Source organism: Bradyrhizobium sp. NBAIM03 (assembly GCF_020194055.1).
In the GTDB taxonomy this organism is placed as follows: domain Bacteria; phylum Pseudomonadota; class Alphaproteobacteria; order Rhizobiales; family Xanthobacteraceae; genus Bradyrhizobium; species Bradyrhizobium yuanmingense.
Map to the genome: position 1 here is coordinate 55,115 of NZ_JADYVS010000013.1, position 115,343 is coordinate 170,457.

Genomic DNA, 115,343 nt, shown 5'->3' on the forward strand with positions numbered 1-115,343 from the left:
CTCGGTGTGCTGTTCCTCGCGAGCTGCGCATTCGGATGGCTCATGATGCGCAATTCCAGCACTCGTGGCGCCGATTACGTGGTGCTCAGCATGTTCTACGGCATCATCTTCGCATTCGCCGTCGCCGTGCTGAACTGGGTGGTGGATAAGCTGACCGGATTCCGTTTCCTCTCGAAGATGGCGCAGCAGACCACCTTCGTGATGGTGCCGCCGCTGTTCCTGATCTTCCTGGTGCTGGGCACGATCTTCATCGGCATCGCCACGCCGACCGAAGGCGGTGCGATGGGTGCCGCCGGCGCCCTCATTCTCGGTGCCGTGAAGCGGCGGCTGAGCTGGGACCTGATCCGGCAGGCCACGGAATCGACCGCCAAGCTGTCGGCCTTCGTCGTGTTCATCCTGGTCGGCGCCCGCATCTTTTCGCTCACCTTTTACGGGGTCAACGGTCACGTCTGGGTCGAGCACCTGCTCACATCGCTGCCGGGCGGCCAGATCGGCTTCCTGATCTTCGTCAACGCGCTCGTATTCGTACTGGCCTTCTTCCTCGACTTCTTCGAGCTGGCCTTCATCGTGATCCCGCTACTGGGACCGGCCGCCGAGAAGCTCGGCATCGACCTGATCTGGTTCGGCGTCATTCTCGGCGTCAATATGCAGACCTCGTTCATGCACCCGCCGTTCGGATTCGCGCTGTTCTATCTCCGGTCCGTCGCGCCGAAGGAGCGATACACCGATCGGGTCACTGGCAAGCGGATGGACCCCGTCACCACCGGCCAGATCTATTGGGGTGCGGTGCCCTTCGTCGTCATCCAGATCATCATGGTCGGCCTCGTGATCGCGTTCCCGTCGATGGTGATGCACTACAAGGGCGTGCAGACGAACATCGATCCCAGCACGATCAAGATCGAGGTGCCGCAGATCGAGCTGCCTCCGCTGGATCTCGGCCCTCCGCAGAAGTAGTGCGACAACTGGTTCTAGGCGCGAGCGCCCACACCCTCTTCCCTTCTCCCCTTGTGGGAGAAGGTGGCGCGAACGCAGTTCGCGCCGGATGAGGGGTTTCTCTCCGCGCATTTTACTCGCCGTCGGACTCGCGGAGACAACCCCTCACCCGGCTTCGCTATCGCGAAGCCGCCCTCTCCCACCAGGGGAGAGGGTGCAGCACGGCCGCGTGACAAGCGCCGCGAACACAGGCATATCGGCTCCTTCTTCAACCGAAGGACTGTCCGCTCATGCCCCGATCGCACCCCGCTTCCACGTTCTTTGGAACGTTGATCGCCTCACTCTGGCTGGCATCTGCCGCAACGCTGGTGCACGCCGAGCCGGTCGCCAACGTCCATGCGCTGGCGCAGAAGGAACAGCAGCCGCTGCTCGACACGCTGCGCGATCTCGTCAACATCGAATCCGGCAGCAAGGACATCGAAGGCCTGAACCAGATCGCCGAGCGCATTGCCGGTCAGCTCAAGCAACTCGGCGGCACGGTGGAGATCCTGCAGCCGACTGACATCTATCGCCTCGACGACACCCCCGAAAAGATCGGGCCGGCCGTGCACGCCGTGTTCAAGGGCACGGGGTCCAAGAAGATCATGCTGATTGCTCACATGGACACGGTGTACCTGAAGGGCATGCTGAAGGACCAGCCGTTCCGCATCGACGGCGACAAGGCGTACGGGCTCGGCATTGCCGACGACAAGCAGGGCATCGCGCTCATTCTCCATACGGTGGCATTGCTGCAGAAGCTGAACTTCAGGGATTACGGCACGCTCACGGTGCTCACGAACGGCGACGAGGAGATCTCCTCGCCCGGCTGGCGCAGCACCATCACCAAGCTCGCATCGGATCAGGACGTGGTGTTCTCGTTCGAAGGCGGCGGCGCCGACGGCACGCTGCGCCTCGCCACCAGCGGCATCGGCTCGGCCTATCTTACCGTGCATGGCAGATCGTCACATGCCGGCGCACGGCCCGAAGGCGGCGTGAATGCGCTGTACGAGCTCTCGCACCAGGTGCTGCAGATGAAGGACTTGTCCAAGCCCGAGCAGGGCCTGAAGCTGAATTGGACGGTGTCCAAGTCCGGAACCAACCGCAATGTGATCCCTGCCGAGGCGACGGCCCAGGCCGACGCGCGCGCCCTCAAGGTGTCCGACTTCGACGAGTTGCAGAAGGCGCTGCAGGACAAGATCAAAAATCGCCTGCTGCCCGATTCCAGAGTCGAGCTGAAGTTCGAGGTGCGGCGCCCGCCGCTCGAACCCAGTGAGGCCTCGCGCCGGGTGGCGGCCTATGGCAAGACGATCTATGGGGAGATCGGACTATCCCTCAAGGTCGACGAGAAGGCCATCGGCGGCGGCACCGATGCGGCTTTTGCCGCGCTGCAATCCAAAGGAGCCGTGGTGGAAGGCATGGGCCTGTCGGCCTTCGGTGCGCACTCCAACGATGCCGAATATGTGCAGGTGGGCAGCATCGTGCCGCGGCTCTATCTGACGACACGCATGATCATGGACCTGTCCACCGGCAAGCTTAAATAGCGGCTGCGGTCGCCGTCACTCTCCGGCTCGCGGCCTTCCGTTGCGACGAGACAGAGCGAAGCTCTTTCGTCCGAACAGGAGTGTTCAGACATCGCCTTCGAAATGACGTCCGGCATATGCGATTGTGACGATCTCGACCTCTGTCTTCAGGACACGGAACGCGATCGTCACGCGCCGCTTGAATCCGACGGTACGCAGACCGGAAGAAGATCGTCGCGACTGGTCCCACGGTTGGGAAAGGTGGCGAGAGCCTTGCATGCCTTCTCGATACGGTCGATATAGCCGCCTGCAATTCGGTAGCCGGCACGTTCTGCGATGTACTCGTAAAGGCCAACCAGATCGGCCTCCGCCTCCGGTCGGAATACGACCTTAAGCGCCACGCTTGGCTGCCTTCACGTTTCTGGCGTGACGAGTCCGCAGGCGCTTGAAAACGTCGCTCGCAGCAACGCTGGGGCGGGGATCCTGGACCGAAGCTCGGACCTTGGCGGCCAGATATTCGTCAAGCGCGGCATCCTGACGATCGAGGGCGCGGAGGGCCGAGCGCATGACTTCGCTGGCGGAGGCATATTCGCCTGACTTCAGGCGGGCTTCCAGGCTCGCGCGCTGCGGGCCAAGAGTGACGGGGATCGGCTTGCTGGTCCGCATGTGGTCCCCCTTCAGTGCTCTACAACGCAAGATATGACAATGTCCATGCCTCAAGCGCCATCCGGGCTCCCTGCTCCGCGCACGGGAAAAGGTGCACTGTCATTGCCGGGCCAGTTCCTCCCCCATCGTGACCTTGTCCGCCAGCCGAAACCGCAGCGTGAACTCCGCACCGCCGCCGGGGAGGTTCTGCACCGCGACCGTGGCGGCGTGATCGTCCGCTACGGCGCGCACGATCGAGAGTCCCAGCCCCGCACCGTCGCTGCGCCGGCGGTCGGCGCGCCAGAAGCGCTGGAAGATCAGCTCGCGCTCAGCCTCCGCGATCCCCGGGCCGGAATCGCGCACCCGCACCGAACCGTCCTCCCCTACCTCGACCTCGACGGTGGTGCCCTCCGCCGTGAACTTGATGGCGTTTTCGGCAAGATTGAACACCGCGCGCTGCAGCATCTCCGAATTGCCGTGGATCAGGACCGGTGCGTCGGTGCCCTTCAGCGCGATGTCCTTGCGTTGCGCGATCGCGAACGGGGCGATCGAGCCGACCACCTCGGTACAGACGGCGCGCAAATCCGCGGCCTCGCCGGGATCGAGCACCAGGGTGTCGAGCTCGGCGATCTCAAGCAGCTGGGCGACGATCCGGCTCATGGCCTCGATGTCGGCATGCAGCGCCTGCCGTTCGGCGCCGTCGCCGAGCGTCTCGATCCGCGTGCGCAGGATCGCCAGCGGCGTGCGCAATTGATGCGCGGCATCCGCCGTGAACTGCCGCTGCACGCGAAAGCCGGCCTCGAGGCGGTCGAGCGCCTGGTTCACGGCGGTGACCAGCGGCACGATCTCGCGCGGAATCTGCTCGGTCGGCAGGCGAATGTCGGTGCGTGCAGGGCCGATGTTGCTGGCCTCCTGGGAGGCCTTCCACAACGGCGCGATCGCGCGGCGGAAGATGATGATGTCGATGGCAAGCAGGACCAGGAGGATCGGGACGGTGATCCACCCGACCCGCCGAAAAAAGTTCGAGACGATATCGTCGATGATGACGTCCCGGTGGGCCAGATCCTCGGCAACCTGGATGCGCACCGTCTTGCCCGCAACGTCTCGCGTGACGCTGGCGCCGGAGACGGTGTCGGAGAAACGGGAGGGCGCCGTCGCGGCGGAACGCCGGTGCGAGGAGAACAGCAACCTTCCGTCGGCATCGCGAATGTCGAACTGGTAGCGGCCGTAGGCGTCCGAATAAAGCCCCTTGAGGCTGTCGGGCAGGTTGAAGGTCAACGTGCCGTCCGGCTGCGCGACGATGCGCTCCGCCAGCACCTCGGCCTGCGCGCGCATGGCATCGCGATGCAACTGGTCGATCTCGGAGTTGAGCAGCCAGAACAACACCAGCGGCAGGAAGATCGCGACCATCGCGACCGCGACGATGTGCAGAAACACGATGCGCGAGATCAGCGATTTGAAGGTCAGCGATCCGGCACGGCCCGCGGCGGGCACGCTATTTCTCCTCGGTCATGAGATAGCCGACGCCACGGATCGTATGGATCACGACCTTGGCGCCGTGTTCAGTCAGCTGCTTGCGCAGCCGCGACACGTAGACCTCGATCGCATTGGAGGCGACGTCGCCTTCGAGACCGAAGATGTGGTCCTCGACGTTCTTCTTCGGTACCACCCGCCCCTGCCGGCGCAGCAGGATCTCGAGCACCGAGGTCTCGCGCGCGGAGATGATCCGCGGCTGGTCGTCGACGAAGATCTGCCGGCTCTCGGTGTCGTAGACGAGGTTGGCGAGAGTGAGCGAGCGGCCGAGCAACTGGCCGGGGCGGCGCAGGATGGCCTCCAGCCGCGCCACCAGCTCCTCCATCGCGAACGGTTTTGCCAAATAGTCGTCGGCGCCGCTGCGCAGGCCGGTGACGCGGTCCTGCAAGCCGCCGCGCGCGGTCAGCACCAGCACCGGCAGCGGCTCCATCTTGAGGCGCAGCTCGCGCAGCACCGACAGGCCGTCGGCATCGGGCAGACCGAGGTCGAGGATCATCGCGGCATAGCTGACGCTGTTCACCGCCTCGCGCGCCTCGGCCGCGCTGCCCACGATGTCGCTCTCATAGCCGGCTGCGGCCAGCCCACCGGCCACGAGCCGCGACAGCTCGGCATTGTCCTCGACGATCAGAAGCCGCATCGCATATCCGCTGGACGTTCCTGATACCGCACCGCTCGCGCCGCATCTGCGCTCTTTTCCAGCATTCGGGGCGCCGCGGCCAGCGAAAAAGCGCCGAATAGCCTCTCCTTGTCAGCTCAGTGTAAGCCAGCGCTGCGCATGAACCCGGTCATCGACCACATGATCATCGCCGGCCGAAGATTGACCCACGGAACATTCGTTTTGGCGTGTCGTTAAATCCAAGCGCTCAGGATGAGCGCCTGGAGGAGCCCGATGTCGTATTTTCCATCTGGCGAAGACCAAGCCTTCCGCATTTGCAAGGTGCTCGCCGACGTCTTCTGCGCGATCCTGCTCGGCACCTTTTCGATCGTGTTCTTCGGCTGGATCGGCGGAATTGTCGCCTTCGTCATTCTCGAAGCTGCCCTGCTCGGGCTCGACTGGCTCATGCCAAGCGCAAGAGACGCAGCAGGCGTCGTTCGCTAGCCGCGCTTCCGATGCTCGGCAGCCGACCGATGGTCCGCCTCTAGCGGCAAATAAGCTCGGCTGCTACGACTCAGCTTGCCCCAACGCGCGGACCTTTCCATTACGACGCGCGCCGGCACTAACGGAAAAGGACACCGACCAGGCCTTGCGCAGCGCTCTTTGAATTTCATCGGGATCGAAGCGCATCGGGGGCATCGTTCAGCGCCACGATTTCGGATCGGGCGATGATGCATGTCTACCACTGTTTTGCCCGACGGGTCAAAAATTTCGGTAATTTCGCAATCGCTCGTGGTAACGAAGTCAAGTCATTGATATCGCTGCCCCGGTCTACTGTGCATGGGGTTGTTTTCGATGTTTTGGTTGGACGCCCTCCCAACAGCAGCGACAACGCCCCGGAGTCTTTCGCTCCGGGGCGTGCCGCATTCGATCGGGACGCGATCAGCTCTGCGAGCGCCGCGCCATGAAGATGTCGTAGCCGACCTCGGCCACCTGGAACCAGGAATAGCCGTCGCTCGTGAACTTGGCGAGCGAGTCGTTCACCTTCTTGAAGTTCGGATTGGTCGCAGCGACTTCGGCGTGCAGCTCCTTGGCCGCCTTGTAGCAGGCATCCATGATCGCGGGCGAGAAGGCGTGCAGCTTGGTGCCGCCCGCGAGCAGCTTCCTCAGCGCCAGCGGATTGGCGTTGTCGTAGCGCGCCATCATGTAATTGTTGGCGTAGTGGCCGGCCTGCTCCAGCACGCTCTGGTAATATTTCGGCAGCGCGTTCCACTTGTCGAGGTTGACGAAAGCCATCAGCATCGGACCGCCTTCCCACCAGCCGGGATAGTAGTAGTGCGGCGCGATCTTGTAGAAGCCGAGCTTCTCGTCGTCATAAGGCCCGACCCATTCGGCGGCGTCGATCGTGCCCTTCTCCAGCGCCGGATAGATGTCACCGCCGGCGAGCTGCTGCGGCACCACGCCGAGCTTCTGGAGCACGCGGCCGGTGAAGCCGCCGATGCGGAACTTCATGCCTTTGAGATCGTCGGGCGTGTTGACCTCTTTCCTGAACCAGCCGCCCATCTGGCAGCCGGTGTTGCCCGCGAGCAGCGAGACGACGTTGTAGCTCTTGTAGAACTCGTTGAGCACGTCGCGGCCGCCGCCCAGCATGTACCAGGCCTGGTTGATGCGCATGTTGGGACCGAACGGCACGGCCGAGCCGAAGGTGAAGGTCGGGTCCTTGCCGAAATAATAATAGGACGCGGTGTGGCCGATCTCGCAGGTGCCGTTCTGCACGGCGTCGAGCACCTGCAGGCCCGGCACGATTTCGCCGGCCGCGAAGATCTGGATCTGGAATTTGTTGTCGGTCGCCTCGGCAACCATCTTGCACATCATCTCGGCGCCGCCAAACAGCGTGTCGAGCGATTTCGGCCAGCTCGTCGGCATGCGCCATTTGATTTCCGGCATCGACTGCGCGATCGCGGGAGCCGCGAGCGTGGCGGCGCCGGCCGCACCAAGTCCTGTGACCTTGATGAAGTCTCTTCTCTTCATGATTTCCTACCCTGATGGATCTAATTGTGGAGCCTTCTTTGCGAGGCTTGCCGACAGAATGGAGCATCACGGGACCGAATGCCATCCCGATCGCAAAGAAAAAGCCCGGCCTCCTGGGGAGGCCGGGCTAGTGGTCTTACGACCTAAGCCGTAGATCAGCCGCGGGTGCGCGAGCGGATCATGAAGCTGTCGTAGGTATATTCGGCAACCTGCCACCACAGATATTCGTCGGAGCGGTAGGCCTGCATGGAGTCAATAGCCTTTTTGAAGTCGGCGTTCTTGCCAGAAACCTCGGCCCACAGCTCGTTGGTCGCCTTGAGGCAGGCTTCCAGCACCTCGTTGGTGAACGGACGCAGCTGGGTGCCGCCGGCGACCAGGCGCTTCAGCGCCGCCGGGTTCTGCATGTCGTAGCGCGCAGCCATCCAGCTGTTGGCGTTCGCCGTCGCGTTGGTGAGGATCGCCTGGTAGCTCTTCGGCAGCGCATTGAACTTTTCCAGGTTGGCGAAGGCGTGGACGGTCGGACCGCCCTCCCAGAAGCCGGGGTAGTAGTAGTACTTGGCGACCTTGGCGAAGCCGAGCTTCTCGTCATCGTAGGGGCCGACCCACTCGGCGGCGTCGATCGTGCCCTTCTCCAGCGCGGGATAAATGTCGCCGCCGGCGAGCTGCTGCGGCACCACGCCGACCTTCTGCAGCACCTGGCCGGCAATGCCGCCGATGCGCATCTTGAGGCCGGAGAGGTCGGCAACGGTCTTGATCTCCTTGCGGAACCAGCCGCCCATCTGGGTACCGGTGTTGCCGCATGGGAAGCCGATCACGTTCGACTTCTTGAAGAACTCGTTGGCGAGCTCGTTGCCGCCGCCCTGATACAGCCACGAATTCTGCTGGCGCGCGTTGAGGCCGAACGGCACCGAGGCGAAGATCGCGAAGGTGGGGTCCTTGCCGACGTAATAGTACGAGACGGTGTGGCACATATCGACCGTGCCGTTCGAGGTCGCATCGAGCGCCTGGAGGCCGGGGACGATTTCGCCGGCGGCGAACACCTGAATCTGGAACTTGTTGTCAGTCATCTCGGCGACGTACTTCGCCACCTGCTCGGCGCCGCCATAGATGGTGTCGAGCGACTTCGGGAAGCTCGAAGTCAGGCGCCACTTCACCTCGGGCGAGGACTGTGCGATCGCCGGCGAGGCCACCGCGGTCGCCGCCGCGCCTGCTGCCGACACTTTGAGAAAATCACGACGCTTCATCTTCAGGTCTCTCCTTGCTGGGGCGTTTCCCCTTGACTTCTCTTCTTGCCGCCGCTCGTTCCGGCGACGCGTTGAGGTCGCGTCGAACCGAAGTGGCTTGACTGCGGGGGGCCTTTAACACGGCCAGCCCGGTTTCGGAACGCGACAATGGCATGACGGGGCTCTACGAAAGTCGCATGCCCCGGAGCCTGCCGCGGTGCCCCCATTCAGGCCGCGGCGATGACACCCTTGAGCTGGTCCCGGACCTGGCCGGCAATGGCGCGGTAGATCGCCGCATGAGGGCCGTCCGGCTCGCTGTCGACCACGGGATTGCCGGCGTCCGAGGTGGCGCGAATCGCCATGTGCAGGGGGATCTCGCCCAGGAATGGGACGCCGAGCTTCTCGGCCTCGTGCCGCGCCCCGCCATGGCCGAAAATATCCGACTTGGTGCCGCAATGCGGACATTGGAAGTAGCTCATATTCTCGACGATGCCGAGCACGGGCACGTTGACCTTCTTGAACATGGCAAGCCCCCGCCGCGCATCGATCAGGGACAGGTCCTGCGGGGTCGAGACGATCACGGCGCCCTTGAGCGGCACGTTCTGCGCCAGCGTGAGCTGGGCATCGCCGGTGCCCGGCGGCATGTCGACGACCAGCACGTCGAGCTTGCCCCATTCGACGTCGCGCAGCATCTGCGTCACCGCCGACATCACCATCGGGCCGCGCCAGATCATCGCGGTCTCCTCCTCGACCAGGAAGCCGATCGACATGATGGCGAGCCCGAAGCGCCGAAGCGGAATCATCTTGCGCTCGTCGTTCAGCTCCGGCTTGTCGCGCAGGCCCGTCAGGCGCGGCACCGAGGGGCCGTAGATATCGGCGTCGAGCAGCCCGACCTTGAGGCCGAGGTCGCGCAGGCCGAGCGCCAGATTGAGCGCCGTGGTCGACTTTCCGACGCCGCCCTTGCCGGAGGCGACCGCGATTACGGCGGCAACGCCGGGAATTTCCGATTGCCGCGCCATCGGCGACCCCCCGCCCTGGGGCGGCTTGTGGGCATGGGCCGGCTGCACGCCGGGCGTGCCGCGGCTCGGCTGCGGGGGTGGCGGCGGCGCGGAGCCCGGCTTGCGCTCGGCGGTCAGCGCCACCATGACGGTGGTGACACCGGGAATGCTGCGCACGGCGGCTTCCGCTTCGGCCCGGACGGATTCCCAGGCTCTTGCCTCGGCGGCGTCGACATTGATCGAGAAGAATACCTTGCCGTCGGAGGCGCTGATCGCGCTCAGCACATTGGCATGGGGGAGCGCGACCCCGCGGGGCGACTGGACCCTGGCGAGGCTATCGAGAACCTGTTGCTGCGTCACGCTCAAAGCGCATCTCCTGCAGTTGAGGATGCCCCATTAGAGCGGAAACGCCCAAAAGGCTACTGTCTGCCGATATCGTCCGCCTTTTCGGCCGGCGCCGCCCCCTGCTCCAGGGCAGCCTCGTAGTTCAGCTCGATCATGACCCCGTTGGGGTCGTGGACGAAGATCTGCCAGAGATCGCCACCGGGCACCTGGCGGGCCTCGAACTTGATCTTCTTTGACGCCAGCCGCTGTTTCATACCGTCAAAGCCGCGACTGGCGAAGGCGACATGGTGGACAACGCCGGAATCCGGCTTTTGTGGCTCGTCGGTCGGGGAAATGTCGACGAGGTGAACCACCGGCCTGCCCTCGCTGTACATCCAGGCGCCCGGGAAGGCGAAGTTCGGCCGCGCGCCTTTTTCCAGGCCCAGCACGTCCTCGTAGAAGCGGACGGTCTCGGCCAGATTCCGGGTCCGGATGTTGAAATGATCGAGGACGCCTACGCTCACGCCGCCCATGCTCTCGCTCCCTTGTTTTGAAGTCCTTGGGTCGCCACCCTAGCACGGCAGGCCGCCAAACGAAGCCGTTGCCCTCTGGCCTCAAGGGTTTATGGTGCGCCTCCGGCCCGCCCTCACCGCGGAACCCAGGCATCCCTCGCTTGGCAAGAACCGTAAACCCGAACTACGGACAAGGTACCACTATGGCTAAAGTCGCTTTCCTCGGTCTTGGCGTGATGGGCTTCCCCATGGCCGGACACCTCGTGAAAAAAGGGGGCCATGAGGTCACCGTCTACAACCGCACCGCGGCGAAGGCGAAGGAATGGGCGGACAAGTTCGGCGGCAAGACCGCGCCGACCCCGAAGGCCGCCGCCGAGGGTCAGGATTTCGTGATGTGCTGCGTCGGCAACGACAACGATCTGCGCGCGGTCACGATCGGCCCCGACGGCGCCTTCGCCGGCATGAAGAAGGGTGCGACCTTCGTCGACCACACCACTGCCTCCGCCGAGGTCGCCCGTGAGCTCGACGCGGCCGCGACCAAGGCCGGCTTCAAATTCGTCGACGCCCCCGTGTCCGGCGGCCAGGCCGGCGCCGAGAACGGCGTGCTAACGGTGATGTGCGGCGGCGCGCAGGACGCCTATTCCGGCGCCGAGCCGATCATTACGGGCGCCTATGCGCGGATGTGCAAGCTGCTCGGGCCCGCCGGAAGCGGCCAGCTGACCAAGATGGTCAACCAGATCTGCATCGCCGGTCTGGTGCAGGGCCTCTCCGAGGGCATCCATTTCGCCAAGAAGAGCGGCCTCGACGTCGCCGCTGTGATCGAGACCATCTCGAAAGGGGCCGCCCAGTCCTGGCAAATGGAGAACCGCTACAAGACCATGAACGAGGACAAGTACGATTTCGGCTTCGCGGTCGAATGGATGCGCAAGGACCTCTCGATCGCGCTGGCCGAAGCCCGCCGCAACGGCGCCAATCTGCCGGTGACGGCGCTCGTCGATCAGTTTTATTCCGAGGTCGAGAAGATGGGCGGCAAGCGCTGGGATACGTCGAGCCTGCTCGCACGCCTGCAACGCTGACGCTCTGTTGCGGCCTGGTTCGGCGTAGCCGGCTTTGAACTTCGTCGCGACCTCGGCCGCGACGAATTGTGTCGAGCGCACCGACCGAACAACCATAGACTTCCGGGGGGAGCCTTGCTTAGCGTGATCGCCGCCATCCTTGCTGTTGCCCGCGTCGAATTCGCGCCGGAGCTTCGACTCCGAACCGCCAGGATTGCCGCAGGTTTGGGCGTGCGGCGATCCCGGCTCATCGCGCGCCTGCTCCCGGTCGCGCTCCTGATCCTGGTTGGATCTCCTGCACAGGCGCTTGCCGCATCGCTCGATGGTGCCAGCATTGGCCCGCAATGGGCGCTTCCATTCGCGGGGATGCTGCTCTCGATCGCCATATTTCCGCTCGCCGCGCCTCACTTCTGGGAGCATCACCAAGGCAAGATTGCCGCGATGTGGGCCACCCTGATCGCGCTGCCGCTTGCAATCTGGTACGGCCCGCTTCCAACCGTCCAAGCGCTCGTTCACACGGCGCTGCTCGAATACGTCCCGTTCATTCTGCTGCTCCTCGCCCTGTTTACCGTCGCCGGCGGAATCGTGGTGCGCGGCAATCTTCACGGCTCCCCAGTCCTGAATACGCTGCTGCTCGCTCTCGGCACTCTGATCGCGAGCGTCATCGGCACGACCGGCGCCTCAATGGTCATGATCCGACCGGTGATCCGCGCCAATGACGATCGGCGGCACAACGCGCACGTCGTGATCTTCTTCATCTTTCTGGTGTCCAACATCGGCGGTTCGCTCTCCCCCCTGGGAGATCCCCCGTTGTTTCTGGGGTTCCTGCGCGGCGTGGATTTTTTCTGGACGACGACACACCTGCTTCCCCAGACCACGTTCGCGGCCTGGATTCTGCTCGCCCTGTTCTTTTGCATCGATACTTATCTCTATCGCAAGGAAGGCCGCGTCAAACCGGACCCAACTCCGGACAATCCCTTGCGGATCAGCGGCGGCCTCAACTTCGCTTTGATGGGAGTCATCATCGCTGCGATCCTCTTGAGTGCCAAGCTCGACCTCGGCGGATTTGAAGTTCTCGGCACGCATCTCCAGGTGCAGAATCTCCTGCGCGATGCCGTGATGATCGGAGTCGTGTTCGCATCTCTCGCCGTCACCTCGAAGGAGGACCACGACGCGAACGGCTTCTCTTGGGGCCCGATGATCGAAGTGGCAAAGCTGTTTGCCGCGATCTTCATCACCATCATTCCCGTGCTCGCGATTCTCAACGCCGGCAAATCCGGCGCGTTTGCCTCCGTCGTAAACATGGTCACCAACGCAGACGGCACGCCGAACAATGCTGCATATTTCTGGTTGACCGGCCTGCTCTCATCCTTTCTCGACAATGCGCCGACCTATCTGGTCTTCTTTGAACTTGCCGGAGGCGACGCCAAGCATCTGATGACGAACGGCGCCTTGACCCTTGCCGCGATTTCCGCCGGTGCGGTGTTCATGGGCGCAAACTCCTACATCGGCAACGCGCCCAATTTCATGGTGTACGCAATTGCCCGAGCGAGTGGTGTCGCAATGCCCGGCTTCTTCGGATACATGGCCTGGACCTCCGTCCTGCTGCTGCCGGTCTTCGGGTTGGTCACGCTCGTTTTCTTCAGATGATTGAAGCGCGGGTTGATGAAAGCGGCGGCCCGGACTGCGTATGAATTAACGTTCGGTTAACGTAATTCTTTAGCTCCTTAAGTCAGCTCTTAAGGATTTCTTGCCAGAGATAGACAATGCAGAAAGCCCGCGTCCGGCGTGGGCAGGAATCCGTGTTGCTTGATGAGTAACCCCGCTGAAAAGCCCGAGGTCGTGCAGCTTCCGGCCGAGCCGGTGAGCGCGCCATCGGCGAGCAGCCGAAGGGCTGCGGCGCAGCGGGTGCGCGAGGCGCGCGACAAGTTAACGTCGACCAGTGGAACCCGGCCGGCTTTCGACGCCGAGATGCTGCGGCAATACGCCCAGACCCGGCTGTCCGCCTCCTATGTCGTGATGCTCCTGGTGGTGGCGACCGGCGTGCTGTTCGGGCTATGGATGCAGCCGATCCCGGCCGCGGCCTGGACCGCGGGCATGCTCTGCATCCACAGCGCCATGATCCGCAGCTGCCGGCGCTTCCTGACCGAGCCCGCCTCGCCGGCCGCGACACGCGCATGGCGGACGCGCTTCGTCGTGCTCGACCTGCTCTATGGCCTGTGCTGGATGGCGATCCTGATCCATCCCGTGCTCGACGTGGTCACGGAAACGCTGATGATGTTCTTGATGCTGCTGGTGATCGCAGTGTCGAGCATGCTCGCGGCCAATCTGCCGATCGCAGCCCTCGCCGCCACGGCGCCGGTCGCGGTTGCGATGGCGCTGAGCTTCGTGACGACCGGATCGCTGGACAATTACATCCTGGCAGCGCTGTCGCTCGCCGCCGAAGGCTATTTCGTGCTGCTTGCGCACCGCCTGCACTCCTCCACCTTCGCCACGCTGGAAGCACGTGCGGAAAAGGACGCGCTGATCGGCGAGCTGGAGCAGGCCAAGGCAATCTCGGACGAAGCGCGCCACCGCGCCGAAGCCGCCAACGTCGCCAAGTCGCGCTTCCTCGCGCAGATGAGCCACGAGCTGCGGACGCCGCTGAACGCCATCCTCGGCTTCTCAGAGGTCATGAAGAGCGAGATTTTCGGCGCGCATGCGGTACCGGTCTACAAGGAATATTCCGCCGACATCCATAATTCCGGCGTGCACCTGCTCAACCTGATCAACGAGATCCTCGATCTGTCGCGGATCGAAGCCGGCCGTTACGAGCTCAACGAGGAAGCGGTGTCCCTGGTCGGCATCGTCGCCGATTGCCATCATCTGATGAAGCTGCGTGCCTCGAGCCGCGGCATCACCATCCACGAAGTGTTCGAGCAGGCGATGCCGCGGCTCTGGGCCGACGAGCGCGCGATCCGCCAGGTCGTGCTCAACCTGCTCTCCAACTCGATCAAGTTCACCCCGCAGGGCGGCGAGATCTGGCTCAAGGCCGGCTGGACCGCCTCCGGCGGACAATATCTCTCGGTGAGGGATTCCGGCTCCGGCATACCCGAGGACGAGATCCCGGTCGTGCTCGCCTCGTTCGGCCAGGGCTCCAATTCGATCAAGTCGGCTGAACAGGGCGCCGGCCTCGGCCTGCCGATCGCCAAGAACCTGATCGACCTGCACGGCGGCACGTTCACGTTGAAATCAAAGCTGCGCATCGGCACCGAGGTGATCGTCACATTCCCGCCGGAGCGCGTGATGAGCGCGCTTGCCCCACTCTCGGACGATTCTCCACCGCTCCAGCCGGAGAGCTCCGTCGTGCCGGACGAGAAACGCCGGCCGCGGCACAAGCCGATCATGAGTGCCGGCACAGGCTCTTAACGAGATGCTTGCAGACATGCCCGATCATCCCTCACTATGTCCGTATGAGCAAAGAAACGCCGTGCGTCGCCGTGTGCATGATCGATCCCAAGACGAAGCTGTGCTTCGGCTGCGGCCGCACCTTGCCGGAGATCGCACGCTGGCACGCCATGGAGAGCGCGGACCGGCGCGCGATCATGGCCCTCTTGCCGGAGCGGATGACGGAAGCCGGACTAGTGCGGATCGCTGGATCCCCAAAGCACGTCTGATCCGCCTGCGTGCCCTTGGAGGCGCGCGATGATCCGCTTCCTGCTCGTCCTGATCATGCTCGCCGGCACGGCAGGTGCCGTCGTCGCCTATGGCGATCCCGACCAGATCGCGCGCGCCAGCCACAAGGTCTCGCATATTTTTCGCGCACAAGCAGCCTCCCCGGCGCCGGCCGTGCAGATCCCGCGCGGCCAGGGCGGCGAATTCACGCTGCGCGCGAAGATCAACGGCGTCACTGCGCCGATGGTGATCGATACCGGCGCGACGTCGGTGGTACTGACCTGGGAAACCGCAAGGGCGATCGGGCTGCCGCTCGAGATGCTTGAATACGACGTCGATCTGGAGACCGCAGGCGGCCACACCAAGGCAGCGCGGCTCACGCTCGACCGTCTCGCCGTCGGCAAGCTGGTCGAGAAGTCGGTGCCGGCCCTTGTCGTGCAGCGCGGCCAGATGAAGACCAATCTGCTCGGCATGAGCTTCCTCGACCGGCTGGAAAGCTGGGGCGTGCGCGCCGACACGCTGATGCTGACAGGGTATCCGGAGCAGCAGCGCAGTCCCCGCCGCGCGCGTACGGCGGTCGACTAAAGCGCGATGCGATTAGGATGAATCGTCTCGCGCTTTAGGCTGTTGTTTGAACATGATCTTTTCGGAAAACCGCTGCGCACTTTTCCGGATCATGCTCCCGCTCATTTAGGCCGCCTCAGCCGGCGCGCGGGCCCCGACACACGTGATCGCCTCGCGCAGCACGTCGAGACCGGCGCCGGGCTTCACACCCTGCTCGGCAAGATGCCGGCGGAACGCACGCGCGCCGGGCACAGCATGAAATGCGCCGACGAAATGCCGCGTGATCGCGTGCAGCCGCGTGCCGTGCGCGAGCTGCTCTTCGATGTAGGGCATCATCGCCTCGAGCGCGTCCTGCATGGTGGCGTGCGGCGCCGGCCCTCCAAAGATTTCGTGGTCGACCGCGAGCAGCCGCCACGGCTCCTGATAGGCGGCGCGGCCGAGCATCACGCCGTCGACATGGGCAAGATGCGCCTTTGCCTCGTCGATGCTCCGAACGCCGCCATTGATGATGACGGGCACATCGGGCATCGCGCGCTTGAGCCGGTAGACGCGATCATAGTCGAGCGGCGGGATATCGCGGTTCTCCTTCGGCGACAGGCCGTTGAGCCAGGCCTTGCGGGCGTGCACGATCAACGCATCGCTGCCCGCGGCGACCACCGCACGCGCGAGCGCATCGAGCGCGACCTCCGGATCCTGATCATCGATGCCGATGCGGCACTTCACCGTGACGGGAACGGCGACCACGCGCTTCATCGCGTCGACGCACCTCGCCACCAGCTCCGGCTCGGCCATTAGACAGGCGCCGAAACGGCCATCCTTCACACGATCGGACGGGCAGCCGACATTGAGATTAATCTCGTCATAACCGAAGTCCTCGCCGATCCGTGCCGCCGCCGCGAGCTCGCGCGGATCCGATCCGCCGAGCTGAAGCGCCACGGGGTGCTCGACCGCGTCGAACCCAAGCAGCCGCACCCGGTCGCCGTGAATGATCGCGCCGGTCGTCAGCATCTCGGTATAGAGCAATCCCCGCCGCGTCAGGTGACGGTGGAACACCCGGCAATGCCGGTCGGTCCAATCCATCATGGGGGCCACGGAAAAGCGATGATACAACATATGGATCATATAGACTTTCGAGCCCCCGACGGGAATAGCGGATTTCATGACCGTGCCGGGCCCGATGGCACGCTCTGCGAGCCAATCGGCGCGGGGAAGGCCGGCGCCAGACCAGACGGCAAGCGGTTCGCGGCAGCACGGCGCGGCGCCGCGCTCGAACGCGTACACGTCGAACGCGACCAGTCCGCTGCCAGCGAGTAGCGCGCGAAGAGCATGCTCACTCACGTGGGCCGTCGGAAGATTTGCCTTGATCTCCCGGTGCACATGTCGTGGACACGATAGCCCCTAACCAACATGAGAGATCGAAAGCGAAATCAAGCACGCTATTGCAGCGCAGGCTGCTCCAATCACGTCGCCATGCAGCAAATCTGTGCAGCGTGGTTGCGCCTGATCAGATCAGGCTTCGCCACTCGGCCGTCCTTACCTCGCTTGTTGCGGGCCGCGAGGATTGGCGTACGCCGCGGCGCTACACCAAGCTCAAGCAGTAGCTCGCCTGCGAGCACTCGGGCGAGCTCGCTGGCTTCGACAGGGAGCGCCGGTCCAATGCTCAAGCTCGTGAGACAGCGTCTGAAAACAATCGACCTGCTTTGCGCCCACGCATGTACCGCCTTAGCCACCAGCCGCCCGCGTGAAACGCGAGGGCAACGCCGATAAGGGGAGAGAACGAACGTTTCCTTTCCGAACGGAAGAACGTCGGAACGCAAAGCGGCAGATGACGCTATCGAGACTCTCATTCACGTCGCGCATGCGGTGTCCGTGAAAGGCCATCCAGTTCTCGATGCGACGCATGCCTGAACGTCCCAAGCCCGGCTGCGCCAGGAGCTCGGCCTTGGTGTGAAGCGACGCAATCTCGAGGAGGTAGTGCATGCGCGTCACGGGCTCTCTGCCAACCAACGCCGCAAGCGGACTGTGAACCAGAATGCCTGCAATTCGCTCAGGGAGAAGGCTTTGCCCCTGCTTGGGAACGAGAGCTTTCCTCACGGTCAATTCCAGCTAGACTTTCAGAAATTCCAAGATCGTTCTAAGAACTCCTCTAGCAAAGCCAATCGGCGTTGTCTCACACGTACACGCTGCGGTTGATCTCGATTAGACAGGTTCTAGATCGGGGAACCCCAAAGCGACAGCGGAACACGCCTGCAGGGTGACCGCGAGAACGCCGGCTATTGTGTAATGAGAACGGGACGATTCGTGATGCGTTTCAATCTCCATCCGCGCAAGGCTTTTGGAGCTGCGATCTCTCCCGGATCGTGTTCTAGGCGATGAGTTCCCGGCGCGAGATTGTCGAGAGCAGAGACTCCGCAATCTCCTGCGACCGCACGGCAATCACCGAAAGCAGCGTGTCGCTCAGACCGTGAGAGGATTCCGAATAGCCCTGGAGGTGGATCTGCGGCCGGAACGCCGGATTGATCACGAGCCGGTAGTTGCGATCCAGCGCCGCATCGCGAATGTAGCGGCGGATCGGTTCGAGAAACCCGTGCGGCGTCTCCCTGTCGTATCCCGTCGCCAGCACGACCACGTCATAAGTCGAACGACGGTTTTCGCCGCGGAACTTGTCAATCACGCCGATCTCGATGCCGTCCGGTCCCGCATCCACATTGGAAATCTCGCTGCGGGGACGCAACATGACCCTTGTGTCGCCACCGACGCGCTGCTGGTAGAGCAGCCGATAAAGCTGGTCCAGCAGGTCGGCATCGACGACGGCGTAGTTGGTGTTCCGGAAGTTGCGGACGATCGCATCCCGCCGCTCGGCAGGCTGCGCGTAGACGAAGTCCGTATAGTCGGGGTTGAAGATCTCGTTGACGAAGGGACTGCTGTCGGACGGCTTGAGAGCATGGCCGCGGAAGATCAGATCGATATGCGCTTCGGGACATCGGCCATGAAGATCGACCGTTACCTCGGTCGCGCTCTGTCCGCCACCGACGACGGCCACACGCACGGACCGGCCGCGCGGGACAACGCGCTCGATCAGGTCGAGATAGCGGCTGGAATGCAGCAGCCTGCGATCGTCGGTAGCCTTGGCAAACACCTGCGGAACATAAGGCTGGCCTCCAACCGCGACCACGAGATTTCGCGCCAGCCGCACGGTCTCCCCGCCGGCGAGCGAGCGCGAATGCACCCGCAACGACGTCACCGTCTGCCCGGCCGTCACCGGCTCGACGGCGACGATGGTCTCGCCGTAAGCGGCCTGCGACTTAAAATGGCTCGCCACCCACTGCAGGTAATCGTTGAACTCGACCCTGCTCGGATAGAACGTCCGACAGTTGATGAAATCCAGTAGGCGGCCGCGCTTATGCAGGTAGTTCACGAAGGTGAAGGGACTGGTCGGATCGCGCAAGGAGACCAGATCTTTGAGAAACGATATCTGCATGTCGCTGCCCGGAAGCAGCATGCCGCCATGCCAGGTGAAGTGCGGCTGCTTCTCCACGAACAGCGGCATGCATTTCAGCCGTGATCGCTTCGCGCACTCGTCCAATGCGATGGCGAGCGCGAGATTGGAAGGCCCGAATCCGACGCCAATGACGTCGTGCTCGATCGCAAGTTGATGGGACATGAAGCCGCGCTCCGCTTGCGCTTTAAGACGAGACCGTTGGGCCGGCGGCTGCCGGAAGCCAAAGCCGATCGCCGAAGAAGCGCTCGCGCAACAGCATGACCAGGGTCGCGCGCTTATGGGGAAAGTTGAAGTTCTTGATCCTTGCGAATCCCGAGCGCTCGAGATTGCGAAGCTGCTGCGTATGCGCCGCCGCCGGCTCCCCGACGATCCGCTGCGTGCGGCAATCGTCGAGGAACATGTAGTGCATCAGAGACGGCAGCCACGCGCTGATGTAACGAGCGCCGCGAAAAGCGTCCTCGCCCACGACCACGTGCCATCCCCGGTCATAGTCGTCGGCATCATAGAACGGCGCAATGCGATTTTCCTTGGCCCAATAGAGCTCGAAATAGCCGAACGGCTGCTCGCCGAAGCAGCCGATCAACGGCAGCATATGAGGATCGGCCAGAATGCCGGCCAGATATCGCCGATGCTTGTCGAGATCGCCCGCCTCGTTCCAGAATGCATCGACGCGAGGATCGTTCATCCAGCGGTGCAACAAATGGAGGTCATTCTCGAGATCGGCCACGCGAAACGAGATGACCTCCGACAGCCAGGGAATGAAACGACCGTACACCTTTCCCGCCGGCTTTGCGGCGCGGCGCGGATGACGCTTGCCGTCCGTCATGACGTGGAGTTGCGGCAATGGCGGTCGCCCGGGGTTGACCAGCCAGTTGTCCCGCCGCTGCATCACCAGTTCGGGCAGCAGCACCAGTCGCCCCTCGGACATGATGGCAAGACCACTCTCGGTCAGCTCTCGTGCAAGCGGCGCTCTTCCAGCGAAGTCCAGAACAAGTCGATCGGCGCCAGGTCGCCAGGCAAACAGCGCCTCGGCGGACGCCGACACCGCCCGTGCCGCAACCTCGCGGTCGTCCGAGGCATTCAGGATATCGAGGTGATCGACGCGCTCGGGCAGACGCAGTTCCAACGCGGTCACATCGGCGGCGACGACGCGAAGGCGATCGCCCTCCTGGAAAACGGTCTGAGCGGAATATGGGCCGACCGGGAACGCACGAGGTCCGGTCCCGGAATCCGAAGCCTTGTTCATCCGGCCCTCGCATCTCGATCATCGTTGAGGCGTGGTGTAGATCACTCGCCTACAGGCTGACAAGGAATGCGCGCACACGCAGATTAGATTCTCTACAAATCTGACGGCCTGTCGCAAAACGGGATCGTATGCCGTCATTTGTGCGACAGATGGCGCCAGCGGCTCGCTACAATGTGTCTAAAGCGGCGCATCGGTTGGAACTGCGGAAGGCCCAGCGACGTTGCTGGCCCTTGCCTCGCTTGCGACGATCTTGCCGTCGCGCAGCCGCACCAGATGATCCGCAATCCCGAAATAGCGATCATCGTGTGAAATCACGATGATGGTCTTTCCGAGACGCTTCAGATCGGGCAGCAGCTCCGTATAGAAGATGTGCCGGAACGCCGGATCCTGATCCGCGGCCCATTCGTCAAACACGAGCACGGGTCTTTCCTCGAGCCATGCATTCATCAGCGCCAATCGCTTGCGCTGTCCGGTCGACAGGTCCGTCGTCGTGAACACGCCGTTCTCGACCGAGACCTTGTGCGCGACCTCCAGCCGCTGGAGATAGCGTTCCGCCACATCAGGAACCACGCCCTCTCCACGAATGAGATCCTCAAACAGATAATAGTCGGAGAAGATGGTCGTGAAGAGCTGGCGGTAATCGTCGCGTGTCTCCGTCAGGACCGGCGAACCGTCGCGCAGCACGGCGCCGCCATGCGGAGCATAAAGGCCCAGCAACAACTTGATCAGGGTCGTCTTTCCACTGCCGTTCTGCCCCACGATGAAGACGATGTCGCCTTGCCGAACGAACAGATCAACCGGCCCGAGGACAAAGGGATCGCTGCCCGGCACGGCGCGAAAAGCATAGGTTACGCCGCGGAGCTCGATGGATTCGATGGCGGTCTTGCCGGGTGCAGCGGGCGCACTGGCCAGCAGATCGTGCTCGGGGCTCGAGAACTGCCCCGAGAGCTCCGCAATGCGGCGCATCGCGACCTGGGCGCGACCGAGCGCCGGCAGGATGCCGATGACCTGGTCAATAGGCCCGCGCATAAAGAGCAGCACCAGCACGAACCCGCTGGACACCGCAGCGGGACTGTCGGGCCACAGGAACGGTCGCAAGGTCAGCGCCACGCCGATCACGACGAAGAACAGCATCGTCCCGAACGCCCGCGCCGTCACGAACAGATTGATCGACCTGATTTGCACCGAGCTGATCCGGTCGACGGTCTGCTGGAGCTGCTCGACATAGACGCGCCGACGGCGCACCCGATTGAGGCGCAACTCCTTGGCACCTTCGGCGATCGCGCGATATTGCTTGTGCAGCTGATCTTCGGCCTCTCGCGCGGTGCTGAAGCCGCGAACGCCGCGCGTCCTCGCATATCCATGCGCCAGCGATCCCAGCACGATGACGACTCCCGTGATCAGGAAAAGCTGCCAAGACAGCACCGCCAGGTAAACCATGCAGCCGAGCGCGATCACGAGCGACACGAAAAAGGACGAAAAGAAGAACGCGAAATCGCTGATCGTGTCGACGTCCTGCGTGAGAACCGGGATCAGGCGATGCGTCCGGTAGATTTCGAGCTGATCGATCGGCGCAGCCAGGATTTTGGCGGCGAGCGACTTACGAAGCTCGGCGATGATCCGCTGTCCGACAAAATTGGCGCTGATGTCGGCGCCAATGGAACCGATCAGGATCAGAAGGCACAGGCCAGCGAAGGCGAAAAACAGCGTTACCACGTCGGCCTGCGTGGCATAAAGCCCATGATTCACGACCGCGAGCAACGCCGCGACGGAGGCACCGCCGACCACTCCGAGAACGCTGCCGCCGAGCACGAGTGGCCAGTAGGGCCGCAGGAGCTGCAGGATCTGCGTCGTCAGGCCGCTTCGTGAGTTCATGATGAGAGCCGCGCTGGAGGAGACCTGAAGCGAACCTATATGGCCGGACAAGCCGTGCCGAAGTGATGCGAATACATGATGGCAGCACCGCAACTCCAGCGGTTATTTTCGCTGCTCTTTCGATGGATTCTAATTTGGGATCGGCAATGCCTTTAATATGATGCGGGTAGTATCGCTTTTGCATCGCAGCCGGCGAGCGAGCAGGATTTTTGATCCAGAGCCGTGCCAGGCCGCGACATCCGGACATTTGAAGCGCTTGCAGGCTGGCATCGGACAGGCCGGTGGAGAATGAGTTTGGACTTGCTGATCTCCGAAACCCGCATCGCGCTTCCCGACGCCGCCGGCCTCGCCGCGCGGATGATCGATCATCTGGCCGAGCATGACATCGCCTTCGAGGACCGGGACGGTCTCATGGTGGCGAAACTGCCGTTCGGCATCAGTTCCCTCGCCGTCGAGGCCGAAGCGCTCAAGATCCGCGTCGAGGCCAACGACAAGGGCAATCTGGAAATGCTGCGTTCGGTCGTCGCCTCGCATGTGATCGAGTTCGCGGGAGACATTGCCCCGACCATCATTTGGTCCGGTCATGAATCCAACGGCGGCACGCTGGCCAATTTCCGTGAAGTGCGGCTGAAGGCCGCGATCACCCTGACGCCGCACATGCGGCGGCTGACCTTCACGGGCGACGATATCGCCCGTTTCGTGAATGACGACGACCTGCACGTGCGCCTGTATTTTCCGCCCGAGGGCCTCGCCAAGCCCGAATGGCCGTGGCCCGCGCCCGACGGACGTATCCTGTGGCCGGAGCCCGACCGCAGGCCCGTCACCCGTTATTACACGATCCGTCGCATCGACTTGCAGAGCCGCGAGATCGACATCGATTTCGTGGTCCATGATCATGCCGGGCCGGGCTCGGCGTTCGCGGTGAACGCGACGGCCGGTGCCATCTGCGGCATGGCCGGCCCGCTCGGCCGGGGCATTCGTCCGGCGCGCTGGGTGCTGCTGGCGGGCGACGAAACCGCCCTGCCCGCCATCGCGCGAATTCTGGAGACGCTGCCGGCGACGGCGACGGGTGAGGCCTTTATCGAGGTCGCGGATCGGCCCGAGGAAGTTCCGCTGGTCGCCCCGGCCGGGGTAGCAATCCGCTGGTTGCATCGCGAGGGCCGTCCAGCCGGGACGACGCAGCTCCTGGTCGACGCCGTCAAGGCGGTGCGATGGCCGCACCATCAGGACGTCTTCGCCTGGATCGCGTGTGAGGCGCAGGCGCTGAAGGCCCTGCGCAACCATCTGCGCGATGAGCGAAAGCTTTCCCGCGACCAAGTTCTGGCCGTCGCCTATTGGAGCCTGCGCCAACCATGACGATCCAACACGCGCAGACGAGCGAAAGAACGCTCGCCTTGCCAACCGACGTCACGCAGGCCTCGCTGGAAGCGCCCGCGCCCTTGTTCCAGCTCGACCAGGTCGGCTTCGCAGTGGCCGGGCGCGCGCTGCTCGAACCGCTGACGCTATCCTTTCCCGCACGCAGCGTCGTCGGGCTGATCGGCCATAATGGCTCCGGCAAATCGACCTTGCTGAAATTATTGTCGCGCCAGCAGCCAAGCTCGTCGGGAACGATCCGTTTCGAAGGCCGCGCACTGCGCGCCTGGAGCGATCGGGACTATGCCCGCAAGGTCGCCTACCTGCCGCAGCAGACGCCGCCCGCCGCGGGCATGCTGGTCAAGGAGCTGGTCGCACTCGGACGCTATCCCTGGCACGGCGCGCTCGGACGGTTCGGTGACATCGACCGCGAGAAGGTCGCAAACGCCATGGCGTTGACCCATATCGAACCCTTTGCGGATCGCCTGGTCGATACGTTGTCCGGCGGCGAGCGCCAGCGGGCGTGGATCGCCATGCTGGTTGCACAGGATGCCGAGTGCCTGCTGCTCGACGAGCCGACCTCGGCGCTCGACATCGCTCATCAGATCGAAGTGCTGTCGCTGGTCAGGCAGCTCGCCCGCGAGCGCAATCTCGGCGTGGTCGTGGTGCTCCACGACGTCAACATGGCCGCCCGCTTCTGCGACGAGATCATCGCGCTGCATTCCGGGAAGCTGATCGCGCGCGGCACACCGGACAAGATCATGACGCCGGCCGAGCTCGAAACCATCTACGGCATCCCCATGGGCGTGATGCCGTCGCCGGACCATGGCCATCTCATCAGCTTCGCGCGGTGAGCGCCGTCACCCGCGCTGCGGGCGCAGCAGCCAGATGAGATAGGGTCCGGCAAGCATCATGGCGAAGATGCCGGCGGGCATCTGGAACGGGAAGATCACCATGCGTCCGGCCCAATCCGCCGTCACCATCAGGATCGCCCCGATCAACGCGGCCAGCGCCGCCTGATGCAGCGCGCGCTGCGCCCCCATCATCCGTGCCATATGCGGCGCGATGAAGCCGACCAGGCTCAGAAGACCAACCATCAGCGTGGCCGTCGCCGTCAGCAACGCCGTCAGCAGCATGATGATGACGCGGCTCCGCGTCAGCGAGATGCCGATCGAACGCGAGGTCGCAGGTCCGAGCGGCAGGATATCAAGCCAGCGGGACAGCATTGGCACCATGATCAGCAGAACGAGCGCCGCGGCGGCGAGGATTGCGGCCTCGGCCGGGCCGATCTGGTAGAGCGAGCCTGTCAGCAGCGACAGCAGCGTGCCGATGCGGGGATCGCCTGTCGCCAGCGCCATGGCAATGATCGCGCCGAATGCCGCGCTCATGGCGACGCCTGCCAGCAGCACGCGCTCCGGACTGAACTCGGACCGCCGGCTGAACAGCAGCACCAGCGCCAGCACAATGAAGGCGCCGATCCCGGCCGCTGCAATCTGCTCCAGCCGGGTGTGGGCGGGAAAGAGATAGAGCAGAACGATCACGCCCATCGCGGCGCCATAGCTGATGCCCATGACCTCCGGCGCGGCCATCGGGTTTCCGGTCATCCGCTGCAGCAGCGTGCCGGCGACCGCCAGCGTCGCGCCCGCGGCCAGCGCCGACACCACGCGCGGCCAGCGCCACGGCCAGAATTCCTGCAAGCCCGACAGGCCGCTCCAGCGCCAGCCGTCGGAGCCGACCCCGAGGCCGAGTGCGATCCAGACGGCGAGCAGCAGCACGACGAGCGCGAACAGGATCACGCGCCAGGGATGATCGAGCCGCGCCGGAGCGGATGGCGTGAGGTTTCCCATCGGCATGGCGGCCCGCAGCCGCGGCAGCAGCACGAGCAACATTGGCGCGCCGATCAGGGCCGTCACCGCACCGGCCGGCATTTCGCGATAGCCGGGCGGGATCAGAAGCACGAGCTGATCCGTCAGCCACAGCAGCAGCGCGCCGCAAAGTGGCGCCCAGATCAGCCGGTCGCGAAAGCGGCGCGCGCCTGACAGCATGACGATGGCTGGCGCGGACAAACCGACAAATCCCATGACGCCGACGACGCTGACGACTGACGCACTGAGCGCGATCGCGATGACGAGCGCGAAGACCCGGGCCCTCGTCAATCCGAGGCCCAGATTGCGCGCGGTCTCGTCGTCGAAGCCGAGCAGGGTCAGCGGACGAACCATCGCCGCGATCAGCACGATCGAAATCAGCAGCCGCGGCGCCAGGAACGTGACGTTGCTCCAATCCTGCTGATTGAGGAAGCCGGCGCCCCAGATGAACAGCCCGATCAGATATTCGTGGTTGAGCAATACCAGCGCCTGGGTGGTCACCGCGCAGTAGTAGCTGACGATCAATCCGGCGAGCACCAGGACGACGGGCGACAGCGCACGTTTCCAGGTCAGCCCGAACACGCACAGGAACGCAGCGAACCCGCCGCACAGCGCAACCCACTCCCGGCCGAAGGCCAGGAGCGACGGCGCCCACAGCGTCGTCACGGCCAGCGCAAGATAGGCGCCGTTCAGGACGCCGATAGTGCTCGGCTCCGCAAGCGGATTGCGCAACACCTGCTGAGAGACCGCGCCGGCAAGACCGAGGGCTGCGCCGGCCAGCAGCGCCACTGCGATGCGCGGAAAAACGGTGTAGTGCACGAGCATCTGCTGGGGATCGGTGACCTCGGGCCGCCACAACACCGGCAGCCAGGCGCCTACGGGCAGATATCCGGACAGGTTCCGCCAGGTCAGCGCAGCCGCGGCTGCCAGCAGCAAGCCGATCAGCACCGCCGGATGCATCTCCAAGCCGGACCGGGCCGGCAGTGCCTCAACCTTGCTCATGGCTTTCCCGCGGCAGACGTTCGGCGAGAAGGCGGGCAAAACGCTCGGCCGCTGGCACGCCGCCATAGAAGAACTGATTGCCCAGGACCGTCAGCCGATGCGACCGAAGAGACGGCAGGGTTTGAAGCACAGGGCTTGCCTTCAGCAGCGCTTCGACATCGGCGACCCGCGAGGTCATCAACACCAGCCGCGCGTCCGGAACCGCGGCGAGCACTTCGAGCCCGACACTGGTATGGCCCCATGGGCCGCTCTGTCCGGTCCAGGCATTCCTCAATCCGCACTGATCGAGCACCTCCTGATAGAGGCTGTTCGGACCGAACACGAGCGCGCGGTTGCGCGCGATCTCGCTGACGAGATAGAGCGGCTTGCCGCCGCGGCCCCGGAGTTGCTCACGATAGCCGGCCATGGCGACGTCGAAACGGGCGAAATAGGCTTCGCACGCCGGCTGCACCCCGAGGCGTTTGGCAAGCTCCAGCGTCGAACGGCGCGCCGTGTCGAGAGGATGCCCGCCGGGTCTGAAGATCGTGAACGTTTCGACCGGCGCGATCAGCTTGAGCCGGGGTATGGCGGCCGCAATGCTGGGGTCGATGATGATGATGTCGGGGGCGAAGCTCTGCAGCAGTTCGAGATTTGGCTCCGAACGCAGACCAATTTCCTGAACCGCGGACGGAACGGGCGGCTCGACGACGAGCCGGCCATAGCGCTCGATCTCCGGAATCACCAGCGGCACGACGCCGAGCGCCAGTATCGTCTGGGCACAGGCCCAGCCGAGCGCGGCGACCCGGGGCCCGGATTGCGATCCAGCGGTTTGGGCAAACGCCATGGGCCATGTACCCGCAAGGGCCGTGCCTCCGATCGCCGCGCCCGCGCCGAGGAGCGCACGGCGGGACAGCCTATGGTCTGGAATAGACGTGCTCATGGGATCCGTTCAGGCGCCTCCCGCAGAGAGGCCGCGAGAGATGATGATCATGACATACTCTCGTTCACGCTGCATTTCCATGTCAGGCCGCCTTTTCGCCAGCGACGAGAAAGGCCTTGACCAAGGCTCGTCCGATGGTGGCCCTCGCCTGCAAGGCATCGGCCACGACATTCCCCATGCGCAGGAATTCATGGATCATGCCGGGATAAACGTGCAGATCGACGGGAACGCCGGCTGCCGCCAAGCGTGCTGCATAATCGCGCCCCTCGTCCACCAGCGGATCGAACTCGGCGAGGACGATGAATGCGGGAGCGAGGCCCGACAAATCCTCCGCTGCGAGCGGCGCGAAACGCCAATCGTCGCGATCCGACTCGTCGCGGAGATATTGCCGGAAGAACCAATCGACGGTGCTGCGCTCCAGGAGATGGCCGGTACCGTAGCGCTCGTAGGATGCGGAGGTCTGTCGAGAGCTGAGACCAGGATAAGCGAGAATCTGGAGCACCGGCTGCGGAAGGCCCCTGTTTGTCCTCGCCTCGATCGCGAGCGCGGCCGCAAGCGTTCCGCCGGCGCTGTCGCCGCCGACGGCGACCCGGCGCGGATCGAGGCCGATCGCGCGGCCCTCGAGGCCAATCCAGGCTAGCGCGTCGACCGCATCCTCGAAAGCGGTCGGAAACTTGTGCTCCGGTGCGAGCCTGTAGCCGACCGAGAGCACGGCCGCACCGCTGTCCTTGGCGAGGCCGCGGCACAATGGCTGATGCGAATCGAGGCTGCCGACGACGAAGCCGCCGCCGTGCATGTAAAGAAGAACCGGAATGGGAGTGCGTTCGCTCGGTTGCGCGCTCGCATAGAGCCGCGCCTCGATGATCGCGCCATCCCGCACCGGCAGCGACAAACGCCGCTCGTAGGCAAGCGCCGGCGGATCGACGTCGAGCAGCGGCGAGGACGCATCGAAATCGGCCCGCGCCTGCGCAGCAGTCAATTGCGGAAACGGAACGCGCGCGCCGCTTTCGGTGCCGGCCTGCACCATCTCGAGCAATGCCGCGATATCTGGATCAAGACTCAAAGACTTACTCCGCTGGCTCCGGGACCGTATCCTGCGCGATCGTCGACGCCTCCGCCGGCACGAGCAGACCGCAGATCTCACCGAGCAGGCCGGCATCCCTCAGGATCGTGAAATGGTTCTCGCCGACGAAGCCGCGATCGACCGCCTTCGGCAACTGCGATTCCAGCCGATCACGCTGTGCCAGACGGGTCGAGGTCCACCAGCAGAGCGGCGTGGCCTCCAGGCCCCGCGGCAGCGCTGTGTTCTGCGCCAGCCTGTTGAGGTGCCGTCCGACTGCGAATGCAGCGGACAAATCATCGGCGCCAAGCGAGGCGTCGTTCGCTCTCACGCTCCTGCTCTGCTCCACAACAGAGGCGACCAGATCGCGGATCCGCTCCGGCGTCTCCGGCAAATCAGCGCGTTTCGCTGCCTCGACCTGCGCCTTGATGCGAGAGGCCGCAGCGCTCGGAAGAACCGCAGCCAGCAATCCTGCGAGATCGTCGGCCCAGTGTGCCATCGACTCCTGCCGGTTCGATCCGTCCGGCTGCCGCGGCACGAAGCTGTCGACCAGCGCGAGACGATCGACGCGCTCACCGCCGCGTTCGAGCTCGGCCGCGACGAGACCGACCAGCAGTCCTCCCAAGGACCAGCCGACCAGGCTATAGGGACCGCGCGGCTGCATCCGCCGGATCTCGGCCGCGTAGTCCACGGCCATGGCTTCGAGGGAGGCGTCGGTCCACGAGGGATCGACCAGCATTCTCGATTGCAGCCCGATCAGCTGCCGGTGCCCTTCGAGGCGGCGCGCCAGCGGCCCGTACTCGAACACTGTGCCGAAGCCGCCATGCACAGCGAAGACCGGGTTCACGCCGCGAGCCGCGGCATTCAGCGGCAGCAGCGCCGATGGCGCGGATGCGACGGCGGACGCCGCGGTGGCGCTGCCGGCGAGCAAGGCGCGGATCGTCGGCTTCTGAAGCAGATCCCGCAGCTTGATCTCGATCCCGAACGTCTTGTCCTGACGGACCCGCGCCACGACCTTGAGGCACAGGATTGAATTGCCGCCAAGCTCGAAGAAATTGTCGGTGACGCCGACCTGCGGCACCTCCAGGATCTCGGACCACAGGCGCGCCATTGCAATCTCTGCCGGGGTTCGCGGGGGGACGAAGCTCCGCATCGACGCATCGGGAGCCGGCAATGCACGCCGGTCGATCTTGCCGCTCGACAATGTCGGCAACCGCTCCAGCACCACGATCCGAGCCGGCACCATATAGGCCGGCAGGACGAGCTTCAGGAAACCGGTCAAGCGCTCGACCAGCGTCTCGGCCGCATCAGGCGCGGCGTCATCTGCCGCCTTCGGCGCGACATAGGCAATGAGCTGATTTCCGGCTGCACCCGGCACCGCCACCACCGCGGCCTGCGCGATTGCCTCGTGACGGAGCAGTGAGGTCTGGATCTCTCCGAGCTCGATCCGGAAACCGTTGACCTTGACCTGGTCATCGCTGCGGCCGAGATATTCGACGGTGCCGTCCTCGCGCCATCGCGCCAGATCGCCGGTGCGGTACAGCCGCGCTCCCGGGGCCGACGAGAATGGGTCAGGCACGAAGCGCTCTGCGGTCATACCGGCCTTGCCGTGATAGCACCGTGCCAGCCCAAAGCCGCCGAGATAAAGCTCGCCGGCGACGCCGGCGGGAATAATGTCGAGCGCGGCATCGAGAATGTAGGCACGGCGATCTCCGACCGGCACGCCGATCGGCGCGTAGGGCGTGTCGCATTCCGACGCGCCATCGACTTTCCAGACCAGCGGCGTGACGACGGTTTCGGTCGGACCATAACCATTGATCAGAATGCGTGGCTTGAGAACGCGCCTGACCTTGTCGAAGCCCGCCTTCGGCATCGCCTCGCCGCCGAACGAGTAGAGCTTGACCGGCGGTGGATTGCCGCTCTGCTCGACGCAATCGGCGACCTGCTGGAGGTAGGCCGGCGGCAATCCGATATGGCTGACGCGATGGGCGTGCAGGTTCTCGACGGTCTGTTCCGGCGTCCACAATTCGGCGTCACGCATCAACAGCCGTGCGCCATGCGACAGAACTGTGAGCCAGCGCTCATGAGCGCCGTCGAAGGCCAGCGATAGGAAATGCAGCTCGCAGGAGCTTTCGTCGATCTCGTAGAGGCTGCCCGTGACGCGACAGTGCATCGCCAGCGGACCGTGGGCGACAGCGACGCCCTTCGGCGTCCCCGTCGAGCCCGAGGTGTAAATCAAATAGGCAAGGTTTTCCGGATGCAGTTCGGGCTGCGGCGGATGGTCCGGTCCCGCGTCGAACTCGAACGAAGACAAGGAAATTCGCTCCATGCCGTCCGGGCTGCCCTCGATTTCGAGCGGACCCGTCAACAGGAACGCGATTGCGGCATCGCGCATGACGAACGCGCGCCGCTCCGAGGGCAGCTCGGGATCGAGTGGAACGTAGGCCCCACCCGCCTTGAGCACGGCCAGCAGCGCAATCATCGTGGCAGCAGTTCGCTCGACCACCACGCCGACGCGCTGCTCGGGCTTGAGCCCCCGGGCGATCAGGTGATGCGCCAGGCGGTTGGCCCTGCGCTCGAGGTCTCCGAACGAGAGCACCGAGCTGCCGATGGTCAGCGCCGTCCGCTCCGGATGACGATGCGCATGGCTGCTGATCGCCTCATGTACCAGCGGCAGCGGAGCGCTCGACGTCGCGTGGCGGTTGCAACGATCCGCAAGAGCGGCGTCGAGCTCTGTGACGGGATGGATGCTGCCAAGCAAGACCGTGGCATCCCGCGTCAGCTCCGCCAGCAAGAGCTCGAACTGCGCCTTGATCTGCGCCGCCTGCGCTGCGGTGAAATGACTCGGCATATAGGTGTATTCGACCTGGAGCGTGTCTTCGACCAGCACCGAGAGGTCCATCGGATAGTTCGTCACGTCGACACTCTTGAGGCCGCTGAACTGCAATGCGCCTGCGCCGCGGTGCATGCTGCGTTCGATCGGATAGTTCTCGAAGACGATGATGCTGTCGAACATGGTCTGACCGGCGCGGCCGGCCCAGCCCTGGATGTCATAGAGCGGCGTGTGCTCGTAGTCCCGGATCGCCGAATTGCGGTCCTGCAGCGCGCGGAGCCATTCTCCGATCGGGCTTTCGGGCGGAATCGTATCGATCACGGGCAGCGTGTTGATGAAGAGCCCGAGCATCTGCTGCGATCCGTCGAGACCGGCCGGACGACCGGCCACGGTTACGCCGAATGTGACTGTGTTCTGGCCCGTATAGCGTTGCAGCAGCAGCGCCCACACGCCCTGGACGACGGTGTTCAGCGTGATCCGTTCGCGGCGCGCGAACGCCTTCAGCTCCGCGGTCGCGGCCTCTCCGAGACGCGTGTAACAGCGTTCGTGGCCGGATGCCTGATGGCGGCGCGCGCCGAAGGCGTCGGCGAGCTGCGTTGGCTGATCAAAGCTCCTGAGTTGTTCACGCCAGAAAGCTTCGGCAGCCTTGGCGTCCTGCGCCTGCAGCCAGGCGATATAGTCGCGGTAGCGCGTCGCGTTCGCGGCAGCAGCGCCGCCGTAATAGCACTCCAGGACTTCTCCGACGAACCTTGCCGAGCTCCAGCCGTCCATCAGGATGTGATGATAGGTCCAGATCAGCCGATACAGGTGGTCCTGGAGGCGCAACAGCCGCACCCGCTGGAGCGGCGGCCTCTGGAGATCGAACTCGGCGGCGCGCTCATCGGCAAGAGCCGCCGCAATTCTTTCATCACTGATCGCCTGCCCTCGCCAGTCCTCCTGTGCGAACGGCACGATGGCGTCGCGATAGACGGCTTGCAGCGGGGAGCCGGAGAGCTCACGCCAGAGGAAGCCGGTCCGCAGCATCTGATGACGCGCGCTCACCTCGCGCCACGCTGTGCCGAGCCGTTCCGGGTCGAGGCCCCGGATCTCGACACTGACCTGGTTGACATAAACGCCGCTGCCGGCATCGCGCAGGCTGTGAAACAGCATGCCCTGCTGCATCGGCGACAGCGGATAGACGTCCTCGACGCGGCTCCAGTTCAGACCGAGCCGTTCGAGCTGCTCGCTGGAGAGTCCCGCCAGCGAACCGCGCTCCGATGCGCGGTCTTCCTTGTCGGGCTCGACATCTCGGGACGACGCAATCAGCGCCTCGATGGTTTGATGCCGGAACACGTCGCGCGGCTCGATGAGCACGCCTTCGCGCCGCGCGCGGCTCACCATCTGCAGCGAGATGATGGAATCACCACCGAGCTCGAAAAAATTATCGGTGACGCCGATGTTGGGCTGGCGCAGCAGATCGGCCCAGATCGCGGCCAATGTGACCTCCGCCGGCGTGCACGGCGCCACATGCTGGGCGGACGCCGCGAGCTGATCCGGCGCCGGCAATGCCTTGCGGTCGATTTTGCCGTTCGGCGTCAGCGGCAGGCGCTCCAGCACCACGATCCGCGCCGGGACCATGTAGTCGGGCAGCACCGAGGACAGCGCCGTTTTGAGCGCCCTCCCATCCAGCGCTTCGCCACTGACATAGCCGACCAGCTGGCGGCCGGCGCCGGCCTCGCGCGCCACCACCACGGCCGCGCGGACACCATCCTGCGCCTGTAGCCGTGCCTCGATCTCGCCGAGCTCGATGCGGAAGCCGCGGATCTTCACCTGGTAATCGGCACGGCCGACATAATCGAGCACACCGTCGGATCGCCACCGCGCCACATCGCCGGTGCGGTACAGTCGCGCCCCCGGCGGACCGAAGGGATCGGGAATGAAGCGCCCCGCCGTCAGGGCGCCGCGCTGCCAATAGCCGCGGGCGAGCCCGCTCCCGCCGATATAGAGCTCGCCGGCAACGCCTACCGGCGCGAGGTTGAGGTCACCGTCGAGAACGTAGAGCGTGGTGTTGCCGATCGGGCGGCCGAGCAGCGGACGATCGTCCGCCGCATCGAGCCGATGGCACGCCGACCACACCGTGGTCTCGGTCGGGCCGTACAGGTTCCAGACCTCGCCGGCCTGGGCCACCAGCCGCCGCGCCAGATCCGGCGGCAGCGCCTCGCCGCCGCACAGCACCCGGCAGCTCGCCGGCAGCGCAGGACCGTCGTGATCGAGCAGCATGCGCCAGGTCGACGGCGTTGCCTGGATCAGGGAGACGCCATGCCGCTGCACGATCGCCTTGAGCCCGGCGGGATCATGCGCGGCCGCATGATCCGCCAGCACGACGCAGGCGCCGATCGTCAGCGGCAGCCACAGCTCCAGGACTGCGATGTCAAAGGACAGCGAGGTCAGTCCGAGCACGCGGTCGCTAGCCGTCATGCCGGGCTGCTCCGTCATGGTCGCGAGGAAGTTTGTCACGGCGTCGTGGCGAACCATCACGCCCTTGGGCAGACCGGTCGAGCCCGAAGTGTAGATCACATAGGCGAGGCTCTCACCGTGAACGGCGACATCGAGATTGGCGGCATCGCTGCCCTCGCCGTCCTGTCCATCAACGAGCCAGGCTTCTGCGCCAGTCTCCGCCAGGATGGCTGCGAACTGATCGTGCAATCCCTGTTGCGTCAGCACCAGCGCCGCGCCGCTGTCGCGCAGCATGTGCGCCAGCCGCTCCGGCGGGTAATCCGGATCGAGCGGCAGATAGGCCCCGCCGGCCTTCAGCACCGCCAACAGCGCGACCAGCATCCCGACGCCGCGGTCGAGCGCCAGCCCGACCACGATTTCGGTCCCGACGCCGTGATCCCGCAAGCGCCGCGCCAGCCGGTTGGCGCGTGCATTCAGCGCAGCGTAACTCAGCCCCACCTCGCCGAACACCAGCGCGATCGCCTGCGGCGACTTCCGGACCTGTGCCTCGAACTGCGCAATGATCCCTTCGCGCGGTTCATCCCGGCGCGTATCGTTCGCCCGTGCAAGCAGGACGTCATCCGCGGGGTCGCGGGCCGCGATCATCCCGACCGGTCGATCGGCATCCATGCTCAGCGCCTCGATCAGCCGCACAAAGGTTCGCTGCAGCCGTGCGATCTGGGCCTCGTCGAAATATTTGCGCTGATAGTTGAAGACGAGGCGCAGGCGCTCATCGACGCCGATGCTGGCGAACAAAGGATAATTGCTGCTCTCGACGATCCGGGTTTCGCCGACCTGGATCTGCCGGTTCTGTCCGATCAGCGCGCGGTCGACCGGGTAATTCTCGAACACCAGGATGCTGTCGAATAGCGGCCGTCCGGGGCGCCCTGCCAGCCGCTGGATCTCGTAGAGCGGCGTCGCGCCGAATTCGCGCAGGGCCAGATTGCGATCCTGCAACTCGTGCAGCCATGCACCGACGGCCTGCTGCGGGCTGACGCCGTCGATCACGGGCAACGTGTTGATGAACAGGCCGACCATCTCTTCGGCGCCGGCGAGCTCGGGCGGCCTGCCCGAGACGGTGACACCGAAGCAGACCGTGCCCTGCCCGGTATGCTGTCGCAGCAACTGCGCCCATGCCGCCTGCACCAGCGTGTTCATCGTGATGCGCTCGCGCGCCGCGAATTCCTGCAACCGTCCGGTCATGGCAGGATCCAGCTCCAGCGCAAGCATGCCATGGCCGGACGTTTCCACGTCCCCCCCTTCGGCCAGGCTGCCTGCGAGGAAGCTCGGCTCGACCAGCCCAGCCGTCGCATTGCGCCAGAACGCCGCCGATGCGTCGCTGTCGCGGCTCTTCAGCCACGCGATGTAGTCGCGATAGCGGTGCCGTAACGGCGGCAGGCGCCCCTCGCCGTTATGTTGCATCACTTCGGCGATGAACCGCGCCGAGCTCCACCCATCGAGCAGAATGTGATGATGCGTCCAGATCAGCCAATGCCTGTCGTTGCCGAGCCGGATCAACCGAACGCGCTGCAAGGGCGGCCGCGACAGGTCAAAGCCGGCGGCCTGCTCCTGCCGCGAAAGGTCGGCCAGCGCCGCATCCAGTTGCGCCTGGTCCCAGGTCGCACTCCGTGCTCGCCAGTCATCCTCGATAAAGGGCACTTCGGCCCGTCGATAGACGACCTGTTGCGGCGCGCCGGACAGGTCACGCCAAATAAATCCCGTCCGCAGCACCGCGTGACGATCGCTGGCTGGCTGCCAGGCGCGGCGCAGCTTTCCGGCGTCCAGCCCACGGATCTCCGCCGCGACCTGGTTGACGTAGAGCCCGCTCTCGCCGTCATGCATCGCATGGAACAACATGCCTTGCTGCATCGGCGACAATGGATAGATGTCCTCGATCTCGCGCCAATCAAGCGCAAGCCTGTCGAGTTCGGTCTGACCCAGCCCCGACAACGCCACGTCCGATGGTGTCAGACCGCAAGCGCCGCCGGTGCAGTGATCGACCAGCTCGCGCAACGCAGCCTCGTACAACGCAGCCAACCGCTCGACCGTCTCGCGCCGATAGCGCTTGCGGCCGAACCCGAACGATAGAAACAACCGACCATCGCGCACCGTGCCGTTCACGGTCAGCCAGCGTCGCAGCGGGCTCGATGCATCCCGCGATCGGCCCGCGCTTTCCGCTGCCATCTTGAACAGCGCCGCCTCATCGCCTCCGTCGATCTGGCCGAGATAGTTGAACGCAATCTTCGGCTCGCCGGCATGCGATAGCGCCAAACGTTGTTCTTCGGAGCCAAGATAGCGCAATACGCCGTAGCCCAGTCCGCGGCCGGGAACGCCGCGAAGCTCCTCCTTCACGGTCTTGATCAATGACGAAGGAACTTCCGAGCCACCGGCCAACCGCACGGGAAAGGCCGTCGTAAACCAGCCGACCGTGCGCGAGAGATCGAGATCGCCAGCGAGAGGCTCGCGGCCATGCCCCTCCAGCTCGACGAGAACGTCGTCCTGCCCACTCCACTGCCAGACGGCGCGTGCAAGGCCGGCAAGAAGGAGATCATTGATCTGCGTACGATAAGCCGATGGCGCATCCGTCAGCAGGCGCCGCGTCCATTCACTTTCGAATGACAGCAGGACCTCATCGGCATCGGCGATGCGATCGTTGCCCGCGTGGTCCTCGTCGCAGGGAACGTCCGCATTTGCACAGCGGCTGGTCCAGTAGGGTAACTCCGTCGCCAGTTCTGGCGAGGTCGCGTAAGCCCGCAAGCGCTGACCCCACAGCGCGTGAGCATGAGTCTTGGGCGGAAGCGCGGCCGCGGCGTCACCCTTCGCAAGCTGCCTGTAAGCGGACGCGACGTCCTCCAGCAGAATGCGCCATGACATCCCGTCGACCACGAGATGGTGGATCACGATCAGAAAACGCTGGCTGCCATCAGCGACATCGATGCCGACGGCCCGTAACAGCTCCCCGCCGGAGATCGACAGGCTTGCTTGCGCCGACGATGCCAGCGCCGTCACGGCATCGCGGCCGGCCGCCTGCCGGACCCAGAGCAGTTCCTCCGCGCCAACAGCAGCGCCGTGCTCGGCATACCAGCTTCCTTGCTTCTGCTCGAAGCGCAGGCGTAGCGCATCATGATGATCGACCACGGCGGCGAGCGCGCGCCGCATCACGTTCCAGTCGAGGCGCTCTCGCGGATGCAAGAGCACAGCCTGGTTCCAATGATCCCGATTCTCCATGTCCTCAGCAAAGAAGCGGGACTGAATCGGCAAGAGCGGATGCGGGCCGATGACCTGCCCCTGATCGGCGAGCGTCCCCGTGCGCTGCTCGGTCCGCGCCGCGCGCGCCAGAGCTTCGAGCGTCTGATGCTGGAATACGTCGCGGGGCTCGATCAGGTATCCGGCGCGCCGGGCGCGGCTCACCATCTGGAGCGAGATGATGGAATCGCCCCCGAGCTCGAAGAAATTGTCGGTGAGGCCGACGGCCGGCCGGCCGAGCAGCTCGGCCCAGATCGCCGCAAAGGCGATCTCCGCAGGCGTGCGTGGCGCCTGATGATCCGCATGGCCATGGGCCATGTCGGGCGCCGGCAGCGCCTGGCGATCAACCTTGCCGCTCGGCATCAAGGGCAGCCGCTCCAGCACGGCAATTCTCGGCGGCACCATGTAATCCGGCAGGACGGCCGACAGCGCTGTCCGCAGCGCAGCCTCTTCCAACTCCGCCGTGCCGCTGACGTAGCCAACGAGCTGCCGGCCGGCGCCGATCTCTCGCGCCACCACGACCACGGAACGAACACCGGGCTGCTCGAGCAGCCGCGCCTCGATCTCACCGAGCTCGATGCGGAAGCCACGGATCTTGATCTGGTGATCCGCGCGTCCGACATAGTCGATCGCGCCATCAGCGCGCCAACGCGCCAGATCTCCCGACCGATAGAGCCGTTCGCCTTCCTGCCCGAACGGATCGGGAATGAAGCGCTCCGCCGTCAGCTTCTCGCGCCGCCAATAGCCCCGCGCCAAACCGGCCCCGCCGATGAACAACTCGCCGGTCACGCCTGCCGGAACCATGTTCAGATCGGCGTCGAGGATGCGGATCGTCACGCCGGGAATGGGCTGGCCGATCGGCACGCGCGTCCCATCCTCGTCGCGACAGGTCCAATACGTGGCGTTGATGAGAGCCTCGGTCGGACCGTAGCGATTGTCAAACCGCACATGGGGGAACGCCGCACGCACACGCGTCATGAGATCGAGTGACAGCGCCTCGCCGCCAGCAAACAGGCGCCTCAGCGAGGTGCAGCGCGGCGCGCCGGGCTCGGTCACGAAATGCTCGAGCATCTGCGGCACGAAGTGGAGCGTCGTCACGTCGTGGGCGATGACGGCGTCCACCAGGAGTCGCGGCTCGCGATGCGCGCCTGGAGCCGCGATCACGAGCCGCGCGCCGGTTGCGAGCGGCCAAAATATCTCCCAAACCGAGACGTCGAAGCTGAACGGGGTCTTGTGCAGCAAGGTCTCGGCAGGATCGAGACGATACTCCGCCTCCATCCAGTCAAGCCGCGCCGCCAGCGCGCGATGCGAACAGGCCACGCCCTTGGGCACGCCGGTCGAGCCTGATGTGTACATCACATAAGCCAGGCTGTCCGGATGAAGCGCCGGGTCGGGATTGCCGGCAGGCGCGCCGATCCGAGCTTCAGCCTCGCCGTCGATTGTCCAGGCCTCGACGTCCGCATCCGTGATCACAGACGCCAGGTGCGGAAGCAGCCGCTCCTGGGTCAGCACCAGCGCCGTTCCGCTATCACGCAGCATGTGGAGCAGGCGATCGGACGGGTAGTCGGGATCGAGCGGCAGATAGGCGCCTCCGGCCTTCAGCACGGCCAGGACGCCGACGATCAGCTCGATGCTGCGCTCGAGCGCCAAGCCGACCAGCCGGTCGCGACTGATCCCGTGCTCCCGCAACCGCCATGCCAGGCGATTGGCACGCGCGTTCAGCTCGCCATAGCTGATCTGCCGTTCACCGAAGATCAACGCGATCGACGATGGCGAAGCCGCGGCCCGGGCTTCGATCTGCGCGACGATAGTGTCGCCAAGCTTCGGTGCCCGCTCGGCGCTGCCGCCCCAGCCGAGCAATCTCTGCTCCTCATCGGCATCGAGGCTGTCCAGCGCGCCCAGCGGCCGCGAGGCGTCCGCCACGATCCTGGCCAGCAGTTGCGACAGCGAGGCTTGCAGATATCTGATATGATCGTGGTCGAGGCGGCTGCGATCGTAGCGAAAGCCCAGATTGATGCCGTCGGGCTTGGCGAAGACCGCCACCGTCAGCGCATAGTTGGTGATCGAGACCTGCTCGACCCGGCCGAACCGGCGTCCGCTTTCGCTCTCGCCCCGTAGCGCCTGATCGATCGGATAGTTCTCGAACACGAGGATGTTGTCGAACAACGCGCGTCCGGAACGGCCGGCAAGACGCTGGATTTCGTACAGCGGCATCCAGCCGTGATCGCGCAGATCCGTGTTGCGCGCCTGGAGATCGCGCAGCCACGCTCCGATCTCGGTTTGCGGGCTTGCCTGATCGACGACGGGCAGCGTGTTGATGAACAGGCCGACCATCTCCTCGGCCCCGCTGATCTCCGCCGGCCGGCCCGAGACCGTCGCACCGAAACAGACCGCGCGCTGACCGGTGTGGCGGCGCAACAGCTGCGCCCAAGCGCCTTGCACCAGCGTGTTCAGCGTGACGCGCTCGCGCCGCGCAAAGGCTTGCAGGCTTGCCGTCAGGTCGGCCGTGAGCAGCAGGTCCGACGAGCCATGGCCGGAAGCACCGTTGGCCGCAGGTCCTCCCAGCGTGTCCGCTAGGAAGCTGGGCTCGTCCAATTCGGCCAAGGCCGATCGCCAGAACGACGCGGACGCGTCGCGGTCCTGCCTTTGCAGCCACGCGATGTAGTCGCGGTAGCGGCCCTTCACGGCCGATAGTCGCGCACCGCGTTCGTGCTGCAGGATCTCGGCCATCAGACGCGCGGCGCTCCAGCCGTCGAGCAGGATATGGTGATGGGTCCAGATCAGCCAGTGGCGTGCCTCGTCGAGCCGGATCAGCCGGACCCGCTGCAATGGCGCCTGAGACAGATCGAATGCCCTGGTACGTTCGGCTTGCGCAATATCCGCGAGCGCAACCCGCAGCTCCTCCTCTTCCATGGCGGCCGCCCGCGAGCGCCAGTCTTCTTCCTCGAATGGCAAAGGCGCAGAGCGATAGACCACCTGCTGCGCGGCCCCCGACAGCTCGCGCCACGCAAATCCGGTTCGCAACACGGCGTGGCGCGAGCTGATCTCGTGCCAGGCTGCGCGCAGCCTGCCGGCCTCGAGACCACGGACCTCCAGGCCGATCTGGTTGACGTAATTGCCGCTCTCGCCATCACGAAGGGCATGGAACAGCATGCCCTGCTGCATGGGCGACAGCGGATAGATGTCCTCGATCTCGCGGCAGTCGATCGTCGCGACCAGCGCGTCGAGATCAGCCTGCTTGAGGTTCGACAAGGCGAAGTCCGACGGCGTGATGCCGCGGGCGCCGCCCGTGCAATGCGCGACGAGTTCGCGCAAGGAAGCCGCGTAATGCTCGGCGAGACGTTCGATCGTTGCGCGCCGGTAACGCCTGCGGCCATAGCTGAACGACAGGCGCAATTGTCCTTCGCCGACCTGACCGTTGATGCTGACCCAGCGGCCGAGTGGCGCGCTTTCGCTGCGCATCGGCCCCGAGCTCTCGGGCGCGAGGCGGAACGGGGCACTCTCTCCCATGCTGGAATCGAACTGGCCGAGATAGTTGAAGACGATGCGCGGCTCAGGGCGTGTCGCCAGGGCGCTCCGCTGCGCCTCGGTGCCGAGATGGCGCAGGATGCCGTACCCCAGCCCGCGGTTGGGAACGGCCCGAAGCTCCTCCTTGATGGATTTGATCAGAGAGGCATCGTCCTCGGGGCCACCCGACAGCCGCACCGGAAAAGCAGTGGTGAACCAGCCGATGGTGCGGGACACATCGGCGCCCGCAAAGACGTCTTCGCGGCCATGGCCCTCGAGCTCAACGACGACATCCTCAATCCCGCCCCAGCGTGACACCGCTCGCGCAAGTGCCGCCAGCAGGAGATCATTGACCTGGGTGCGGTAGGCGGCCGGGGCTTCCTTCAGCAGCCGCGTGGTCAATCCGGCGTCGAACGCCAGCAGGACTTCATCGCCGTCTGCAACCCGGTCGACCCCGCCATGATCGTCATCGCAGGGAAACGCCACATGCGATCCCCGCTCCAGCCAATAGTCGAGCTCGGCCGCCAGCTCGTCGGTTGCAGCATAGGCCTGCAATCGCGCGCCCCAGGATGCATAAGAGTCGCTCCTCGCCAGTGCGACTGAAGCCGCGCCCTGGCGGAGCTGATCGTACGCCGTCGCAAAGTCTTCGAGCAGCACACGCCATGACACGCCGTCGATGACGAGATGATGCACCACCACCAGAAGCCGCTGGCTGCCGTCCGCGAGATCCATGCCGACCACACGCAACAGCGGCCCGGCCAGCGACAGGCTGGCCTGAGCTTGTGAGGCGACCTTCGTGACTGCGGCGGCATCCTGGAGGTCACCAAGAATCCACAGCAGCTCGGACGTTGGCGGTGTAGCGCCGTACGTCGCGCGCCAACCGCCATCAATCTCCTCGAAGCGCAGGCGCAGGGCCGCATGATGCGCGACAAGAGCGGCAAGCGTGAGCTCGACGAGCTTCCAGTCGAGCCGCGACTTCGGCATCAGCAGGACGGCCTGATTCCAGTGATGACGGTCCCCTGCATCCTCACTGAGGAACCGCAACTGGATCGGCAGCAGCAGGTGCTCGCGGCCGTCGAGATCGATCTCAGCGGCGACGATCTCCGCTTTGTCTTCACTCCGCGCCACGCGCGCCAGATCCTGCAAGGTCTGATGCCGGAAGACGTCACGCGGCTCGATCAGCAGGCCCGCCTGGCGCGCGCGACCGACCAGCTGCAGCGAGATGATGGAATCGCCGCCGAGCTCGAAGAAATTGTCGGTGGCGCCGATGGCGGGCTGGCCGAGCAGCTCGGCCCAGATCGCAGCGAGCACCGTCTCGGCTGCGGAGCGCGGCGCGACATGCGCGGTGGTTGCGGCCGGCATCTCAGGCGCCGGCAGGGCGTCGCGATCAACCTTGCCGTGCGCGGTGAGCGGCAGCCGGTCCAATCGCACGATGCGGGCCGGCACCATGTAGTCGGGCAGCTCATCCGAGAGCGCCGCACGCATCGCCGCTTCGTCGAACGGCCCATCGCCGGCGACATAGCCGACCAGCTGACGGCTGACGCTGGCTTCAAGGGCAACGACCACGGCCGACCGCACGCCGGCCTGCCGCATCAACCATGCCTCGATCTCGCCGAGCTCGATCCGGAAGCCGCGGATCTTCACCTGATGATCGGTCCGGCCCACATATTCGATGACGCCATCGGCGCGCCACCGCGCCAGATCGCCGGTGCGATACAGCCGCGCGCCCGGCGCGCCAAACGGATCAGGGACGAAGCGGTCGGCCGTCAGCTCGGCGCGCTGCCAGTAACCGCGCGCCAAGCCCTCGCCGCCGATGAACAGTTCACCGGTCACGCCGACCGGGACGATGTTGAAATCATTGTCCAGGATGTAGGCCGAGCGGCGGCCCACCGGGCGACCGATCGGGGCATAATTGCCGTCGATCTCCTCGCTCGCATCGACCTTCCAGACCAGCGGCGTGACCACGGTTTCGGTCGGCCCGTAGCCGTTGATCAATGCCCGCGGCTTGAGCGCGCGTTTGACCTTGTCGAAGCCGGCCTTTGGCATCGCCTCGCCGCCGAACGAGTACAACTCGACTGGCGGCGGATCGCCACGCCACATCGCGAAATCAGCGAGCTGTTGCAGGTAGGCGGGCGGGAATCCGGCATTGGTGACGCGCTGCCGGCGCAGAACCTCGATAGTCTGTTCGGCGGACCACAGGTCCGCATCCCGCATCACGAGCGCCGCGCCGCAGGTCAGTGCGGTCCAGAGCCGCTCATGGGCGCCATCGAAGGTGAAGGACAGGAAGTGCAGCTCGCGCGAGTGCCGATCCATGTCGTAGAGCCCGGCCGTCACCTCGCAGTGCATGGCGAACGGACCGTGTTCGACCGCGACGCCCTTGGGGATGCCGGTGGAGCCGGAGGTGTAGATCACATAGGCAAGGCTGGTTGGCACCACCGCGATCTCGGGATCGCTTTCGCTCTCCTTGGCGAGATCGATCGCACCGAGCGGAACGACCTCGACGCCAGCCGGCGGCGGCGTCAACGCCGACCCATCCGCGTCAATCAGCACGACGCGCGCACCGGCATCGCGGAGGGTGCCGATCTGGCGTCTCGCCGGATGTTCGGGATCGAGCGGCAGATAGGCTGCACCCGTCTTCAAGATGGCGAGCAGCGCCGCAACGAGGTGTGGCGAACGCCGTGCCGAGACGCCGACAAGGTCGTCGCGCCCGACACCGAGGCGGATCAGGTGGTGCGCAAGCCGGTTGGCGCGGCGGTTGAGCTCGGCATAGCTGATTTCATCGTCACCGAAGACCAGCGCCGGCGCGTCGGGCGTTTCGGCGGCCAGCCGTGCAACCGTCCGATGCACCGGTGTGAACGATGAGCTTGCCGTTTCGTCGGCGCGATTCCATTGCCGCAACTGCCCCAGTTCCTGTTCGGACAGCAACGCCACATCGGCGATCCCTTGCGCGTCGTCGGCGACCATGGCCTTCAGGGTCGTGGTCCAATGCGCGGCAAGACGCTCGATCGTCGCCGCCTCGAACAGCGCCGCCGCATAGGTAAAGACGGCGCGGATTTCGCCTGACAGCCCCTCCTCGGTATCGAGCGCGAGGTCGAACTTGACGGCATCGACCTCCGTATCGATCGTCTCGATCTGGAGACCGGTCCGATCCGATGGACTAGCCGACGCCCGACGGCGCTGGTGATTGTAGAGGACCTGGAACAGTGGATTCTGACTCAGGCTGCGCGTGGGCCGAAGGATTTCGAGCAGACGTTCGAAAGGCAGGTCCTGGTTTTCCTGTGCCTCGACAGTGGCCGCATGAACCGCCGCAATGAAGTCCGCGATCGCCGCGCGGCCGTCGATCTGCGTGCGAAGCACCTGGGTATTGACGAACAGACCGATCACGCCGCGCGCTTCGGCGCGATGCCTGTTGGCGACGGGCACGCCGATGTTGATGTCGGACTGCCCGGTGTAGCGATAGAGCAGCAGCTTGAAGCTCGCCAGCAGGACCGCGAACAGGGTCGTGCGATGCCGCCGCGCGAGTCCGCGCAAGCCATCGGCTAGCGCCGGGTCGAGTGGGATGCGATGTGCCGATCCCGCCAGATCCGGGACCGCCGGGCGCGGCCGGTCGATCGGCAGCTGGAGCACCGCCGGATCGGCGAGACGCCTGGTCCAGTAGCCGACCTGCCGTTCGCCATCGACCGCACTCATCCAGAGCCGCTGCCATTCGGCGTAGTCGGCATAGTCAATCTCCGGCTCCGGCAGCGCCGGTTCTTCACCGCAAGCGAATGCCGCGTACAGTTTCCAGAACTCGTCAACCAGCACGCCCATCGACCAGCCGTCGGCCACGATATGGTGCAGGCTGACGACGAGGAAGTGATCGCCCTCGTCCAGCGTCAGCAGCGTCGCGCGCATAAGCGGGCCGGCCTCGAGATCGAACGGCAGCGAAGCCTCCTGCCGCGCAAGCTCGCGCGCCTGCCGTTCGCGGTCGTCGCCATCGAGGGCCAGGTGCCGCAATGCGGCCGGCTGCGGAACCTGGATGACTTGTTCGGCCTGCTCCCCTTCCTGCCGAAAGACGGTGCGAAGCGCGCTGTGGCGGGCGACAAGCATATCGAACGCCTGTTGCAATGCGCGTGGTTGCAGCTGGCCGCGCACGCGCACCGTCGCTGATATGTTGTAGGCCGCGCTGGACGGATCCATCCGCCACAGGAACCAGAGGCGCGCTTGCGCAAAGGACAGCGGCGCCCGCTTTCGCCCCTGGCGCACGATCGGCAGCATGGCGAGGTTGACGCCCTTCGCCGCGAGCTGCGACACGAACGCGTGCTGCTTGCCGGAATCGAGACGCATCAAGCGCCGTGAAATGTCGCGCAGCTGCTGCTTTTGCGTGGTTGCCGTGTCACTCATGGGACAGTTCGACTTCCTTCAACAGGTCGAGCATCGCTACGATGTCGTCGCTTCGCTTGTCGATCTCGCTCTCCAGGCCCAGCGCAGCAGCCATGGTTTCAACGGTCGTCAATTCAAACAGACGATTGAGCGGCAGGTCGTGGCCGAGATCCCGCTTGATGCGGCTGACGAGCTGGACCGCGATCAAGGAATCGCCGCCGAGCTCGAAGAAATTGTCGGTGACACCGATATTGGGCTGGCGCAGCAGATCGGCCCAGATCGCGGCCAATGTGACCTCCACCGGCGTGCGCGGCGCCACATGCTGGGCGGACGGCGCGAGCTGATCCGGCGCCGGCAATGCCTTGCGGTCGATCTTGCCGTTCGGCGTCAGCGGCAGACGCTCCAGCACCACGATCCGCGCCGGGACCATGTAGTCGGGCAGCACCGGGGACAGCGCCGTTTTGAGCGCCGCCCCATCCAGCGCTTCGCCGCTGACATAGCCGACCAGCTGGCGGCCGGTGCCGGCCTCGCGCGCCACCACCACGGCCGCGCGGACGCCCGGCTGCGCCTGCAGCCGCGCCTCGATCTCGCCGAGCTCGATGCGGAAGCCGCGGATCTTCACCTGGTAATCGGCACGGCCGACATAATCGAGCACGCCGTCGGATCGCCACCGCGCCACATCGCCGGTGCGGTACAGCCGCGCCCCCGGCGGACCGAACGGATCAGGGATGAAGCGCTCCGCCGTCAGGCCGCCGCGCTGCCAATAGCCGCGGGCGAGCCCGCTCCCGCCGATATAGAGCTCGCCGGCGACGCCGACCGGCGCGAGGTTGAGGTCACCGTCGAGAACGTAAAGCGTGGTGTTGCCGATCGGGCGGCCCAGCAGCGGACGATCATCCATCGCATCGAGCCGATGGCGCGCCGACCACACCGTGGTCTCGGTCGGGCCGTACAGGTTCCAGGCCTCGCCGGCCTGGGCCACCAGCCGCCGCGCCAGATCCGGCGGCAGCGCCTCGCCGCCGCACAGCACCCGGCAGCTCGCCGGCAGCGCAGGGCCGTCATGATCGAGCAGCATCCGCCAGGTCGACGGCGTTGCCTGGATCAGGGACACGCCATGCCGCTCCACGATCGCCTTGAGCTTGGCAGGATCATGCGCGGCCGCGCGATCCGCCAGCACGACGCAGGCGCCAATCGTCAGCGGCAGCCAGAGCTCAAGCACTGCGATGTCAAAGGACAGCGAGGTCAGGCCAAGCACCCGGTCGGCGGCCGTCATGCCGGGCTGCTCCGCCATGGTCGCGAGGAAGTTCGTCACCGCGTCATGACGGACCATCACGCCCTTGGGCAGGCCGGTCGAGCCCGAGGTGTAGATCACATAGGCGAGGCTCTCACCGTGAACGGCGACATCGAGATTGGCGGCATCGCCGCCCTCGCCGTCCGCAGCGTCGAGCATCCAGGCCTCGGCGCCGGTCTCCGCCAGCACGGCGGCGAACTGATCGCGCAACTCCGTCTGCGTCAGCACCAGCGCCGCGCCGCTGTCGCGCAGCATATGAGCCAGCCGCTCCGGCGGGTAATCCGGATCGAGCGGCAAATAGGCCCCGCCGGCTTTTAGCACCGCCAGCAGCGCGACCAGCATCTCGACGCCGCGGTCGAGCGCCAGCCCGACCACGATTTCGGTCCCGACGCCGTGATCCCGCAATCGTCGCGCCAGCCGGTTGGCGCGCGCATTCAGCGCGGCATAGCTCAGCTCCGCCTCGCCGAACACCAGCGCGATCGCCTCAGGTGACTTCCGGACCTGTGCTTCAAATTGCTCGATCAACGACTGTCGCCGATCATGCGCCTGCGTCCGGTTCCACGTCTCCAGCAACAGCTGCCGCTCGTCGGGGGGCAAAATGTCGAGCTGCCGGACCGGCGCACGCGGCGCGCGATCCAGCGCATCGGCCAATTGATCGAGTGCCTGCTGCATCATGGCGCAAATGCGATCGGCCGAGAACGGATGGACGATCTGGGCGGTCAGGCCAAGCGCCTGGCCATAATCCTCGACCGCCAGCATCAGGGGATAATTGGTGCGCTCTTCACCACCGAGCCATTCGATGCCGGAGTGCTCTCTGCCGGCAGCCAAATCGGCCGGCATCGCATTGTGCCGGTAGTTCAGGATCGCGCTAAACAGCGGCGCGGGCGCCGCGACGCCGCTGTATCGCTGCGCAAGCGCCAGCGAGGCGTGCTCGTGCGCCATCAGCTCGGTCAGCCGACCATGCGCATCACGGACGCTGTCCTCGACCGCTGTGTCGTCGAGGTCGAGCCGCAGCGGCAAGGTGTTGATGAACAGGCCCATGGTGCGATCGCCGCCGGCGCCGGCCTGCATGCGACCGAACAAAACAGTCCCGAACACCACCTGCTCGCGCCCACTGGTTCGCCCCACCACCTGCCCCCAGGCGAGATGGCAAAGGCTGGCCAGGCTGACGCCCAACCGCCGCGCCTGCACACGAAGCCTTGCGTTCAAGCTCTCGGGCAGCATCAGCCGGGTTTCGGCAATACCGGCACCATCGCCGTGCACCCGATCCAGGCCGAACGGCGTGGAGGGCTCGTCGATGTCGGCGAGCATGCCGCGGAAGAAGCGCTCATGCTCCTTGGTCGCCGCCGATCCGCGCGCCTGTGCCACCAGATTCCGGAACGGATAAGGCGGCGGCAATTCGTGGCTCCGCCCGGACAGGATCTTCCCGACCTCGTCGTGCATCACTTCGAGCGTGGAGTGGTCGCCAATCAAATGATGCAGCAGGACCAAAAGCAGCCAGCGCTCTCCACCCGGATCGGCCGCGACCGCAAATCGCAAAAGCGGCGGCCGTCCGAGATCGATCCGATGCAAACGCGGATCGAATCGTCGCGCGAGCTGCTCATCCCCAGGGCCTTCGCCATCCAGCACGACCTCGTCGACGACCAAGGACGCCTGCCGCCAAACCACCTGTGCCGGCGTGGACAGTCCGCTCCACACGATAGACGTTCGCAGAATGTCGTGACGGGCGACCACCTGCCGGACCGCGTCGAGATAGCGATCGAGCAGGTCGCGGCTGGCAAATGCCATTCGGCCGACCAGCAGATAGGGATCGCCTTCCTTCGACAGCAGGTGGTGGAAGAGAATGCCATCCTGAAGTGGCGAGAGGCCGTAGACATCCTGGATGTTGGCGACGCCGCCAGGAACGTCGGCCACGATGCTGTCGATGTCGGATTGCGTCAACGTGATCAGCGGCAACAATTCCGGTGTGATCGCCGTCGTCTGCCGGGTGATTTGATTGACCGGAACGTCGGCTTCTACGCCGCCATCGAGGCTGGCGGCAAATTCCGCCAGCACCGGCTTCGCGAACAGCATGCGCGCATCCGCCCTCAGCGCATGCCGCTGCAATCGCTCCAGCATGCGCACTGCGAGCAGCGAGTGGCCGCCGAGCTCGAAGAAGTGGTCACTGCGTCCGATCCGATCGACGCCCAAGAGCTCGGCCCAGATATTTGCGACAATCTGCTCGACCTCGCCTCGCGGCGGTTCGAAACGGCGCCGCGCATATGCATCGTTCTCCGGCGCCGGCAGTGCCTTGCGGTCCACCTTGCCATTCGGCGTGAGCGGGAGTGCATCGAGACTTACGAACGCTGACGGCACCATGTAGTCCGGCAGACACGCACGCAGGTGATCGCGCAACGCGCTGGCAAGCTCTCCGCCATCGCGCCTTACGCCCCCCCTAACGGCCACATAGGCGACCAGCCGCATATCGCCGCCATGATTGCGCTGCACCAGCACGATTGAATCGGCAACGTCGGCGTGCTCGTTGAGCCGAAACTCGATTTCAGCGAGCTCGATACGAAAGCCACGGATCTTGACCTGGTGGTCGTTGCGGCCGAGAAACGCAATATTGCCGTCCGGGAGATAGCGGCCGAGATCGCCGGTGCGGTACATGCGTGCATCCGCATCGCCGCAGAAGGGATCGCGCACGAAGCGTTCCGCCGTCAGATCGGCGCGATTGAGATAACCGCGCGCGATGCCGACCCCTCCGATATGGATTTCACCGACCGCACCGAGCGGAACGGGCGCACCGAACCGGTCCAGAAGATAGATCCGCGCATTCGGCAGCGGTCGACCGATCGGAGCCGCGTCGCCATCAAAGCCCCGATGCCGCAACCAGCTCGTGGCGCAGACCGTTGCTTCCGTCGGCCCATAACCGTTGAAGACGGCAATATCAGGAGGCAATCCCTTGACCAGCTCGGCCCTGGGCAATTCACCGGCAAGAACGAGAACCCGCAACGAGGCGAGCCGTTCGAGATCGGTCCGCCCGTGCAGCATCGCCGGCGGCAAGGTCGCATGCGTGATCGCATTGTCCGCGAGATAGCCGAACAATGCCGCGGTGTCCTGATGCTCGCGCGTGCCGGCCAGAAACAGCGCGGCGCCCGAGCACAGGGCCATGACGATTTCCCAGATGCTGGCATCGAAGTTGAGCGAGGCAAACTGCACGACGCGACTGCTCGAATTGATGTTGAACAATGCCCGCTGCGCCAACGCCAAATTCACCAGGCCACGGTGCTCGACCATCACCCCCTTCGGCCGACCGGTCGAGCCGGACGTGTAGATGATGTAGGCGAGGCTTCGCGCAGTCAGGCCTTCGAGGAGAACACTCGGATCCGACGTCGCCAGCCCTGCGTCTGCGTCGGGGTCGACCATCTCGCAGGTCCCATCTGGAATGATCGCGCGTCCTGTGGCGTCTGCGATCAGCAGGCGCGGCCTGGCATCGTCGACAATCTGACGTAGCCGCTCCGCAGGATAAGCGGGATCGAGCGGCAGATAGGCGCCGCCCGCCTTCAGCACGGCCAGCAGGCTCACCACCATTGCGATGCCCCGCGGCACGCAGATCGCAACGGGCTGATCCGGCACCACTCCCAAGGTGATCAAGTGCCGCGCAAGCCTGTTCGCCCGCGCATCGAGCTCGCTATAGCTCAGACGAACGTCCTCGTATGCCAGCGCAATGGCGTCCGGCGCCCTTCTCACCTGCTCCGCAAACAGATCTTGAATGCAGCTTTCGGAGGGAAACGGCGTGGCCGTCTCGTTCCAAGTGTCGAGAACGCGCCTGCGCTCATCGGCACCAATGATATCGATCCGGTCGACCTCCTGGTCCGCATCGGAGATCATCGCCCGCAGCACGGTCAACAGATAGCCCCGATGGCGCGTGATCGTCGCTTCGTCGAATAGCGACGTCGCATAATTCAGGGAGCCGACAATGCGCCCGTCCATCTCGCCGAGATTGAGCTCGAGATCGAACTTGACCTGTTGCAGCGGAATATCAGCGACCTCGGCTTTGAGGCCGGGCAACTCGAGAGGCCCCCTCTCGTTGTTTTGCCAGGCGAACACGGCCTGGAAGACCGGTGTCTGCTCCGGCCGTCGCAGCGGTTGGACGATCTCGACGACCTGCTCGAACGGTAGGTCCTGATGATCCTGCGCCGCGAGCGCCGCCGCGCGCACGCGGCGGAGCAGTTCGGCCACGCTGGGCTCCGCCGAGAGATCAACGCGGACAGCCAGCATGTTGACGAAGAATCCGATCAGGCCCTCGATCTCCGGCCTATTTCGGTTGGCCGTCGGAGTCCCGATGACGATATCGGTCTGCGAGGAGAGTCTCGACAACACCACTGCCCAGGCCGCCAGCACCGTCATGAAAGCACTGGCGCCATGCGACTGACTCAGTCGCCTGATGCCGGAGGCCAGCTCCACATCGATCTCGATCGGCAGGGACGCCCCGGCGAGCGACCTGATTGGCGGACGCGGCCGATCCGTCGGCAATTCAAGCACGGCAGGAGCGTCCGCGAGTGCTTCTCGCCAATAGTCGACCTGCCGCTGCAAGCGTTCGCCGGACAGCCATTGCCGCTGCCAGACGGCATAGTCCGGATACTGGATTGCCAATGGCGGCAGAGGATCGTCCTTGCCGGCGGCGAATGCCCGGTAGAGAGCGCCGAGCTCGCGCATGAGCACGCCGATCGACCAGCCATCGGAGACGATGTGATGCTGGGTGAGCAAGAAGAGATGCTCTCCCTCCGCCATCCGGATCAGGCGACCGCGGACCAACGGTCCTGCGGCGAGATCGAACGGCGTCGCGGCCTCCTCGCGGCAGAGGCGCGCCAGCTCCTGCTCGCGATCGTCCCGGCCACTCAGATCATGTTCGAGCAGCGGCACACGCTCATCCGTGGGCAGCAGCACTACGCGCGGCTGTTCGTCCAGTACGCGAAAGACGCTGCGCAGCGCTTCGTGGCGCGCGAACACACGGTCGATGCTGCGACGCAAGGCTTCGAGATCGAGCTCGCCCGTAAGCCGCAATGCTCCGCGAATGTGATAGCTGGAATTCGTACCATCGAGCTGCGCCAGCAGCCAGAGCCGCTGCTGCGCAAAGGACATTTCCAACGATCCGCTCCGCGCCACCACCGGAATGGCACTGGCGTCACTCCGGCCACGATTCCTGGCCAGCGCGACGAGCTTTCTCATCTGCTGGGGATCCAGATCGCGTAAGCTCGGCTTTGCCGTGTCAGCCATGCTCACTGCTCCGTTCCCACCAGTTCCTGGAGCTCTTCGGCATCGAATTCTTGCTCGATGAGCCTGATCGACACGACCCGGGCAAATGAGGCAAGATCGGGATGAGCGAACAGATCCGAGACCGCGATTGACACGCCGATCTCCTGCGACACCCGGCTCAGCACCCGCACTGCGAGCAAGGAATGTCCGCCGAGCTCGAAGAAGTGATCGTTGCGTCCGACCTGATCGACGTCGAGCAGCTCCGCCCAGATCCCGGCCAGCGCCAGCTCGATCTCGTCCTCGGGTGCCTCGTAGGTGCGACTCGCCAACGCATCCTCGCCCGGCGCCGGCAGTGCACGCCGATCGATCTTACCGTTAGCGGTGAGCGGCAACTGCTCCAGCACCGTCACCGACGACGGCACCATGTAGTCAGGCAGAACGGCGGACAGTGCATCGCGCAAGGCGCGGCCGTCGAGCGACGGCCCGCCACTCGCATAGGCGAACAATTGGCGCCCGGTCCGGCCTTCGCCCGCCACAACGGCCGCCGCACGCACGCCACGCTGCTCGAGCAGACGCGCCTCGATCTCTCCGAGCTCGATACGGAAGCCGCGGATCTTCACCTGCTGGTCGGCGCGGCCGACATATTCAATCACGCCGTCGTTGCGCCAGCGCGCGAGATCGCCGGTGCGATAGAGGCGCGTGCCATCGTCGCTGAACGGATCGGGGACGAACCGCTCCGCGGTCAGTGCAGCCCGGTTCAGATAGCCGCGGGCCTGGCCAACACCACCGATGAACAGCTCGCCGGTGACGCCGGCGGGAACGATATTGAGGTCGGAATCGAGAATGTGCGCCGACCTCGCACCAACGGGCCGTCCGATCGGTGCGGGCTGGTGAGGTGTCAACGCGGCGGCGTCGACGATCCACGCCGTCGGCGCGATCACCGTCTCGGTCGGGCCGTAGGCGTTGACCAGAAGATCGATAATGAAAGCTTCTCGAAATGCCCTGACCCCGGTATCGGACCAGGCTTCGCCGCCGACGATACAGGCCCTGATCGCCAGCCTGCGCCCACCCTGCCGCAATGCCGCGCTCAATTGATCCGCATAGGCCGGCGGCAGGAAGATCGAGGTCACCGCATTGCGGGTCATCTCGCTGACGAGATCGTCAATCAGGAGACCGGGCTTCGAAGGCAGGACGAGCGAACCGCCCGTCATCAGCGGTACCAGCCATCGCTCGTGGGCGATGTCGAAATTGATCGATGCCGTCTGGAACTCGCGGTCACGCGAGGTCATGCGGTACAGCCGGCCGATGGCTTCGCAATGCATCGCCAGCGGTCCGCGCGCAACCGCCACGCCTTTCGGCGCGCCGGTCGACCCGGACGTGTAGATGACATAGGCCAGGCTGTCCGGATGGATTTCGATGTCGAGGTTCCCGCCGTCCTCGCCGGCGCGCGGCGATGGCTCGTCGATGCAGAGCGCCTCGACCCCGGCTTCGCGCAGCACCGGTGCAAGCGGCTCGAGCAGCGCGCCTTGCGTCAGGACCAGCGCCGCGCCGCCGTCACGCAGCATGTAGGCAAGCCGCTCGGCCGGATAATCCGGATCGAGCGGCAGATAGGCGCCTCCGGCCTTCAGAACCGCGAGCAGCGCGATGATCATGTCCGGGCTTCGGCTCAAGGCAATGCCGACCAGCCGATCCGGACCGACGTTCCAGAGGCGAAGGCGTCGTGCGAGCGCGTTCGCACGCGCGTTCAACTCGCCATAGGAGATGCGCTGGTCGCCGCAGACGATGGCAATGGCAGACCGCGCCTGCGCGGCCTGTGCTTCGATATGCATCACGACGTCGGCGCAGGATGATGCGGAGGTCAGCCGCGCTGCGCCACTCCATTCGAGAGCTCGTCGCGCGTCCTGCTCGACTGCCGCAGAGAGATCACCGAGCGCACATTCCGAATTCGCCGCAATCCGTTCCAGCAGGGCGTGGAGAATGTCGCGAAGGCGCAGGATCGCCGCCTCGTCGACCCGGCTCCGGTCATAGTTGAATTCAATGTTCAGCCGATCGCCGGCGGCGAACACCGCGACCGCCAGCGCATAGTTCGTCGGCGTCACATGCGCCACACGTCCCAGCCGCGGACCACCTTCCCCGCCTCGCAGCACCCCCTCGTCGATCGGATAGTTTTCGAACACCAGGATACTGTCGAACAGCGGCTGCCCGGCACGGCCGGCGAGGCGCTGAATGTCGTAGAGCGGCGTCCAACCGTGCTCGCGCATCGCCAAATTCTGTTCCTGCAACTGGCGCAGCCAATCGCCCACGATAGCTTGCGGGCTGGTCGCATCGACGATGGGAAGCGTGTTGATGAAGAGGCCCACCATCTCCTCGGACCCGGGCAATTCGGCCGGACGGCCCGAGATGGTCACGCCGAAAGAGACCGCGGACTGCCCCGAATGACGCCGCAGCAGCTGTGCCCACGCACCCTGGATGAGCGTATTGAGCGTCACCCGTTCATGCTTGGCAAAGGACTTCAGCCGCTCGGTCAGCGCTGCGTCCACCGCAAGCCCGACACTGGCATGGCCTTCGGCCGGGGATGTCTTGGAGGGCGCCAGCGTGTTCGCGAGCAATGTGGGCGCCTCGAGCCCTGCCAAAGCCTCGCGCCAGAACCTCTCGGCGCTCTCGCGATCGCGACCCTGCAACCATGCGATGTAGTCGCGGTAGCTGCCCTGCACGGCCGGCAGCGGGCGACCGCTCGCCTGCTGCAACACCTCCGCCACCAGTCGGGCCGAGCTCCAACCATCGACGAAGATGTGATGATGGGTCCAGATCAGCCAGTGCCTGTCGTCGTCGAGACGGATCAGACGGATACGCTGAAGGGGCGGCTGCGAAACGTCGAAGCCCATCTCGCGCTCACGCCGGGATATCTCCGCCAGCGCGGCTTGCAGATCCGCAGGCGCGCTCCCGCGCCAATCCTCCTCGACGAACGGCACCGTCACATGACGATGCACCACCTGCTGCGCAGCACCCGACAGATTCTGCCAGACAAATCCGGTCCGCAAGGCCGCATACCGGTCGCTGACCACCTGCCACGCGGCTTTCAGCTTGCCGGCATCGACGCCGAACAGTTCGAGCCCGACCTGATTCACATAGGCGTCGTTGGCACCATCGCGCAGCGCATGAAACAGCATGCCCTGCTGCATCGGCGAGAGCGGATAGATGTCCTCGATGCCGCGAAGATCCAGGTTCGCAGCCAACCGATCGAGATCGGATTGAGCGAGCCCCGACAGCGGGACATCCGATGGCGTGAGACCGAACGCTCCATTGCAGCAATGGGCGATCAGTTCGCGCAATGCGTCCTTGTAATGTGCGGCGAGCCGCTCGATGGTCGCGTGCCGGTAGCGCTTGCGTCCGTATCCGAGAGATAATTCCAGCCGGCCTTCACGCACGAGGCCTGTAATGTTCAGCCAACCGCGCATCGGGGCCGTGGCGCTACGCGAGGGACCTGCACTCTCCGCTGCGAAGGAGAAGCGCTGGTTGGTCCCTACGTTGGCATCGAATCGGCCTAGATAGTTGAAGACGATCTGCGGCTCTGCCAATTGCGCCAGAGCCTGGCGCTGCTGCCCGGAGCCGAGATGGCGCAGCACGCCATAGCCGATCCCGCGATTCGGAATCGCGCGAAGCGTCTCCTTGACCGCCTTGATCAGCGACGCCTCGTCGCCTGCATCTTTCAGCCGGACCGGAAAGGCCGTCGTGAACCAGCCGACGGTGCGGGACACATCCGCATCCGGGAAGATATCCTCGCGGCCGTGGCCTTCGAGCTCCACGGCGATCTCGTCGTGCTGGCTCCAGCGCGACACCGCACGGACGAGACCGGCGAGCAGGAGATCATTGACCTGGGTCCGATAGGCAGCCGGCGCCTGTTCGAGCAGTTGCGACGTCAGGTCGGCATCGAACACCAATGACACCTCGCCGCCGTCCCCGACGCGATCGACGTCGCCATGGTCGTCATCGCACGGCAGACGCGCGCCGGCGCCACAATCCAGCCAATGGGGCAATTCGCCCGCGATCTCGGCGGTTACCGCATAGGCATGCAGCCGCTCGCTCCACGAGGCATAGGAGTCGCTCTTCGGCGGCAGCGCGACGGGACTGCCACGCTGGAGTTGGTCATAGGCCAACGCCAGGTCCTCCAGAAGGATGCGCCAGGATACGCCATCGACGACGAGATGATGGATCGCAAGCAGCAAGCGTTGGCTACCGTCCGCCAGGTCCATGCCGACAGCCCGCAGCAGCGGTCCCGAAGACAGTGAGAGACTTTCCTGCGCAGCGCGGGCGAGCGCCACGACCTCCGTCGCGCCGGCGACGCCCGCATGACGCCACAGCAGTTCGGATGACGCCGGTGCCGGGCCCTGCTCCGCCCGCCAGGCGCCATCCACCTGCCTGAACCGCAAACGCAGCGCATCGTGATGGTCCAGGATGGCCGCAAGCGCGCGCCGCAGCGTCTCCCAGTCGACCTGCATCCGCGGCAGCAGCAGAACCGCCTGGTTCCAGTGATCCCGGTTGGCAATGTCCTCGGCGAAGAAGCGCGTCTGAATCGGCATCAGACGGGGCATGCCAGATGCGGTGTCGCCGCCGACTGACGTCCTCGCCGCCGGTCTGTCCTTTCTGGTCGTCCCCGCCGACATAACGGCGACCGTCGCCAGCCCGGCAACCGTCTGCTGGCTGAAGATCTGCTTCGGCGTCAGCCGGATGCCGCGCTTGCGCAAGCGGGCGATGATCTGCAGGCTCAGAATCGAATCGCCGCCGAGTTCGAAGAAATTGTCATTCCGGCCGACGCGCTCGCGAACGAGCACCTCGCACCAGACCGCCGCGATCGCAACTTCAAGATCCCCCGCAGGCGCGGCATAGCCGGCCGACGCCCCCTGTTCGGCCGGTTCAGGCAAGGCGCGACGATCGATCTTTCCGTTGGGCGTCAGCGGCAGTCGCACCAACATGACGATGTGTGACGGAACCATATAATCCGGCACGATTGCAGCCAGCTGTTGCTTGATCGCCTCGGCCTGCGGACCGGCGCCGCTCTCGGGCACGCAATAGGCGATCAGCTCCTGGCGCTCACTCGCACCGATGGCGCGTGACACGACCACCGCGTCATCGATTCCCCGCAGCGCCTTGATGACGCGCGCGACCTCGCCCAGCTCGATGCGATAGCCGCGCAACTTGATCTGGTCGTCAGAACGACCCAGGAATATCAGCCGGCCCTCGCGGTCGCAGCGGACGCGATCCCCGGTTCGGTAGAGGCGCCCGCCCGCGGCGCCGAACGGATCCGGCACGAAGCGTTCCGCGGTCAGGCCCGCCGCGCCGCGATAGCCCCGCGCCAGCCCAGCGCCGCCGACATAGAGCTCGCCAACGACTCCGATCGGCACCTCGTTCAAGGCGTCATCGAGGACATGGACGCGCAGATTGGCAAGAGGCAGACCGATCGGAACCGAACCGTCCCCGCGGCCTGCCGCGCACTCATGCGTCACCGCACCGACGGTCGTTTCCGTGGGCCCGTAATGATTCAGGATCCGGCATTCCGGCCGCAAACGCCGGACGTCGTCCAGCAGCGCGCCATCGCACGCCTCGCCGCCCAGGACGAGCGCGTCGCGGGGGAGCAGATCGGCCGAGTGCGAGGCCTGAAGCAGCCCTCGCAGATGGCTCGGCACGATCTTGAGAATGTCGACCTCGCCCTCGCGCATCGCTTGTGCAAACGCATCCGCGTCGAATACGGCCTCTGGTGACAGCAGATGCAGCGTGCCGCCGGATGCGAGCGCACCGAACAGGACAGTGTGGCCGAGGTCGGCCGCCACCGTCGAAACCATCGCCATGCTCGCCGACGGGCGCGGCTTCAGACGTTGCAGCAGAGCCTGGACATAATTGGCCAAGGCCCCGTGCGAGACGCTGACGCCCTTAGGCGCGCCGGTCGATCCGGAGGTATAGATGACGTAAGCGGTCTGCGTTGGATGAATGGTCGTGTCGAGCGGCAGGCTCGATACCTCGGCGCGCGCCGCTTCCGCCTCCGCGTCGAGCACCAGGCAGCCCAGCTCGCGCGCATCCGTCAATTTGTCGCCTGCCGCAAGCATGATGTCGATGCCGCCGTCGGTCAGGATACGGCGGACGCGCTCCAACGGCCATTTCGGATCGAGCGGGACATAAGAGCCGCCCGCCTTCAGCACACCGAGCAAGGCGACGACAAAGGCCGGAGAGCGCTCGATCCACAGCGCAACCGGTGTCTCGCGTGCCACGCCCTTCGCGATGAGGGCGTGTGCGATACGATTTGACCGCTGCTCGAGCGCCGCAAAGGTCAGTTGCCCCCGGCCGCATCGAATGGCGATGGCGGTCTGTCGATCGACTGTCGCCGCGCGATGAAGGCTCACCATATCGGCGAAGCCGAACGCCGCAGCCTCACTCGGCACGGTCTGCCGGTGTCCGTCGTCGATGACGAAGTCCGATATCCGCCGCTCGGCGTTGTCGGCGATCTGGCGCAGCATCGAACCGAATTGCGCCGCCAGCCGTGCAATGGTCGGACGATCGAATAGGTCGGTGGCGTAGTTGAACGTGACCTTCATCCCGACGCCATCGATGACGTCGAGGGCGAGATCGAAATGCGAACCAGCGAGATCGACAATGTCGACGTCGGCAGCGAGCCCCTCCACGCCGGAGAAACCGCCCGGCGCCGTCATGTAGTTGAACTTCGCCTGGAACAGGGGATTTTGCCCACCGCTGCGTTCGGGCTTGAGGCTGTCGACCAGCATTTCGAACGGAAGATCCTGGTGCGCCAGTGCCTCGACCACCAATTCCCTGACCTGACGCAACAGGCTCGTGAAGCTCGCTTCGGCGGTCATCTCGGCCCGCAGCACCAGCGTGTTGACGAAACATCCGATCAGTCGTTCGAGCTGCGTATGCCGGCGCCCGGCGACCGGCACGCCGACACGCAAATCACTCTGCCCGGTGTAGCGATGGAGCAGCGCGTAATATGCGCCGAGCAGTAGCATGAAGACGCTGACGCGCTGCTTGCCGGCGATCTCCCGGAGCTGGGACGCAAGCACGGCGTCGATGGCCAGACCGATCGTATCGCCGGCATGGCTCTGGATCGTCGGGCGCGGCCGATCATGCGGCAGCGCCAGCACCGGGTGAACATCGCCGAGCTTGGCGCGCCAATAGGCGAGCTGCCGATCGCCCTCGCCGCCCGCAAGCCAGCTTCGCTGCCAGGCCGCAAAATCAGCATATTGAATTGCCGGAACCGGCGGCACGCCTGCGTCCTGACCGGTACCGGCTCGATAGAGAGCGGCTAGCTCTTCGAGTAGCACATCAAGCGACCATCCATCGACGATGATGTGATGGGCCAGCAACAGCAATTCGTAGGCATCGTCCGCGAATTGAAGCAGCACGGCGCGCAACAATGGCCCGTTCACGAGATCGAATGGCTTGCCGAGCTCGGATCGCCTGACCGTCTCCGCGCGCTCGGAGCGCTCCCGCACAGAATAGGCGCGGAGATCCTCGTGCCGAACGCCGATGCTCATGACATCGTGGACGAGCTGCGTCCCACGGCCGTCTCTGGCGATGAACGTGGTGCGCAATATCTCGTGACGACGGACGATCTCGCCGAAAGCACGCGAAAGCACTGCACGGTCGAGCCGTCCCTTCAGACCGATTGTGCTCGCAACGGTATAGGCTGTCCCAGCAGGATCCATGTTCCAGAGGAACCAGAGCCGCTCCTGTGCGTGCGACAGCATCGTGCGATCGGCCGCGACGGCCCATGGGATCGGCGGGAGCGCCCGGCCAGCACCCGTGCCCGCCAGAGCATCGATCCGGCCAGCGAAGGCCGCAAGCGCCGGCGCGTCGAAGAAGGTGCGCAGCTCCACTTCCACGTCCAGGCGGTCGCGGATCGCAGCAGCAACCTGGCCAGCCGCGATCGAGTTTCCGCCCAGCACAAAGAAATCGTCCTCGCGATGCACCGCCGCGACGCCAAGCGCCTCGCACCACATCGCAGCGACGGCACGCTCGGTATCGCTCGCCGGCACCGTCACGGATGCAGTGCCGCGGCGACGCCCTCTCTCGAACACCGCGAAGCTGTCGAGCGTGTTGTCGGCGAGACGCGTTGCGCAGGCCGACCGCTGCAGCTTGCCGCTCGTCGTCAGCGGCATCGCTTGCGGGTTCAGCAGAACGATCACGGCCGGATATTCCTGCGCCTGCCGGAGCACGGCTTCGCCGATCGCATGTGCGAGCGCTTCCGGATTGCTACGCTTGAGCACGGCGCGGCTGAACTCCGCCGCCACTCCGATGGCTTCACGCCCCTCGACCTCGATGGGAAAGGCGGCAACCCGTCCGCTGCGGACGGATTCGACCTCGGCTTCGACCGCCTGCTCAACATCCGTCGGATAGACGTTCTGCCCGCGAACGATCAGCAGGTCCTTGAGACGACCGGCCACCACGAGTGCGCCGTCGCGAAGGAAGCCGATGTCGCCGGTCCGCAGCCAACGCGCACCATCTCGCTCGACGAAGGCTTGATGCGTGGCCTCGACATTGTTCCAGTAGCCGAGCGCGACACTGGGACCAGTGACCCAGATCTCGCCCACCTCATTCGCCTCGGCCACCGCCGATTCGTCGACGCGCATGATGCGCACGGCGTGACCAGCAGCAGTTCGACCACATGCCACGAGGTCCGTGCCTTCGCTGGCGCTCGCGATGCGGCCGGCGGCGAGTTCCGCGGTGTCGAGCGTGTAGCTGACGGTCTCGGCGGTGATGTCGCTGGCCGTGACCAGCAGCGTCGCCTCCGCAAGTCCATAGCAAGCCGTCAACGCCCGTCGATCGAACCCGGCCCGCGCAAACCGGTCGCCAAATTTCTCGAAGGTGGTGCGGCGGACGAACTCCGAGCCCGAGAACGCAAACCTCCACCGGCTGAGGTCGAGCCGACGGATGGTCTCTTCCGAGATGCGGTCGGTGCAGAGTGAGTACGCGAAGTCGGGGCCACCGCTCAACGTGCCGCCGTGACGGTCGATGGCCTCGAGCCAGCGCCGTGGCCGCTCCAGGAAGTTCCGTGGCGACATCAGGACGCCGGTAAAGCCCGTGAACAGCGGGTTCAGAAGTCCGCCGATCAGCCCCATGTCGTGATAGAGCGGCAGCCAGCTCACAAACACATCGTTCGGCGTTCCACTACAAACCGCTTCGATCGCACGCTCGTTGGCCGCTAGATTGCCATGGGAGACGCAAACGCCCTTCGGCTGCGAGGTCGAGCCGGATGTGTATTGGAGGAACGCGATCCCATCGGTGGCAGGCCTCGTCTCGCACCAGTCCGCGGCGAGATCGGGCGAAATCGTGTCCACCGCAACGATCTCCACGTCGGCGAGCTCGGGCAATGCCGCCTCGATGAGACCGCGCAGCCCCGTCTCCACCAGGATGAAGCGAGGCGCGGCATCCCGCAGGATACCGTTCAGTCGTCCTGCATAGCGCTCGGGACCGCCCTCAGGCGGATACGCCGGCACGGCGACTACGCCCGAATACAGGCAGGCATAGAATGCGACGGCATAGTTGATCCCGCTCGGAAGCAGAATCACCGCCCGTTCGCCCGCACCGCCCATCTGCTGAAACCATGCCGCAAGCGCCCTGATCCGAGCGTCCAGCGCGGCAAACGTCAGCTCATCGGCAACGTCGTCGCCCTCCAGGAATCGCAACGCCACCTTCTCCGGTCGCAAGGCGGCATGCTCTCGCAAGCGTTCGACGAGGTCGGATCTGTCCATGTTCTCAAATTCCTGTCCGGCCGCGCGCCGGAAATCCCCGCCGCCCGAATGAGACGTGCCGCTGATCACCCTTGCCGATCACCCCTGCCGATGAGCTTCCGCCATGGCGACGATCACCTTGCGCGGACCCCTGAACGGGGCCCGCGCGTGCGCGGTGAGCATGTTGTCGAGCATCACGACGTCCCCAGCCTGCCAGGGAAAGCTGATCTTGTGCCTCTCCAGAACGGTCCGGACCGTTGACAATGTTTCGTCCTCGATCGTCGAACCGTCGCCATAGAAGACGTTGCGCGGTAGATCGGCTTCGTCCTCGACCACGTCGAGCAGACTCTCGCGCACCTCCGGCTCGAGATTGGAGACATGGAACAGATGCGCCTGGTTGAACCAGACCCACTCCTTCGTGACCGGGTGCTGCGCCGTGCCCTGACAGACCTGGCGCGTACGGAGTTCGCCATCTTCCTTCCACTCGCATTCGATGTCGTGGCGAGCGCAGTAAGCTTCCACCTCCGATCTGGAGTCGGTGCCGAACACCTGCTGCCAATCGACGTCGAGCCCGTTGCCGTAGTTCCGCACATACATCACGCCCTTCTCGGCGAACCGCTCGCGAATGGCCGGCGGCATGTCGCGATAGATGGCGCGGCTGTCGGCGATCGGCGTCTCGCCGCCTTCCAGCGCTGGCTGCATGCAGTAGAACCAGATCTTCATCGGCCAATCGCGGGTATAGGCCTGCTCGTTGTGCAGCGGGATATGCTGGTGCGGCGGATACTCCGTGGACGTGTAGACGCCTGAGGTCACCTGCGAACGCGGCGTCGACCCGAACTCGTAGGTCAGCAGCGGGTGGCCGAAATCGGCCGCGAAGGCTCGAAACGCATCGGGACCATCGAGCGCGAAATCGCGAAACACGATGCCGCCGCTGTCGGTGAGGTACCGGTCGATCGTTGCACGCAGCATGGGAAGGGATTCGCCGAGCGGCTGCCCGGCCTCACCTGCCCTAAGCAGCATGGGAAGAGCCTTGCCCTCAATGAGTGGCTGGACGGAGAACGCGCTCATGATCCTCGCTCCGATGCAAACCGGTCGATCGCCCCGATTGCCGGGCCAGCGCCCAGCCGATCCGGTCGATCAGTTCGGCCTGCTGTGTGTGAATGAAGAAGTGATGCCCGGGCAGAATATCGAGCGTGAATGCCGCCGAGGTCTCCAGCCGCCAAGCCTCGAGTGCTTCGCGGCTGGTCTCGTCGTCCGCTCCGCCAAAAACGTGTACGGGGCACGGCAATGGACGCCGCGGCCGGTAGGCATAGGCTCCGCACATCAGAAAATCTGCGCGCAGTACCGGCAGCGCGGATCGCATCAACTCGGCATTCGACAGCGCCTCGTCGGGTGTGCCCTGAAGATCACGCAGCTCCTGCATCAGCGCCTGGTCGCTCAGGGGATGGCGCCACTTGCTGCCGTCCCGCACCGCCGGCGCTTCCGCACCCGAGGCGAAGAGAATGGCCGGCGCAGGCGCCCCGCGATCGAGCAGGCCATGTGCGAGCTCGAACGCGATCACGGCACCGAGGCTGTGCCCGAATAGTGCGTAGGGCCCGTCGAGCTGCGCGGCGAGTTCACCAGCCAGCTGTGCCGCCAGCACGCGCGGATCGGTCGCCAGCGGCTCGTCCATGCGCGCACCGCGGCCGGGCCATTCCACCGGCCGAACGTCGATCCACGACGACAGCAGCCTGCGCCACCGCGCATAGAACATGGCAGTTCCGCCGGAATAGGGCAGACAAAGAAGCCGCATCGGACGACCGGACTTCGCTGACTACGTCGTCTGCTGAGGCGACGCGCCGTCCATGAACTTGCGCAAGCTGAGCGGGCGCATGTCGGTCCACACCTGCTCGATATGGTCGAGACATTCCTTCTTGCTGCCGGACTTGCCCACCGCCTTCCAGCCGGCCGGAATCTCCTTGAACGTCGGCCAGATGGAGTATTGCTCTTCGTGATTGACGACGACGGTGAAGGTGACGTCGTCTCTGTCGAACACCATCATGGCGCGATCCCCTTTTCGGAAAGCGAAAGCAGAGACGTTTGACTAGGTGAGAAGCCGACGAGGGTCAAAGCAATATCGACGCGACTTTTTGTAAGACCTCAAAATTGGCGACGGGCGGACACAATGCAACCTCCGCGCTTGCGCGCCAATACGCGGAAAACTATTGGGATTTCAGGACGCGACGAAGATTGCTGCAATTCTAACTGCGCAAGGAGGAACTTTTCCGATGTGGCGTGATGGTGCGATTTTATCGCGGTGGTGTTTCATGACACTGTCATCAATCGCGACAAGTGCAGCTTGCTGATTATGGACCAACGAAAAACCGCCGCGGACCAGATCCACGGCGGTGCGCATCGGGAGTACCAAGGACCAGCGTTCAGAAATTGAACGTCGTCGACAGGAGGTAGGTGCGCGGCGCGCCGAGTGATACCGCGCTACTCACCGTGCGATAGGAATTCCAGTACGCCTCGTTGAACACGTTCTCCACGCTGGCGCGAACAACAATCGGCTTACCGTTCCAAGGCGACACGAATGTGTAGCGTGCGCCAAGGTCGACTCGCGTCCACGCAGGAAGCTCCTGCGTATTCGCATCGTTGGCGTAGCTCTCGCTAGTGTAGATGACCCGGCCGGTCATAGTCAGTCCCGGCAGGAACGGGGTGTCCCACTCGGCGCCGAGGTTCAAGTTAACCGCCGACACGCCGACGGGAACCTTGCCATTGTAGTTGACGATGATCGATCCGACGGAGACCGCCTGCCTGACGACCTCGCCGTCAATGAAGGTCACACCACCCAGCACCCGGAACGTCGGGGTCACCTCCCCGAAGGTGAACAGTTCGAAGCCCCGATTGCGCTGCTCGCCGGAAAGTCGCCTCGCAGGTAGGGTTTGCCCCGGCACTGCGACCGAAATAATGTTCGGACTGGTGATGTCAAATGCGCTGGCAGTAAAGCCGATCCGGCCCATATCGACCTTCATGCCGACTTCCTTCTGCTTGGTCTGAGCAGGAGGAATGATCTCGCCAACGTTCGAATACGACGTGGCGCCGACAACGACTTCGGGCGCCTTAAGGCCTTCGATGTAGTTTGCGTAAAGGGAGATGTTCTCCACCGGCTTGACGATGACCGCATAGCCGGGACTCCAGGTCGGAACGTCGACACTCGATTTGGCAGAGGTCAGCAGGTTCACGCTGTCTACGCCCGCTGTCTGCCGCCTCGCCCCGACAACAAACTGAAGCCTGTTGTTGAACATCGACATCGTATCAGCGATACCGACACTGGTAAGCTTGGTTCGCGTCTCCAGATTCTGGGCGACGGTAGCGAAGTTGGGATAAGGGATCGGAACCGGATTGTACAAGTTTGAATTGATCGCAGCGCCTGCCCTGCCGAACGAACTGTAATCTCGCTCGAAAGCCGAGTAGTTCACAGTCAAGAGATGATTGATGGGGCCGGTATCCACCGAGGCTCGCAGCCCGACCTCACCTGTATAATTGTCATAAACATCGCGCCCGCTGAATGGAACGGCCGTCCAGTTGCCGTTCGCGTTCGTGATGCGCGGCGATGGATAGACGTAGTCGATCTCGCTCTTGTGATATCCAGCCGCACCGTACGCCGTCACCGACTCCGTTAAATCGACTTCACCGCGCGTCATGGCAAACGCGTCTTTCGGTTTCCATGTCGCCCATTCCGGCATGTAATTGGCGCCGGGCTTCGGAAGGGCGGGAACTGGGATGGTGGTCGCGAACGGAGGACTGGTGGTAAACGTCAGGAACCGCAGCGGCGGCTTCAGATCATCAGCCTGATAACCGATATCCGTTGAAAAGCGCACGCGTTCACCCCGGTAGTCCAGATTGAGCACGGCGTTGCCGAACTGATCGGTCTGCCGATCATACGCAGTCGAGCCGCCCCGCGCCTCACCATTGAACCGGACGCCCCATTCTTTATGTTCGCCGTATCGACGGCTCACATCGGTTTGCAGTCCGAACTGAGACCTTGATATGTAAAGTGCAGTGAGTTGCGTGATGTCGAAGTCAGGTGCGCGCTTAGTCACCAAGTTAATGCTACCACCATTGGCACCTGCAGGCGGCATGCCGCCGAGAAGCACGCCCGGTCCCTTCAGAACCTCGACGCGCTCAAGGAAATTCGCTGACGTGGAATAGAACGGCGCCATTCCATAGAGGCCATTCATGGCGTAGTCGCCACTGTCGTGGTAGAAGCCCCTGATGTAGACACCATCGATGCCATTGCCGGCAGGCGTCTTCACCCGGACCGAGGGATCGTTGAACAGCACATCGCCGACGGTGCGCGCCTGCTGATTCTTGATCAGCTCCGCCGTATAGCTCGTCTGGTTGAACGGCGTGTTCATCACGCCGCGATTGCCGAGCAGACCGAGACTCCCGCCGGTTGCAACCTGGCCGCCTGCGTAGGCGGGCGGCACCGTGCCGACCGTTCCGGTCGAGGGCACCACATAGGGAACGGGTGCAGCCTGGCGCGGAGGCGCCGCGGCGACGGATCGCTGTCCACGCGAGGCGCGCGTCGACTGTGATCTCTGGACCGGCTGACGAGCTCTCGGCTTGGAGGCATCCACGGTCACGGGCGGCAGATTGGATTGCGCAACCGCATGCTGAAGGTCACCCGAAGATTCCATCGACAGTGCGAGATAACTCACCGCGCCCAACGATAGTGTACGCACGATTTTCCTGGCCGAGAGTTCACGCGTCATTCCTGCGCCCCAATTCCACTTGCAAGCACGTCCCCGTCGCTTCCTAACATACGACGGTGCTGCGAGAAGGAATTGGGACCTAGAAATTATCTAAGGTTGCACGACGAAACCGTCGTGATCGGAGAAGCGATTTCCTACTTCGAACTTCACTGCAAATTTTCGAAAGCTTCTAGTTTCAAATCGTTCTAAGCGCCGATCCAACATGTGGCATGCAGGCGATACGCTGTCACTCCGTCCGGAATTCTCTATTTAGCCAAGCAGGTTGCGTATGGTGCGCACGAATATTCTTGCACCAATTTCTATCAACTGATCCGGAAAGTCGTAGTTCGACTCATGCAGCCCGGGATGCTCTTTGCCGGCTCCCAGGAAAAACATCGCCGACTTCGAACGGGAGCCAAAACGTCCGAAGTCCTCGGAGCCACGCAGTGGAAGGCCCTCCGCCGAATGTCGCACCCCCTCTGCGTCCAGCGCGCTTCTAAGCTGGGCAACAGCATCGACGTCGTTTGCGCAATGATTGAAGACGTCGCGATAAGCGATTTCCGTGCTCAGCCCCTTGCCGGCCGTCACGCGCCGAACCAAGTCTTCCGCCTCCAGGCGGAGCCGTTCCATCATCATGTCGGTGCATGTTCTCAGTGTCGCCCACAATTCGCCGAAGCCCGGCGCGATACCGAACGCAGGCTCCCCAAGTCTTGCGTGGGTGACCGTCAGCATTGAGAAGTCGTCGTCTAGCTCCGTCCCGCGCCCGAGCGCGGGTATCTCCAGCAGAAGCCTGGCGAGCGCGTCTTTCGGGGAGACACCAAGCTCCGGATTCGACGCGTGCGTCGTTCGTCCTGATAATCTGATCTGCATTCCTTGCGAGGCGCAATTCACCAAACCTTCGGCAAGAGAGACCTGTCCAAGACCGAGGCCGGGAAGGTTATGCAGCGCGAAGACAAAGTCGGGCCGCATCTGCTCAAACTTCGCGTCAGCCAGAACGGCGGCCGCACCGGACCCGTCCTCCTCGGCCGGCTGAAACAGGAGCGCTACGCGACCTCGGCTTGGACGTTGCTGGCTCAGATTTTGCGCTACGGCCGCCAGAATTGCCATATGACCATCATGACCGCAGAGATGGGCCTTTCCTGCTATCAGCGATCGATGCTTGAGTTCTGATTTTTCTTGAATCGGCAGTGCATCCAGTTCGGCCCGAAGCATGATCGTCGGGCCAGACTCACGTCCATCATAGATTCCAAGCACGCCGTGACCACCGAGGCCCGAAACGATCCTGTCGGCACCCGCCGCCTGAAGACGGGCCCGCACGGCTTCCGCGGTTTTTGCCTCTTGCCCCGACAGTTCCGGCACGGCGTGAAGATGGCGTCGCCATGCCACCAATTCATTCAGATCGTTCTCGGTCAGGAACATTGGGCTTCTTTCTCACTCATGACCGGCGGCGAAACGCCTGTTGTAGTCGCTGCACTGCTCTCGTCAATTCGATCGCGCGGAAGCCGAGCTCAGTATCACGCCTCAGACCGTCTGCTCAAATTTGCAGTCGATAGATTTTTGTGCATCTCCCGGTGCACACATGGTGCACACGCCGCCCCTTAGCCGATTGAAAATATTGAGCTCTCGCTCCAATCCATCACGGGCGCCGTAGAGAGCTTTCCATCGTCGCGGTCTCGCCGCGGGCCTGCGGCCGACGCCTTCGTCAGCGCGGGACGACGGCCGTCGCCTCGATCTCGACACGCGAGGATGGCTCGACGAGACGCACGACCTGCACCAGCGCCATGCTAGGGTAATGGGTGCCAATGACCTCGCGATAGACTTTGCCGAGCGCTTTCAGGTTCGACACATATTCGTCCATGTCCACGACGTACCAGGTCAGGCGCACGAGATGGTCCGGCCGCGCGCCTCCCTCTGCCAGAATCGCGACGATGTTCTCGAGCGTCTGGCGGACCTGCGCAACGAAGCCGTCCGCAAATCGCCCGGCTGCGTCCCAACCGACCACACCACCCGTCACGATGAGTCGTCCTTCAGCCATGACGCCATTCGCATACCCCTTCGGCTGCGGCCAGCCGCTGGGCTGAAGCAGTTGCAGACCACGCGCAACGGGGGCTTCCGGCTTGCTGATCGTGCTCATGCGTAGTTCTCAATCCCTTCAGCGCGGCTTCAACAGCTCGCGGGCGACAATCAACTTCTGGACCTCGGTCGCACCCTCGTAGATGCGCAGCGCGCGGATTTCGCGGTAGAGACTTTCGACGACCTCTCCCTTGCGCACGCCGCGGCCGCCGAACATCTGGACGGCACGGTCGATGACGCGCTGCGCGGTCTCGGTGGCGGTCAGCTTCGCCATGGCGGCTTCGCGCGTCGTCGGAAGCTTCTGGACATCGCGGCGCCAGGCCGCGCGGTAGCTCAGCAGCGCCGCCGCGTCGGTGTCGGTCGCCATGTCGCCGAGCGCGGCCTGGGTCAGTTGAAGATCCCCCAGCGTCGCACCGAACATGTTTCGGCTGCGGGCATGCGACAATGCCTCGTCGAGCGCGCGACGGGCAAAGCCGAGGGCTGCGGCGGCGACCGATGCGCGGAAAATATCCAACGTCTGCATCGCGAGCTTGAACCCGCCCCCGGGCGCGCCGAGCCTACGGCTCGCGGGAATCCGGCAATTGGTGAAGCGCAACGTGGCCAGCGGGTGCGGCGCGATGACGTCGATGCGCTCGGCAATGCTAAAACCGGGATCATCCGGAAAGACGACGAAGGCCGAAATGCCGCGGGCGCCCGGCGCCTCGCCCGTTCGCGCAAACAGCGTATAGACGTCGGCAATGCCGCCGTTCGAGATCCAGGTCTTCTCGCCGTCGATGACGTAGTTGTCGCCGTCGACCCGCGCCGTGCAGGACATCGCCGCGACGTCCGACCCCGCCTCCTTCTCGGAGAGCGCGAAGGCCGCGAGCCATTCGCCGGAACGCACCTTCGGCAGCACGGCCTTGCGCAACTCCGCCGAGCCACCCAGTGCAATCGCTCCGGAGCCAAGCCCCTGCATGGCGAAAGCAAAATCGGCGAGGCCATCGGCATAGGCCAGCGACTCGCGCGACAGGCAGATCGAGCGGGAATCGATCGACGTCGCATCGCCATCGGGCGACGCCGCGACCGCGCAATCGAGCAACCCCGCTGCGCCCATCGCGCGCACAAGCTTGCGACAGGCACCATCCACATCATTGTGATCGATCTTGTCGAGGGCTCCCGACTGCACGAAGCGATCGAGCGCCTCGCCGATCGCAAGATGGCGGGGCTCGAAGAACGGCCAGTCCAGCCATTCGCGCCGGATCATCTTTACCACGGAGTTCATCCGATCCCTCCTTCGCTCACTGCGCGGCCACGGCAGCGGCACGCGCCAGATTGGCTTCGTATTGTCCCTTGGCGGACAGATACTGCTTCGGCCAGTTGACCGCTGTGATGCCGATGCGCGCGGCTTCGTGCAGCGTCCAGGCCGGGTCGGCGAGATGCGGCCGCGCAATCGCGCAGAGATCCGCGCGGCCAGCCGCGAGAATCGAGTTGGCGTGATCGGCCTCGGAGATCGCACCGACTGCTATCGTCTCGATGCCGACTTCGTTGCGGATCAGATCGGCGAATGGCGTCTGGAACAGGCGGCCGTAGATCGGCCGTTCCTCCTTCCAGACCTGTCCCGAGGAGCAATCGATCACGTCTGCTCCCGCCTCCTTGAACATCGCAGCGAAGATCGCGGCGTCGGCCGGCGTGTTGCCGCCTTCGGTCCAGTCATGGCAGGACAGCCGCACCGACATCGGCCGATCGGATGGCCACGCCGCGCGCATCGCCCTGAAGACCTCCAGCGGAAAGCGCGCACGATTTTCGTGGTTGCCGCCATATTCGTCAGTCCGCCGGTTGGTCAGCGGCGAGAGGAAGCTCGATAGCAAATAGCCATGGGCGCAATGAAGCTCGAGCCAATCGACACCGGCGTCGGCAGCACGGCGCGTTGCGGCGACGAAATCGTCGCGGACGCGGTCCATATCGCTGCGGTTCATCTCCCGCGGCAACTGGCTGTGCGGCAGATAGGGCAGCGCGGAAGCCGAGATCAGCGGCCAATTGCCTGAAGCCAGCGGTTGGTCAATCCCCTCCCAGGCGAGCCGGGTCGATCCCTTCCGCCCGGCATGGCCGAGCTGGATGCCGACCTTGGCATGTCCGAGGCTATGGACCAGATCGACCAGCCGGCGCCATTGTGCCGCTTGCTCATCATTCCAGAGCCCGAGACAGCCCGGCGTAATCCTGGCATCCGGTGAGACGCAGGTCATCTCGGCAAAGATCAACGCGGCGCCGCCCATGGCGCGCGCTCCGAGGTGGGCGATGTGGAAGTCGTTGATCAGCCCGTCCTTCGCCGAATACATCGCCATCGGCGAGACCATGATGCGGTTCGCCAGCGTGAGGCCGCGCACGCGGTGCGGCGTCAGCATCGGCGGCGGTACCCGTTCGCCGTCCTCGACGGCGATGCCCGAGCGCGCGGCAAACCATCGCTCGAATCCTTCCAACCAGGCACGGTCGCGCAGGCGCAGGTTTTCATGGCTGATGCGCTGGGAACGCGTCAGCATCGAATAGAAGAATTGCGGCGGTTCGAGCGTATCAGCATAGCGCCGGCCGACCACCTCGAACCATTCCATCGCATTGCGCGCGGCGTTCTGGATGCGCGCCACGTCGACGCGGCGTACTTCCTCGTAGGCCTCCAGCACGGTCTGGATGCGGTCGCGCCCGTGACCATGGTGATCGAACTGGTTGGCGAGCTCGATGGCGTCGTCGAGCGCGAGCTTGGTGCCCGACCCGATGGCGAAATGCGCGGTGTGCGCGGCGTCCCCCATCAGCACGACATGGGAGCGGCCGTTGAACACGCTCCATTTGCCGCAGATCAGGCGGCTGAAATTGAGCCAAGCCGAGCCGCGCAGATGGCGGGCGTTGGTCAAGAGCTTCGCACCGTCGAGCGTCTCGGCGAAGATCTTCTCGCAGAAGTCGATCGACCCTTGCTGATCGAGCTCGCCCAGCCCGTGAGCATTGTAGGTCTCTTCCGTGGTCTCGACGATGAAGGTCGAGGTCTCCGCGTCGAACTTGTAAATGTGTGCCTGGAACCAGCCGTGCTCGGTCCTCTGGAAATCGAACGTGAAGGCGTCGAACGCCTTCTTGGTGCCGAGCCAGATGTAGCGGTTCGGCCGGATCACCATGTCCGGCTGGAACTGTTCGGCATAGCGGGCGCGAATCCTGGAGTTGACACCGTCGCAGGCGACGATCAGGTCGGCGTCGGGGAATTCGAGATCGGACTCCACCTCACGCTCGAAGGCGAGCTCGACACCCAGAGCCTCGCAGCGCCTCTGGAGAATGTTGAGCAGATGCTTGCGACCAATGCCGATGAAGCCGTGGCCGGTCGTGCGCTGGCGCGTCCCCTTGAAGATCAGCTCGATGTCGTCCCAATGATTGAAGGCGTCCTCGATCTCGGCCGCGCTTTCGGGGTCGGCAAGACGCATCGCAGACATCATGGCATCGGAGAATACCACCCCCCAGCCAAACGTATCGTAGGGCTTGTTGCGCTCGACGACCGTGACGACATGTTCCGGATGTCGACGCTTCATCAGGAGGCCCAGATAGAGGCCGGCCGGCCCGCCGCCGATACAGACTATGCGCATGATCCCTCGCTTTCGCGCGTTGCGCCGAGCTCTCACCCAATTATTTTAAGTATAAAATATTTCCTCGACGCGTGCCTTGTCAAGGCGGTTCTGCAAAGGCCCTGGAGGGCACGCCCCTCGCCGCAGCGTCGATCTGAATTTTAGTGTAAATCGGATGCACGGCGGCGCCGATTCCGAATCCTTCGGACCCAGCCTTGAATTTACTTTTGGCACGAACTATCTTGCCAATGTCACGAGAGCTGCGCCAGCTTTCGTAAGCCACGAAGCCCGGGAGATTCGATTGGCACTCGCGAAGGAGTCCACCCCTGTTTCGGCCAAGAACGAGACGGATCAGGAGGCTGAGTACAGGGCTCAAACACGCCTTTGGCTCCGACTGCTCGCCTGCACGTCCCTCATCGAAAGCGAGTTGCGGCGCCGGTTTCGCGAAGAGTTCGACTTCACGATGCCCCGCTTCGACGTTCTCGCCCAGCTCGACCGCGAACCAAGCGGACTTGTGCTGGGAGAGCTGCCCAAGCGCCTGATGGTCTCCGCCGGGAACCTCACGCCAATCGTCGACCGCCTGGTCGCAGATGGATACATCACCCGCACGGCGTCGAACCTCGACCGGCGGGTGCAGATCGTCTGTATGACGGTCGAAGGCCGCAAGATCTTCAGGCGAATGGCCAAGAGCCACGGCGCATGGCTTGCCGAGCTGCTGGCGGATTTCCCGGCAGATCGGTTCGATGGATTGATCGGCGAGCTCGACGAACTCAAGGCCGCCGTCAGGGACGCCTTGCAAAAACCTTGAGCGGATACGACGTCAGCGTCGTACCTTCACTCCGGCCGCTTCGCGATCCCATGTATCCGTCGTGACACCGGCATCGCGCAGCACGCCCTTCTTGATCTTGCCGTTCTCCGTCAGCGGCATCTGACCGAGGATTCGCACATAACGCGGAATAGCGAAATAGGCGATCCGTCCTTCGCAATGCCTGACGATGTCGACGGGCTGTAGCAAGTGGCCCGGTTCCAGCAGAATCGCAGCAGCAACTTCATCCTCACCCAACTCCGACGGCAGCGGGTAGACCGCGCAGGCAGCGACCGCGGGGTGCGCCTGGATCGCCTGCTCGACCTCCCACGAGGACACGTTCTCGCCGCGCCTGCGGATGGAATCCTTCATGCGATCGATGAAGCGATAATGCCCGTCGGAATCGCGAACGACCCGATCGCCTGAGTGGAACCACAGATTTCGCCAGGCCTCCACGGTCTTCTCCGGCATGCCGAAATAGCCGGACGCGAACGCAAAGGGTTCTCTCGCGCGAAGCACGAGCTCGCCGGCCTCTCCATCAGGCAGCGCGGAATCATTCTCGTCGACGATCCGCGCCTCAATGCCATCGGCCAGGTACCCCATCGTCCCCGCCCGATCCGACGGAATCGTGCCGGCGAACACGAAATTCGTCTCCGTCGACCCGTAGCCGTCGACCAGCGGTACGCCGAAGCGCTCGCGGAACGGGCCGTGGATTTGCGGCGGCACGCCGCCGCCAAGAGCGACACGAAGACGATGCATTGACTCGTCTGCGCTCTTCGGCTGTGCCAGGAGCATCGACGCCATCGCACCGAGCAGATAGCCGACCGTCGCATTGTGCTGTCGCGCGGCAGCCCAAAAGCCGGAAGCCGAGAACTTCGGCTCGAGCACGTACGTGCATCCGTTCAGCAGCGCCTGATAGAACGCATTCAGCGCGTTGGTGTGGAACAGCGGCAGCGTGGTGAACAGCACATCGCCCTCGCGGATTCCGAGCGCGCGCGCCGAATAGACGCCCCACCAGAACAGCTGCGCCTGCGGACAGCACACACCCTTCGCAGGCCCCGTGGTGCCCGACGTATAGAGGATCGCAACGGTGTCACCGGGACGCACGGCGCCGGCCGGGGCTGCGGCGCCAAGAGGCGGCAGCGGGACCGCGGAAAGCCTGGCACCGATTGCGTCGGCGGCAGCTCCGATGATCCAGGTCCGAGGCGGCAGCTCGACATCCGCCTCGACACTCTCGACCGCGCTGGCGAACTGAGCCTCGATGACGAGCAGCGCGGGACGCGAGTTGCGGAAAATGTGGGACAGCTGGAAGCCGCGCAAGGCGGTATTGATCGGGACCGCAATCGCCCCCAGCCACGCACAGCCGAGATAGACCTGCAAGAACTCCGGACGGTTCGAGCACATCAGCGCGACCCGGTCGCCCGGCTTGATCCCGGCATCGACCAGCGTCTGGGCCGACGCAGCCGCAATCGTCGCAGCCTGCGTAAAGCTCCAACGCGCCTCTCCGGCAACGAGCAGAAGGCGATCGCCGTAACGCTCCGCCTGGCGCGTGAGCATCGTCGAGAGGATGCGCTCAGACGGCGGAAACGACGCCATCGCGCGCGCCCAGGCAGGCGTCACGTCCTCACCGCCGACCACCTCGCTGATGTTCGCCAGCGCATCTTTCTCCATTGCGACCATGCTCGCACCTCAAGGCAACAGCTTGTACTTGCCGTCCTCGATCTGAACCATGATGCGCGAGCGATCGTCGACTCCATGCCGGTCCGCCGGCGTGTAGGTGTAGACGCCCTGCGTCCCGACGACCTCCTTGGTGGTGAACAGTGCCTGGCGAATCGCGGTACGGAACTCAGGTGAGCCTGGTTTGGCACCGGTTGCCAGCGCACGCTTGGCGGCGTCGGCGAAGATCAGCCAGCCGTCGAAGGAATAGGACGAGAATGAATCCGTCGGCGCCTCGCCATTGGCCTTTTCGAAGGCCGCGCGGAAATCCAGGGCGACCTTCTGGATCGGATTGCTGGCCGGAAGCTGCTCCGCCGCGGTCACAGGTCCCGTCGGGCACATGATGCCATTGGCGGCTTTGCCGGCCAGACGAAGGAAATCGGCGCTGATCAGCCCGTGATTGCCGTAGAGCGGTCCCTTATATCCCCGCTCGGACAGAGCGATGACCGGCAGCGCGCCTGGCGTGCCGGTGCCGCCGAGCATGATGGCGTCGGGACGCGCGGCGAGTGCGCGCAGCACCTGAGCCGTCACCGAGGAGTCCGACCGGGCATAGCGCTCGTTGGCGACGACCTTGATGCCGGCGGCCTTCGCACTCTGCTCGAGCGAATTGTACATGAGATCGCCGAACGCATCGGAGAAACCGATGAAGGCCACGGTCGTCAGGCTCTTCGCCTTCATGTGGTCCACGATTCCTTGCACCAGAAGCGGCGTGGGCTGCGGCGTCTGCACGACCCAAGGACCGCCGTCGCCTGACGCCACCGGTGCGATCGGCGACACCGCGATCATCGGAATCTTCATCTCGATGGCCGCGGTCGCCATCGCGAGCGTCTGGGGAGCGCCGGACGTGCCGATCAGGATATCGACCTTCTCCTGCTCCAGCAGCTTGCGCGCATTGCGTGCCGACGCGGTCGGATCGGAGCCGTCGTCGAGCTGGATGACCCGCAGCTTCTCGCCGCCAATTTCGCCGATATAGGCCTGACCTGCCGCGATCCCCTTCGCGTTGGGAATACCGATCGATGACACCGGCCCACTGAGGCCGGTAACGAATCCGACGAGGATCTCGGCTCGCGCGAATTGCGGAACGGCAAGCAGCAATGCAGTGGAAGCCACCAGGCTCTTGATCAAGTTCATGGCACCTGTCTTTCGGGAGAATTTCTTGTTCTGGCTGGCGAGCGCCATGGATTGGGGCTCAAGTGGACGACACCAGAGCGATGACTCGAAGCGGGCTGCCGGAGCCGTTCTGGATCTTCAGTGGCGAAGCCACGATGACGGCGCCGGTGGCCGGAAGCTGATCCAGGTTACACAGGCATTGCAGGCCGTAGCGGCCCGCGCCGTGCAGGAAGTGATGCGCTGGATAGGGCGGCTCGAAGTGCCCGGCCTGCCCCGCATCCGTGCCGATGGTTTCGGTGCCGAAACCGATGACACCGCGCTCCTCCACCAGCCACTTCATCACCACCGGGTTCGGGCCCGGCGTATGCGCGCCGTCGTCCCCGAGATTGGAGTAGTCACGCCAGCCCTTCTTCGACCAGTCGGTCCTGAGCAGGACCCAATTCCGCTCAGGGATCCGGCCGTGCCTGGCTTCCCAAGCTTCGACAATCGGGACGGTCAGCAGGAAATCGGGATCCTGCGCCGCCTGCGCCGAGCAGTCGATGACACAGGCCGGTGCGATCATGTCCTTGGCCGGCATCGTGTCGACGGCATTGTTCGGCAGGTTCTTGCCGGTGAACCAGTGAATCGGCGCGTCGAAATGCGTGCCGGTGTGTTCGCCGAACGTAACGTTGTTCCAGTACCAGGCCGGGCCGCGACCATCGTATCGCGATATCTCCTGGATGCGGACAGGCGCGGCCTGACCGAATTCCGGCGGCAGGACGATGACCGGAAAGTCCGGACTGAGTGTGAAGGTCAGATCGACGACGCGCACCGCGCCGGAAGAAATCGCACTCGCCAGCTCCAGGAGACTCTTGCTTTGCATCGTCACGTCCTCCAGCTCGGTTGAAATCCCGCTTCTTATCGGTCGAGCTCGCGCTCGAGCGCTTTCGGATTGGCCGCGAGACGTTGCCGGATCTCTTCGGCGACATCTCCGACATACATCTCTTCGAGTCCGTTCTTGAGGCCCGACACGACCGCCTGCGCGATCACGCGCGGCGCGACCTTGGGCGGCGGCACGGTCTGGAACCATTCGGTGTCGACAGGGCCGGTGAACAGGTTCATCACCCGGACGCCGCCCGGCCGCAGCTCCGCGCGCAAGCAATGCGACAACGACAGGCAGGCGGCCTGCGAAGCCGAGTAGGCGCCGAAGGCGGGCCAGTTCGCTAGTGCATAGACCGAGAGAATATTGACCCATGCCGCGCTGCTGTTGATGCCGTCGGCACCGCGCATCCGCATGGCGGGGCCAAAGGCTTGAGCCAGATTGATGAAGCCGAGATAGGCCTGGTCGATCTCGTCCCGTGCGATGCTCGTGCCCCTGCGATCGAGCAGGCCGCCCGGCCGGACATATTCCGTCGTGTTGACGAGAATATCGACCTTGCCGCCGATGTCGGCCGCAAGATCGGTAGCCGATTTTTCGTCAGCAGCATCGAGAGTCACGATCTCGATCCCGTCTTGACCGCGCAGCCGCTCCTCGCCGGCGAACGGCCGCCATGGTTCGGCAATGCCGACGAACACCGTCTTGGCGCCCGCCGCCTTCAAAGCGGTGACGGCTTCCTGACCGATGACGCTGCGGCCATTGGTGACGAGCACGCGACGGAATTTCGGATCGGCCGTCATTTCCCGCCACTGCTTGTCGTCTGCCATGTTGGGAGTCTCCCCTTCGGGACGGGCAAAGGCCACCGCCTGGCCGCTCTTGTCGAGTTGCAGCGACATGCTGACGGCCGCGCCCTCTGCGCAGTCGGCATGAAGATGTGCGACGATCGTCGGACCGCAATCCATCTTGACGAGGCCGATCCGCCACGGCGCCCGCTCGCGGAAATAGACGTCGCTCGGCACCAGCGCCGTTGTCTCGGCAAGCAGTACACCTTGCCGCGGCGCATCGACGAAAGCGAGGCCGGCCGAAAGACAAGACGGGCAGGCTTCGCGCGCCGGATAAGCAAAGGTGCCGCAAGCCTCGCAGCGCTGCAGCATAAAGCGGCCTTCGGCGGCCGCGCGCGTGAACCCGTGCGACATCCTGCTGCGCGGTCGCGGTGGCGAGGCCGGTAGCCGCGTCCGCAGCAGCGGGTTCTTGCGCCGGGGCGGCTTGATCTGCTCTATCATCGCGACGGTCCAGCAAAGATCGCGGCACCCGAGGCGAGACCACGATCATAGTTGATCATACCGAACCCCGAGGCCAGAGCGAGGCTCGCATTCCTGACCTGCGTGGGACCGGCACTGCCCAGAACCTGCCGCAACCCTTCAACGAGGCCGAGGTAGGCGCCGGCGGCACCGGCCTGCCCGACCGAGAGCTGTCCGCCCGAGGTGTTGTGCGGGAAGTCGCCATCGATGGTGAGATCGTGTTGGCGCACGAACTCAGCGCCCTCGCCCTTCTTGCAGAATCCGAGATCCTCGAACTGCATCATCGTGATGATGGGATAGTCGTCATAGGTCTGCACGACATCGAGATCGTCAGGCTTGACGCCGGCCATCGCATAGAGCTCGTCGACATCCATCGCCCAGCCGCCGCGCACCTGCATCGGATCGTCGGCAAAGGCATTGTGCCGCTCGATCGTCGAAAGGAGTCGCGCGGCGGGCAGCTTCAGGGATGAAGCCGTCTCATCGCGCATCACGAGGAAAGCTTCCGCGCCCGCACAGGGCATCACGCAATCGAACAGGTGGATCGGATCGGAAATCGGCCGGGCCGCCAGGTATTGCTCGAGCGTGAGCGGAGCCTTCATGAGCGCATGCGGGTTGCGCAGGGCATTGGCGCGCTGGGCGACAGCGATCTTGCCGACGTCCTCGCGCGCGACGCCGAACATTCGCATATAGTTGCGCGCAATCAGCGCAAAGCTGGCATTGGCGCCGCCCGCGCCGTAAGGATAGACGGCGTCCTGATTGAACCGCGAGAAATTCTCCAGCGTCAGCCTGAACGAATCGACGTGATTGGTGTCGCCAGCGACGCACGCCACGATGTCGGCATCGCGCGCCTGAACCGCGCGCGCCGCCTTGCGCAGCGCCGCAATAGCGCTGGCGCCGCCGAGCGGGATCGTGTCCAACCACCGGACGCAGAGCCCGAAATGCTGTGTCAATCCGATGCCACTGTCCGTGCCCATGGTGAAACTGGAGACGCACAGGCCGTCGATGTCGGAGGCCTTGATGCCGGCCTGCGCGACGAGCGCGCTCAGCGCCCGCCCGATCCACCACTGCGCGCTCTCGATGGAGTAGCGCACATAGGGAATCGTGACGGGAGCCGCGATCACCACGCCGTCATATGGTGCGCGCAAGGTGTTGGTCACCGACCGCCCTCGTTCATCCGCCTCAGACCACCGTCAGTTTCACGTCAATATTGCCGCGGGTTGCGTTCGAATAGGGGCAACGCTCATGCGCACCGGCAACGACCTCTTCGGCCACGGCCTTCTCGACACCAGGCAGGCTGACCTTCAGCTCGACAGCGAGCGCATATCCGACGGGCACCGGCCCCATCGCAACCTTCGCAGTCACGGACGGCTCGGCAGAGGGCACCACCTTCCGCGTGCGCGCGACGAGCTTGACCGCGCCGAGAAAGCAAGCGGCATAGCCGGCCGCAAAGAGCTGCTCGGGATTGGTGCCTTCGCCGCCGGGACCACCCATCGATTTCGGCAAGGACAGGGACACCGAGAGCAGACCGTCAGCGCTGACCGCCTTGCCATCCCGACCTCCGGTCGCCGCCACCTCGGTCTCGTACAGGATCTTTTCGGGGGTCATCATTATTTGTTCTCCAGGAACGGTTTTTCGAGGACTAGCGGCTGTTACGGGCAAGTAGCGCGCGGAAGTCATCGCGGGCCTGGGCGCTGGCCCGCCTGAAGCTCGGCCCGCGGCTGGGCTCGGTGCCATTGAGCTTCCGGAGCTGTACCCACATCTCGGCACTCTTGAGCGCCACGGCCGCGCAGTTGACCACCGGAGCGTGGCCGACCTTCAGGCCATGCTCTCGCCCGATCAAGAGGCCTGGCAACACGCCGGCCGGGATCACGACATCCGCGCCGCGTTCCACCAGCGGGAGCGCGCAGGCGACGAAGTCCTTGATCATGCGGGCTTGCGCGGCAGCGTTTCCGGCGAACGCATCGGAGAAATCATCCGGCCTGCAGCCAAGGCCGGTCACATGGACGACGCGATCGCCGAGGCCGTAACGCTCGGCCTGCTCATAGTGCAAGACCTCGAAGACGGGATCGAGCGTCACAAGACCCAGCCGCCGCCCGAGTTGTGAGGCCGCCAGCAACGTCGCCTCGCCAGTCCCAATCACGGGAATGTCGAGCGCCGAGCGCAGCTCGTAGAGTCCGGGATCCTGAAAATGCCCCATGACGAAGGCGTCGAACCCACCCTCCTCCGCTGCAATACCGTTGTCGATTGCCTGGACCGCACAGCGCAATTCCGCGAGCCGTCCGAACTCGCGGTCCGGCGGACTGATGCCCTGGACGTGGACCGTCGTGCCTGGCGCAGCGATGTCGTTCAGGTATTCCGACAGCCGCGCCATGTAGGGCGCATTCACGCTCGCATCAACAAAGCTCTGCCAGAAGATGCGCATCGTCCTTCTCCTCAAGCGGTGATCGGAGGATCGGTCGTCGGCTGCCGATGGATATATTTCAACCATAAACTAATTGACGCGTCAAATGCGCGCGGCGGCGACGGCGACCAGTGCCGTCGGGGTCAAGGCGAGCACGGCTTTTTCTATGGGTCGATGAGCGCAGAAGCGCCGCACACTGACGAAATTGTATGCAACAACATTTTTTTCTGACAGCCCCGTGACACGTGTTGACGGCGCCACCGGAGTTACTTTAGGCTTTAAGTAATTCCTCGCCGGTCAAAGACCGGTGGCCATGACAATGATGTTGCAGGGCACCGATTTTGAGAGACTCGATCGTGTGGACAGTCGCCGTGCTCGAACAGCCGGCCTTAGCAGCAGCATCGCCGGTCGCGCATCGCGGCGGCACCGACGACCTTTCATCGCTCCGGAAAAGGCCCGCTTGCATGTGCCGGTGGGCCTATCGTTCGCGCGGCGCACAACATCATGGCTGCTGAGCGCCCGGAGCACACACTCTTCGGTCGCGCCCGGTTTTTGGCGCCGCAGCAATGTTTTCAATCGGGCGGTTCGTCGTTCGGGGACCCCGTGCGGCAGCATCGAAGCATTCCTATCCAGCATCAACGGAGGAGAACGCATATGCGCAAGACTCTGAGTTTACTTGCACTTGCCGCCGGCATCGTCACAGCCCCCGCCGCGCGGGCCGATATCACCATCGGCTTCGTCACCTCGCTCAGCGGCAACGGCTCGTCGATCGGCATTCCCTACGGGCGCGGCATCAACGCGGCCTATGAATACAAGAAGACCATCAACGGCGAGACCGTCCGCCTGATCCAGCTCGACGACGGCTCCGACCCGTCGGCCGCGACCCGCAACGCGCGCAAGCTGGTGGAAGAAGAGAAGGTCGACCTCCTGATAGGCACCGCGACGGCGCCCTCGACCATCGCCATGGCGGCGGTGGCGAGCGAATTGAAAGTGCCGATGATCGCGGTCTCGCCGATCGGCAAACTGCCGGAAACACCCGAGCAGTGGGTGGTGTCGGTGCCGCAGCCTGCGTCCCTCCTCGTCAAGATCATCGCCGATCGCATGAAGCGCGACGGCATGAAGAACATCGGCTATATCGGCTTCTCCGACGCCTGGGGGGACCTCGTCTACAACGGCGCCAAGGCGGCGGAGGCCGCCGGCGATGTCAAGATCCAGACCAACGAGCGCTATGCGCGCACCGACACTTCGGTCACCGCGCAGATCCTCAAAGTGCTCGCGGCGCGGCCGGACGCCGTGCTGGACGGCGGCTCGGGGACGCAAGGCGCGCTGCCGCTCCTCAGCCTCGCGGAGCGCGGCTTCAAGGGAAACACCTACGGCACGGTGGCGCTCGTCAATCCGGACTTCGTGAACGTCGGCGGCAAGGCGGCCGAAGGCATCCAGGTCTCCGCCGGCCCGGTCATCGTGGCCGAGCAGCTGCCCGACGAACATTTCGCCAAGAAGATCGCGCTGGATTTCCGCAGCGTCTACCAGAAGGTCCATAACATCCCGACCACCGACGGCTTCTCGGCCTACTCCTTCGACGCCTGGCTGATCTTCGCCAACGCAGCGGAGCGCGCGCTCAAGACGGCGAAGCCCGGCACGGCGGAATTTCGCGCCGCCCTGCGGGACGCGATCCTCAGCACCAAGGAGCTGCCCGGCGTGCACGCCATCTACAACTTCAAGCCCGGCTCGGTGACCGGCGTCGATGAGCGCGCGCTGGTCGTGGTGCGCCTGACGGGCGGCGCCTGGAAATACGCGCCGTAGTCGGACAGGCCAGGCCACCAGAACAAGGGGACGGCGTTCTCAATGACGAGCGACATCGCAGCCATTCTTGCGATCGATGGGATCGCCACCGGCGCAGTCTACGCGCTGGTGGCAATCGGGACGGTCCTCATCTTCACGGTGACACGGGTCATCTTCATTCCCTTTGGCGACATCGCCGCCTTCACCGCGCTGACGCTGGCGGCGCTCGACGCGAAGCGCTTTCCCGGCACGGGCGCGCTGGTCGTCATTCTTGCGTGCCTCGCAACCCTGATCGAAATCGTCTCGCTGCTGCGCAACGGCGAGCGTCGGCTGGTTCCGCGCGCTCTCTTCTTCTATCTCGCATTGCCGCTGGCCGTGGTTGGCCTCGCCTGGCTGACCATGCGCGCCGATCCGCCGCTCGCCATCAGGCTCGTGCTGGCCTTGATGCTGATCACCCCCATCTCCCCGCTGCTGGACCGGATCGTCTTCCGTCCCATTGCGGACGGAACGGTGCTGCTGCTCCTGACCGTTTCCGTCGCCCTGCACTTCGCGCTGGTCGGCCTTGGGCTGCTCTTCTTCGGTCCCGAGGGTGTCAGGACCGAGCCGCTGACGTCATTGTCGACCGAGTTTGCGGGCGTGCTGATCTCGGGCCAGACCATGCTGATCGTGATCGCAGCCCTCGTCTTCTCTGGCCTGCTCTATCTCTTCTTCGACTTCACGCTGGTCGGTAAATCGCTCCGCGCGACGGCCGTGAACCGGACCGGCTCCCGCCTGATGGGCATACGTCCCGCCCGCGCCGGCACCATCGCCTATCTCCTGGGTTCGCTGATGGCCGGCGTCTCCGGAATCCTGATCGCGCCCGTCAACACCATATTCTACGATTCCGGCTTCCTGCTCGGCCTCAAGGCCTTCGTCGGCGCCATCGTCGGCGGCATGACGAGCTATCCCGGCGCGGCCATCGGCGCCGTCGGCGTCGGTATCCTCGAAAGCTTCGCATCCTTCGAGAGCAGCGCGCTGAAGGATGTCATCGTGTTCTCGCTTCTGATCCCGATCCTGATCTGGCGATCCCTCGCCTCGCTGCATTCCGAGGAGGAGATCGAGGAATGACGCGCCTTCACGTTCAGCTCGCGGCGGTGGCGGCGGTAGCGTGCCTCGCGCTCGCGCCATTCGTCCTCAACCCCTTCAGCATCACGCTGATGAACTATATCGGCATCTATTCGCTGGTCGCGATCGGCCTTGCCCTGCTCACCGGCGTCGGCGGCATCGTGTCCTTCGGACAGGCCGCCTTCGTCGGCGTCGCGGCCTATGCCACGGCCTGGGTCTCTGCTCTGAATGGATCTTCCCCGTGGCTCGGCCTCGTGTTCGGGGTGGCGCTGACCTGCGGTGTCGCCACCGTCCTCGGCGTTGTCACCTTGCGGCTCCAGGGCCATTTCCTGTCGCTCTCGACCGTCGCCTGGGGGCTCGCCATCGGCTTCCTGTTCGGCAATGTCGAGGGGCTCGGGCGCTTCAACGGCATCTCGTCGATCCCGCCGATCAGTATCGGATCGTTCGCGCTCGTTTCGAGCGCCCAGATCTATTTCCTGATCTGGGGCATCGTCGTCGTGGTGCTTTTCCTCGGATACAATCTCCTCGATTCCCGCGTCGGCCGCGCCATGCGCGCGCTGCGCGGCGGCAATATCCTGGTCGAAAGCCTCGGCATCAACGCGTTCCGGATCAAGCTCGTGACCTTCGTGATCGCGGCCTTCCTCGCCTCGCTCTCCGGCTGGCTCTACGCCCATATGAGCCGCTTCATCAGCCCGGGCCCGTTCGAGGCCGGCATGGGCATCGAATATCTGATGATGTCGATGGTCGGCGGCGCCGGCAGCCTGCTCGGCGGCGTCGTGGGCGCCGCTATCGTCACCTTGCTCAAGAACAGCGTGCAGGACTATCTGCCGTTGATCGCCAAGGGCGCGTCCGGCCAGCTCGAGATCGTCGCCTTCTCCGCGCTGTTCATCCTGTTCCTGCAATGGGCGCGGCAGGGCATCGTGCCGTTCGTCGCGCGCTACTTGCCGAAGATCAAGCGCGAACGGCCGCCAGCCGCCCCGCCCCTGCCCCGCCGTCCCCAGCCGAAACCGGGCGAACTGCTTCTGAAGGTCGACGGCGCCGAGCGGCGGTTCGGCGGTCTCGTCGCCGTCAACAATGTCAGCTTCGAGGTCCGCTCCGGCGAGATCCTCGCCGTCATCGGCCCGAACGGCGCCGGCAAGAGCACGATGTTCAACTGCCTGACGGGCGCGCTCAGGGTCAACAAGGGCGAGATCGTCTTTGCCGGACGCGCCATCACGCGCGATCCACAATCCCGCATCGCGAGGGGCGGAATCGCCAGGACCTTCCAGCATGTGAAGCTGCGGCCGCGCATGAGCCTGCTCGAAAACGTCATGCTCGGCACCTACGCGCGCACCAGCACGGGCCTGTTCGCCGGCGCATTCCGCCTCAACCAGCGCGAGGAAGCCAGCACCCGGCACGAGGCCTTGAAGCAGCTCGAACGCGTCGGGCTCGGCGACAAGCCGTTCGAGCTCGCGGGCAATCTGCCGCTCGGCAACCAGCGCATCCTGGAGATCGCGCGCGCGCTCGCCGCAGACCCGGCGCTGCTGGTGCTGGACGAGCCGGCCGCGGGCCTGCGCCGCCAGGAGAAGCTCAGGCTTGCGGAGCTGCTCCGCTCGCTGCGGTCGGACCATCTGACCATCCTGATCGTCGAACATGACATGGAGTTCGTGATGTCGCTGGTCGACCGCATCGTCGTGCTCGACTTCGGCTCCAAGCTCTGCGAGGGCGCGCCCGCCGCGATCCGGAGCGACGAACGGGTTCAAGAGGCCTATCTCGGAGGCGTCGCGTGAGCGAGATGTTTTCCATGACGGATGTGACCGTCTGCTACGACAATGTCGAAGCGGTCCGCAACGTCTCGCTGTCGGTCGAGGAAGGCCAGATCGTCACCGTGATCGGCCCGAACGGCGCCGGCAAGACCACGCTGCTAATGGCCGCTATCGGATTGCTCGCCTCCCGCGGCCGCCTCGTCTTTCAAGGCAACGACATCGGCAGGATGTCCGTCGAGGACCGCGTCGAGCGTCGGCTGTGCCTCGTGCCGGAGAAGCGCGAGCTGTTCTCCGACATGTCGGTCGCCGACAATCTCCTGCTCGGCTCCTACAGCCTGCGCGACCGCTCGGGCGTCCAGAAGACGCTGGACGAGGTCTATGATCGCTTTCCACGCCTGAAGGAGCGGCAGCGCCAGGCCGCCGGCACCCTCTCCGGCGGCGAGCGCCAGATGCTGGCGCTCGGGCGCGCGCTGATGGCCAAGCCGAAGCTGCTCATGCTCGACGAGCCGAGCCTCGGCCTCGCACCGCTGATCGTGCGCGAGATCTTCCGCACCATCGCCTCGCTGCGCGACCTCGGCGTCTCGATCCTGCTGGTCGAGCAGAACGCCCGCGCCGCGCTGGAGACGGCCGACTACGGCTATGTACTCGAGACCGGCGAGATCGTGCAGTCCGGCCCCGCCAAGGATCTCATCCACGATCCCCGGCTCATCACAGCCTATCTCGGCGGACACTAGCGCTGATCTGGACAGGCAGGGTCGCTGGAAAAACAGAAAGTCGAAAACAACCCCATGCACAGTAGCCGCTGACAGCGTTTTCAATGACTTGCGGCGAGGCTTACGGATTTTACGAAAACAGGTTGTTCCGTCGGGCAAAACAGGGGCATAATGCCATCATCGCCGCTCCGGATGCCGACGGCTTCAACCGCCAACCTGGACTTCCGTTTTCATAAGGTACACTGCAAGACGCGCCGACCGTCTGAATCCGTGCGACGCCACCTCCAACGCTCTCGCCAATCTAGCGCGTGGACTCGTAACGCGCGGTCAGCCATAGCCGTGGATTTCACTCGTCAAGCCACCGCGTGACCTTTCCATCGATTGGTCCCAGTTCCTAGTGACACAGCGCCATGTTGATGGACGCGGACAATCGAGGTGTCGATCTCTGGACAGCGGCATCATGGGCAGCAGCAAGTGCGTCTAGAGTGACTTACATCACCTTATTCAAGTAACCCCCTCCGATCGTGCGCCGCACGTCGCGCTGATTTTGAACTCCCCCGCTTTGCGTGGCCACCAACGGCTACTCTGAACTCGAACTCCATAGGGAGGAAACCATGATGACCAAGACGCTGTTCGTCGGACTTCTTACAGCCGGATTTCTCTCTGCATCCTTCGCAGTTGATGCAGAAGCAGAACCAACTCGTTCGCAGCAAGTGAAAAACGTGGGAACTAGCCAGAATGGTGCCCGGGCGGGCTCCATGGATAGCTGGCCGCAGACGATGGACGAACTGAACAACGCCTACAACTGTGGTCCGTATGCGGACAAAGAGTCGGCCAAGAAGTGCAAGAAGTAAGCGCGTTTTTTGATCGCCCAGTGCTGCTGAAGGGGTCAGCTACACGCTGGCCCTTTCTCTTCGGGCAATAACTCCGTGGCGGCCGCACGGCGCTACGCAAGGACCCGGCTTTCGATTTCGCCGCGCTCGATCGTCAGCGTCACGTCGGCGAAGGTCTCGAGCAGCTTCGGGTTCGACTCCGTGATCAGCAGGGTAATGTCCCGGTCCTGCGAACGAAGCCGACGCAACGCCTCGGCGTACCTCTGCGCCAGCACAGGGGCGAGGCCCTGGAACGGCTCGTCCAGAATGACGAGGCGGGTGCCCAGCATCAGGGCGCGCCCGAGAGCGACCATCTTGCCTTGGCCCCCCGAGACGGAGCCCGCCGGGCGATCCGCCAGCTCCTTGAGTTCCGGCAGGACGGAGTAGGTCCGCTCCAGCCGTCGGCGCGCCTCGTCGGCGCCAAGTTTCGCCACGCGAGCAGGCAAAAGAATGTTTTCTTCCACCGTAAAGGCCGAAAAGAGACGACGGTCCTCGGGGGCGTAGCCGATGCCTAGGAAGGGCCGGCGGTGCGGAGGAACATGCCCCAGGTCCTGACCGCCCAGGCGCACGGTACCGCTCGCCTTCGTGAAGCCCATGATGGTCCGTACCGTCGTGGTTTTGCCGGCGCCGTTTCGTCCGATGAGCGCGGCGGTCGCGCCCGGCGGCAGCGAGAAACTGACGCTGCGCAGCACCGGCGCATCGGCGATCGCGACGTTGACGTTCTCGAAGTCCAGCATCGCCGTCATATGCCGATCACCTGTTCGCGGACCTTGGGATCGGCCAGAACCTCCGCGGGCGTGCCGACCTTTTGGATCTTCCCGACGTTCCACACCGCGACTCGGTGGGCATAGCGCTCCACCATGTCCATGTCGTGCTCGACGAAGACCGAGGTCACCTTCTCCTTGGCGAGCGCGGACGTCAGGATGTCCATGATCTCCAGCTTCTCTGCGGAGGCGACGCCCGAGGTGGGCTCGTCCATCAGCAGCAGTCTGGGCTTCAGCGCGAGCGCCAGAGCGATGTCGACCAGCTTGCGTTGTCCCTCGGGGAGCTCCCTCGCCTTGCGAGACGCGTACGACTTGACGCCGACGAGATCCAGAAGGCGCTCCATTTCAGGCAGCTCAGGCAGGGCGGAAAGAGCCGTGAAGCCGGAAGGGCTTCCCAGCCGCGAGGCCGCGGCGATCAGCATGTTCTCCATCACAGTCTGATCAAGAAAGAGCTGCGGTATCTGAAAGGCCCGCGCGATGCCGAGCTTGGTGATCGTGCGCGGGAGCTGCGCCGTGATTTCCTGGCCTAGGAAGGTGATGCTTCCGGCCTGCGGCCGCAGATAACCCGTCGAGATGTTGAGGAAGGTGGTCTTTCCGGCGCCATTCGGTCCGATGATCGCGAGGTTCTCGCCTTGGAGAACGTCCAGATCGATACCGTCGGCGGCGACGACGCCACCGAACCGGATCTTGATGCCCTTCGCGGAAAGGAGGACGTTCGTCATCAATGTCCTCCCTGCTTCGCCTGGCCGTAGCGCTGCCTGAGACCTATCAGTCCGTTAGGCGCATAGAGAATGATGACGATCAAGACCGCGCCGAGGATCAGCTGCCAGGTGTCGGCCAGGTGGGCCGCCGCATAGAAGCGCACGCACTCGAACATCGCCGCGCCGGCGAACGCTCCGAAGGCGTGGGCGCTGCCGCCGAGGATCGCGATAAAGACGAACTCGCCCGACTTCGTCCAGAACCCGAACTCGGGCGTGGCGATCTGCTGGATGATCGCCACCAGCGTGCCGCCGATGCCGCCGAGAAAAGCCGAGATTACGTAACCTATCAGAAGCACGCGCCGTGCGGACGTCCCGAGATACTCGAGCCGGGTCTCGTTCGATTTGACGGCACGCAGCATGTGTCCGAGCGGGCTATCGAGATAGCGTTGCACGCCGTAGAAGGCGACGACCGCGATCAAGAGGCTCACGTAAAGAATAACGTACTGGAAGGTTTCGGGCGTAAACGACAGCCCCAACAGGGCCGGACGAGGGACCCGGATGCCGTCGGCGCCGTTGGTGTAATGAAACATCTTCTCCAGCAGCGACCACAGCACCATCGAAAACGCCAGATTCAGCATTCCAAAAAAGATCTCCCGGTAGCGCACGACGAAGAGCCCGACGATGAGGCCGAAGACGGCGGAGGTTATGCCGCCCAGCACGATGAAGAGCACGATGTCGCCGCCACCGACGTACTTGCCCCAGAACGCCGCGGTGTATGCCCCGGTAGCGAAGAACATTGCATGTCCGAACGACACCTGTCCCGCCTGCAGCAGAAGAATGATACCGAGAACGACGATGCCCTTCGCTAGGATCAACGCGAACAAGGTTGCCCAGCTCGCTACAAAAAGGGGCGCGACGGCGCTGGCCAGAAAGAAGATAGTCGCGATCGTGGTGACCGGCTTGACGCGACCGCTCATCATATTTTCCTTACCTGCACGGCGCCGAACAGGCCGAACGGACGCACCAGAAGCACCAGCACCATCAGCAGATAGGGAACGAGAACTTCGAATTCCGGCTGGAGATAGATCACGAAGGCACGGGTCAGGCCGATCATCAGCGCGGTGAGCGCGGTGCCCTCGATCTGGCCGAGACCCGCGGTCGCAGCGACGGCAAAGGAAAGCACGATCATATCGGCGCCCATACCGGGGACCAGCGAGGTGGTCGGCGAGGCCAGCGCTCCTCCCAACGCGGCCAGACTCGCTCCGATGACGAAAGTGACGAAATATACGCGTTTTGCGTCAATCCCAATGGCCGTCGAAGCTTCGCGGTCCTCCGTGACCGCAAGGATCACCGCTCCCGACAGCGTCCTGCGCAGGAAGTAGCGGAGCCCGAACAGCGTCGCCAATGCGACGCCGGGCAGCAGAATGACCTGGTATGACGTGTAGCTGACGCCGAACACGGCGATGTTGGGAAGTAGTCTCAACGGCTCCGCGGCGAAGATGGGCTGCACGCCCCAGATCAGACGCTGCAGGTTGTCCATGATCATGAAGGCCGCGAAAGTGATCAGAAGCTGGAGGACGTCCTCCTGTCCGGAGAGCGGTCGCAACAGAAACCGTTCGATGAAACCGCCGCACACGACGCCGATCACGATGGAGGCGGCCAGCAGCGCGGGATAGGTGAGCCAAGGCGAGATCGGCGCGATTGCAAGGCTGAACGTCGCAGCCAGGTAGGCGCCGAACGCGTACAGCGAACCGTGCGCGACGTTGACCACGCGCAGCACGCCGAAAATCAGGCTGAGCCCGACCGAGACCAAAAACACCAGTGCGGCGTAGCTGATCCCATCGAGGATCGCCAAGATAGCGAGTGTCGAGTTCATGATGGCCTTCTGAAAAGGTCCGTCCTCCGGGACGCGGCTCGGAGGACGGGGATCAAAAGTCGAGCGTGCCGTTACTGAGCTTTGAAGGTCGGCACGTCCATCTTGACGAAGTCCGGCTTGAGCGTCTTGAGCCATTCAACCGACCGTACGCCCGCCGGGTTGGTGATCATCTTCGGATCGAAGATCATCATGTTGTCGAGCAGCTTGAAGTCGTACCCCGGAACGGACTTGGTGACGCCGACCAGCTGAGCTTCGAGACCCTGGTTGTCCTCGGGCCGCAGCGTAATCGGACGGCCGAATCCGGTGGCGAACTCGATGCCCGCCGTCGCGTCGACGACCTGTTCGCGGGTGGGCCAATTGCCGCCGCTGGACTTGATCGCCTTGTCGTAGGCCGTCTGCAGGGCCTTGAATGCCTGCGCCATGTGATAGACCGGGTAGATCGGCCATGCACCGGTCTTCGCCTTGAAGGCTTCATTGAACGCCTTGAAGGCGGCGTCGTTCTTCTTCTCGGGATGCAGGAACCAGTGGTCTCCGCGCGCGCCGACGATCAGGCCTTCAGGCAGGTCCTTGCCCAACCGCTGGATCGATGATTCGCCGATCCCGAGCACGAAGGTCGACTGCTGCAACAGGCCGCGCTGACCGGCCTGGCGGACCAGCGTGTCGAGATCTCCGCCCCAAGACGTGGTCAGAACCACATCCGGCCGCAGCGCCAACAGACGGGAAACCTCAGTGGAGTAGTCCGGTGCGCCGAACTTCGGGAAGAGCTCCGCGACGACTTGCACGTCCGGCTTCATCGCCTTGAGCGCGGTCGAAAAGATCTCCCAGCTCTCCCGACCCCATGCATAATCCTGATTGACCACCGCGATCGTCTTAAAGTCGGGCTTGGTCTTGAGCAGGTAAAGGAGCACGGCCAGCATTTCCGGCGTGCCGTTCGCCTGAGTCCGAAAATTGTAGCGGTACTTCTTGGTTTCGAGGATGGAGGCCGCACCGCAGTCCCACATGAAATTCATGACTTTGAGGTCTTCGGCGACCGGCACCAGCTGGGTGCAGCTGCCCGACGAGATCGAAGCAAACGTGGCATCGACCTTTTCGTCCTGCACAACGCGTCGGTAGTTCGAGACGAGCGCTTCGCCTCCCGCGCCTTCGTCGATGAAGGAGAGCTTGACCGGCACGCCGCCGATGCCGCCCTTCTTGTTGAGGTCCTCCGCGATCATCTCCGCCGCGGCCTTCGCCGGCACACCGAAGACTGACGCAGGGCCCGACAGGAACGTCGTGATGCCGATTTTGAGCTCCGACGGCTTGTTCTGCGCAAGCGAGGGGCCCGTAAAGCTCGCAACTATAAGCCCGGCCGCAACCGCAGCCTTGAGAAACTGCATCGAAAGTCCTCCCTGTTTTATTGTTGCGCCCGGTTTCAGCCGCCGTGCGCTTCTTCTTGCAACAACGCTACTATAATTGTCGCGTGTTGCCAGCCCTCTTCTGCCATTCACGAGCCGACGAATTCAGTTCGAAGCCGCCCCCCATTTTGTCGGAAGCGCATCGATCGAAACGGACAAGGCCCCCAAAATGGTCGATGCCTTTAATTCCATGGTGCGATAAAAGCTCCGGCCAGAGCCCGCTGCGGGCCATTCGTGCCTGCCGTTGCTCTGCGACATAGGCGCTCCCGTTCCAGCAACAAGCACCGAACGCGCTTTGCGCTTTTGGCCCGTTGCTGACTTCCCCTTTTGACCGCGCACGGTCGGCTTCCAAGGGCTGAGCGGAACGCTGCCGTGGAGCTGCCGAGGGCAGCCTTGACCCAAAACGGAAGTCGCCCCTCTTGGCCTATTCAACGGCATAAGGGTTGAGCTTCGGAAAGCCCTGCTTCCACTTCACCCATTCTTCGGCGTCACGGAGGGACACGAAGTCCGCAACAGGAATGTCCTCGCGATCGGGGCGACGCTCACTGATCCGCTAGCCGCCCTCGACCAGACGCTCGATGATAAAGCTCTCGACAGGCAGATCAAGGTTGGTCATTTCTAACTGTATCAATCTGTCGGCTCTAGCGGAAGCGTAGAGTGTTCATGAACGAAAATCTTGACATGGCCGAGCGGTGTGCTGAAATTTCCCAGACCACGAGCGACACGACACTTCGCTCGATATTTGGCAGGATGTCAGAACTGTATCGTCAGTTGCACGCGGAAGAGGAAAAACTTGCTGACTGGAAGAGCAAGCAAGACCCTTCGTCAACATTAGATTTCATTTTCAAGAAGCCGCGAGATTAAGATCACGGCAAGCCGCGAACCTTTGGATGATCGAACTCGACTGGAAGGATCAGAGGATGACGGCCTCGGACTTAATTTGCTCCTTTTGTGGAAAGGAGCCGAGAGAAGTTGTTTCCGTGGTCAACGCCGTATCCGTGAGCGTACAAGGTCAGCAGACCGCCGGTGCTATTTGCAATGAATGCGTTGAGCTTTGTGTACAGGTCATCGGTTTGCAAAAGCCGGAGTGGCTTGAGCGACATCGCCAGTTCGTCGCTACGCTAGGAAAGTGATAGGCGACTCACCTGTTGGCCCTTAGCGGGCTGCCGCAGCATGGGGCGCCACGGCAACTTTTGACCCGTTGCAGACATTCGGTGTCGCCGGTTACAACAGCTTCGTGTTTAGCGTGTGAGCGTCGCTATGAACCAAAAGGTCGCGGAAGGTACCTGGTATTACGACGGCAATGTTCCGCGGCGCATTGCCGTTTATAGAAAAGAAGCACGTCTCGCGTCGTCGAGATTTAAGCGCGACACTGACGAAGAGCCGTCGATAGATGAGACCCGACCGATACCGGAAACGAAGGACGGGTTCTTGTACTATTGTCTGCTCACTAACTCGGGGGAACACCTCTCCCTGGCTGAGGCTAAAGCCTGGGCGGACGCCCAGCCGTGGGGTCCCGTCAAATGGGAGTAACTGCAGTTTACCACGTCCGTTGTTGGCCCATCGCTTTCGTTAGGCGTAGCGAGGAGTTGTCCGGAAACGGGGGTAGACTGGAAGCGCCCGACCACTGGGCAAATCGGCGGCTTTTGACCCGAGGCAGACGTTAGCGGTCAGTCTTTCATGCCATCCACACCTGGATGATCTTTGTTAATTTCGTCGTGAAGCATGGTGTCCATCCGAGCGATGATATCGCCGACCGATCTCCTCAATTTCAGAAACTCATCTGCTGGAGAGGCTTCTTTGGCGAGCATGAGCGCCAGCGATAATTCCTCAATTGCCCGCTCTACGTGCTGTTTCAATCGTGCAGCCGATTTCGCGTCCATAGAACCATCTCGCAGGAAGGGGCCTGCCTTGCAAAAGGCAGCATACCCGCTTTTAGACCAAAACTCCTTTCAAATCGCTGGAGCGCTACTCTTCCGTTAATGGCCCATCGCGACATACTGCGCCGGCGCACGAACTCGGTCGCTATAGGAGCAAAGCAGACATTGCTTTTGGCCGCGTCACGCCGCCGGATTTTGTGGGTACGCGGCCTAGGACCTCGCCCCCACCACTCTGGTCAGCATCGGAAAATGCTTGTTGCCGCCTGCGAATGGCGGGAATTTCGCGAAGTCGGCACGCATGTGCTTGATCACGTCGGAGCCGAGTGCGTGCGCGAGGGCTTGCGGGCTGTCGAACACCAGCTTGTTGCGCTGCATATGCTCGACGCGCTGCGACGGCAGCCGGTCGACCCAGTCGATGCGGGTGTAGATCTCGATCTGGCGGACGTTCGGGAAGGTCCGCATGATCGACGGGTGGTGCTCCAGATAATGCAGGTTCCAGGCGTTCATATCCTCGGCCGGGCCGGGATAGTGCACGAGGTAACTGCAGGGGGTCGTCGTTCCCGCCGGATGCTCTGCGACATCGACCGGAAACGGGCGCGTCAGCATCACCTGGTGTGTGATAGCGAGTCCGGTGAGGCCGGAGAGACCGGCCCCTGTTGCGAGGCCGGCAAGGACGCCGCCGCGGTCCATCGCCGCCTCGCAGGCGAACAGGTCGGGAAACCGGAGTTGCAGCGCAAAGGCGGGGCCGGCGCCGTCGGCCTTGTAGGGATGGTCGACCGACTGTTCGAGCGGCGTGAACAGCAGGGCCTCGGTCATGCCGGGGATCGATCCGACGCGCTCTGCCACAGCGGCAACCTCATCGGGACGGAGTCGCCGTTCGCCCGTGGAATCGGAGAATGTCATGAACAGCGAGATCATGCGGGCGTTGCCTCGGTCCCCTCGCCCACACTCACATGCGCCATCAGAGCGAGGCGAATGTCATCGGGCCATGGGATCGCATGATGATCGACCAGCGAGGTCGCAGCAAGGATCTGGCGCGCGTGCCAGCGCGGGCCATTCGCGCCGGAGATGACATGCTCGAGATGAAGAGATGACCCACCGACCCTGATGATGCGCAGCTTGAATGTCAGGAGATCGCCGAACATCGACGGCCGGGAGAAATCGCAGTTCAGGTGCACCGTGGGCGTTCCGATCTTTCGGACCGCGATCAGCTCCGGCCATGGAAAGCCGATCCGCGCCCAGAAATCTTCGACGACGCCGTTGAGAATGTTCAAATAGGACGGGAAGTACGCGATCCCCGAGGGATCGCAGTCTCCGAACCTGAGCACGCGATCGAACGAAAAATTCGTCATCAGATCGCAACAACGGGGTGGCGGATGACACCGACGCCGTCGACGCCGGCCTCGACCACGTCGCCCGGCCAAAGCCATTCCTGCGGGCTCATGCCGGCGCCGACGCCTTCAGGCGTACCGGTGGCGATGATGTCGCCCGGCTCGAGCGTCATGCCCGACGAAATGTCCGCTATCAGCACCGGAATGTCGAAGATCATGTATTTGGTGTTGGAGTCCTGCTTCATGACCCCGTTCTTGGTCAGCCACAGCCGCAGATCGTGTGGATCAGGAATCTCGTCCGCGGTCACGATGCACGGGCCGAACGGCGCATAAGTGTCCATGCCCTTCGAGAAAATCCACTGTCCGGCGCGGCGATTGTCGCGCGCGGAAATGTCGATCATCACCGAATAGCCGAAGACGTGGTCCATCGCCTTGTCGGCCGCGATGCGCGTTGCGGTCTTGCCGATGATGACGGCGAGCTCGACTTCCCAGTCGAGCTGCTGCGTCATCTTCGCATTGTGCTGGATCGCCGCGCCCGGGCCGATCACGGAGGTCGGCGGCTTGGAGAAGACGACCGGCTGCTTCGGCAGGTCCTTGTCCGTATCCAGGCTTTTGGCGGATTCCGCCACATGCGCCCGATAGTTCAGCCCGATGCCGAATATGTTTTTCCGCGGCCGCGGGATCGGCGCCTGCAGCTTTACATCCTCGACCGCAACCGCCGAGCCGGCCGGGAAGCGGCCATGGGCGTCCGCCAGTGCATCCCTGAGCGCAGGCAGCAGGGTCACGCTGTTGTCGATGAACGACAGCATATCACCCGGCCATGTCACGCCGCTGGACGCACCAAGGTGCTCGACATCGACGACCAGTCCATTGACGAGGGCTCCAAGACGGGCACCGCTGGAGCCCAAGGTGTAGGTGACGAGACGCATGAAGGCTTCTATCCGGCTGTTCTGGTTGAATTCTGCAAGGGCCTATCAGGCGGCAACCGACTGGTAACCGCCATTGTCGCCATAGGCCTCTTCTCGATAGAGCCCGAGGCCCTCGATGACGGGCAGGTCGTTGAAGCAGAACAGGCAGGCATCCTCGCTCGCTGAGGCATTGCCATGCTCGTGCCAGGCCCAGGACGGAACGCAGAAGATGTCGCGCTCCTCCCATTCGAGCCGCTTGCCGCCGATGATCGAATAGCCGCGTCCCTTGGCCACCTGGTAAATGAAGCTGCCGGTGTGCCGATGCGACTTGGTCTTCTCGCCGGGGCGCAGCAGCTGCATGCTCGCACCGATCGTCTGCATCACGTGCCCGCCGGTGACCGGGTTGACGTAGTTCATGAGAATGCCGTCATAGGGTGAGCCATCGGTCGCGGCCGCATATTTCTGCAAGGACTCGTAGGTCGGCTCCCACTCATATTTGAACATCGGCGAATAGCCCTTCGACCAGCGCGAGTCCGCCGGCCGAAGACCGGGATTGCCCCAGGTCCGGGTCATGTCGTCCACGGGATAGCCGGACGGCTCCTGCTGGATGTTCGGATGCACGACGAAGAAATTGGCTTCCAGCGCGTTGACGAGCGGGATGTCCAGGCCATCCTGCCAGATGCAGACCGAGCCGTTGCCTTCGACGCCATGCTCGTGCCAGGTGCCGTTCGGCGTCAGCACGAAATCCCGCGCGCCCAGCGTCATCTTGTGACCGTCGACGATGGTGTAGGCGCCCGCGCCCTCCATGATGAAGCGTAGCGCCGAGGCCGAGTGGGCATGGGCCGTGGCGACCTCGCCGGGATGCATCACCTGCAATCCGGAATAGAGCCAGCCGACGGCGGCCGACACGTCGCGCCGCCCGGGATTGTTGAGATAGACCACGCGCCGCCCGGCTTTCTCGGGCGAGACCAGCTCGACCGAGCGCAGCACGTGCTCGCGCAGATCCTTGTAGCGCCAGAGCACGGGAACCGAGGCCGATTGCGGCGCCCACGGCTCGATCTTGTTGGCGACGGTCCAGAGCGCTCCGGCTTCGTACCTTTCGAGATCCTTGTAATAGGCCTCGAGCTCGGGGGTGTCCTCGACATTGGCCCGGCCGATCACGTTCTCGCGCATCCTATCCTCCAAGTCCTGTCTTATGATCCCGCACCCTCAAGCGAACCGGCCCGTCATTCCGCTCGACCTAGAATCGACGAGAAGCCCGCCTGCTCTTGGCCGGCGACGGCTTCCGCCTCTGTCAGACCGAGCGGCGTCTGCGGACGACGGTTGACCCGCAGATCGAAAATGTCGAACCGGTTATAGTGCCCGACGATGTCGTGCATCTGCTTCGGCTGGATGCAGCGATCGAGGTCGATGTCGGCATAGACGATGCCTTCGTCGTCGATCAAGGGATCGCCGACCACGCGCCCGTCCGGACCGATGATACCGGAGAATGCGCTCGACTTCCGTTGCAGACGTGCGCGTGCGTCGGGAACGACGGTCTCCATCGCCGCGATGATCTCCTCCGACACGGTCGAGCAGGAGACGATCGTGAAGATCTTGCCTTCGAAGGAGTGGGCAATCGCGCGCAATTTGATCGCCTCCGCCATGTCATAGTCGGGGGGCGCGACCGGAAGCGAGATATAGCTGGCGACGTGCACGAGCTCGCCCTGCCCGAGCAGCGCAAAGCGCGCCAGCGTGTTGGTGTTCTCGCCGCAGGCCAGGCCTCCGAGACGCCCGATCTCGGTATCATAGACGCGCAGGCTCGACCCGTCACCGCCGGTCCAGGTCAGCTTCTCTGCCCAGGTCGGCACCAGCTTGCGATGCTTGCCGAGCAACGCGCCATCGGGCCCGATGAAAACCAGCGTATTGTAGATCGCGCCGAGCGAGACCGGGCTGCGCTCGTTCACGCCGAGCACGACGTGGCATCCCGTATCGCGCGCGGCCTTGCAGACGATTTCGACCTCCGGCCCCGGCACCAGCACCGACGCCTTGGCGAGCTTCTCGAACCATGCACTGCCGGTGACGGGATCGGTGATCCAGTTCCAATAAGGATAGCCGGGAACGAACACTTCGGGGAACGCGACGAGCTTCGCCCCGTTGGCTGCGGCCTCACGGACCAGTGAAGCCGCCTTCTCCGCGGTCGCGCTTGCGTTGAGATAGACTGGTGAAGCCTGGACGGCGGCAGCTTTAAAGCGAGGCAGCTTCAGCATCGGCCCTACCCTGTCGCTGGCTCATGACCGCCTTGTCGGAGAGAGCATCCGCAAGCGTGATAGCATGGCGCGGCGTTGACTTACTTCACATGTAAACGTATGCTATCGCATATTTCTGGAGGGTGCAATGGCTGAACGGTCTTTTGCTCGCGAGGTCGAGGATCTCAGGCTCGGCGATGGCGACACGTTCCGCGGCGAAGGCATCCTCGCCATCACCAAGGCGCTGCTGCAATCGGGGGTCGCCTATGTCGGCGGCTATCAGGGCTCGCCGATCTCGCACCTGATGGACGTGCTGGCCGACGCCAAGGACGTGCTCGACGATCTCGGCGTCGTATTCCAGAGCTCGGCGAACGAAGCCGCCGCCGCGGCGATGCTGTCGGCATCGGTGATGTATCCCCTGCGCGGCGCGGTGGCGTGGAAGTCGACCGTCGGGACCAACGTCGCCTCCGACGCCCTTGCCAACCTCGCCTCGGGCGGTGTCACCGGCGGCACCATGATCATCGTCGGCGAGGACTATGGCGAAGGCTCCTCCATCATGCAGGAGCGTACCCACGCCTTCGCGATGAAGTCGCAGATGTGGCTGCTCGATCCCCGCCCCGAGCATGAATGCATCGTCAATCTGATCGAGAAAGGCTTCGAGCTCTCCGAGTTCTCCAACACGCCGGTCATGCTGGAGGTGCGCGTGCGCGCCTGCCACATGCACGGCAGCTTCGCCTGCAAGGACAATGTCAGGCCGGCGCACACCATCAAGGACGCGCTCAACAATCCCAAGCGTGACGTCAACCGCATCGTGCTGCCACCGGCGGCCTATGAGCACGAGCAGGAGAAGATCAAGACGCGGATGCCCGCGGCTATCGGATTCATTCGGGACAACAAGCTGAATGAGTGGATGGGGCCGAAGCAGGGCAAGGTCGGCATCATCATGCAGGGGGGCATGTACAACAACGTCATCCGCGCGCTGCAATATCTCGGGCTGTCGGATGCCTATGGCAACACCCAGATCCCGCTCTACATCATGAACGTCACCTACCCCGTGATCGATACCGAGGTTGCGGAATTCTGCGTCGATAAGGAGGCCGTTCTCATCGTCGAGGAAGGCCAGCCGGAATATCTGGAGCAGGCGATTAATACGGTCTTGCGCCGCAAGGACATCCAGGCGCGCGTCCACGGCAAGGACGTGCTGCCGATGGGCGGCGACTACACCGCTCAGGTGCTGCTCGGCGGCGTCAGGGAATTCCTGGAGAAGACCGAGCCGCGGCTGCTCGGCAACCGGCCGCCGGCGCCGGACGCAGCGCCCGTGCTCAATCACCCCGCGGTCGAGAAGCTCAAGCAGGTGGTGCCGGCGCGCCCGCCCGGGCTTTGCACCGGCTGCCCGGAACGGCCGATCTTCGCCGCCATGAAGCTGGTCGAGGAAGAGCTCGGCCAGCACCACGTCTCCGCAGACATCGGCTGCCATCTGTTCTCGATCCTGCCGCCCTTCAACATCGGCGCGACCACGATGGGCTTCGGCCTCGGCCCGGCCTCGACCTCGGCCTTCAACGTCAAGGCGGACAAGCGGTCGATCGCGGTGATGGGCGACGGCGGCTTCTGGCACAATGGACTGACCAGCGGCATCGGCAATGCCGTGTTCAACAAGCATGACGGCGTGTTCGTCATCGTCGACAATTACTACACTTCTGCGACGGGCGGTCAGGACATCCTGTCCTCGCGCGCGGTCAACAAGCGCCGCAAGACCAACAATTCGATCGTGCAGGCGGTGAAGGGCATCGGCGGCCAGTGGGTGCGCCAGCTCGACCGCACCTACGACGTCGGCAAGATGCGCGACACGCTGAAGGAAGCGCTGACGACGAAAGAGGAAGGCCCGAAGGTCATCGTCGCGTCCTCCGAATGCATGCTGAACAAGCAGCGGCGCGTGAAGCCGCAGATCAACAAGGCGATCAAGGACGGGACGCGCATCGTCAAGGAGCGCTTTGGCGTCGACGAAGACGTCTGCACCGGCGACCATGCCTGCATCCGCCTCTCCGGCTGCCCGTCACTGTCGGTGAAGCAGCTCGACGACCCCTTGCGCGACGATCCGGTCGCGGCGATCGATAATTCCTGCGTCGGCTGCGGCAATTGCGGCGAGGTTTCCGAGGCCGCCGTGCTCTGCCCCTCGTTCTATCGAGCCGACGTCATCCATAATCCGACGCGCTGGGACATGTTCAAATCCAAGGTCGCCATGAGCGTGATCGGCTGGCTGCAGCGTCGGCGCGACCGCCGGCGTCCGGCGCTCGAGGCACTGGCATGAGGGACGAGACGGTCCGGCTGGCCCTCCCCGCCGCAGGCGAAGCGACGGAGCGGCCGATCTCGATCGCGATCGTCGCGATGGGGGGCCAGGGCGGCGGCGTCCTGACCGACTGGATCGTTCAGCTCGCCGAGAACCATGGCTGGGTCGCGCAGTCCACCTCGGTGCCCGGCGTCGCCCAGCGCACCGGCGCCACCATCTACTATATCGAGGCGATGCCGCCGCTCGACGGCCGCAAGCCGATCCTGTCGCTGATGCCCACCCCGGGCGACGTCGACGTGGTGATGGCGGCGGAATTCATGGAGGCCGGGCGATCGATCCTGCGCGGCCTCGTGACGCCGGATCGCACCACGCTGATCGCGTCCAACCACCGCTCGTTTGCGATCGGCGAGAAGATCGCGCCGGGCAACGGCATCGCCGACGGCGGCGCCGTGACCGGCGCCATCGGCATTGCGGCGAAGACCGAGATCATCTTCGATCTGAACGCGCTGGCGATCGCGCATGGCAGCGTCATCTCGGCCGCGATGTTCGGCGCGCTCGCAGGCGCGGGCGTGCTGCCGTTCAGCCGCGACAGCTATCTCGACGTCATCCGCACCGGCGGCAAAGGCGCCAAGGCCAGCGTCGAGACGTTCGAGGCCGCCTTCGAGCGGGTCAAGACCGGCCCGACCGAAGTTGCGGCCCCCGCGCCAACCAAACCGACCGACGATACCCCCTCTTCCGCGACGCCCGATCCGCAGCTTGGCGAGCTCGTCGCAAGATTGAATGGGGAGCTGCCCCAGCCTGCACTCGGCATGGCTCGTGCAGGCTTGCGGAAGGTCGTCGACTTCCAGGACATCGCCTATGGCGGCGAATATCTCGACATCCTCAAGAGGTTGCACGCAGCCGACCGAAACGCCGGCGGTGACGCACATGCCTATGCCTTCACGGAAGCCGCGGCGAAGTACCTCGCCAACGCCATGACCTATGACGACGTCATCCGCGTCGCCGACCTCAAGACGCGCGCCGGCCGCCGCGCGCGCATCGAGAGCGAACTCGAGATGTCGAACGGACAGGTGCTTCAGACCACCGAGTTCATGCATCCCCGCATGGAGGAAGTGATGGGCATGCTGCCGGCAGGCTTCGGCCGCTGGCTCGGCGCGCGGCCGCGCCTGCTCGGCTGGCTCGATCGCCGCGTCAACCGGGGACGCCGGGTGCGAACCTACTCGCTGCCCTGGTTCCTGGCCCTCTATGTCGTCGGCGGAATGCGCGGCCTGCGCCGCCGCTCGCTGCGTCACGCCATCGAGACGGCGCACCGGGATTCATGGCTCAAGGCCGCGACCGAGGCGGTCGGCACCAATTACCAGCTCGGTGTCGAGATCCTGCAATGCCGACGCCTCGTCAAAGGCTATTCAGACACCCACAGCCGGGGGCTGTCGAAATTCGACAGGACGCTCGCGGCGATCAAGCTGGTGGAGCGCCGCGAGGATGCCGCCGACTGGGCGCGCCGCCTGCGCGAGGCCGCGCTGAAGGACAGCGCCGGAACGGCGCTCGACGGCGTGATCCAGACCATAAAGACTTTCGCATGATTCCACGGGCGCCGGACGCAGGATTGGATTGCCGTTCGCCCCTCAGGAGGTCAGGATCGGACGGCTTGACTACGATTCTCAGGTTGTTAATCGGAGCGAACGACCCGCAGTAATTCCCTTCACTCGACGAGACATTCTGTACTCGATGGTCATGCGATGCCGGCAGCACTCAAGGAGAACGTTGTTCCCGTCCCTGGGCAGATCGAAACCCGGCTCTGGCTCCAATTGCTGTCGCTGCATGGTGAGCTGTTCGCCTCGCTCAATTCGATGCTGAGTTCGGAGTTCGGCCTGTCGCTGGCAAAATTCGACGTGCTGGCCCAGCTCGATCGTTACCAGGAGGGCCTCGCGCTCGGGCAATTGTCGCAAAATCTGAAGGTGACCGGCGGCAATGTCTCGGGGCTGGTACAACGTCTTCTCGCCGACGACCTCATCAGCAGGGAGATGTCGAGCGAGGACCGGCGGTCCTTCATCGTGCGCCTGACGCCGAAAGGCGAAGCGCTGTTCCGGCAGGCCGCCGAAATCCACAAGAAGCATCTCGCCAGACGGCTCGAGAACGTCCCGGCCCGGGAGCTGGACACCGCGCTGTCCGTGCTGAAATCGCTTTCCTCGAAACTTCATACCGAGAGCAAGAAGCAAAGTCGCAAGAGATAATGGCCAGAGAATCCAAGAGCAGATGGAAGTCGGGTCCGCCGAGGACGAGGGACCAGCTGCAAACCTATATTCCGTATCTGTTCAACCGGCTCGCCAATCGCTGGAACCTGGATCAGAACCGCGATTTGAGCGAGCACGGCATCAACAATGTCGTGTTCCGGACGCTGTCGGTGCTGTTCATCTACAAGACCCTCACGGTCAACGAGGTCGCCGTTCTCGCGGTGACCGAGCAGTCGACGGCGAGCCGCATGGTCGAGTCCATGGTGTCGTCGGGCCTCGTCAAGCGCGAGATCGCCGAGGAGGACCAGCGCCGCCGCGTCGTCGGCCTGACGCCGGAGGGCGAAGCGCTGCTGCGCAAGATCTGGCCGATCATGGCGAACAATTACGACAGGCTGGTCGCGGGCATCGAGCCCGACGACATCGAGGTCTGCGCGCGCGTGCTGGCCAAGATGGTCGAGAATATCCGCCAGAACCAGATCTAGAGCGCGCGCGTCAAGGCCCGAGGCCGACGAGGCTGGTACCGCCGCAGACATAGAGCACCTGGCCGGTGACGAAATCGGAGTGCTCGTCGAGGAAGAACGAGATTGCGTGCGCGACGTCCTCGCGCGAGCCGAGCCGCCCGACCGGAACGTTGCGCGCCATCCGCTCCTGCTGCTCGGAGCCCTTCGGGATGATGCCCCAGAAATTATCGGTCAGGATCGGTCCCGGCGCGACGACATTCACGGTGATGCCGCTCGCGGCAAGCTCCAGCGCCCAGGTCCTTGCCATGCCGTGCACGCCGGCCTTGGTGGCCGAATAGGCCGAGCGCGTCACTGCCCCCATCGCGGCGCGCGAAGAGACGAACACGATGCGCCCGAAGCGGCGCGCACGCATCCCTTCCAGCGCCGCCTGGGTCAGGAGCATCGGCGCGCCCAGATGCAACTGCGCCAGCATCAATATGTCTTCCGGCTTGGCGTCGGGCAGCAGGTTCGGCAGGATGACCCCGGCATTGTGGACCAGGTTGTCGACGGCGTGATCCCGGCAGATCTCCTGCGCGATCGCACGCGTCTGTTCGATATTGGTGAGGTCGGCGCGATAGGCCGCGAGCAGATCATGTGTCCAGCCGGGCTGCTCGAGCCCGACCGAGACCACGCGCTGCCCGCGCGCGACGAGCTTCTTCGCCAGGGCCTCGCCGATCCCCGAATTGCCGCCGGTGATGAGGGTGGTGCGGATCTCGCTCATGATCAGACCTTCTTTGATCAGACCTTCTTGATCAGACTTGCCGCTTCTTGAGGTCGCGCAGGTCGAAGAACGCGCCCTCGCCCATCAGCTTCCCGACAAAATCCTTCAACCCGCCGCGCTGGATCTTCTCGGTCGCGGTCAGCGGCAGGCTGTCGGCGAAGCAGATCCAGCCCGGCGCCTTGTAATAGGCCATCTGCTCAAGGCTCCAGCGCACGATCTCTTCGGCGAGCGCGCGGTCCGCGCCGGCCTTCTCAGCGACGATGACCGCCGCAACCTCGTCGCCGCGCACCTGATCCGGCGTCGCCGCAACCGCGGCCTGCCGGATCGCGGGATGGCGGTTGAGAACGGATTCGACCTCGACCGCGGCAATGTTCTCGCCGGAGCGACGGATCACGTTCTTCTTGCGATCGACGAAGTGCAGGTCGCCGTCCGCATCGCGCGACACGATATCGCCGGTGTGCAACCAGCCGCCGGCCCACGCCTCGGTGGTGGCAGCCTCGTTCTTGAGATATTCGCGGAAGAAGCCGTAGCGCGGATCGGCGCCGGCGCGCCGCACCAACAGCTCGCCGGGCACATCGACCGGGGCATCATTGCCGCCGTCATCGACGATCCGAACCTCGATCTCGGGGGCCGGGCGGCCAAAACAGCTGGTGCCGACCTTGCGCGGCTCGACATTGGCGGCGATGACGCCGCCGCTGCCGGTCTCGGTCATCGCCCAGGCCTCCAGCAGCGGAAAGCCGAAGCGCTGCTCGAACGTGGCATGCAGCAGCTTGTCGACGCCGGCGCCGAAGCCGAAGCGCACGCTGTGCGCGCGGTCCAGCTCCGACGGCGGCGCGCTCATCAGCATCGAGGGCATCACGCCGAGATAATGCAGGCAGGTGGCACGGCTGTCGCGCACCGAGGCCCACCAGCTGCGCGGGTGGAAGCGATCGAGCATGGTCAGGCAGCCGCCGACCGACAGCATCGCCATCAGAGACACCGCCATCGCGTTCATGTGGAACAGCGGCAGCGGCGTGATCATACGCTCGCCGTCTGGCTTGAGGTCGATCAGCCCGCCGACGTCGCGATACCAGTTTCCGCAATGCAGGAAATAGGTGTTGGTGAGCACGCAGCCCTTGGGCTGGCCCGTCGTCCCCGATGTATAGAGCAGCGCGCATTCGCTCCCCTCGCTAGCTGAGGTCGAGGACCGCGCACCGCCGAAGGGAGCGGGAACGTCGTCCTGATCGTCCACGACAGGGATTGGCCGGCCGGCCTGACGCGCGGCCAGCTCCACCTCCTCGCGCCGTTCGGTGAGGACGAACGCAGCATTCATCTCGGAATGCCCGATGATGTATTCGAGCTCGCTGAGACGGAGGTCCGGATTGATCGGCACCACCGAGACGCCGAGCGCATTGAGCGCGAACCACAGTTCGATGAAGACGGGCCTGTTCTGGAGCAGCAGCCCGACCCGGTGGCCATCGCCGTAGCCGCGGCTCGCAAACGCTACGCGACGGCGCTCGACCCGGTCGAGCATCGCGCGGTAGGAAATCTCGCCCGCCGCGATGCCGTAGATGCCTGCGGTCTCCGGCAGCACGTTGAGGAAACCCGCCTCGCCGCGGCGGAGCGCGGTCTCTTGAAAACGGGCATGGACAGTGGTCGCAGCGGTCAAGGCAGTCTCACATGAAAAGCTGGATGTTGCCGAACGGCGCATCGAAATTGACGAGATCGACGCGCTTGAGCTTGATTTTCAGGGCATCGCCGACCTGCACGAGCTCGTGCGAGGCCCATCCCGAATAGCGCTCCAGCATATCGCCGCGCGTCTCGGTGTAGATGTAGGAGGTCCGGGCCTTGAACATTCCGGCAGCAGGATCGCACGCGACGATCCGCGGTGCCTGGAGCAGATGATGGCAACGGCTCTTCGGCTTCTGGCTGAAGGTGCGCTCGCCGGCGAGCCGCTCGACCCGCACCTTCAGGAGCAGCAGATCCTCGTACATCAGGGACGGCTGCAGCACCGGATCCTGCTGCTGCCATTCCAGCGGCATCCAATAACGCCCTTCGGGGTGAAACAGATCGAGCCAGGCCTGCCACTCCATGGTGTCGAGCAGCTCCGCCTCGCGATAGATGAAGTCCGTGATGGTCTTCTCGCCGATCATTCCGCAGCCTCGATGCGCTTGTCCATGTCCATGGTGATGAATTTCGCCCAGGCGTGAAACTGGTTGCGCATCTGCCGCTCGGACGTGCCGTTGATCACCGCCGTGACGTCCTGCTCTTCATGGCCGTCGTAGAGCCGTCGCAGATTGACCCATCGATTGCCGTTGGACTTCAGTCCTTCCTGCGCCCGCTCGTACATTTCGAGGTCGTCGTGGCCGACGATCGAGGTCGGCGCGTTGATGAAGCGGTTGTACATCAATGCGCGCTCGTAGAGCTTGTCGGGCGCGCCGACCAGGCGATAGACCCAGCTCTCGACCAGCGTCTTGTCGACCGCGATCGGGATGAAATTGCGCAGGATCTGGACAGCGCCCTTCACCATGATGTTCGGGAAGTAGACGGTGTTGTGCCTGACCTCGCCAAGGATCTCATGCGCGCGCTGCTCGCCATAGGCTGCGACCATCTGGTCGAGATAGCCCGGGATATCAGAGTAGTTCGAATGGATGGAGTTGGCGACGCCGGTGTGGCCGTGGCCGTTCGGCCAGATCCGGATGCCGCTCTGCTCGTAGAACTCGTACGGGCTCATGAAGGGACCGTAGAGCTGTACCGCCATCGGTGTTTCCGTGGAATCGCCCTGCTCGCGCTTCCAGACCTTGACCGCGGTGCCGGCCGAGCTCTCATGCGCCACCATCGGATGGCAGGTGTCGGTCTGGTTCTCGACCAGCATCTTCCAATTGCACGTGTGCATGTAGCGGATCGGCGTCGCCTGGACTGCGAGCTCCCCCTCCGGCGATCGGTCGACCATGTTGTCGATGGTCGAAAGACTTTCGCCGAAATAATCCTCGAAGGAGACGCCTGAAACGCTCAGGCGAGCGAAGATAAAATCGCGGTAGATGACGACGTTCCTGACCTTCGACAACCCCTCATTCGCCTGAGTGTCGCCGAAGCCGGTGCCCTCGTAGCCCTTCTTCAGCGGGATCGCGAGCAGCGAGCCGTCGGTCTTGAAAGACCATGCGTGATAAGGGCAGCGGAAGAACTTTCCGGTGTTGCCGCAGGGTTCGGACGCGATCTTCACGCCTTTGTGTGGGCAGCGATTGTAGAACACATGGATGGAGCCGTCGGTATGGCGGCTGGCCATGACCGGCTGCCGGCCGATATTGGCGGTGATGAAATCGCCGGGTTTTGCAAGTTGACTGGCGTGGCCGACATAGACCCAGCTGTTGGGAAACAGATGCTCCATCTCGAGATCGAAGATCTCGGGGTCGACATAGACGTCGCGATGCACCTCGGCCTCGCGCACCAGCGCCGCAATCGCGTGGGCATTCCCGCCGTATCTTTTCATGGCGTCCCTCGTCTCCCCTAGAGATCCAGCACCAGTCGTTCCGACTTCGCGCGTGACACGCAGATCTGCATGACCTTGTTGGACGCCCTCTCCTCGTCGCTGAGGATGACGTCGCGATGATCGGGGAGTCCCGCGATCACGCCGCACTGGCAGATGCCGCAATCGCCGCGCCGGCAGTCGTAGAGCACGTCGAAACCAGCCGCCTCCAGCGCCTCGATGATGGTCTGCCCGGCAGCAACGCCGACAACCTGCCCGGTCGACTTGATCTCGACCTCGAACGGCTGGTCAGGCGATGACGGCTGCTCGGACTTGAAGAGCTCGTAATGAACGCGATCGGTTGACACGCCGGCGGCGGCCGCAGCGGCCTTCACCGCGTCGATCATGCCCGAAGGGCCACAGACATAGACGTGGGCGTTTGCTGCGGCATCGCCGAGCGCCGCGGCAATGTCGAGGCGGGATTCATCGCTGTCGTAGTGGACGGACAGCCCTCCGGCGCAGATCTCCTGCAATTGCGGCAGGAACGCCAGCAATCCTTGCGTGCGCCCGGCATAGTGCAGGCGATATGAGCTTCCCCGCGCCGCCAGTTCCGCCGCCATCGACAGAACGGGCGTGATGCCGATGCCGCCGGCGAACAGCAGCGCCGGCGCTGCTCCCTCGTGCAGGCGAAAATTGTTGACCGGCGCGCTCGCTTTCACGACGTCGCCGACCTTGAGCGCGTGCATGAACTGCGAGCCGCCGCTCGAAGCCTCCTCGCGCAGGACACCAAGCGCCAGCGCATCTTCAGGAAGTCCCGGCAACGCCATCAGCGAGTACGGCCGGTCTCCGCCATTCGGGAGCGCGACGCGGAGATGCGCGCCTGCCTGCCATTGCGGCACGACGCCGTCCTCCACACCAAACACAAGGCTCCGTATGAACGGCGTCTCCGCGACATACGACCTGACCTTGAGCTTGAGCGGATGCACGTCCATTCAGGCATCTCACGGATTATATGAATTTGCATATTTTTAGACATGTAATAATTCGCTGTCAATCGTCAGCGTGGGGGGTAGGTCCGGATGTGCAATCAATGGATTGCCAGCTGGCTTCTCGGGCGATCGCCCGCCGGCAACGTCAGTGGCCAGCCGGGGGCTCGCTACCGGCTTGCCGCCGGTCGTCAGGCCCGGCGCATCATGCGCTCTCCTGCGCTCGGCATCGAGCAAGGATACAAGGGGCGAAAGCCGGCGGTAATGGCGATCCGGTGATACTTCGAGGCACCTGCCCATCTCGGCACGCAGCTCAGGAAGGCGGCAGGCGGCATACCGGACGCAACGAATGCAAGCTGGCCGACTTCATTCCAGAAATCAGAACTTACAACCTGACAGCGCCGCTCCTCCCCACGTGAGGGCACGTCGCGATCAAGCGGCAGCCGCCTGGTATAGGCACTCGCGAAGCCAGGCGTGGCCTTTGTCCTCCTGATTGCGCGGATGCCACAGCGCGACGATGCGAGCGGGCGGCAGATCGAGCGGCGGTGGCGTGAGATCGAGCTCGTGGGCGAAGCGGATCAGGAAGCGCCGCGGAAGGGTGCAGATGCAGTCGCTGTGCGCAAGGATGACCGGCGCCAGCGCATAGGTCTGAATCGAGACGGCGACGCGCCGGGAGCGGCCGAGCACCGCCAGCGCGTCGTCGACCAGGCCCGAGAAACCGCCGCCATCGGCGGAGATCAGCAGATGGTCGAGCGCGCAAAAGCTGTCGAGATCGAGCGGACCGATGCCGCGGGGATGACCCTTGCGCTGTGCGGACAGGAAGCCGTCTTCGAACAGCGGCCGCTGCATCAGCTCGCCATGTGCGCGGTCGGCGCCCGTCACCAGGATGTCGATCTCTCCCCTTTCGAGCTGATCCACGACATCGCGCGCGGGGTGAACGAGGGCGAGCCGCGCCCGCCCAGCCATCGCGGTCAAGCGCGCGACCAGGCCGGGCGCCAGCGTCACGGCCGGATTCTCGTGGATGGCAACGACGAAGGTACGCTGGCTCTTGGCGGGGTCGAACTCAGCCGGCCCCTCCACCATGCGACGAAGCTTGCCGAGCACGTCCGCAAGCGCCGTCTGCAGCTCCACCGCCCTCGTCGTCGGCACGACGCCGCGCCCGCTCGCCGCGGGCACGAACAGCGGATCGGCAAAGATCTGCCGCAACCGGTTCAGCCGCGCCGAGAGCGCAGGCTGCCCGATATTGAGCCGGGAGGCCGCGCGCGTCACGTTCCGCTCGCGCAGGAGAGCCTCCAGAGCCAGCAACAGACCGAGGTCGATCTCGGCGAGATCGTTATCATCGGCCGGCCGACCCCGGCCGTGTTCCGCATCCTGCATCGGTGGCACCTCCGTCTGGGGCATGTCGCGACCGCGACGAGCCGCGATACGAGGGTTAGGGCCAAAACGGCGGCGTGAAAAGCTGGGCCAGCGTCCTTTCCGATATCGACAATGTCGATGGGACCTATCGAGCCCGCGACTCTCCCCAAGGCCTGGCGCGCTTCGTACCTCACCGTCACCGCGGCCCGGGCAACCAGCCCTACGCCGCGGTCCAGTGGAGGACATCTTGATGATTCACGCGGCCAAGACCTATCAGGTCGGCGAAGCATCCGTCACGCGGATCGACGAGCTGCGGCTTGCCGCATTCAAGTTCGACGCGCTCTATCCGGGAGGCGAGCCAGAGGCGCTGGAGCGCAATCGCGACGAGTTGGAAGCGGGCTCGTTCGATGCTGCGACCGGCACCTTCATCCAGAGCATTCACAGCTGGCTGGTCAGGACACCGCACCACACGATCCTGATCGACACGGCCACCGGCAACGACAAGAACCGGCCGGAGATTCCGCCGCTTCACCGGCTCAACGAACCGTTCCTGGCACGGCTGGCCGCAGCGGGCGTCACGCCGGAGCAGGTCGACTACGTGCTGCTCACCCACGTGCACGCCGATCACGTCGGCTGGAACACCCGTCTCGTCGAGGGACGCTGGGTCCCGACCTTCCCGAATGCGACCTACGTCTTCTCCGCGATCGAGCAGGCCTATGGCGAGAGCCTCGCGACGGGCACAGAGCCGACCGGAGCGGCCCGCCCGGCCCCGGCCCTCGGCCCCGCGCTGCGCAAGCCGGCCGACCGTGTCTATGACGACAGCGTCCGGCCGGTGATCGAGGCCGGACTTGCCAGGCTCATCGCTGTGGACGGGAGCGAGGCCATCGAGGGCATCTCGTTCGTCCCGACGCCCGGCCACAGCGTCGATCACGCCTCCATCCGCCTCGTCTCACGCGGCGAAGAGGCGCTGTTCGCCGGAGACGTGATGCACCACCCGCTCCAGGTGTATGAGCCTTCGCTCAATTCCTGCTTCTGCGAATTCCCGGAAGCCGCGTTGCGCTCGCGCGCCTTCGTGCTGGAGGACGCTGCCGAGCGGGGCTCAATCATCTTCACCACCCATTTCGCACAGTCATCGGTCGGCCGCGTCAGCCGCACCGGAGGACGCTTCACCTGGCAATTCGTCTGAACGGAGAACGATCATGAATCAGCACGCCAGCGCGCGCGTCGACAGGCCCAAGATCGTAGTCGAGGATCTCATGATCCCGAGCGACACGGCCGGAATTTCGCTTCACCTGCGCAACAAGCGTCCCGCGGCGCTCGAGACCTTCTCCGCCGAGCGAACCATCCTGATGATGCACGGCGCGACCTATTCATCGGGAAGCCTTTTCGATACGCCGCTCGGCGGCCTCTCGTTCATGGATCATCTCGCCGGCCATGGCTACGACGTCTTCGCGCTCGACGTGCGCGGCTATGGCCAGTCGACCCGCCCGTCCGAGATGGACGCGCCGCCGGAGCAGTCCGAACCGCTCGTGCGCACCGAGGCCGGCGTGCGCGACCTCGCCAGCGCCGTCGCGCACATCCTGAAGCAGCGCAGGATCGCTCGCCTCAATCTGGTTGCAATGTCCTGGGGCGGCTCGGTGGCCGGCGCTTACACCGCAGGCAACAACGACAAGGTCGTCAAGCTCGCGCTGGTCGCGCCGCTTTGGGTGCTGCAGGGCCCAGCTCCGATCGATGCTGGCGGGCGCCTCGGCGGCTATCGCAACGTTCCGGTGCTGGACTTCAGGGAGCGCTGGCTTTCGGCTGCGCCGGAAGCGGCACGATCGAGCTTGATCCCGGCGGGCGGCTTCGAGCTCTGGGCCAACATCTCGCTCGCCACGGACCCGCTAGGCAGCGCGCAAACGCCTGCCATCATGCGTGCCGTCAACGGCCCGATCCTGGACATCCGCGAATACTGGGCCGCTGGCAAGAGGCTCTATGACGCCGCCGACATTCGCGTGCCCGTGCTCCTGGTCCACGCGGAATGGGACCAGGACGTTCCTATCGCCTCGGCGCAGAACTTCTTCCTTTCGCTGACGCATGCGCCCTACCGGCGATGGGTCGAGATTGGCGAAGGCACGCACATGGTTCTGCTGGAGAAGAACCGTCTGCAGGCGTTCGATGCGATCAACCAGTTTCTCGGCGAAGATTACAGCTAGCGCGGCGTCCTGCTGCACCGCGAAAATCACTCGCGCCGCAACATTCAAAAATGAGACTACCGGTCAAGCCGAACGAGGCCGCGATGGGTGCAGCGCATCCGACTTCGGTTAGCTTTCCTCCAAAGCCGCGGGCTTCGAGAGCCACGGGCATCATACGGTTCGTCGCGGCAACAAGCGATGACACAGGGAGGAGCACATGTCGAAATGCAGCATCGGACTGCTCGCGTTGAGCAGCCTGTTTCTTTCGGGCGCGGCGATCGCCCAGGAAAAGATCAAGGTGGGCGTGACCGCAACGCTCGAGGGCACCTACACGGTGCTCGGCGAGGACGGCATGCGCGGCCACCAGACCGCGCTCAACGTGCTCGGCAAGAAGGTCGGCGACAAGGAACTCGAATTCATCGTGGCTTCGACCGATGCAACGCCGGACTCCGCCGTGCGCGCCGTGCGCAAGCTGATCGAGCAGGACAAGGTACAGATCCTGCTGTCGCCGCTCTCCGGCGACGAAGGCATCGCGGTCAAGAATTTTGCCAAGAGCCATCCCGGGCTGACGTTCATCAATGCCGCATCCGGTGCGCAGGAAACGACCTATGTCGACCCGGCACCGAACTTCTTCCGCTACAACATGGACGGCGCGCAGTGGCAGATCGGCCTCGGCAAATACGCCTATGAAGAGAAGAAGTATCGCAAGATCGCGACCGTCGGCGAGGACTATTCCTTCATCTATACCCAGGTGTTCGGGCTGGTGCTCGAGTTCTGCGGCATGGGCGGACAGGTCACCAACCGGCAATGGGTGCCGCTGGGAACGAAGGACTTCGCCTCCGTCATCGCTGCCCTGCCCGACGACGTCGATGCCATCTATCTCGGGCTTGGCGGCGCCGACGCCGTCAACTTCCTCAACCAGTATCAGCAGGCCGGCGGCAAGGCGCATCTGATGGGCGGTTCCATCATGATCGACCAGACGATCCTGTCGTCGAAGGGCAACGCCAAGAACGCGCTGATCGGAACCATCGCGGCGAGCGGACAGGCCGACACCTGGGAGGATCCGGGCTGGCAGAAATTCGTGAAGGCCTATCAAGACGCCTTCCCGCCCAACAAGCGCTTCCCAAGCCCGTCGCTGCTCGCCACCAACTACTATAATTCAACCATGGCGCTGATCCTCGCACTGCGTCAGGTCAACGGCGATCTCTCCAACAACCAGGCCAAGTACAAGGAAGCACTGGCGAAGATCGAGCTCGACGCACCGAACGGCAAGATCAAGCTCGACTCCAACCGCCAGGCGATCGGCACCAACTTCGTCACCGAAGTCGTCGACGACGGCAAGGGCGCGCTGTTCAGCAAGGTCGTGAAGGTGATCCCGAACGTGAACCAGACGCTCGGCTACGACCCGGCCGTGTTCTCCAAGATCGGGCTGCCGAGCCGCACCGTGCCGGAATGTAAGAGGTACTGACGCATCACGTCAGGCAGACGCAACCGGGGAGCGACTCGCTGACGCGGTCGCTCTCCGCTCTTGCAATCTCGGCGGTGTTGTTGAAGGCTGGCCGAAAAGACAAGAACATTCGGGAGGGGAAGGCATGAGCCGTGCGCTCGCCGTCTTCCATGGCCGCTTCGGCCGGGCGACGGTTTATCAGTTGAACCGGCCTTTCAATATCCACGCCCATCGCGAAGGTCATCTGATCTTCCATGTCGGCGGCATGTCGGCATGCATCGATGTCTCCGACGGGCATTACGATCTCACCGAGACGTCGGTCGTCGCCGTCAATCCCTGGGAACCGCACAACTTCCTGCCGACCGATCTCGACGGCGGCGCGATCTTCTTCGTGCTCTACGTCAACGCCGAATGGTTTGCGCCGGATGCCTCCGGCTCCGACCGGTTGCGCTTCGGCCGCACCCAGTTCAAGCGCACGCCAGCACTCGACAAGCACATCAGGCGGACCGCCGCGCTCGTGTGCGGCGCACCATCGCTCTCCAGTCTCGATTCCGAGCTGAGGCGGCTGATCGACATCTGCTACGACGAAAGCTGGCAGCAGGCCGAGATCGCGCGCGATGCGCGCGCAGGCGGCGCCGTCACCGACTTTCGCGTGCGCAAGTGCATCAAGATGATGTCGGAGAGCCCCGGCGCTGAAATCGAGCTCGACGCCATCGCGCGCGAGTCCGGCCTGTCGCGACCGCATTTCTACCGGCTGTTCCGCGTGCAGACCGGCGTCACCCCGAACCTCTATCTCAACACGCTGATCATGGAACAGGCGCTCGAAGCGCTGGTGGCGAGCGAGGTACCGATCGCCGACATCGGCTTCGATCTCGGCTTCTCCTCGCAGAGCGGTTTCACGCGCTTTTTTGCCGCCAATGTCGGGATGGCCCCGACCGATTATCGTCGCGCCGCCAAGGTTTTGCGCGCCTGAGCGCAGGCCACGAAAAGATACTCACGATCAAATGTCGCCCTCGCCGCTTGGCTAGGATGCCGGCAACGCGATCCCGGAAAAGAGGATCGCGCGTGACGGGAGGACGTTCGCTCATGGCAGGGCCAGCAGCCGGCAACGGCTTGCATGCCCCCTCGCCCCGCTTGCGGGGAGAGGGTCTGGGTGAGGAGGAGTCTCCGCAAGTGCGGCGGCAGTTTGGCTTGCGGAGAGTCCCCCTCACCCGGCGCTACGCGTCGACCTCTCCCCGCAAGCGGGGCGAGGTGAAGCCATGAACCGCTTCGTCGAACGCCATCCGGCCTGGGCGCTGATTACGATCATCGCGATTGCGGTCGCGCTCTGGCTGATCTTCGCAGTCTGGCCGCCGGGGCTGGAAGAGGCGATCGGCCGGAAGCGCGTCTTCCTCAACGCGGTCTTCAACGGCATCACGCTCGGTGGTCTCTACTTCCTGGTCGCCAGCGGCTTCACGCTGATCTTCGGCCTGATGCGCAACGTCAACCTCGCGCACGGCTCGCTCTACCTGTTCGGCGGCTATATCGGTTATGCCATCAGCACATCGTCCGGCTCGTGGATCCTCGGCTTCATCGTCGCCTTCGTCCTGACCGCTGTCGTCGGCGTGCTGCTGCAGGTGATCGTGTTCCGCCGGATGGAGGGCCAGGATCTCAGGCAGACCATGGTGACGATCGGGCTGTCCATCGTGTTTGCCGATCTCATGCTATGGGCCTGCGGCGGCGACTTCTACCAGATCCAGACCCCGAAATGGCTGATCGGTCCCATCGAGCTGCCGCTGGTGACCGCGATCAAATCCTCGGGCGAGCCGGTCTATCTCAGATATCCGCTCGTCAGGCTCGTGATCTTCGTGGCCTCCGTGGTCATCGGCGTCGCGATGTGGCTCGCGCTCAACCGCACCCGGATCGGGATGATCATCCGCGCCGGCGTCGACGATCGCGACATTCTCGCCGCGACCGGCGTGCGCATCCAGCTCGTCTTCGTCGGCGTGTTCGCCTTCGGCGCGGGGCTTGCCGGCATCGCTGGCGTCGTCGGCGGCACCTTCCAGTCATTGTCGCCCGGCGAAGACATCCGTTTCCTGCTGGCGTCCCTCGTCGTCGTGATCGTGGGCGGCATGGGCTCGATTCCGGGCGCCGCGCTCGGCGCGCTGATCATCGGCCTCGCCGAGCAGCTCGGCTCGGTCTACATCCCGACCTACGCCATCGTCGTGACCTTCCTGATCATGGTGCTGGTGCTGGCGATCCGGCCGCAAGGCCTGTTGGCGAGGCGCTGAGATGTCGCTCGCCCACGATGCCCCAGTTGCCGTAGGCCGCGCCACCAAGGCGCAGCCCCCCGCCCGGACATGGCCGGAGATCAACAACCCCGTTGCCTGGGCCGTCGCGGCCATTCTCCTGATCATGCCGCTGATCGCGAGCAGCTTTTTTCTGATCGAGATATTCGCGAGCACGCTGATCCTCGGCACCGTGGCGCTGAGCCTGATGTTTCTTGCCGGCTATGGCGGCATGGTCAGCCTGATGCAGCTCACCATCGCGGGCTTCTCGGCCTACATGGTCGCGGTGTTCGGCGTCAGCGGCAACCCCAATATCAGCCTGGGCTGGCCGTGGTGGCTCGCGGTGCCGATGGCGCTCGCGCTGGCGACCGCCTTCGGCACGCTCGGCGGCGCGCTCGCGGTGCGCACCGAAGGCATCTACACCATCATGATCACGCTCGCGATCGGAGCGGCCTTCTACTATTTCACCAACCAGAACTGGGCGATCTTCAACGGTCATACCGGCATCAACACCGTGGCCACGCCACACTTCTGGGGCGTGAACTGGCGCGCCGACATTCCCTTCTATTACATCGTGCTGGCGGTCGCCGCGCTCTGCTATTTCGCGGTCGAATACCTCTCGCGCGCGCCGTTCGGCCTGGCGCTCCAGGGTGTGCGCGACAATCCGCGGCGCATGGCGGCGCTCGGCTTCAACGTCAATGCGCACCGCGTCGCGGCCTATGCTTTCGCGTCTTTCGTCGCCGCGCTGGCCGGCGTGCTCCAGGTCTGGAACTATCGCCAGATCTCGCCGGGTTCGGTCAGCGTCGGCGCCTGCATCGACGTGCTGATCATCGCCGTCGTCGGCGGCATCACGCGCCCGATCGGGCCCTTCATCGGCGCGCTGATCTTCGTGCTGCTGCGCACCTTCGCGCTCGACTT

78 protein-coding genes and 1 pseudogene (2 of these 79 running past the window's edge) are annotated in these 115,343 nt (G+C 64.3%); 28 read left to right on the forward strand and 51 right to left on the reverse strand.

What is annotated here, in order from left to right; genetic code table 11:
- Nucleotides 1-954, forward strand: the 3' portion of a protein-coding gene (locus I6F21_RS20495; RefSeq protein ID WP_036001569.1) for a TRAP transporter large permease subunit. It extends 702 nt beyond the left edge of the window; only the last 954 of its 1,656 coding nucleotides appear in the window; the start codon falls outside the window, past its left edge; it ends in the stop codon at nt 952-954.
- 269 nt (nt 955-1,223) lie between these two features.
- Nucleotides 1,224-2,513, forward strand: coding sequence for a M20/M25/M40 family metallo-hydrolase (locus tag I6F21_RS20500; RefSeq protein WP_036001572.1), 1,290 nt, complete (start codon nt 1,224-1,226; stop codon nt 2,511-2,513).
- 167 nt (nt 2,514-2,680) lie between these two features.
- On the opposite strand, the gene I6F21_RS20505 is transcribed toward I6F21_RS20500, so the two are convergent.
- From I6F21_RS20505 to I6F21_RS20520, 4 genes are all read right to left on the reverse strand, one after another.
- A complete protein-coding gene (locus tag I6F21_RS20505) occupies nt 2,681-2,893 on the reverse strand; it encodes a type II toxin-antitoxin system RelE/ParE family toxin (protein WP_225142762.1) in 213 nt (70 codons plus the stop codon).
- Nucleotides 2,883-3,158, reverse strand: coding sequence for a type II toxin-antitoxin system ParD family antitoxin (locus I6F21_RS20510; protein ID WP_225112788.1), 276 nt, complete (start codon nt 3,156-3,158; stop codon nt 2,883-2,885). Before I6F21_RS20510 ends, I6F21_RS20505 begins: the two co-directional genes overlap by 11 nt.
- Before the next feature lie 99 nt (nt 3,159-3,257).
- Nucleotides 3,258-4,547, reverse strand: a complete 1,290-nt coding sequence (locus I6F21_RS20515) for an ATP-binding protein (RefSeq protein WP_225142801.1) — start codon at nt 4,545-4,547, stop codon at nt 3,258-3,260.
- Between the two features lie 85 nt (nt 4,548-4,632).
- A complete protein-coding gene (locus I6F21_RS20520; RefSeq protein WP_036001578.1) occupies nt 4,633-5,307 on the reverse strand; it encodes a response regulator transcription factor in 675 nt (224 codons plus the stop codon).
- 252 nt (nt 5,308-5,559) lie between these two features.
- On the opposite strand from I6F21_RS20520, the gene I6F21_RS20525 reads away from it, so the two are divergent.
- Nucleotides 5,560-5,769 (forward strand): hypothetical protein, encoded by a 210-nt coding sequence (locus I6F21_RS20525; protein WP_036001583.1) that lies wholly within the window; start codon nt 5,560-5,562, stop codon nt 5,767-5,769.
- Nucleotides 5,770-6,207: 438 nt separating this feature from the next.
- Here the strand turns inward: I6F21_RS20525 and I6F21_RS20530 are convergent, their stop codons facing one another.
- The 4 genes from I6F21_RS20530 to I6F21_RS20545 all read right to left on the reverse strand — a co-directional run bounded on the left by I6F21_RS20530 (nt 6,208) and on the right by I6F21_RS20545 (nt 10,374).
- On the reverse strand, nt 6,208-7,296 hold the full coding sequence (locus I6F21_RS20530) for a TRAP transporter substrate-binding protein (RefSeq protein WP_036001586.1): 1,089 nt from the start codon (nt 7,294-7,296) through the stop codon (nt 6,208-6,210).
- A gap of 155 nt (nt 7,297-7,451) precedes the next feature.
- Entirely contained in the window at nt 7,452-8,540 is a 1,089-nt protein-coding gene (locus I6F21_RS20535; protein WP_036001589.1) for a TRAP transporter substrate-binding protein, read from the reverse strand.
- Between the two features lie 206 nt (nt 8,541-8,746).
- On the reverse strand, nt 8,747-9,883 hold the full coding sequence (locus tag I6F21_RS20540) for an Mrp/NBP35 family ATP-binding protein (protein ID WP_036001591.1): 1,137 nt from the start codon (nt 9,881-9,883) through the stop codon (nt 8,747-8,749).
- Between the two features lie 53 nt (nt 9,884-9,936).
- Complete coding sequence (locus I6F21_RS20545; protein ID WP_036001594.1) at nt 9,937-10,374, reverse strand: VOC family protein; 438 nt, start codon at nt 10,372-10,374, stop codon at nt 9,937-9,939.
- Between the two features lie 182 nt (nt 10,375-10,556).
- Here I6F21_RS20545 and I6F21_RS20550 point away from each other — a divergent pair, with 182 nt between their 5' ends.
- The 5 genes from I6F21_RS20550 (at nt 10,557) to I6F21_RS20570 (ending at nt 15,647) form a co-directional block, all read left to right on the forward strand.
- Complete coding sequence (locus tag I6F21_RS20550; protein ID WP_036001597.1) at nt 10,557-11,429, forward strand: NAD(P)-dependent oxidoreductase; 873 nt, start codon at nt 10,557-10,559, stop codon at nt 11,427-11,429.
- Between the two features lie 237 nt (nt 11,430-11,666).
- On the forward strand, nt 11,667-13,058 hold the full coding sequence (locus tag I6F21_RS20555) for a sodium:proton antiporter (protein ID WP_225133109.1): 1,392 nt from the start codon (nt 11,667-11,669) through the stop codon (nt 13,056-13,058).
- Between the two features lie 162 nt (nt 13,059-13,220).
- Nucleotides 13,221-14,816 carry a HAMP domain-containing sensor histidine kinase gene (locus tag I6F21_RS20560; protein WP_225142761.1) on the forward strand — a complete coding sequence of 532 codons (1,596 nt, stop codon included), beginning with the start codon at nt 13,221-13,223 and terminating at the stop codon, nt 14,814-14,816.
- 44 nt (nt 14,817-14,860) lie between these two features.
- On the forward strand, nt 14,861-15,064 hold the full coding sequence (locus I6F21_RS20565) for a DUF1289 domain-containing protein (protein ID WP_036001604.1): 204 nt from the start codon (nt 14,861-14,863) through the stop codon (nt 15,062-15,064).
- 28 nt (nt 15,065-15,092) lie between these two features.
- On the forward strand, nt 15,093-15,647 hold the full coding sequence (locus I6F21_RS20570) for a TIGR02281 family clan AA aspartic protease (RefSeq protein ID WP_036001607.1): 555 nt from the start codon (nt 15,093-15,095) through the stop codon (nt 15,645-15,647).
- Nucleotides 15,648-15,752: 105 nt separating this feature from the next.
- On the opposite strand, the gene dusA is transcribed toward I6F21_RS20570, so the two are convergent.
- From dusA to I6F21_RS20590, 4 genes are all read right to left on the reverse strand, one after another.
- Nucleotides 15,753-16,739, reverse strand: a complete 987-nt coding sequence (gene dusA / locus I6F21_RS20575) for a tRNA dihydrouridine(20/20a) synthase DusA (RefSeq protein ID WP_225112813.1) — start codon at nt 16,737-16,739, stop codon at nt 15,753-15,755.
- A gap of 1,252 nt (nt 16,740-17,991) precedes the next feature.
- Nucleotides 17,992-19,290 carry a lysine N(6)-hydroxylase/L-ornithine N(5)-oxygenase family protein gene (locus tag I6F21_RS20580; protein WP_225142758.1) on the reverse strand — a complete coding sequence of 433 codons (1,299 nt, stop codon included), beginning with the start codon at nt 19,288-19,290 and terminating at the stop codon, nt 17,992-17,994.
- A gap of 22 nt (nt 19,291-19,312) precedes the next feature.
- Nucleotides 19,313-20,374: a GNAT family N-acetyltransferase gene (locus I6F21_RS20585; protein WP_225142756.1), complete on the reverse strand. Its 1,062-nt coding sequence runs from the start codon at nt 20,372-20,374 to the stop codon at nt 19,313-19,315.
- Between the two features lie 177 nt (nt 20,375-20,551).
- The gene (locus I6F21_RS20590) at nt 20,552-22,249 is read right to left on the reverse strand and encodes a cyclic peptide export ABC transporter (protein WP_225112786.1); all 1,698 of its coding nucleotides are present in this window, start codon (nt 22,247-22,249) and stop codon (nt 20,552-20,554) included.
- Nucleotides 22,250-22,549: 300 nt separating this feature from the next.
- Between I6F21_RS20590 and I6F21_RS20595 the strand changes: the two genes are divergently transcribed.
- Entirely contained in the window at nt 22,550-23,605 is a 1,056-nt protein-coding gene (locus tag I6F21_RS20595; protein ID WP_225183391.1) for a siderophore-interacting protein, read from the forward strand.
- Complete coding sequence (locus I6F21_RS20600; protein WP_225141397.1) at nt 23,602-24,456, forward strand: ATP-binding cassette domain-containing protein; 855 nt, start codon at nt 23,602-23,604, stop codon at nt 24,454-24,456. Before I6F21_RS20595 ends, I6F21_RS20600 begins: the two co-directional genes overlap by 4 nt.
- Nucleotides 24,457-24,462: 6 nt before the next feature.
- Here the strand turns inward: I6F21_RS20600 and fhuB are convergent, their stop codons facing one another.
- The 14 genes from fhuB to I6F21_RS20670 form a co-directional block, all read right to left on the reverse strand.
- A complete protein-coding gene (gene fhuB, locus I6F21_RS20605; protein ID WP_225142752.1) occupies nt 24,463-26,469 on the reverse strand; it encodes a Fe(3+)-hydroxamate ABC transporter permease FhuB in 2,007 nt (668 codons plus the stop codon).
- A complete protein-coding gene (locus tag I6F21_RS20610; protein WP_225142750.1) occupies nt 26,456-27,292 on the reverse strand; it encodes an ABC transporter substrate-binding protein in 837 nt (278 codons plus the stop codon). The genes fhuB and I6F21_RS20610 overlap by 14 nt, the downstream gene beginning before the upstream one ends.
- A 178-nt stretch (nt 27,293-27,470) precedes the next feature.
- Nucleotides 27,471-28,451, reverse strand: coding sequence for an alpha/beta hydrolase (locus I6F21_RS20615; RefSeq protein ID WP_225142748.1), 981 nt, complete (start codon nt 28,449-28,451; stop codon nt 27,471-27,473).
- 4 nt (nt 28,452-28,455) lie between these two features.
- Nucleotides 28,456-44,892, reverse strand: coding sequence for a non-ribosomal peptide synthase/polyketide synthase (locus I6F21_RS20620; RefSeq protein WP_225183392.1), 16,437 nt, complete (start codon nt 44,890-44,892; stop codon nt 28,456-28,458).
- On the reverse strand, nt 44,885-51,421 hold the full coding sequence (locus I6F21_RS20625) for a non-ribosomal peptide synthetase (protein WP_225183393.1): 6,537 nt from the start codon (nt 51,419-51,421) through the stop codon (nt 44,885-44,887). Before I6F21_RS20625 ends, I6F21_RS20620 begins: the two co-directional genes overlap by 8 nt.
- A 2-nt stretch (nt 51,422-51,423) precedes the next feature.
- Complete coding sequence (locus I6F21_RS20630; protein WP_225142744.1) at nt 51,424-61,158, reverse strand: non-ribosomal peptide synthetase; 9,735 nt, start codon at nt 61,156-61,158, stop codon at nt 51,424-51,426.
- A gap of 78 nt (nt 61,159-61,236) precedes the next feature.
- A complete protein-coding gene (locus I6F21_RS20635; RefSeq protein ID WP_036023852.1) occupies nt 61,237-62,205 on the reverse strand; it encodes a TauD/TfdA family dioxygenase in 969 nt (322 codons plus the stop codon).
- Nucleotides 62,174-62,929, reverse strand: coding sequence for an alpha/beta fold hydrolase (locus I6F21_RS20640; RefSeq protein WP_225142743.1), 756 nt, complete (start codon nt 62,927-62,929; stop codon nt 62,174-62,176). Before I6F21_RS20640 ends, I6F21_RS20635 begins: the two co-directional genes overlap by 32 nt.
- A gap of 21 nt (nt 62,930-62,950) precedes the next feature.
- Nucleotides 62,951-63,178, reverse strand: coding sequence for an MbtH family protein (locus I6F21_RS20645; RefSeq protein ID WP_036013449.1), 228 nt, complete (start codon nt 63,176-63,178; stop codon nt 62,951-62,953).
- Nucleotides 63,179-63,554: 376 nt separating this feature from the next.
- Nucleotides 63,555-65,894: a TonB-dependent siderophore receptor gene (locus I6F21_RS20650; protein ID WP_225142741.1), complete on the reverse strand. Its 2,340-nt coding sequence runs from the start codon at nt 65,892-65,894 to the stop codon at nt 63,555-63,557.
- A gap of 249 nt (nt 65,895-66,143) precedes the next feature.
- The gene (locus tag I6F21_RS20655; protein ID WP_225142738.1) at nt 66,144-67,292 is read right to left on the reverse strand and encodes an amidohydrolase; all 1,149 of its coding nucleotides are present in this window, start codon (nt 67,290-67,292) and stop codon (nt 66,144-66,146) included.
- A 283-nt stretch (nt 67,293-67,575) separates the two neighbouring features.
- The gene (locus tag I6F21_RS20660; protein ID WP_225142736.1) at nt 67,576-68,007 is read right to left on the reverse strand and encodes a RidA family protein; all 432 of its coding nucleotides are present in this window, start codon (nt 68,005-68,007) and stop codon (nt 67,576-67,578) included.
- A gap of 18 nt (nt 68,008-68,025) precedes the next feature.
- Complete coding sequence (locus tag I6F21_RS20665) at nt 68,026-69,207, reverse strand: acyl-CoA dehydrogenase family protein (protein ID WP_225142734.1); 1,182 nt, start codon at nt 69,205-69,207, stop codon at nt 68,026-68,028.
- A gap of 16 nt (nt 69,208-69,223) precedes the next feature.
- Nucleotides 69,224-71,542, reverse strand: a complete 2,319-nt coding sequence (locus tag I6F21_RS20670; protein ID WP_225142732.1) for a bifunctional salicylyl-CoA 5-hydroxylase/oxidoreductase — start codon at nt 71,540-71,542, stop codon at nt 69,224-69,226.
- A gap of 280 nt (nt 71,543-71,822) precedes the next feature.
- On the opposite strand from I6F21_RS20670, the gene I6F21_RS20675 reads away from it, so the two are divergent.
- Complete coding sequence (locus I6F21_RS20675; RefSeq protein WP_036013463.1) at nt 71,823-72,329, forward strand: MarR family transcriptional regulator; 507 nt, start codon at nt 71,823-71,825, stop codon at nt 72,327-72,329.
- A gap of 12 nt (nt 72,330-72,341) precedes the next feature.
- Here I6F21_RS20675 and I6F21_RS20680 read toward each other — a convergent pair whose 3' ends face one another.
- The 7 genes from I6F21_RS20680 to I6F21_RS20710 are packed head-to-tail and all read right to left on the reverse strand — an operon-like array spanning nt 72,342 to nt 79,731.
- Nucleotides 72,342-74,006 carry an ATP-dependent acyl-CoA ligase gene (locus I6F21_RS20680; protein ID WP_225142730.1) on the reverse strand — a complete coding sequence of 555 codons (1,665 nt, stop codon included), beginning with the start codon at nt 74,004-74,006 and terminating at the stop codon, nt 72,342-72,344.
- Between the two features lie 9 nt (nt 74,007-74,015).
- Complete coding sequence (locus I6F21_RS20685; RefSeq protein ID WP_225142728.1) at nt 74,016-75,173, reverse strand: ABC transporter substrate-binding protein; 1,158 nt, start codon at nt 75,171-75,173, stop codon at nt 74,016-74,018.
- A gap of 58 nt (nt 75,174-75,231) precedes the next feature.
- Nucleotides 75,232-76,014 carry a cyclase family protein gene (locus I6F21_RS20690; protein WP_225142726.1) on the reverse strand — a complete coding sequence of 261 codons (783 nt, stop codon included), beginning with the start codon at nt 76,012-76,014 and terminating at the stop codon, nt 75,232-75,234.
- Between the two features lie 35 nt (nt 76,015-76,049).
- Nucleotides 76,050-77,291, reverse strand: coding sequence for an SDR family NAD(P)-dependent oxidoreductase (locus I6F21_RS20695; protein ID WP_225142724.1), 1,242 nt, complete (start codon nt 77,289-77,291; stop codon nt 76,050-76,052).
- Nucleotides 77,288-78,466, reverse strand: coding sequence for a thiolase family protein (locus I6F21_RS20700; protein ID WP_225142723.1), 1,179 nt, complete (start codon nt 78,464-78,466; stop codon nt 77,288-77,290). Before I6F21_RS20700 ends, I6F21_RS20695 begins: the two co-directional genes overlap by 4 nt.
- A 22-nt stretch (nt 78,467-78,488) precedes the next feature.
- Entirely contained in the window at nt 78,489-78,917 is a 429-nt protein-coding gene (locus tag I6F21_RS20705) for an organic hydroperoxide resistance protein (RefSeq protein WP_311735370.1), read from the reverse strand.
- 31 nt (nt 78,918-78,948) lie between these two features.
- Nucleotides 78,949-79,731, reverse strand: coding sequence for an aspartate/glutamate racemase family protein (locus tag I6F21_RS20710; RefSeq protein ID WP_225142721.1), 783 nt, complete (start codon nt 79,729-79,731; stop codon nt 78,949-78,951).
- Between the two features lie 633 nt (nt 79,732-80,364).
- On the opposite strand from I6F21_RS20710, the gene I6F21_RS20715 reads away from it, so the two are divergent.
- The 4 genes from I6F21_RS20715 to I6F21_RS20730 are packed head-to-tail and all read left to right on the forward strand — an operon-like array spanning nt 80,365 to nt 85,075.
- Nucleotides 80,365-81,513 (forward strand): ABC transporter substrate-binding protein, encoded by a 1,149-nt coding sequence (locus I6F21_RS20715; protein WP_225142719.1) that lies wholly within the window; start codon nt 80,365-80,367, stop codon nt 81,511-81,513.
- Between the two features lie 42 nt (nt 81,514-81,555).
- Nucleotides 81,556-82,599, forward strand: coding sequence for a branched-chain amino acid ABC transporter permease (locus I6F21_RS20720; RefSeq protein WP_036013420.1), 1,044 nt, complete (start codon nt 81,556-81,558; stop codon nt 82,597-82,599).
- On the forward strand, nt 82,596-84,365 hold the full coding sequence (locus I6F21_RS20725; protein ID WP_051057140.1) for a branched-chain amino acid ABC transporter ATP-binding protein/permease: 1,770 nt from the start codon (nt 82,596-82,598) through the stop codon (nt 84,363-84,365). The genes I6F21_RS20720 and I6F21_RS20725 overlap by 4 nt, the downstream gene beginning before the upstream one ends.
- Nucleotides 84,362-85,075: an ABC transporter ATP-binding protein gene (locus I6F21_RS20730; protein ID WP_109144179.1), complete on the forward strand. Its 714-nt coding sequence runs from the start codon at nt 84,362-84,364 to the stop codon at nt 85,073-85,075. The genes I6F21_RS20725 and I6F21_RS20730 overlap by 4 nt, the downstream gene beginning before the upstream one ends.
- A gap of 318 nt (nt 85,076-85,393) precedes the next feature.
- Here I6F21_RS20730 and I6F21_RS20735 read toward each other — a convergent pair.
- Nucleotides 85,394-85,532: pseudogene (locus tag I6F21_RS20735) on the reverse strand (IS5/IS1182 family transposase); the annotation flags it as partial.
- 136 nt (nt 85,533-85,668) lie between these two features.
- On the opposite strand from I6F21_RS20735, the gene I6F21_RS20740 reads away from it, so the two are divergent.
- Nucleotides 85,669-85,908 carry a hypothetical protein gene (locus I6F21_RS20740; RefSeq protein ID WP_225143069.1) on the forward strand — a complete coding sequence of 80 codons (240 nt, stop codon included), beginning with the start codon at nt 85,669-85,671 and terminating at the stop codon, nt 85,906-85,908.
- Between the two features lie 92 nt (nt 85,909-86,000).
- On the opposite strand, the gene I6F21_RS20745 is transcribed toward I6F21_RS20740, so the two are convergent.
- From I6F21_RS20745 to I6F21_RS20765, 5 genes are all read right to left on the reverse strand, one after another.
- Entirely contained in the window at nt 86,001-86,672 is a 672-nt protein-coding gene (locus I6F21_RS20745; RefSeq protein ID WP_081494620.1) for an ATP-binding cassette domain-containing protein, read from the reverse strand.
- Nucleotides 86,669-87,412 (reverse strand): ABC transporter ATP-binding protein, encoded by a 744-nt coding sequence (locus I6F21_RS20750; protein ID WP_225112763.1) that lies wholly within the window; start codon nt 87,410-87,412, stop codon nt 86,669-86,671. The genes I6F21_RS20745 and I6F21_RS20750 overlap by 4 nt, the downstream gene beginning before the upstream one ends.
- Nucleotides 87,412-88,368: a branched-chain amino acid ABC transporter permease gene (locus tag I6F21_RS20755; protein WP_225143071.1), complete on the reverse strand. Its 957-nt coding sequence runs from the start codon at nt 88,366-88,368 to the stop codon at nt 87,412-87,414. Before I6F21_RS20755 ends, I6F21_RS20750 begins: the two co-directional genes overlap by 1 nt.
- Nucleotides 88,368-89,267, reverse strand: coding sequence for a branched-chain amino acid ABC transporter permease (locus I6F21_RS20760; protein ID WP_036013410.1), 900 nt, complete (start codon nt 89,265-89,267; stop codon nt 88,368-88,370). Before I6F21_RS20760 ends, I6F21_RS20755 begins: the two co-directional genes overlap by 1 nt.
- 71 nt (nt 89,268-89,338) lie before the next feature.
- A complete protein-coding gene (locus tag I6F21_RS20765) occupies nt 89,339-90,643 on the reverse strand; it encodes an ABC transporter substrate-binding protein (protein WP_225143073.1) in 1,305 nt (434 codons plus the stop codon).
- A 681-nt stretch (nt 90,644-91,324) separates the two neighbouring features.
- On the opposite strand from I6F21_RS20765, the gene I6F21_RS20770 reads away from it, so the two are divergent.
- Both I6F21_RS20770 and I6F21_RS20775 read left to right on the forward strand, forming a co-directional pair.
- Nucleotides 91,325-91,525 (forward strand): hypothetical protein, encoded by a 201-nt coding sequence (locus tag I6F21_RS20770; RefSeq protein ID WP_036013408.1) that lies wholly within the window; start codon nt 91,325-91,327, stop codon nt 91,523-91,525.
- A gap of 26 nt (nt 91,526-91,551) precedes the next feature.
- Nucleotides 91,552-91,794: a ClpX C4-type zinc finger protein gene (locus I6F21_RS20775; protein WP_036013407.1), complete on the forward strand. Its 243-nt coding sequence runs from the start codon at nt 91,552-91,554 to the stop codon at nt 91,792-91,794.
- A 537-nt stretch (nt 91,795-92,331) separates the two neighbouring features.
- Here the strand turns inward: I6F21_RS20775 and I6F21_RS20780 are convergent.
- From I6F21_RS20780 to I6F21_RS20805, 6 genes are all read right to left on the reverse strand, one after another.
- The gene (locus tag I6F21_RS20780; protein ID WP_036013403.1) at nt 92,332-92,544 is read right to left on the reverse strand and encodes a hypothetical protein; all 213 of its coding nucleotides are present in this window, start codon (nt 92,542-92,544) and stop codon (nt 92,332-92,334) included.
- Nucleotides 92,545-92,751: 207 nt separating this feature from the next.
- Nucleotides 92,752-93,459 carry a hypothetical protein gene (locus I6F21_RS20785; RefSeq protein ID WP_225143075.1) on the reverse strand — a complete coding sequence of 236 codons (708 nt, stop codon included), beginning with the start codon at nt 93,457-93,459 and terminating at the stop codon, nt 92,752-92,754.
- On the reverse strand, nt 93,456-93,893 hold the full coding sequence (locus I6F21_RS20790) for a thioesterase family protein (protein WP_225143076.1): 438 nt from the start codon (nt 93,891-93,893) through the stop codon (nt 93,456-93,458). Before I6F21_RS20790 ends, I6F21_RS20785 begins: the two co-directional genes overlap by 4 nt.
- The gene (locus tag I6F21_RS20795) at nt 93,893-94,801 is read right to left on the reverse strand and encodes a fumarylacetoacetate hydrolase family protein (RefSeq protein WP_225143078.1); all 909 of its coding nucleotides are present in this window, start codon (nt 94,799-94,801) and stop codon (nt 93,893-93,895) included. Before I6F21_RS20795 ends, I6F21_RS20790 begins: the two co-directional genes overlap by 1 nt.
- A gap of 45 nt (nt 94,802-94,846) precedes the next feature.
- Nucleotides 94,847-95,953, reverse strand: coding sequence for a cupin domain-containing protein (locus tag I6F21_RS20800; RefSeq protein WP_225143080.1), 1,107 nt, complete (start codon nt 95,951-95,953; stop codon nt 94,847-94,849).
- 53 nt (nt 95,954-96,006) lie between these two features.
- On the reverse strand, nt 96,007-97,029 hold the full coding sequence (locus tag I6F21_RS20805) for a carbon-nitrogen hydrolase family protein (RefSeq protein WP_225143082.1): 1,023 nt from the start codon (nt 97,027-97,029) through the stop codon (nt 96,007-96,009).
- Between the two features lie 127 nt (nt 97,030-97,156).
- On the opposite strand from I6F21_RS20805, the gene I6F21_RS20810 reads away from it, so the two are divergent.
- The 4 genes from I6F21_RS20810 to I6F21_RS20825 all read left to right on the forward strand — a co-directional run bounded on the left by I6F21_RS20810 (nt 97,157) and on the right by I6F21_RS20825 (nt 102,011).
- Nucleotides 97,157-99,316 (forward strand): indolepyruvate ferredoxin oxidoreductase subunit alpha, encoded by a 2,160-nt coding sequence (locus I6F21_RS20810; protein ID WP_074448187.1) that lies wholly within the window; start codon nt 97,157-97,159, stop codon nt 99,314-99,316.
- Nucleotides 99,313-100,878, forward strand: coding sequence for an indolepyruvate oxidoreductase subunit beta family protein (locus I6F21_RS20815; RefSeq protein WP_036023819.1), 1,566 nt, complete (start codon nt 99,313-99,315; stop codon nt 100,876-100,878). The genes I6F21_RS20810 and I6F21_RS20815 overlap by 4 nt, the downstream gene beginning before the upstream one ends.
- Nucleotides 100,879-101,034: 156 nt before the next feature.
- Complete coding sequence (locus I6F21_RS20820; protein WP_036023818.1) at nt 101,035-101,529, forward strand: MarR family transcriptional regulator; 495 nt, start codon at nt 101,035-101,037, stop codon at nt 101,527-101,529.
- Nucleotides 101,529-102,011, forward strand: a complete 483-nt coding sequence (locus I6F21_RS20825; RefSeq protein WP_036023816.1) for a MarR family winged helix-turn-helix transcriptional regulator — start codon at nt 101,529-101,531, stop codon at nt 102,009-102,011. Before I6F21_RS20820 ends, I6F21_RS20825 begins: the two co-directional genes overlap by 1 nt.
- A gap of 10 nt (nt 102,012-102,021) precedes the next feature.
- Here the strand turns inward: I6F21_RS20825 and I6F21_RS20830 are convergent, their stop codons facing one another.
- From I6F21_RS20830 to I6F21_RS20855, 6 genes are all read right to left on the reverse strand, one after another.
- The gene (locus tag I6F21_RS20830) at nt 102,022-102,750 is read right to left on the reverse strand and encodes an SDR family oxidoreductase (RefSeq protein ID WP_036023814.1); all 729 of its coding nucleotides are present in this window, start codon (nt 102,748-102,750) and stop codon (nt 102,022-102,024) included.
- Between the two features lie 31 nt (nt 102,751-102,781).
- Nucleotides 102,782-104,398, reverse strand: coding sequence for an ATP-dependent acyl-CoA ligase (locus I6F21_RS20835; RefSeq protein WP_225143084.1), 1,617 nt, complete (start codon nt 104,396-104,398; stop codon nt 102,782-102,784).
- Nucleotides 104,399-104,405: 7 nt separating this feature from the next.
- Nucleotides 104,406-104,882, reverse strand: coding sequence for an aromatic-ring-hydroxylating dioxygenase subunit beta (locus I6F21_RS20840; protein ID WP_128262357.1), 477 nt, complete (start codon nt 104,880-104,882; stop codon nt 104,406-104,408).
- A complete protein-coding gene (locus tag I6F21_RS20845; protein ID WP_225143086.1) occupies nt 104,879-106,219 on the reverse strand; it encodes a Rieske 2Fe-2S domain-containing protein in 1,341 nt (446 codons plus the stop codon). The genes I6F21_RS20840 and I6F21_RS20845 overlap by 4 nt, the downstream gene beginning before the upstream one ends.
- Nucleotides 106,220-106,236: 17 nt before the next feature.
- Nucleotides 106,237-107,187 (reverse strand): PDR/VanB family oxidoreductase, encoded by a 951-nt coding sequence (locus I6F21_RS20850; RefSeq protein ID WP_225143088.1) that lies wholly within the window; start codon nt 107,185-107,187, stop codon nt 106,237-106,239.
- 426 nt (nt 107,188-107,613) lie between these two features.
- On the reverse strand, nt 107,614-108,558 hold the full coding sequence (locus I6F21_RS20855) for a LysR family transcriptional regulator (protein WP_225112747.1): 945 nt from the start codon (nt 108,556-108,558) through the stop codon (nt 107,614-107,616).
- A gap of 229 nt (nt 108,559-108,787) precedes the next feature.
- Here I6F21_RS20855 and I6F21_RS20860 point away from each other — a divergent pair, with 229 nt between their 5' ends.
- From I6F21_RS20860 to I6F21_RS20885, 6 genes are all read left to right on the forward strand, one after another.
- Nucleotides 108,788-109,723, forward strand: coding sequence for an MBL fold metallo-hydrolase (locus tag I6F21_RS20860; protein WP_225143165.1), 936 nt, complete (start codon nt 108,788-108,790; stop codon nt 109,721-109,723).
- Between the two features lie 13 nt (nt 109,724-109,736).
- Nucleotides 109,737-110,732 carry an alpha/beta fold hydrolase gene (locus tag I6F21_RS20865; protein WP_225143089.1) on the forward strand — a complete coding sequence of 332 codons (996 nt, stop codon included), beginning with the start codon at nt 109,737-109,739 and terminating at the stop codon, nt 110,730-110,732.
- A gap of 196 nt (nt 110,733-110,928) precedes the next feature.
- Nucleotides 110,929-112,179, forward strand: coding sequence for an ABC transporter substrate-binding protein (locus I6F21_RS20870; RefSeq protein WP_225183394.1), 1,251 nt, complete (start codon nt 110,929-110,931; stop codon nt 112,177-112,179).
- A gap of 124 nt (nt 112,180-112,303) precedes the next feature.
- Nucleotides 112,304-113,131 carry an AraC family transcriptional regulator gene (locus tag I6F21_RS20875; protein ID WP_225143091.1) on the forward strand — a complete coding sequence of 276 codons (828 nt, stop codon included), beginning with the start codon at nt 112,304-112,306 and terminating at the stop codon, nt 113,129-113,131.
- A 286-nt stretch (nt 113,132-113,417) separates the two neighbouring features.
- On the forward strand, nt 113,418-114,428 hold the full coding sequence (locus I6F21_RS20880; RefSeq protein ID WP_225143093.1) for a branched-chain amino acid ABC transporter permease: 1,011 nt from the start codon (nt 113,418-113,420) through the stop codon (nt 114,426-114,428).
- A gap of 1 nt (nt 114,429) precedes the next feature.
- On the forward strand, nt 114,430-115,343 hold the 5' portion of the coding sequence (locus I6F21_RS20885) for a branched-chain amino acid ABC transporter permease (protein WP_225143094.1). The gene runs 169 nt beyond the window's last position; 914 of the gene's 1,083 nt are visible here — the first part of the coding sequence; it begins with the start codon at nt 114,430-114,432; the stop codon falls past the right edge of the window.

What these genes read in the sequence shown, in the direction of transcription:
- I6F21_RS20500 (WP_036001572.1), top strand. Translation starts at nt 1,224, where the DNA reads ATGCCCCGATCGCACCCCGCTTCCACGTTCTTTGGAACGTTGATCGCC.
- I6F21_RS20510 (WP_225112788.1), bottom strand. Translation starts at nt 3,158, where the DNA reads ATGCGGACCAGCAAGCCGATCCCCGTCACTCTTGGCCCGCAGCGCGCG.
- I6F21_RS20515 (WP_225142801.1), bottom strand. Translation starts at nt 4,547, where the DNA reads ATGGTCGCGATCTTCCTGCCGCTGGTGTTGTTCTGGCTGCTCAACTCC.
- I6F21_RS20520 (WP_036001578.1), bottom strand. Translation starts at nt 5,307, where the DNA reads ATGCGGCTTCTGATCGTCGAGGACAATGCCGAGCTGTCGCGGCTCGTG.
- I6F21_RS20525 (WP_036001583.1), top strand. Translation starts at nt 5,560, where the DNA reads ATGTCGTATTTTCCATCTGGCGAAGACCAAGCCTTCCGCATTTGCAAG.
- I6F21_RS20530 (WP_036001586.1), bottom strand. Translation starts at nt 7,296, where the DNA reads ATGAAGAGAAGAGACTTCATCAAGGTCACAGGACTTGGTGCGGCCGGC.
- I6F21_RS20535 (WP_036001589.1), bottom strand. Translation starts at nt 8,540, where the DNA reads ATGAAGCGTCGTGATTTTCTCAAAGTGTCGGCAGCAGGCGCGGCGGCG.
- I6F21_RS20545 (WP_036001594.1), bottom strand. Translation starts at nt 10,374, where the DNA reads ATGGGCGGCGTGAGCGTAGGCGTCCTCGATCATTTCAACATCCGGACC.
- I6F21_RS20550 (WP_036001597.1), top strand. Translation starts at nt 10,557, where the DNA reads ATGGCTAAAGTCGCTTTCCTCGGTCTTGGCGTGATGGGCTTCCCCATG.
- I6F21_RS20560 (WP_225142761.1), top strand. Translation starts at nt 13,221, where the DNA reads ATGAGTAACCCCGCTGAAAAGCCCGAGGTCGTGCAGCTTCCGGCCGAG.
- I6F21_RS20565 (WP_036001604.1), top strand. Translation starts at nt 14,861, where the DNA reads ATGAGCAAAGAAACGCCGTGCGTCGCCGTGTGCATGATCGATCCCAAG.
- I6F21_RS20570 (WP_036001607.1), top strand. Translation starts at nt 15,093, where the DNA reads ATGATCCGCTTCCTGCTCGTCCTGATCATGCTCGCCGGCACGGCAGGT.
- dusA (WP_225112813.1), bottom strand. Translation starts at nt 16,739, where the DNA reads ATGTTGTATCATCGCTTTTCCGTGGCCCCCATGATGGATTGGACCGAC.
- I6F21_RS20580 (WP_225142758.1), bottom strand. Translation starts at nt 19,290, where the DNA reads ATGTCCCATCAACTTGCGATCGAGCACGACGTCATTGGCGTCGGATTC.
- I6F21_RS20585 (WP_225142756.1), bottom strand. Translation starts at nt 20,374, where the DNA reads ATGAACAAGGCTTCGGATTCCGGGACCGGACCTCGTGCGTTCCCGGTC.
- I6F21_RS20590 (WP_225112786.1), bottom strand. Translation starts at nt 22,249, where the DNA reads ATGAACTCACGAAGCGGCCTGACGACGCAGATCCTGCAGCTCCTGCGG.
- I6F21_RS20600 (WP_225141397.1), top strand. Translation starts at nt 23,602, where the DNA reads ATGACGATCCAACACGCGCAGACGAGCGAAAGAACGCTCGCCTTGCCA.
- fhuB (WP_225142752.1), bottom strand. Translation starts at nt 26,469, where the DNA reads ATGAGCAAGGTTGAGGCACTGCCGGCCCGGTCCGGCTTGGAGATGCAT.
- I6F21_RS20610 (WP_225142750.1), bottom strand. Translation starts at nt 27,292, where the DNA reads ATGGCGTTTGCCCAAACCGCTGGATCGCAATCCGGGCCCCGGGTCGCC.
- I6F21_RS20620 (WP_225183392.1), bottom strand. Translation starts at nt 44,892, where the DNA reads ATGAGTGACACGGCAACCACGCAAAAGCAGCAGCTGCGCGACATTTCA.
- I6F21_RS20625 (WP_225183393.1), bottom strand. Translation starts at nt 51,421, where the DNA reads ATGGCTGACACGGCAAAGCCGAGCTTACGCGATCTGGATCCCCAGCAG.
- I6F21_RS20630 (WP_225142744.1), bottom strand. Translation starts at nt 61,158, where the DNA reads ATGGACAGATCCGACCTCGTCGAACGCTTGCGAGAGCATGCCGCCTTG.
- I6F21_RS20635 (WP_036023852.1), bottom strand. Translation starts at nt 62,205, where the DNA reads ATGAGCGCGTTCTCCGTCCAGCCACTCATTGAGGGCAAGGCTCTTCCC.
- I6F21_RS20640 (WP_225142743.1), bottom strand. Translation starts at nt 62,929, where the DNA reads ATGCGGCTTCTTTGTCTGCCCTATTCCGGCGGAACTGCCATGTTCTAT.
- I6F21_RS20645 (WP_036013449.1), bottom strand. Translation starts at nt 63,178, where the DNA reads ATGATGGTGTTCGACAGAGACGACGTCACCTTCACCGTCGTCGTCAAT.
- I6F21_RS20650 (WP_225142741.1), bottom strand. Translation starts at nt 65,894, where the DNA reads ATGACGCGTGAACTCTCGGCCAGGAAAATCGTGCGTACACTATCGTTG.
- I6F21_RS20655 (WP_225142738.1), bottom strand. Translation starts at nt 67,292, where the DNA reads ATGTTCCTGACCGAGAACGATCTGAATGAATTGGTGGCATGGCGACGC.
- I6F21_RS20660 (WP_225142736.1), bottom strand. Translation starts at nt 68,007, where the DNA reads ATGAGCACGATCAGCAAGCCGGAAGCCCCCGTTGCGCGTGGTCTGCAA.
- I6F21_RS20665 (WP_225142734.1), bottom strand. Translation starts at nt 69,207, where the DNA reads ATGAACTCCGTGGTAAAGATGATCCGGCGCGAATGGCTGGACTGGCCG.
- I6F21_RS20670 (WP_225142732.1), bottom strand. Translation starts at nt 71,542, where the DNA reads ATGCGCATAGTCTGTATCGGCGGCGGGCCGGCCGGCCTCTATCTGGGC.
- I6F21_RS20680 (WP_225142730.1), bottom strand. Translation starts at nt 74,006, where the DNA reads ATGGTCGCAATGGAGAAAGATGCGCTGGCGAACATCAGCGAGGTGGTC.
- I6F21_RS20685 (WP_225142728.1), bottom strand. Translation starts at nt 75,173, where the DNA reads ATGAACTTGATCAAGAGCCTGGTGGCTTCCACTGCATTGCTGCTTGCC.
- I6F21_RS20690 (WP_225142726.1), bottom strand. Translation starts at nt 76,014, where the DNA reads ATGCAAAGCAAGAGTCTCCTGGAGCTGGCGAGTGCGATTTCTTCCGGC.
- I6F21_RS20695 (WP_225142724.1), bottom strand. Translation starts at nt 77,291, where the DNA reads ATGATAGAGCAGATCAAGCCGCCCCGGCGCAAGAACCCGCTGCTGCGG.
- I6F21_RS20705 (WP_311735370.1), bottom strand. Translation starts at nt 78,917, where the DNA reads ATGATGACCCCCGAAAAGATCCTGTACGAGACCGAGGTGGCGGCGACC.
- I6F21_RS20710 (WP_225142721.1), bottom strand. Translation starts at nt 79,731, where the DNA reads ATGCGCATCTTCTGGCAGAGCTTTGTTGATGCGAGCGTGAATGCGCCC.
- I6F21_RS20715 (WP_225142719.1), top strand. Translation starts at nt 80,365, where the DNA reads ATGCGCAAGACTCTGAGTTTACTTGCACTTGCCGCCGGCATCGTCACA.
- I6F21_RS20720 (WP_036013420.1), top strand. Translation starts at nt 81,556, where the DNA reads ATGACGAGCGACATCGCAGCCATTCTTGCGATCGATGGGATCGCCACC.
- I6F21_RS20725 (WP_051057140.1), top strand. Translation starts at nt 82,596, where the DNA reads ATGACGCGCCTTCACGTTCAGCTCGCGGCGGTGGCGGCGGTAGCGTGC.
- I6F21_RS20740 (WP_225143069.1), top strand. Translation starts at nt 85,669, where the DNA reads ATGATGACCAAGACGCTGTTCGTCGGACTTCTTACAGCCGGATTTCTC.
- I6F21_RS20745 (WP_081494620.1), bottom strand. Translation starts at nt 86,672, where the DNA reads ATGACGGCGATGCTGGACTTCGAGAACGTCAACGTCGCGATCGCCGAT.
- I6F21_RS20750 (WP_225112763.1), bottom strand. Translation starts at nt 87,412, where the DNA reads ATGACGAACGTCCTCCTTTCCGCGAAGGGCATCAAGATCCGGTTCGGT.
- I6F21_RS20755 (WP_225143071.1), bottom strand. Translation starts at nt 88,368, where the DNA reads ATGAGCGGTCGCGTCAAGCCGGTCACCACGATCGCGACTATCTTCTTT.
- I6F21_RS20760 (WP_036013410.1), bottom strand. Translation starts at nt 89,267, where the DNA reads ATGAACTCGACACTCGCTATCTTGGCGATCCTCGATGGGATCAGCTAC.
- I6F21_RS20765 (WP_225143073.1), bottom strand. Translation starts at nt 90,643, where the DNA reads ATGCAGTTTCTCAAGGCTGCGGTTGCGGCCGGGCTTATAGTTGCGAGC.
- I6F21_RS20770 (WP_036013408.1), top strand. Translation starts at nt 91,325, where the DNA reads ATGAACGAAAATCTTGACATGGCCGAGCGGTGTGCTGAAATTTCCCAG.
- I6F21_RS20775 (WP_036013407.1), top strand. Translation starts at nt 91,552, where the DNA reads ATGATCGAACTCGACTGGAAGGATCAGAGGATGACGGCCTCGGACTTA.
- I6F21_RS20780 (WP_036013403.1), bottom strand. Translation starts at nt 92,544, where the DNA reads ATGGACGCGAAATCGGCTGCACGATTGAAACAGCACGTAGAGCGGGCA.
- I6F21_RS20785 (WP_225143075.1), bottom strand. Translation starts at nt 93,459, where the DNA reads ATGATCTCGCTGTTCATGACATTCTCCGATTCCACGGGCGAACGGCGA.
- I6F21_RS20790 (WP_225143076.1), bottom strand. Translation starts at nt 93,893, where the DNA reads ATGACGAATTTTTCGTTCGATCGCGTGCTCAGGTTCGGAGACTGCGAT.
- I6F21_RS20795 (WP_225143078.1), bottom strand. Translation starts at nt 94,801, where the DNA reads ATGCGTCTCGTCACCTACACCTTGGGCTCCAGCGGTGCCCGTCTTGGA.
- I6F21_RS20800 (WP_225143080.1), bottom strand. Translation starts at nt 95,953, where the DNA reads ATGCGCGAGAACGTGATCGGCCGGGCCAATGTCGAGGACACCCCCGAG.
- I6F21_RS20805 (WP_225143082.1), bottom strand. Translation starts at nt 97,029, where the DNA reads ATGCTGAAGCTGCCTCGCTTTAAAGCTGCCGCCGTCCAGGCTTCACCA.
- I6F21_RS20810 (WP_074448187.1), top strand. Translation starts at nt 97,157, where the DNA reads ATGGCTGAACGGTCTTTTGCTCGCGAGGTCGAGGATCTCAGGCTCGGC.
- I6F21_RS20815 (WP_036023819.1), top strand. Translation starts at nt 99,313, where the DNA reads ATGAGGGACGAGACGGTCCGGCTGGCCCTCCCCGCCGCAGGCGAAGCG.
- I6F21_RS20820 (WP_036023818.1), top strand. Translation starts at nt 101,035, where the DNA reads ATGCCGGCAGCACTCAAGGAGAACGTTGTTCCCGTCCCTGGGCAGATC.
- I6F21_RS20825 (WP_036023816.1), top strand. Translation starts at nt 101,529, where the DNA reads ATGGCCAGAGAATCCAAGAGCAGATGGAAGTCGGGTCCGCCGAGGACG.
- I6F21_RS20830 (WP_036023814.1), bottom strand. Translation starts at nt 102,750, where the DNA reads ATGAGCGAGATCCGCACCACCCTCATCACCGGCGGCAATTCGGGGATC.
- I6F21_RS20840 (WP_128262357.1), bottom strand. Translation starts at nt 104,882, where the DNA reads ATGATCGGCGAGAAGACCATCACGGACTTCATCTATCGCGAGGCGGAG.
- I6F21_RS20845 (WP_225143086.1), bottom strand. Translation starts at nt 106,219, where the DNA reads ATGAAAAGATACGGCGGGAATGCCCACGCGATTGCGGCGCTGGTGCGC.
- I6F21_RS20850 (WP_225143088.1), bottom strand. Translation starts at nt 107,187, where the DNA reads ATGGACGTGCATCCGCTCAAGCTCAAGGTCAGGTCGTATGTCGCGGAG.
- I6F21_RS20855 (WP_225112747.1), bottom strand. Translation starts at nt 108,558, where the DNA reads ATGCAGGATGCGGAACACGGCCGGGGTCGGCCGGCCGATGATAACGAT.
- I6F21_RS20860 (WP_225143165.1), top strand. Translation starts at nt 108,788, where the DNA reads ATGATTCACGCGGCCAAGACCTATCAGGTCGGCGAAGCATCCGTCACG.
- I6F21_RS20865 (WP_225143089.1), top strand. Translation starts at nt 109,737, where the DNA reads ATGAATCAGCACGCCAGCGCGCGCGTCGACAGGCCCAAGATCGTAGTC.
- I6F21_RS20870 (WP_225183394.1), top strand. Translation starts at nt 110,929, where the DNA reads ATGTCGAAATGCAGCATCGGACTGCTCGCGTTGAGCAGCCTGTTTCTT.
- I6F21_RS20875 (WP_225143091.1), top strand. Translation starts at nt 112,304, where the DNA reads ATGAGCCGTGCGCTCGCCGTCTTCCATGGCCGCTTCGGCCGGGCGACG.
- I6F21_RS20880 (WP_225143093.1), top strand. Translation starts at nt 113,418, where the DNA reads ATGAACCGCTTCGTCGAACGCCATCCGGCCTGGGCGCTGATTACGATC.